We start from the raw sequence: 113,614 nt of genomic DNA on the forward strand, positions 1-113,614 counted from the left end.
CTGCATCTCGGCGTTACATCTCTCGTTGCGGGCTATGTGCTGTCTGATCTGCTTGCGCGCTATCGCAGGGCGTTTCCAGATGTGGAAGTGAGTGCAATTGAAGACAACGGTTCCTATCTTGAACATTTGCTTATTGGCGGTGAACTTGATGTCGCGGTTGTCGTGATCTCAAGTCTTCGGGATCGAATGGCACTTCATGCTGAAATTCTCGAAACATCGCCTTATCGGTTGTGGTTGCCGTTAGGACATTCGCTTGTATCGGTTGATGGAATATCGATTGATGATGTGGCCAAAGAGCCTTTGATCATGCTCACTGTCGATGAAATCGAGGAAAATACCGGAAAGCTTCTCGCAGCACTTGGCGCAAGGCCGCATGTGGCTTTCAGAACCCGTTCTGTAGAAGCGGTGCGTAGCCTTGTGGCGACTGGTGCTGGCGTAGCGCTTCTTCCTGATCTGGTCTATCGCCCTTGGTCGCTCGAAGGTGACCGGATTGAAAGTCGGGATGTTAGTGGATCTTTGCCAATCGTGCAGATAGGTATGGTTTGGCGAAAAGGCTCGAGTCTTCCACAGTCAGCGCGTGATTTTATCGGAATTGCTGAAGCAGCGCGTTCTGGAAGGCAACGCTGATGCTGTCTTTCAGAAAAAACGACTCAAACAAATTGCTGTTTTGCAATGATGTTTCCTCAATGATGCTGGCACCGAGATAAGGCTTCGTTAAATCAATCGGAAAAACCGATATCTGCTTTCTAATAAATGAATTTGCGAACGTTGACCATTTGGATAACTTCCTCTTCAAGGAACGAAAAGCCGAAAACGGCCAAATGGAGAGAAGAATGCGGCCATGTTTTATGTGCCTTGAATAGCTAACATTGTGAGCTGCATGTAGGCCTATTCATCGCTGCTCAGACAAGTTTTGCGATAATTCCAAACCCGGTTCGATTTCTCCTCCATTCTCAGCCAGTGGAGTGGGAGAGGTTGTGCACGGTTTTATATCTAGCTCAGATAAGTCCTGCTTTTCGGAGTCTCATCGACGCCATGTCATGAATAAACAACGGAAACAGACGTAATTTCTCCGGAGAATGTAATGGATTCAGAAATGCTCATCGGCTCCCAGTTTGAACGGGGAACAGAAAATGAAGAACTGGTTCTCAATCCAAAAACGGGTGATGTTGTTCTGCATCTGGCTGAAGCATCATTGGGACAAGTCGACAAGGCTGTAGATGCCGCAGAGAAAGCGTTTCAATCCTGGTCTCGTACAACGCCTGCAGAGCGCTCGGGTTATCTGCTTAAAATTGCAGATGCAGTCGAAAAAGATGCTGAAGGTTTAGCAGCGCTTGAAGCTTTAAATTGCGGCAAGCCATGTCACGCGGTTCTGAATGACGAGATTCCCGCAGTTGTTGATTGCTATCGTTATTTTGCGGGAGCAGTGCGCAATATGCAGGGTCCACTCGCTGCTGAGTATATACCCGGTCACACATCCATGATCCGCCGCGATCCGGTTGGGATCGTTGGGTCAATTGCCCCTTGGAATTATCCATTAATGATGATGGCCTGGAAGCTTGCTCCGGCTATTGCTGGTGGCAACACAGTTGTTTTCAAGCCATCAGAACAGACTCCTTTGACCGCACTGAAAATGGCAAAGGCGATGGCGGATATTTTGCCTTCGGGCGTCGTGAATGTCGTACTTGGGCGTGGCGAAACTGTTGGTAATGCACTGATCAATCATCCGTCGATCAATATGGTTTCGATTACGGGCGATGTCGCAACAGGCAAGAAGGTTCTGCAGGCAGCGGCCAAATCGGTGAAGCGGACGCATCTCGAATTGGGAGGCAAGGCGCCTGTCATCGTGATGGCAGACGCCGATATCGATGCGGTCGTCGAAGGCATCAAAACATTTGGGTTCTATAACGCTGGTCAGGATTGCACAGCTGCCTGTCGTATCTACGCCGACGCGCGGATCTACGATCGCCTTGTTGCGGATTTATCAGGTGCTGTTTCCAGCATTCGTTTCAATCTCGATGATGACGCACAAAATGAGATGGGACCGCTTATATCGCGTCGCCAACGTGATCGTGTAGATAGCTTTGTCGCACGGGCTCGTGAGAACGCACATATCGAAATAACCACAGGTGGTAAGCCTTCTGGAGAGAAGGGCTTCTTCTTTGAACCGACTGTGGTTGCCGGAGCGTTGCAGGACGATGAGATTGTCCGTCGTGAAGTCTTTGGTCCAGTTGTTTCCGTGACGCGCTTTGTCGAAGAGGAACAGGCAATTTCGTGGGCCAATGACAGTGATTATGGCCTGGCGTCTTCCGTCTGGACTAAAGACATCAGCAAGGGCCTTAAAGCCGCAGCGCACCTACAGTATGGCTGTACCTGGATTAATACACATTTCATGCTGACCAATGAAATGCCGCATGGCGGTTTGAAACAATCCGGCTATGGCAAAGACATGTCTATCTACGCACTTGAGGACTATACCACTGTGCGTCATGTCATGATTGCTCACGGGTGATGCTATGACAAACACAGCTGAACAACTCCAAATTGATCGTTCTAAACTTGAAATCTCGAAGACCGATGTGGCCATCGAGATCAAGAACATGCACAAGTGGTATGGCGAGTTCCACGTTCTGCGCGACATCAACTTGAAGGTCATGCGTGGCGAACGCATCGTCGTTGCTGGTCCTTCGGGTTCCGGCAAGTCAACCATGATCCGTTGCGTCAATCGTCTGGAAGAACACCAGAAGGGTCAGATCATTGTTGATGGCATTGAGCTCACCAATGATCTCAAGAAGATCGACGAAGTGCGCCGGGAAGTCGGCATGGTGTTCCAGCACTTCAACCTCTTCCCGCATCTGACCATTCTGGAGAACTGCACGCTCGCACCGATCTGGGTTCGCAAAATGCCAAAGAAGCAGGCGGAAGAAATCGCGATGCACTATCTGGCACGCGTGAAAATTCCGGAACAGGCCAACAAATATCCGGGCCAGCTTTCAGGCGGTCAGCAGCAGCGTGTGGCGATTGCGCGCGCGCTCTGCATGAGCCCGAAGGTCATGCTGTTCGATGAGCCGACCTCGGCACTTGATCCGGAAATGGTCAAGGAAGTGCTTGATACAATGGTGAGCCTTGCTGCCGAAGGCATGACGATGATCTGCGTAACGCACGAAATGGGCTTTGCCCGTCAGGTCGCAAACCGCGTGATCTTTATGGATCAGGGCCAGATCGTTGAGCAGAATTCGCCAGCCGAGTTCTTCGACAACCCGCAGCATGAACGCACCAAGCTGTTCCTGAGCCAGATCCTGCACTGATCTAACAAATATAACCGCACCAACGGAGGGTAACTTGAATAAACTATTCGCAATCGCATCAGCGTCATTGTTTTTGTTTTCCGGAATGGCACATGCCGGTCCCACTCTGGACCGCTTAAATGAGAAAAAGGAAATGGTAGTCGCCACCAATGTTGGCTGGCCCCCACAGGGTTTCCTTGATGACAATAACGAACTTGTTGGGTTTGATATTGATGTAGCCAATGAAATCGGCAAGCGTTTGGGTGTTAAAGTCCGTTTTGAAACTCCTGAGTGGCCAACGCTAACCGGTGGTCACTGGCAGGGACGTTATGATGTTGGTGTCGGTTCAGTAACGCCAACCAAAGCACGCGCACAGGCTATCGACTTTGCTGGAATCTATTATTACAGCCCCTATGTGTATGTCGTACATAAGGACAGCAAAGCACATTCGACCGACGATCTGAATGGTAAGGTGATTGGCGTCGAAACCGGGACCACGTCTGAAGATTTCATCAACCGTCGCCTCGAAATTGATGCGCCTGATCTTCCGGCTTTTGAATACAAAGTCACTCCGGGCGAAGTTCGTACCTTTGAAGACTCCATGATGCCGTTTGACGACCTTCGCTTGGGCGATGGTGTGCGTTTGGATGCTGTTATTGCACCAGAACAGACAGCTCAGACTGCTATCAAGAATGGCTATCCGGTTCGTGTTCTCGAAGGTGGCTATGCATTCCGCGAACCGCTGGTTGTGATTGCAGAAAAGAATGATCCTGAATGGACTGCAAAGATCGGAGAAATCATCAAGCAGATGAAGGATGATGGAACCCTCGCAACGCTTACGACCAAGTGGTACGGCGCGGATTACAGCAAAGACTAATTGCTTCCGATAAAAACACATCAAGTTTCCCGATCAATTCATCATCAAACCCCGGCTTTGCCCTGAGAGGCAGGCCGGGTGTGAGTTGAAAATGGAAAAAATCAATACATTCAGACTGGTAACAAGATGTCCTATCCTGACACGCATTACTTCAGAACCATGGCTGATACCAAAGAACGGGCAGCCCTTGTTGGCAATGAGGAGTGTGAAACCCTCATTATTGGTGCTGGTCTTGCCGGTCTCACAACCGCGTTGGAACTGGTGCGGCAGAGACAGTCTGTTATCATTCTTGAAGCCAAGAGTGTCGGTTTTGGTGCCTCGGGGCGCAATGGTGGTTTTGTCAGTCCCGGTTTTGCAACCGGTCATGATAAGATCGCTGCCACAGTCGGCGAAAATGCTGCGAAAAAGCTCCACAGACTCTCGGTAGAGGGCATGGAATTTGTTGGCGAAACAATTCGCGACCTAAATATCACGTCTGCAGATCCCAAGCATGGGCTGATCAGCGTACAGCGCTATGAAGATGCGCCCGCTTTGCAAGCCGAAGTGGTGGAGACAAAGAGAGACTTCAATTACCACCTTGAGTATATGTCGAGGGACGAAGTTCACTCTGTGTTGAAGTCTGAACGTTATTATCAGGCTATTCGCGATCCCAAGGCGTTTCACATTCACCCACTCAATTATGCACGCGCGCTCGCGCAGGAAATTGAGCGTCTTGGCGGCAAGATTTATGAGAATTCCGCAGCGCAATTTATGCATGTTTCGGATGCGCAGAAAGTGGTTCGGACAAGCCGAGGTTCAGTTCAGGCCAAAAATCTGGTGATCACCACAGGTGGTTATACAGGTGGGTTGAATAAGAAACTTCAACGATCCTATTTGCCGATAGCGACCTATGTCATGGTTTCTGAAGTTGCTCCGGATATCATCAGCGAAGCTATCAAAACACAAGCGGCGATCGGTGATAGACGCAGAGCTGGCGATTATTATAGGCTCATAGAAGGTGGTAGGCGCGTATTGTGGGGTGGGCGCATAACAACCCGCGCCGCCTCAACTGAGGGCCTGGTGCGCGCGCTGCGCCATGAAATGACAAGTACTTATCCGCAACTGTCCGAACTCAAGACAGAACTCGCTTGGTCTGGCCTGATGGCATATGCACGCCACCTCATGCCCCAAATCGGAAAAATGCCGAGTGGAGTTTGGTACTGCACGGCATTTGGCGGTCATGGCCTGAACACCACAGCTATCGGTGGCAAGCTGGTTGCCGAAGGAATTCTTGGTACGACTGATCGTTACAAGCTTTTTGAGCCTTTTGGCTTGGTCTGGGTTGGCGGCTACGCCGGTCTCGCCGTTGCTCAACTTACCTATTGGAAACTGCAGGCACAGGACAAGTGGCGAGAACGCTCTGCCTGATCAGCGGTTTGTTTTTTAGAAAATTTATCCCCAGAACAAAAAGACATCCGCAAAGCCGATCAGCAAAGGGTGCACACCGAATTGAAGGAGGCCGTTCATGCTTGGACGATTCATTCTCAACTACCCCGATACAGCGCGCAGGCTTGGTGGTCTTGTGCTGTTCGCAATCACAATGGTGGCGCTCTATTCAATTGGCATTAGTGCACATTGGTTGGGTACAATAGCACCTCCACTTGCCGACTGGATTAAGGAAAACCCGGTTGTTGCAAGGGTTTTGTCAGCCTTTTCCATCTCTGTGACCCTGTTTCTGAACTGGAAGCTGCTGAAGCGACTATCGAGAAATCAGCAGGTTGTCGCAGTATGGACCGAACTCTTCATCCTGCTGATGCTCTTCTTTTACTCGTTTGATCTGTCGTTCTCGTTTATCGCACGTAAGATCGGTTTCCTGATCACACAGGGAACCGTAACGACACTCTATATTTCCGCGATTTCCATTGTGATAGCGACCATCATTGCGCTTAATGGCGCGATAGCAAAGCTGTCGCAGAACGGTGTCATTTACGGGCTTTCGACGTTCTACACGTCGCTTTTTCGCGGTCTGCCTCTCCTGATGCAGATCTATATTATCTATCTTGGCTTGCCACAGATTGGTTATGTGATCGGTGCGATCCCTGCGGGCATCCTCGCGCTTTCGCTCTGCTATGGTGCCTATATGACTGAAATTTTCCGTGCAGGTATTGAGAGCATTCCGCGTGGACAGAAGGAAGGCGCTACGGCACTTGGTCTCGGTTCGGCACAGACGATGTGGCTTGTCATTCTGCCGCAAGCCATGCGGATCATCATTCCGCCAACAGGAAACCAGTTCATTGCGATGTTGAAGGACTCTTCGCTTGTTTCGGTAATTGGCGTTTGGGAGCTGATGTACGTTGCAAGAACTCAAGGTCAGACCGAGTTCCGGCATATCGAAATGCTGATCACTGCCTCGATGATCTACTGGATGCTCTCCATCTCGTTCGAGTTTATTCAGTCCCGCATTGAGCGCTATTACGCCCGATATAATAAGCGATAAGTCGTGGCCAAACGTCGATGTGGCTTCTTTAAGGCGCGTCGTATCTCTCGCTCTGTCGAACCATTTTCTATTGGAAAGCCCTATGTCTGAAAAGCCCCTTTTTTCGAAAGCTGGATTGCCTCGCCCGAGCCTTACAATGGAGGACGCTGCGGATATTCTTGGTTCAGTTTACGGGCTGAAGGGTGAGTTGCGTGAGCTTGGTAGCCAGCAGGACCGGAACTTTAAGGTTGGGATTGCGGGTGAAAGCTATGTCCTCAAAATCAGCCGCAGCGAATATCCGCGCGCTGAACTCGAGGCGCAGAATGCGATTTTGCAGCATCTCGCTTCAAAACTGGACGATAGCTCCGATAGTTCATTTATTATTCCCAAGGTCATTCCTTGTGGAAATGGCGAATTCATCGGTGCTACCATCGTTGGAGCGGAAAATTATCATGTTCGTCTGCTAAGCTTTATCGAAGGTGAAACGCTGACAGCGTGCAAATATTTGAACGGTAATGCCATTCAAGCGCTTGGTACCCTCGCCGGGAATGTCGTGTACGCTTTGGCAGATTTTTCGCATCCAGGCGCTGTGAAGAAATCACCGTGGGATCTGGCTTATGCTGAAGAGGCGATACCTTTCTTGCTGCAGGATAGTGATCCCAGCTCAGTTGCCGCCCCCATCTTTGCAGTGATGGAGCAAGTACGAAAGCGGCTTGATCCTGTAAAGGCCGGTTTACGTGTTCAAGTTATCCACCATGACATCACGGATGATAATGTTGTTGGCCGTAAAGAGATCTCGGGATCTGTTTTGCCATATGCGGTAATTGATTTTGGGGATATGACCAAAAGCTGGCTGATTGCCGAGCTGGCGACAACATGCGCATCGCTGCTGCATCATGGAGACAGAGACCCGTTCTCAATTCTCCCAGCTGTGAAGGGGTTCCATGCCGTTTGTCCGTTGGATAAACAAGAGCTTGTCGCCCTTTGGCCACTGATTGTCGCGCGCGCCTGCGTGTTGCTTGCAGCATCGCATCAACAACTTAGACTTGATCCGAATAATGATTATGCAGCGGCCAATGCCGCACATGAACGGATCATCTTCGAGACAGCGAGTTCCGTGTCATTCGAATTGATGGAAAAGGCAATATTCCTCTCGTTGGATATTGATGTAGAGGCCAAGCGCCATGCCAAAAAGAAAACTATCATTCCGAGTGTCGATTTAACATCTGCAGCGCTGGTCGATCTTTCGATTGATAATTCCGCTTTCGTGGCTGGGAACTGGAATTCAAGCAATATAGAACAGCAAACTTTGTTCGATGCTGCACGTAAAACTGGATGTAGCCTGACGAGATATGGTGAGTATCGATTAACACGCACCCGGGTTAACAGCCGCACTGAACCAGAAAGCTTCGCACTGCATATTGCAGTTTGTGTCCCCGCAGGAACAGAAATAGTTGCGCCTTTCGATGGGAGTGCAGATTTTGCTGATGGGTCTCTCATTTTGCGAAATGGTGAGAGCAATCTGCATTTGAATTGCTTGGACATACGTGATGGATTAGCGCACTCGGTATCTTCGGGTGATGTGCTCGGTGTGGCTCGCAATGATCAGGACGGCTTGGGCATCATTTACGTTCAACAGTCCGAAATTGTGTCTGATGCGCTGCCGCAATTTGCCAAACCATCACAGGCTGCTGCATGGTCTGCAATTTGCCCATCTGCCGCAGGATTTCTCGGCTTATCTATCGACACATCTTCAAAGGAACCCGTGTTACTGCTTGAGAAGCGCAACAAAAGTCTTGCCGGTACGCAGAAGCATTATTACGAAAACCCTCCGCAAATTGAGCGTGGCTGGAAAGAGCATTTGTTCGATACTGAGGGACGCGCATATCTCGATATGGTCAATAACGTGACCACTATCGGTCATGGCCACCCGCGCCTTGCAGAAAATGTTCATAGGCAGTGGTTGAAACTCAATACCAATTCGCGCTTTCACTATTCGGAAGTGGCTGATTTTTCGGAAAGACTTGCGGATTTGGCGCCCGATGGGCTCGATACTGTTTTTCTGGTCAATAGCGGCTCAGAGGCAAATGATCTGGCATTGAGACTTGCCTGGGCATGGTCAGGTCGTCGCAATATCGTTTCGTTACTTGAAGCATATCATGGCTGGACGGTGGGGAGCGATGCAGTTTCAACCTCAACTGCCGATAATCCCAATGCTCTTGGAACGCGGCCGTTATGGGTGCATGCGGTGGTCTCTCCCAATACCTATCGCGGGAACATGACTGCCAGACAATATATCGGGACTGTGCTCGATAAACTTTCTGCGCTCGATGTATCAGGCGAGGGGCTTGCGGGCTTCATCTGTGAACCGATTTATGGGAATGCAGGCGGAATTCCACTGCCCACGGGCTATCTGAAGAGGGTCTATCAAGAAATCAGATCACGAGGCGGGCTTTGTATCGCTGATGAAGTGCAAGTTGGTTACGGCCGTACAGGCCACCATTTCTGGGGCTTTGAGCAACAACAGGTTGTGCCGGACGTCATCACTATTGCAAAAGGCATGGGCAATGGACATCCACTTGGCGCAGTGATTACGCGCAAGGAAATTGCTGATGCGCTGGAGAAGGAAGGCTATTTCTTTTCCTCTGCCGGAGGCAGTCCAGTCTCGTCAGTCGTTGGAAATACTGTCCTCGACATTATGCAAGACGAACAACTTCAAGCCAATGCACGTAGGGTAGGCGATCATCTCAAGGGGCGTCTGGAAGGTCTCAAACAGCAATATCACTTGATAGGTGCTGTTCATGGTATGGGACTTTATATGGGGTTGGAGTTCGTCAGGGATCATGTTTCGTTGGAGCCTGCTACCGAAGAAACAATGGCTTTATGTGACCGACTGCTTGAACTTGGCATCATCATGCAGCCGACGGGTGACCACCTGAATATTTTCAAGATCAAACCCCCTCTCTGCCTCACGCAAGAAAGCGCTGATTACTTCGTGGATACGCTGGAATCGGTACTGCAAGAGGGATGGTAATAAGAAGAATACAGGTGCCGCCAATGGGCCTTCAATGCTGTTGAAGGCGCTGTGGTGGCCCGATGGTAAGCATATGGCAAAAAACTATTTTGCCATATGCTGATATCGGAATTGATGTCAGCATCTGCGATTAAAAGTGCTCTGGCCAGCACTGATTTTGAACTTCCTACGAAATATTCTTCAGTGCTTCTGCTGCGTCACCGTCGATTATAAGCCCATTGACGACGCCACTTTTAAGCAGTGCTTTAGCTGCCACTGCCTTTTCTTGACCTGCAATGAGTAGGACGACTTGAATTTTCTGCAGCTCTGAAAAACCGAGGGCAATTGTACGTCGGTTCATTTCGTGATCAATTTGATGACCGTCCTTATCGAAGAAGATGCCGTTTGTATCACCAATTGCGCCTGCAGCTCGAAGGCTTTCAAGTTCTGCTTTGCTCAACATGTTTTGGCGACGCAGCAGTGAATCCTCGGTCAACTCGCCGGCGCTGATAAAACACACTGAAGCCGTCCGGGCTATTTCCATTGCCTGGGCAACAGAGCGCTGAGAAATCAATACTTTTCGGTCCTCAGCAGAATCGGCGATAAATGGTACGGGTAGAAAAAAGCCCTGGCCACCGGTGCGTCGTGCGAGCATATGCACAACTTCGAACGGGTTATAAGCAGAGTTTGCTGTCAAAGATCCCATAACTGAGATGAAACGCGCTTGCGGCGAACGCACACCCGCAAGTTGTAATGTCATCTGCTCAATAGTTCGACCCCAACCGGTTCCGATGATCGCTTCCTGATGATCCGCGAGAAAGTCCTTTAGGTAAGTTGCAGCAGCAACGCCAACGGCTCGAAAGGAAACCTGTTTGCGGATTTCGGATGCGGTATCATCATTGGTATCGAAGCCAAATGGCGGTGTCGAAATACAAAAATCGAGTTCATACCGCCGCATAAGCTCATTTTCCAGAGGCAGTGTTCCGGCGTTCTGATGGTCTATCGATATGCTGACAAGGCCGCTTTCTCTGGCCTCTCCGAGGATTTTATTGACGCGCGCACGCGTTAATCCCAGTCTTAAAGCAGTCACCTCTTGGTTGAAACCTCCGACGTAATAGAGCCATGCCACGCGTACCATTAGGCTGTCTTCGGATTCACTCATGCGTCCCTCACTTCAATCATCGATCAAAAATTACAAATGTAATTCTATTTGACATTTGTAATTTGCCGACGCTTAATACCAAACATTCCGGCGGACAAGAGCGCGAAAGAGCGAGCGGGTCAATTGGAATGCGGAGCTGGAGCTTTAGCGGAATGAAAACATCTTTCTCTGGAGGAGCAGAGACAGATGGCCGTATCGCAGCAGTTCAGCAGGAAAAGCACGTAAAAGCGGGTCACGGCTTTTGTCCGGGCATGCGTCAAGGTCAACAATTTGAAGCTGCGTAGTGGATACAACCACGCCGCTTCGGGGAGGAATAATGGGATCAGGATTTATCAAGAAAACCGTTGCTGTTGCAGCCATGGCCGTGCTGATGGGCACCGCTAGCGCATCGGCGACAAATGTGGCCTGGGTGCATTCTAATGCTGCCGCGCAGTCTGAGCAACGCGCCAAGGCGGGTTTTGATGCCTGGCTGAAGGATACCAATAAAGATTGGAAGATCAGTGTGCTGGATAGCGGTGGTTCGGGCGAGCGTACCGCTTCCAACATTCAGGATGCAGCATCGCGCGGCGTTGATGCAATAATCGTGAGCATGTCCGATTTGCGCGCATCGCGTGCTGCTATCGATTCAGCTGTTGCCGCAAAAATTCCCGTCTTCGCGATCGACAGTGGACAGGTTGATGGTGTTCTCGTCGATGTCACCACCAATAATTGGGCGATGTCAGCGAGTGTGTCGCCTTATCTGCTCAATGAAATGGGTGGTAAGGGCAATCTCATCTTCTTGCGTATGGCAGAACATCACGGCACACGTAAGCGTGGTGATATCATGGCTACGGTGTTGAAAGAGTATCCGGAAGTGAAAGTCCTTGCGGAGCACAACATCGATTATACCGCTTTCTTTGAAGACACGACCAGTTCCATGCAGGACTATGCTTCGCGGTTTGGTGAAGAAATCAACGCGGTCTGGGCCCCATGGGATGAACCAGCGCAGGCGGCAATCAACTCTCTGAATGCGGCTGGTCTGAAGAATGTCAAGGTCATCGGTATCGATGGTCATCCGCAGGCAATTGAGGAAGTCTGCAAGCCGGATAGCCTTATGATTGCAACAGTTTCCCAGCCTTTTGAAAAGATGGGCGCGCAGACCGGTGAATGGATAGAAAGTATCGTCGTGAAAAAGGAAGATGCGGCAACGGTTATTCCGTCCAAGACCGTCTATCTAGATGCTCCGCTTGTTACAAAGCAGAACTGCAAGGACTTCCTCCCGAAGAAGTAGCTCCCTGAAGCCTGCAACTGGCCGGAACGAGACCGTTCTGTGTTCCGGCCTTTTTTAACCTGATATTTAATTAGCGGGAGTTCTTCGATGGCCGTGAGCCTTTCGCAGATCGTCATGTCTTATCCTGGAACGCTGGCACTAGATCAGGTCAGTGCGGAATTCCGGTTTGATGAGGTGCATGGCCTGATCGGAGAAAATGGTGCGGGAAAGACAACTCTTGTCAGCATTCTTGGTGGTAGCAAAAGCCCGACCTCTGGCAACATTACGATTGATGGCACTGAGGTTAAGCTGGCAAGCGCAGGTGATGCCCTTCGCAAAGGTATTGCGCATGTCTCGCAAGAAGGTAGCCTCGTTCCCGGGTTGACTGGTGCGCAGAACATTCTATTGGGCGACGAGCCGCGCATGGGACTTGGCGTTATCGATAAACGCAAGCTTATCGTGCGGGCTGACGAATTGCTCAGGCGCTGGTTTCCACAGGTGTCGATCGATCTCGACCAGCAGGTCGATATGCTGCCGATGGCAGATCAGAAAATTATCGAAATTGTGCGGGCTCTTCGCGGCAATGTTCGACTTCTTATTCTTGATGAACCCACGGCAACGTTGCCCGCGCGTGAAAAAGAAAGCCTTTGGCAGATCATCAAGACCTTACCGCAGCAAGGCGTTGGCATTGTACTGATCAGCCATTTTCTCTCTGAGATCAAAGCGCTGAGTGACCGTATAACTGTTCTTCGTGATGGAAGGCATATAGCAACGCTCGAGGCAGAAAATTCAAGCGAAGCACAACTTATAGACCTGATGCTTCAGCGTTCGGGCGGTAAGAGTGCTGCCGAGCAGGATGTCAGTCAAACACGCAATCTCGGCCCAGTGGTTATGGAAGTCTGTGATTGGCAGGCTGGTGGGGTGAGCGTCGATAATTTCGTCATCCGTTCCGGTGAGATTGTCGGGCTCATTGGTTTGACGGGGGCGGGGCATTTTGGTTTTGCGCGGTCGCTTTACACAGCAAGTGGGCAGACCGCGGGAACCTGTCGTTTTGATGGCACTTCCATCACCAGAGTTGATGCGCGAACCATGCAGAAGAAGGGCGTGGCGCTTGTGCCCGACCATCGCATGGAAAATGCACTGATTGGCGATTGGGATGTGCGCGAAAATCTTGCGATGGTCCACCCATTATACGCAACTTTGGGCGGCACTGGCGTATTGTCCATGCGCCGCGAGGCGAGCGAAGCGGACCGCACAATGCAGTTGATGAACGTGAAGGCACATTCACGAAGCCAGTTTGTGAAAGACCTGAGCGGTGGCAACAAACAAAAGGTTTCGATTGGCAAGTGGCTGTACGGCGCTGACGATCATTATCGGTTGATGATTTTCATCGAACCTACAGAGGGAGTGGATATCGGCGCCAAGCGCGAGATTCATGCGCAGATGCGCAGACTTGCCGAAAAAGGGATAGCCATTCTCGTAACCTCTTCCGACCTTCTGGAAATAGCCGACGTGGCAGACCGCGTCATCCCATTCGTGAATGGCAAGCCCGGTCCACAGATTGAGCGCAGCGCATTCTCAGAAGCGAAATTTATTGCCGCAATGGCAGGAGTTACCCAATGAATGCCCGATCTTCAGCGGTCTCACCGCAATCTTCCCGTCATGCCCACAGCTTCGGTAAAAAGCTCAAAGGCGAGTGGCTGCTGAAATACAGTACGCTCTTTGTGCTTTTCCTATTGTTTGCGGGCTTTTCACTAACCGTTGACCGCTTCCTCACGGCAAACAATCTGCTCAATATTATCCAGCAGATTTCGATGCTTACCATCGTTGGTGCAGGCCTGACATTTGGCTTTGCAGCGCGAGAAATGGACCTGTCGGTCGGTTATATGGTTGGTATGGCAGGCATTCTGGTGCCGCTGATGCTGGTTGCCGGATTTCCGTTGCCAGTGGCTTTGCTTGCTGGTCTTGGCGCTGGTCTGGTTGTGGGTTCGGTCAATGCAGCATTGGTTACGCTGGTGGGGGTTCCGTCACTGATCGCCACGCTTGCGATTGGCTCTATTCTCTATGGCATCAATTTTCTGATGACGGGCGGACGAGCAATTTATGGTGGGCTTCCTGCAAGTTATCTCTGGCTTGGTCAGGGACAACTCTTTGGCATCCCGGTGCTTGCCTATGCCATGGCGATTGTTGTTTTCGTGGCCTGGTTCCTGATGGAGCGAACTGTTTTCGGTCGTTACATTTATGCGGTGGGCGGAAACCTTAAAGCAGCAGAACTTTCCGGCGTGAATGGTCGCTTCTATCGCGCTGCCGCTCTGGTGGTCTGCTCAATTTTTGCAGCCGTCGCAGGTGCGCTTCTTGCAGCGCGCTTGGGGTCCGGCCAGCCCAATGCAGGCGAACGTTATCTGCTTGATGGTCTTGCCACAGTATTCATCGGAATGACCATGTTCCGTCCGGGCACTGCAACAATTGCAGGAACGTTCTTTGGCGCTCTCTTCATCGGCGTCATCAATAACGGCCTTAACCTTATTGGCATGGACACATACATCCAGAGTATCGTGAAGGGCCTTATCATTCTCGTGGCGGTCGCAGTCGTTTCGCGAACCACCAAACTGAAGCTCCTTTGAGGAACTGCGTTAGGCATTGAACCAAACATCATGAAATACTTGAAACAGACAAGTCTGTCGGAGGCGCACGTGCAAAATCCGAGTAACTCTAATCTTCTCGAACTATACCGGACGATGCGGCGTATCCGCACCTTTGAAGAACGCGTTGGCGAGTTGTTCGTACGTGGCCAGACGGCGGGTTCGATGCTTCACCTTTCCATTGGTGAAGAGGCAGCCGCTGCCGGTGTATGTGCTGCTATGCAGCCGCAGGACACTTTTACGACCCATCATCGCGGCCATGGTATTTTTCTTGCGCGCGGTGCTGATCCCAAACAGATGATGGCGGAAATCGGCGGCAAGGAAACCGGTTACTGCCATGGTAAGGGTGGTTCCATGCATATAGCCGACATGGCGCTTGGGCATCTTGGCGCCAATGCCATTGTTGGTGGTGGTATTCCATCCGTTGTTGGTGCAGGCCTTTCCAGCAAATACCTCAAGAAAAACTCTGTTTCGATCGCCTTTTTTGGCGATGGTGCGATGCAGCAGGGCATTCTCTATGAGAGCATGAATATGGCAGCGCTTTGGGGGCTGCCGGTCGTGTTTGTTTGCATCAACAATCAGTATGGTATGGGCACGCGCGTTGATCAGGCGACAGCCAATACAGCGTTTGACCAGCGCGCACATGCATTCGGTCTTAACGGTGCAGTTGTGGATGGTATTGATGTTGAAGAAGTAAAAAGTGCTGCACAGGGTCTGATCGATGATGCTCGCCTTGGCAAGCCGGGTTTCCTGTCAGTGACCTGCTATCGTTTCTTTGGTCATGCGCGCATGGACAAGAGTCCGTATCGCGCGGAAGCGGAAGAGACAGAAGGCCGGAAGAAAGATCCGGTAAAGTTCACACGGGATAGGCTGATTTCGGAAGGTCTGGCACCAGAAACTGGCCTTGACGCGATGGATAGTGTCATCACGGCCGAAATGGATGCGACTATTGATTTTACCGTGGAATCCAAAGCGCCTCCACTCACTTCCATGTTCAGAGATGTCTATGCGGTTGGTGAACCAGAGCCGGAACCCGTCCGCATCCGTATTGATCGCGTACTTTCCAGGGATGAAGCATAATGGTTGCCATGACTTACCGCGATGCGCTGCGTAAGGCGCTGGATGATGCCATGGCCGAGGACAACACCATCGTCGTGATCGGCGAGGAAGTAGGCCGTTATGGTGGTGCTTATGGTGTTACCAAAGACCTGATCGGTAAATATGGTGCTGATCGCCTGATCGATACGCCGATTTCCGAGCCAGCAATTATCGGAGCTGCTGTTGGTGCAGCTATGACTGGTCTTCGCCCGGTTGCTGAACTGATGTATATTGACTTTCTCGGCATGACCATGGATCAGCTCGCCAATCAGGCTGCCAAAATCCGTTATATGTTTGGCGGCCAGATCGGTGTGCCAATGGTCCTGCGTACGCAGGGCGGCACCGGGCGTTCGGCGGGTGCGCAGCATTCGCAAAGCCTGGAAGCATGGATCATGCATACGCCGGGCTTGCGGCTCGTAATGCCTGCGACTGTGCAGGACGCTTACCATCTGCTGCGACAGAGCCTGACCAAGCCCGATCCGGTGGTCTTTATCGAGCACAAGGCGCTTTATACCCGCAAAGAAGAAGTCGATCTGGATGCTGAGCCACTGGCATGGGGTAAGGCAGCGGTGCGTCGTACTGGCAAAGATCTGGTCATCGTGACCTATTCGCGTCAGGTGCACTATGCGATGGATGCGGCTGAAAAACTTGCTTCCAAGGGTATTGAAGCGACAGTTATCGATCTTCGTACGCTCAACCCGCTCGATTTTGAGACTGTGCGCGAGCACGTCGAGCGTGTCGGCAAGGCCATGGTTGTATCCGAAGGCGTGATGACGGCGGGTGTAGCAGCAGAGCTTTCGGCACGCATTACGGAAGAGTGCTTCGATTATCTCGAACAGCCCGTCGTGCGGGTGGCGGGTGAAGACATTCCAATTTCAGTCTCGCAGGATCTGGAAGCTGGAAGTGTGCCGACAGCAGACCTGATCCGTTCGGTCGCAGAGAGAATGCTGTCATGACAGAACGTATTCTCAAAATGCCACGTCTGGGTGAAACGATGGAAGAAGGCAAGATTGTCGGCTTTCTCGTGAATCCTGGCGATAGTTTCAAACGTGGCGATTCAATCATTGAGATCGAAACAGACAAAACCGTTGCAGAGTTTCCAGCTCTTGGGGACGGTACCCTGCATGAGTGGATCGGATCTGTTGGAGACCATGTGGTAGTGGGTGCGCCGCTGGCGCGTATCGACATAGGCGCTGGTCCCGACTGGACGGATGAGGGGGGTGAAAGTACGCCTGTTTCGGAAGATTCCGCTGACGATTTTGTTGTAACTGAGCTGGATATGCCGCGCCTCGGGGAAACGATGGAAGAGGGGCGCATTGTCCGTTGGCTAAAGGCTGCAGGTGACAGCTTCGAGCGTGGCGAAGCCATTCTTGAAATTGAGACAGACAAGACGGTTGCAGAATTTCCTGCGCTGGTCGGCGGTAAGATCGTCGAAATCCTGCGTCAGGAAGGCGACATGGTAACGGTTGGCGGCGCTATAGCCCGCATCGAGGTTGCGGCCGGTGCCGCCACCTTGAAGCCGGATGCCCCCGCCGTTGAAACAGTTGCAGCTTCAGCTGCGCCGACAGTTTCCAGAGCAGCTGTTGCAAGGCAAGCGGGAAGGGATCAGCGTGTTCGTGCGACACCACTCGCACGCCGGATAGCGCGTGATAAAGGCATCGATATCCAGCTTCTTTCCGGTACTGGTCGCAGGGGCCGAGTTGAAAAAGAGGACGTACTCGTTGCCTCCGGTAATGCTCTGCCAAAAGGTGATGTACAGTTTGTCGAACTCGGACGTGGGCGTGTTGCCTATAGCGACCAGGGTTCAAAGGATGCGCCGACCTTCCTGCTTCTGCATGGATTTTCGGGAGATCGCACCACATGGAGCGGTATCGCTTCAGGTCTGCGCCGGGCAAATTTCCGCGTTATTGCGCCCGATCTTCCCGCGCATGGTCTGACAACGATTGAAGCGGGGCATATCGATCAACTAAGCGATTTTCTGTCTGAGTTTCTTGACGCGTTGTCGGTTAAGAAAGTTCATGTAGTCGCTCACTCTCTAGGCGCTATTGCAGCAACGGAGTTTGCAAAGGCCCATGCTGAGCGCGTTTCGGGGCTAACGCTTATTGCGCCAGCTGGTCTTGGTTCAGAAATCGATGCAAGTTTCATTTCCGGCATGGCGAATGCCACGACAGCTGGTGAGGTGTCGCATCTGCTCAGGCGCGTTGCGGCCAAACCTGTTGAGCTTTCGCCCGAACTTGCAGCCGACTTTGCGAGCACAATGAGCAAAGGTCGTCTCAAGGCACTGGTGGAAACGATTATCGGACCATCAGGGCAGCGCATCGATATTATTGCATCACTGGATAAGCTTTTGCGTTCTATGTCCGTGAGAGTTCTTGTTGGTCTTCAAGACCGCATCATCCCGTGGCAGCAGGTGACATCGTTGCCACCTTCAGCGAGTGTCCACTTCTTCGCTCAATCCGGCCATATGCCGCAATGGGATCAAACGAAAGATGTGCTGGATCTCATCTTGAGCTCAACAGGAGAGGCCGATGACTGATGTAAAAGCAAAACTCAAAGAAGCTCAATACCGGCTTGGTGCTTTTGCCAAGGCAACGCCCGAACTCATTGCAGGCTTTGCCAAGGTCAGCAAGACAGCGACTGCTGCGGGTCGTTTCTCCTCCGCTCAACGTGAGTTGATTGCTGTGAGCATTGCTGTCGCTAAAGGGTGCGAGGACTGCATTCTATATCATGTCGATGCCGCTATCCGCCATGCTGCAACAGAAGTGGAACTGCTCGAAGCATTGGAAGTGGCTGTCGAAATGGGAGGCGGTCCAGCAGTTATGTATGCGGGCAAAGCACTCGAGGCATTTCGCAATTTGAGTTGAGTTTAGGGCAGAGCAAAGGTTGGAGGCGCCTTTGCATTTGCTCCGGGAGGAATTGAATGGCTTATTTTCTCACCGCCGACGGAGGCACGGAAAGTATCCGCGCGCGGGTTTACGATTTGTCGGGTGTTTGCCTTGCGAGTGCTGCAGTCCCATATGAAATCAAGTTTTCCAGCGGTGCACGAGCTGAACAAAATCCAGAAGATTGGTGGAGTTCCTTTGTTCAGGCCGCACGCAACGCGATATCAGAATCCGCAGTTGATCCGGCAGCGGTCGAAGCGATAACGCTTGCCACAACAAGCTGCACGGTTGTTGCGCTCGACGCTGACGGAAAGCCTCTGCGTCCATCGATTATCTGGATGGATGTTCGCGCTAGCTCAGAAGCGGAAGCTGTATTGGCCACGGGCGATCAGGCGCTCAAAGCCAATGGCGGTGGCCAAGGGCCTGTCTCGGCGGAATGGATGATCCCCAAGGCACTCTGGATTGCACGCAATGAGCCGGAGATTTTCGCGAAGGCCGAAACGATCTGCGAATATCAGGATTTTATGACTTTGCGCCTGACTGGCGAAAAAGCAGCAAGTCTCAACAACGCGTCGTTGCGCTGGCATTATTCGACTGATCGTGGCGGTTTCCCCACGACGATGCTGCAGAAACTGGGGCTTGAAACCTTATTGCATAAATGGCCATCGCGCGTGGTCGCGCCGGGCGAGGTAGTCGGTACGCTTTGTGCATCTGCCGCCTCCGAACTTGGTCTCAGCCAGAAGGTGAAACTAGTTCAGGGTGGGGCTGATGCACTGATTGGCATGATCGGCCTTGGTGTTGCCAAACCCGGTCAACTTGCTCTGATAACGGGGTCATCGCATCTGCAGTTTGGTGTTTCGGACAAACCACTCCATGCCCCCGGTATTTGGGGCAGTTACCCGGATATGCTCTATCCGGGGCGCTACGTGATTGAGGGTGGCCAAACATCAACCGGTTCGATTATCGCATGGCTGGGCCGCATGATGAACGGTACAATGGATATGGAAGCATTGAACCGTAAGGCTGCGGCTCTCGAGCCGGGGGCGGACGGACTTCTGGTGCAAGACCATTTTCAGGGCAATCGCACGCCTTATACTGATGCCTTGTCGCGTGGAGCAATTGTCGGTCTGACACTTGCACATGAGCCGCATCATATTTTCCGGGCGATTATGGAAGGCATCAGTTTTGGTACTCGCGCAATTCTCGATGCCATGGCAGATGCGGGTTATCGTGGACAGGAAATCACCGTTGGCGGCGGAGCAAGTGCTTCTCCGCTCTGGTTGCAGATACATGCTGATACGGCTGGCTTGCCTGTTTGTGTGCCGCAGTCGCGCGACGCGCCATCGGTGGGGGCTGCTGTTCTGGCGGCCCATGGTGCGGGCTATTTTACCAGCATAGATGACGGAATAGCTGCGATGGTCAAGCCCGGCACGCGCATCGAACCGCGTCCGCGCGAAGCAGCGATCTATGACGAGATTTACCAGCAGTATCGCGCTTTGTACCCGGCGCTGAAATCTGTTCACGCGATCTGAAATCAATTCGGGAGAGACTATTGCTCAAGGATTTCGAACTTACAGATAAGCTTGCAGTCATTACCGGTGGAGCCAAAGGCATAGGCCGCGCTATTGCGCAGTTGTTCGTTGAAGCCGGAGCAACTGTTGTCATAACTGATCGTGATGAAGCGGCAGGTAAGGCGGCTATTGCAGAGCTCAACTCGTTAAGAGTTGCCTCGGCTAATCTTTATATTCTTGATGTAACGGACAAGGATGCAGTCGAACGCGCCGCAGAAGCTATTTTCCGCCAAAATGGTTGTCCGCATATATTGGTGAATAATGCGGGCATCGTCAAAAATGCCCCTGTCGCGGAAACTGAGGAAGCTGACTGGCGAGCCGTAATCGATGTCAATTTAAATGGCGTATTCTTCTGTGCGCAGGCGTTCGGAAAGCGTATGGCTGCAGCCGGCCGTGGTGCGATCGTCAATATTTCATCCATGTGCGGTGAGATCGTTGTCTATCCGCAGCCGCAGGTCGCGTATAATGCTGCTAAGGCAGGTGTCAATCTCATCACCAAATCGCTTGCGGTCGAATGGGCAAAGCAAGGCGTACGCGTAAATGCGGTCGCGCCTGGCTATACGGCGACTGAGCTCACTCTTGCAGGTCGCAGCAACGAAGAGTGGTTTTCGAAATGGCTGGCCATGACACCCCAAGGACGCCTCGGCGAACCGCGTGAAATCGCAAATGCTGTTCTGTTTCTCGCATCCGATGCGGCGGGCTTCGTAACCGGCACGGTGTTGACCGTTGATGGCGGCTATACTGCCCTTTAATTTTTGGAGGATGAAATGACTGAACAGGCGAAAATAGCACTGGTTACAGGTGCCAGCCGTGGAATTGGACGTGCGATCGCTTTTGGTATGGCCAAACGCGGTTTTGATGTGGCTATCAACGATATTGAACGCCAGAAAGATGCACTGCAGGACGTTGCAAAAGAAATAGAAGCGAGTGGTCGTCGCGCCTTAACTGTCTATGCCGATGTTAGTAATAAAACCGACGTTGAAACCATGGTTCAGAAGACGGTTGATAATTTTGGCCGCATCGATGCTGTCATCAACAATGCAGGTATCCTGATTGCAAGCGACGTTGAACATCTTAAAGAAGAACATTGGGACAGCGTTCTTGATGTGAATGCCAAGGGTACATTTCTGGTTGTTCAGGCCGTGTTACCATTTATGAAGAAGCAAAATTACGGTCGTATCGTGAATATCGCATCGATTGGCGGCAAGCATGGCGCGCCGGAACAAGCACACTATTCTGCCTCAAAGGCTGCAGTTATGGGGTTCACACGCGTATTGGCGCAAGAGGTTGGAACGTTCGGTATCACTGCAAATTGCATTTGCCCCGGCATAATACTCACCGATATGGGCCGCGTTAATCTAGACGATATCGCGGTGCGCGAGACATGGCAAGAAAAAACAGCCATGCGACGGATTGGCGACCCAGAAGATGTGGTTGGTCCGGTTGCATTCCTTGCTTCTGATGATGCAGCTTTTGTGACCGGGCAAAGCCTCAATGTCGACGGTGGTATAGTACTGAGTTAACTCTACTCGGATAGATAATGTAAGTAAGAGGCCCCAAATTTATGGGGCCACTTTAATTTTACAAGTTAATTTCAGCGCGCATCGTCTCAAGGCATTCCATAGCAATAACCCCTTCGGCGATGTTTGGTGCAGCTGTTTCCGCTCCCATAAGTGCTGGAACGACATCTGCTAGCAGTGAATGATAGCCCTTAGGATCTTCATTGGCTGCCGCGGTGAAGTTAGGCTTCCATGTAAGGGTATCACACTCGCCTGACAGCGTTGCCTCGGGATCGTCAATCTTGAACGCAGGATTCCGATGCCAACGCACATCAATGACATCATCCACTTCGATGCGTTGATGATCGCCCATCAATTCTATCCGTTCGACCGGTGTGCCTCTGGACTGGATCGTTCCCATTGCAATGGTGCCGATCGCGCCGCATTCAAAATCGAATGCTGCATGGATCAGTAGTTTGCCGGATTCTTTTTCGACTTTCCTGGCTGTCAGGTTCCGGACGGGCGAAACCAGATGCGAGACGAGGTCCATATAATGGACACAGTGGTGCAGGAAGAAACCTGTGTAATCGACATTGCCCGCGAAATAACCGGGGGCAGTCATATAATAGCCCGTCAGTCCCAGAACGGGACCGAATTGACCCGACCTTATGATATTGGCTGCGATCTTGTTGCCAACAGAATAGCGTTTCATGAAGCCTAGCAGCAGTGGCTTTTTCGCTTTTTCGGACGCTTTCAAAAGCTCACGAGCCCCCTCGGTTGATCCCGAAGGCGGCTTTTCCATGAATACAGGCAGGCCACGTTCCAGAGCTGCTTTGCCAAAGGCAAGATGTTGATCAGGGCCAACTGCCATGCCAATGGCGTCGAGACCAGGTGTGTTGAGCAAAGCCTCGACGTCAGTTGTGAGCGTACGCACCCCGAACTGCCTTCCGGCATTCTTTAGGCGTTGCGGGTCGATATCGCAAAGAGCGGCAATTTCCACGTCATAGCGAACGAGCTGAGGTAATAACATTTGGGTTGCGTGGATACCGCAACCAATCCAACCAATTTTGAGGGTCATCGACGATATTCCGTGAGAAGGAGGTGGCTTTTCATAAAGGCAGTGCTGGCGGCCAAGCGATCACTTTCGTCTTCGTGTGGTGCGCGCCATTGCGCAAAAGGCACACCGAAGCGATCATCCTGACGGCGGAAAGGCTCAAGCGAAATTGGGCCAGTATAGCCGATCTCGTGAAGTGCGCGGCAAACTGCAACCCAATCTGTTGCGCCCGTACCCGGGAAGCCGCGGTGGTTTTCGTTGGCTTGAAAATGCACAACCAGATCGCCTGCAAGCCTGATCGCTTCCGGAATTGAGCTTTCTTCCATGTGCATATGGAATGTGTCGAGCATCAGCTTTATTGTCGGCTGATCAACTGCATCCAACAGTTCGATTGCTTGTTGCGTTGTGCACAACACGTCGCTTTCAAAGCGATTGAGTGGCTCAACAGCGAGCAGAACATCGCTACCCTGAGCGTACTCTCCTGCAATTTTCAGAGCGTTCACACAGCTATCTTTGCGGCGCAAACGCTCGTCTTCTGAAACTGGCTGAGGAGGACGCCCGGCAAAGACGAGTGGGCTGCCAGTTAAAGGGCCACCGACGACCTGCGCACCAAGCGCATTGGCGCAATCAACTGTATATTTGAGGTAATCAACGCCACCTTGATACGCCTTGTTGTCAGCAGATGATATATTGCGTTCTAAATTGACACGCGCTGCAAGCACGACGCTCAATCCCGCATCATCAAGTGCTTTGCGTGTTTCTTTGAGGTCTAGCTCGCCGGGTTCAGGCACGAGCAACTCAACAAAATCAAATTCGTGCTCGCGCATTTTATGAAAAAGCGGGAAATGTTCGGCTGTGAAGGGCCGCGCATATTGCATTGAAATCAACCCGATGGGGTTCATGATATTTCCTCGATTGCTTGAAGAACTGTTGGGGAATAAGTTGCTGTTAGCCTTTGACTGCCCCTTGAGTGAGGCCACCTATGAGGCGCTTTTGAACGATAAGGAAAAGAATGGTTGCTGGCATTGCGCCGACAACTGCACCTGCAGCCAGTAGCCCCCATTCGATTTGATATTCGCCAACAAGAGTCTGGATCGCGACTGTTACTGGACGCACATTTCTACCGCCGAGCGTGAGAGCATAGAGATATTCATTCCAGGCCGTGATGAAGATGTAGATGCCTGTTGAAATAATGCCGGGCATCATCAATGGGATGATTACGCGTCGCAACGCCGTGAGACGTGAACAGCCATCTATCATTGCTGCTTCATCAAGGCTTTTAGGGATAGCGGCTACATAGCTCGTCAGCATCCAGACAGAGAACGGAATGGCGACCGTAGAATTTGCAAGGATGAGTCCGAAATAAGTGTCGAGAATGCCGTATTTACGCATGAGGATAAAAAGCGGCAGGATTAATAGCACAATTGGAAACATGTTGATGAGCAGAAACTGCATCATGAACAATTTGCGCCCGATGAAGCGAAAGCGCGATAGCGCGTAGGCCGCTGTTACCGAAACTGCGAGACCGAGAACCACCGTGCCAACTGCAATAACCAGACTATCCAGCATATTCTTGTAGAACTGCGCTTTGTTAAACAGCCTTTTGTAGTTATCAAAGCCCCAGCCAGATGGTGAAAGTGCAACACCGCTGGCCGATAGTTGCTCGGTCGGTGTGAGCGATGTCAGAACCATCCAGGCGAATGGAGCTAAAGCGAACAGAACAATACACGCCACGGGCAGATCGGTGGTTACTATGCGTTTGAGGGTGCTTTGACGGTTCATTTCTCGACCTCACGCATTGTGCGGGCAAGATAGAGAACCACCAGAACACCAAGCAGAAGCGTGAAGGTCACTGCAATCGATGTGCCATAGCCGAAATCAAGATTTTGCCGGGCTTTTATGAAGGCATAGAGGGGGAGGGTATATGTGGAATAGCCGGGGCCGCCGCCTGTCATAACGAAGATGACATCCATCGAGTTCGCAACCCAGATCACGCGTAGTAGTCCTGCTGTTGCAAGAACAGGTGCTATGCCGGGCAGTGTCACATTTACAAATTGCCGCCACGGTGAAGCACCGTCAATGGATGCTGCCTCATACTGGCTTTTGGGAATACCTTGTAAACCGGCTAGGATCATGATTGCAAAGAATGGAAAGCCCTGCCATGTCAGCGTGGCAATGATTGCGTAAAGCGCGATGTTCGGATCGGCCAGCCAAGGAACTGCATGGCTTACGATCGATAGATTAAGCAATATGTCATTGAGAACACCAGTATTGGGATCGTAAATCCAACGCCACATCAGTGCGATGACCACACTTGGGAGCGCCCAAGGAATAATAACCAGCGCACGCGCCAGACCGCGCCATGGAAACTCTCTATTGAGGAGAAGAGCCGTGATCAATCCAAGGCCCATCTGGAGCGGGACCGTCAGGCCGATCCAGATGCACGTGTTCCAGAACGCCGCCCAGAACACCGGATCCTGCAACAGTTTAATATAGTTGCCGATACCAACAAAGGTTGTTGCCTTGGGTTTGAACAGAACCAGATCGTAGAAGCTTGTCCAAACCGCCTGCACCATTGGCAGAAAAACGATGACGAGCGTGACAATTACGGCCGGGCTGAGCAACCAGTAAGGTAGCAGATTTTTACTTCTGCGGCGCATACGCGTCGGCGATCGGGAGACAGAGGGCAGAGCAGACATAGGCTATCTATCCAAGCTAGGAAATGGACTGGCTTTCGACGTTTTTCAATCGGGGAGGTATGGTGGCATATTGAAATGCCACCATAAATGTCCCGATCGTCGGTTGCTTAGTTCTGGAATAGCTTTTCCAGTTCCTGCATCATCTGTTCAGATGTAATTTGCCCAGCGAGTGCGCGTTGCATGGCAGTTTGCCACGCCGTGTTCACAAATTCTGAAGTGCCCTCGTTTTGTGGGAGTACATGTGCAAAGGGCAGGGACTCAACTGTTGCATCAACAAAACGACGATCATGCAGTTGCCAGTCTTTTGAGCCACTTTTTGTGACGGTCATTTGACCGGTTGCGCTGTTAAAGGAGACGTTATTTTCGCCTTCAGCAAGGAAGGATATCCACTTCCACGCAGCGTCTTTCACTTCTGACGATGAGAAAATTGCAAGCGATTCATCACCATAGGATGTCCAGCGATTGCCGCCACATTCAGGTACGGGGACTGCTGATACTTTATCGCCGAGTGCAGCAACGAGATCCTTGGATGAGCCAACATGGTGGATCGTCATCGCCGTTTTTCCGGTTTTGAAAGCTGAAATGATTTCCTGAAATCCATCGTTGGGGGCTGATGGCGGGATGACTTTGTCTTTCTGGAAAAGGTCGATCACCCATTGATTGGCTGCAACAGCCGACGGTGTTGTCAAACCGCCCGGCTTTACCTCGCCGCCTTGTGAGAGAACAAATGCCCCCCATTGGTCCCATCCACCCTTACCGCCGCGCAGGCCGAAGCCATAACGATTTGGGGCGTCGGTGAGCTTGATCGCGGCATTGCGGAAATCTTCACAGGTCTTTGGCGGCTCGAGTCCTGCCTCCTTGAAAAGATCAGCGCGATAGTAGAGATAGAGGACGACATATTGAATAGGCAGATAATATTGGTTGCCATCAGCTGCTTTGTTGAGTTGCAGCAGATTATCGAGCAGGTCATCTTTCCCGGCCCAACCATTGATCCGGTCGCCTAATGGTTCAAGTGCTTCCATTTCCGTCAATCGCGGCTGCGCAAACAGTTTGACCATCGCAGCATCTGGTGCACTGCCACCAATGATCGACGTGTAGAGATTATCGTAATAGCTGTTCCATGGAATGTTTTCTGCCTCGATTTTGATATCCGGATTGGCCTTTTCAAATTTGGCAACCAGTTCCGACATCGGATTTTCTGGGTTGTCGAAATGATACCAGAAGCGGACGGTTTCAGCAGATTGCGCAGAAAATGTCAGTGCAGCTGTAAAGGCTGCACCAAGCATAAGAGATTTCAACATATCAACTCCTCCCAGTTGTTTGAAAAGGCCTCTCCTGTTCAGGCCATTCGGCTTAATGCCTTTGCCGCGTCCTCCAACGCTGCATCAGCTGCCGCTAGTTCATTTGTGTATTGCAGAAAGCCATGTACGACGCCTTCAGTTACGGCTAATTCGTCTTGGCGCCCAGCTTTTGACAGTCGTTTGTGCAACAGAATTGTATCGGAAAATAAGGGATCAATACCCGCTGCCGTAAGATACAGCGCTGGCAATTTTACAAGTGTTTCGGCTTTTGCGTGAAGCGGACAGGCGAGTGGATTTGACGCAATCTCTTGCCCACTCGCATACCAGCTCCAGTAACGCTTCATTCGGTCGGTGGTCAGCCCGGGACCATTGATGAATGCTTGATAAGATGGGGTTTCGAATTCCATGGAATAGTTGCCATAAAACAGCAGAGCGCCGTTTGGCAGAGAACGATTATTTTCCGCTTCATGCAGCATTGCCGAGAGCGCTAGATTTGCGCCAGCGGAATCGCCAGCAATGTAAACAGGGCCGTTCAGTCCTTCCATCTGCCCATCAATCAATGCGCGCATGCTGCCTATGACGTCGTGTAGCCCAGCCGGAAAAGGGTCTTCCGGCGCTAGTCGGTAATCAGGCAAAACCACCGTTAAGTGGGTTTTTTCGGCAAGCACCCGTGCACAACGCTCATGCGTTTTCGGGCTACAAAACGCAAATCCGCCACCATGAATGAACAAAATGGTTCCGGGCTTTTTGTTGAGGGGCTCAAGAACGAGAAGTGGCGTTTCGCGCGACCCTATGGATGAGTTCGCAGGTATCCGCACTAAGCGCACATCCTGCATCTCAGGAAGATTGACATTCCAGCGCTTGTTATTTTTTTCTGCCAGTGCGCGGCCTTCTGCGGCTGGGAGTGTTGTTGGATCAGGCGTGCCTGCAAACTCAACGGCTATTTTTTCGAGTAGCGCGCGCATCTCTTGCGACGGCTCATGGTTGAGACTGTGCGGCATCACGAACGGCTCTCTTCAGGGAATACTGCTGGCCCGAAATCGACAATGGTTGCAATGTGATGGCGCATCGCAGTCTGCGCTGCATCAACATCTGTAGCTTCAATAGCATCAATGATTGAGCAATGGCGTAATGCAGTTCCGCGCAGATCGCGGGCGCTGCCGCTTTGTGAAATCTTAAAGCGATGGTTATGCACAAGGCAACGATGCAATATCGGATTCAGCGCGGGCAAATCTGCTTCGTCGAAGATGCGTCTGTGAAAATCGCGATCAATTGCAGCTAGACGATATTCATCTTCGTCATCGGCTGCTTGTAACATGCCTTCAAGCATTCCCTTGAGATCGTCCGTCAGCTTCTTAGTACGCCGCATCATGACACGCGGGATGCCATTGCATTCAATAGAGTTGCGTAGACGAAACATTTCAATAGCTTCATCTGGAGTACAGAGAGACACTTGAGTGCCCCTGTGGCCTTGTCTCAGGACGAGACCTTCTTCCTGCAATTGAAGCAGCGCTTCACGAACAGGGCCCTGGCTACATTGAAAATGCGCGGCAATCTCTAGTTCTGTCAGGTTTGCCCCGGCTGGCAATGTGCCAAGCATGATGTCTCGCTTCAGCGCTTCAAATACGACTGCCGCTTTTGGAGGTCTGCTCTGAACGAGCTTGGGTGAAAAATATGCCACGCCGATGCCTGAGCCTTCTTGCCTAACACTTCAATTATCATTATTGATAATAATATCGATAAAAGACGTCAAGCGAAAACTCTGGGAGGAGAAAGCATGATCGCCATCGCCTTGGAGCGTATTCAGAAGACTTATGGCACCCACAAAGTTATCCATGATCTAGACTTTCGGATCGAGAGTGGAGAGTTTGTCGTTCTGGTTGGTCCTTCCGGTTGTGGTAAATCAACGTTGCTCAGAATGATTGCTGGCCTGGAGGATATATCCGGCGGTGAGTTGAAGTTTGGTGATGCAATCGTCAATGAGTTGTCGCCTTCGGAACGCAACATCGCAATGGTGTTTCAGGACTATGCGCTCTACCCTCACATGAGTGTGGAGGAGAATATGGCTTTTGGCCTTAAGATGCGTGGCTCGAACGATAATGATGTTACGTCGCGTATCGGCGCTGTGGCTGAAACGCTGAAAATTGGTGAGTTTCTTGCCCGACGCCCTGCGCAACTGTCGGGTGGTCAACGCCAGCGTGTTGCTATGGGGCGCGCCATTGTGCGGGAACCCAATGCATTCTTGTTCGACGAACCACTATCTAACCTTGATGCTGCTTTGCGTGTAGAAATGCGGCTTGAAATAGCAAAGTTACACAGAAAGATTAAGGCAACAACTGTTTATGTGACACATGATCAGGTCGAAGCCATGACGCTCGCCGACCGTATTGTGGTTATGAACAAGGGTAATGTAGAGCAGATTGGCAAACCGCTCGATATCTATCGTAAACCCGCCAGTCTTTTTGTTGCTCAGTTCATTGGCAGTCCGACTATGAATGCGCTTCCTGCGGAGGTTAGACACAGCAGTGGAGAAGTTCTTGAGCTCTCCTGCATAGGTAGGGACATTTCACTTAACTCTGAGAATGCATCGCTTAGTGTTCAGGGGTTTACGCTGGGTGTTCGACCTGAAGATCTCACTGCCTGCTCGGCACAGGATGCATGGTTCAGCGGTGAACTTGCAGTAGTTGAACGGCTAGGTAGCCAGATGTTTGGCTATATCGAAACGGGTCAGCCCAAAATGCTAACAGTGGAGTTTCCACGCGATAGCGAGTTGGAGCTGGGGCAACAGATATATGTCAAAGGAGATGAAAGTCGGGTCCATCTGTTCGACCGTAAAACAGGTAAGCGGATTTAGGCTTCGGACAATATTTGTTACTACCAAAAAAGAGCAGAAATCAGCTTATGGCAAAGCTCAATTTTGCCATAAGCTGATGTTTCTATATTTCTACCTTGTTTCTGCACTTTTAGTAACGCCGACGAATGAAGATGCCGGCGAAGACCGATATCGTAACCGTCACCGTGAGTAGAACGAAGGCGAGGGCCGCTCCAAGAGGCCAGTTTGCTTTGTTCAATATTTCGGTCACGATCATTGGAGCCATCATGTGGAAAGATGGGCCACCGAGAAGCACAGGCGTAGCATATGCGTTCATTGTTAGAATGAACGATAGAACTGAAGCTGCTAGAAGGCCGGGCATGATTTTTGGCATGCGAACGAGCATAAAGCTCTGCAATAGTGATGCACCAAGGCTTGCTGCGGCGTAATCAATGTTTTCGTCGAGGCCTTCAAAAACACTTTGCAGTGTGAGAACGACATAGGGAAGATTGACTGCTGTTATACCGATGAAGACAGCCGTCGGCGTCTGCATGATTGTCAATGGTGAGGAAATAATGCCGATCTTCATGAGTAAAAAATTGAGCACGTCCGTTTGCCCGAATGCCACCATCCAACCTGCCGCCCGAAAAGCGTTGGAAATAAACAGGGGCAGGATGATTGCCATAAGAAGTATGGTTTTGAGAGTTCCACTCTGCTTTGAAATCCAGTTTGCCAGAGGCAAGCTGAGTATGACGCAAATTGCGGTAACGGATCCTGCCATGAGCAGGGTGGTGCCCATGCCTTTCAGGTAATATGTGTCGGTAAAGAATGTTGCAAAGTTCGCCAGTGTAAAGCCTTGCACCATGAATTCGCCTGGCACGAAATCATTAAAGCTATAGCGCAAAAGATAGAGCAGCGGCAGGCCATGAAAATAAGGACCAGCCCTGTCGCAGGCATGAGAAGTGCGGCAGCGGAGATAGATGTTTTTTGCATGGCTGTACCGGGAAAGCTGGAGCGGAACCTGTCTGGCTTCAGCCAGACAGGTTGTGACGATCATCAGGCTTTGAACTCTTTGTTCCACCAGTTTTGCAGATCGGCATCTGCTTTCGCAACGTATTCAAGATCAGGTAGCACGAATTGCTCTCGCTGCTCCGCAGTGTAGTCTACGGCAGATGCGAGTGCGGCAGGCAGCACCACGTCGCCATTCGTTGGTGCATAACCCATCTGCTCAGCAAATGCGGTTTGTGGTGCCTGTTCGAGCATTGCGTTCAGATACTTGTATGCAGCCTGTTTGTTCGGCGCATTCTTTGGGACACACATATCGGACAGGTAGAGCGCGATACCTTCTTTGGGTATTGCAATTTCGATATCGATGCCAGCATTTTTCCACATGTAGCCGCGCGCATTCCACATGATGCACATGACAATTTCGCCGGATTTCAGCGCCTGTGCGAGCGCTTCATTGGTAGGGTAGATTTTAACGCCCTGCTTTTTCAGTTCGAGCAATTTGGCTTTGCCCGGCTCGTAATTTGATGCACTGCCACCAGCAATCATTGCAGCAGATTCAATTGTTGTCTGGTACTGCAGATCGATGACACCAACGCGACCGGCATATTTGGGATCCCACAAGTCCGCATAGGATGTTGGCGCAGGACTTACCTGCTTTGGATTGTAGAGAATAACGCGACCTGTATAAATATGTGGAATGGAGTAGTTCGTACGAATGAATGGAAGAACTTTTTTGAGGTTAGGGACCTTCGTTTCATCCAGTTCTTCAATAATTCCGTTCTGGAACATCTCAAAGCTACCCTGACGGGTGAGACAAGCGATGTCCATTGATCCGCGGGGCAAACGCCTTTCCGCCAGCAGTTTTGCCTTGCGTACGGTATCGGTTGCAGGGTCATATATGACCTGCATTCCGCTGCCTTTAAGGTTCCCATCTGCTATATTGATTTGTTGCAGATTTTGATAATCGCCACCCCAGGTGCCAACGACAGCCCGACCTGAGGCCTTGGCAAATGAAGGCATCATCGCAGAAGCCACAAGGCTGCCGGAAAGAATGCCAAAAGTACGTCTGGTGATGTTTGTCATGCTAATGTATCTGCCCCACATGGTTCGTTTCCTTGCCATAGGGTTAGATGCACTTGTGGACTTCTATGGGATAGATCGCAAAGCTTCACCACAGGACTTGACTAATGAATGACATTTAGTCAGCCTGAATAAGGTATGTGATTTGTGCCACCAAAGATTTACAGCGGCTTTCGAGCCGTTTTTTATTTATCCTCGATATAAGTCGTTAAGCTCAAATATCCGGGTATTTAAATTCTTTAATTATATGCTCAATACTTGATGGTCGTCATAAATTGGAATTTATTTATCTTGAATTTTGGGTGATAATTAAGCGTAATTTAAAAAAAGGATTCTGTTATGAAAAAATATATATTTAGCTTAGTAATCATTGCCGCAAGTGCTGGAGGCGTGGGGCAATCATACGCAATTGCTTGTGATGCTGCTACTAATGTATCAGAAAACTGTGCAGCGTATTGTGCACCTACACTTCTCCTAGGTACAATTGGTTATGAATTGTGTTTATAGCCTATTTAGATTTCTACATTAGTCATGTTTTTATAAAATACAGCCCCGCCTAGTGCGGGGTTTTCTATTTGGAGAACACCGTGCGGATTGTCTGGGAGAAACATAGCAATGACGGCTGGTTTGCCTACAGTGGAAAGCTGATTATTGGCTTTGTCGGATAGCGTGAAGATGGCACATGCTTCTATAAGCTGGATGCTGTCAGCACAAAGTGGGTCACAAAGGACAGCGGAGAAGTCGAGTCGATTGCCGGCGCCAAGCGCTCTTTAAACCCGCGCATGGCGGACATGTCTCACAGATGCCGGGCTTACCGGTCAAGAATAAAAATCATCAATTTTGGGAGCGGCACTCCTTTCACTCATCCCACCGGGCGATGAGCAATAGCTACACTCGTGCAGAAGAAGCAACACTGGCCGCTCCGGGGCAATACCTTGCATTAAGCAGTGTGAAGTGGGCAAGCCCGGTTAAACGCAAAGGGGTTTGATGATGGCCGAGATACCGAAAGACCTCTTAGCCAAAGCAACCACGTTGTTAGATGCCGCCTGTGTTCATCAGTACCCAGACGGCACATTGTCAGAAGACGCCTATGAGGTAGTAGCTAGGCTCAGGACTCATTGGTTTCCGAGCCAGAAGATGACGACTGCTGCGAGATCTATTACTGCTCGGAACACAATCGGGCAGCGATCATAACGGATGGCAATTCTGCGCCAGTCTTTCAGTCTTCCAAACATGATTTCGATACGATTGCGCCGCTTGTATCGGCGTTTATCATACTTGATAGCCTTCTTGCGGTTTTTGCGCCCCGGGATGCATGGCTTTATCTCTTTGTCTTTTAACTGTTTTCTGAACCAGTCTGCATCATAGCCTCTGTCAGCAAGAAGCCAGTCGACCTTCGGTAACATCTCGATTAAGACTGCAGCTCCTGTATAGTCGCTGATTTGTCCGGCCGTGACGTGTAACCTGATGGGACGCCCCTGCGTGTCGGTGACGGCGTTCAATTTGGTATTCATGCCACCTTTCGTCCGACCGATCAGGCGTCCATCGCCCCCTTTTTTAACTGTAGGCTTGAAGCCGTGCGGTGTGCTTTCAAATAGGTCGCATCCATCATGACGGTCTTTCCGACCGGCGACTTGGAAGACAGGCCTTCCAATATTTGAGCAAATATCCCCTTGAGACACCAACGGTTCCAACGATTATAGAGCGTTTTACAAGGCCCGTATTCCCGAGGGGCATCACACCACCGTAACCCATTGCGAAGAATGAATATAATTCCACTCAAGACACGCCTGTCATCAACGCGCGGACGTCCATGACTTTTAGGGAAAAAAGGCGAAGGCGTGACATTTGTCCTTCGCTCAGCCAGTAAAGATTACTCATCGATCAGTCTCCTCAAGCGAAACTGAATCAGCTCATCATTCTGAAATCAATGGGTCCTGAGCCTAAAGCCATTCTCGCAGAGCGGGAACGCTGTGCTGACATTGCTAAAGGCTGGACCGAGGATGAGTTTCAGCCAAGCGAAACCAAGTTAGCCGCTGCTGATATCTGGCGTGAGATATTCAGGGGAGAAAAAACATGAACCGCCGCCGCTTCCTCTCCTTCATCGGCTTCGCGCCTGTAGCTGCTGCCCTTCCTGCAATGGCGCTGCCAAGGCCGGAGAGCGTCAAAGAGACGGTAGGCCGTGCGGGCTTCTTCATGGAAGTCACCGCCGGAGAACATCATGCTAGAATTGGCGCGTCCGTCGAATATCCAATTGATTATGACGGGCTAAGCCGTGATCTAGAAAAGCCACTGATCTTCAAAGATGGAAAACTCTGGATCAACCCGGCCAACATCCTCATCTTCATCGCCAGATCACAGCGACTACTACGCTAATGCGAGCCTCAGATACGTGGGCGACATTTAAGAAGTTGTTCTCCGCTGCACAAAGCCGAGCGAAATAAATACCTATCAAATTGAAACTCGGAGGCCCTGCAATCGCGGGGCCTTTTCTTTTGCCGAAAGGAAACACCGTGAATATGAACCTTGGCGATACCCGCCTCTTGATTGAGGCTGGTCGAGAACGCGGACTATTGCGCAATCAGATGGCGTATGTGCTTGCCACTGCTTATGGGCAGAAAGCATGTGGCTGGTAAGGGGTGATGATATTAAGTGGCTAATCGGGATTGCTGTCACTTTCGGGCTGGCATTGATCGCGGCGTTCCGATCTTTGTCGGCTTCAATGAAGGCTGGTGATGACGCCCTGCATGAGAGGATTAATCGAATTCGTGACGACTATTTGCGCCGCGTCGATCTCGACGGTCACGTCAGCCAGCTGCGAGACGGCATGAAGGAGCTTAGAGACGAAACCCGCGACAGTGCCAAGGAAACAAACAAGCGTTTAGATTAGGTACTGGCCGTTCTAGCGCAGGACAAGAAGTGAAAAACCCCGCGTCGGCGGGGCTTTTTGTAGCTCATTCATAAAAAAACTGATCGTAGAATTTATTATACGGATATTATTTCCATATATTATCCGGCCGTCATATCCGCCGTACCATCATCGCACTCAAAGCAAAGACCGCTATCAGGTATACCATCAAGAGCGCGACGGCATTCCTGAAGGTTCGCGTACCGACATTGAATTATTGAATCTTTTATTTTAGAAAAAGTACTAAGTTCACCTTTCCCAATCTTACGTCCTAAATCGTCATGATACGATGCTTTGTTTACCAATTTTTGAGTAATACCGCTTTCTGCGGATAAGGCGTAACCGCTAGAAAACAAAGATAAAGAAGAGAATATAATTAAAAATCGTCTTATCATTATTATTACCTTTCATGTGAACGATAATAATTAATTACATTTATTTTTATATATATCTATCCCAATAATTATTTAGAAAATATTTGGAAATAAAGATTATTTATGAATTCGCTTTTCTTCTATAGCAGCCTCTTAATCCTTATTCGCAAGCTGCATATTGGTTATTCATAAATGAAAATACAAATATGCGTAGCTAAAGCAGATGGGCGGCGACATGCGCCTTGTCCGGGAGATATTGCAGAGGATCGAGGCGGAGCAGAAGAAGGGGCATTGATTTAGCGTCTGGTTCCGTAGTGGTTCCGCGAAAGATACCTTTGAATAAATTAGTGATAAGGTCAATATTAAGATATTGAATTTATTGGGAATTATGGTGCCGCTTACGTGACTCGAACACGTGACCCCATCATTACGAATGATGTGCTCTACCAACTGAGCTAAAGCGGCCCTGAACTGACGTTCCTAATTCCCGGAGGAATATTGTTCAATTATATCTGAACGGTGCGCTGATAACGAAAAGCATCAAGGAAAGCAAGGTCCAAAACACACATTCTGCATGTTTACCTCAGACCTTCTCAAATGATGCTGCTTTCAATATATCACCCCGGGGACAATGCGTGTCAGGAACTCTGGCAGATGCGGCCGCGAGCTGCAACATATTCGCGTTCGAGCCGGTCAACGAGTTTGGCTGCAGGCGCGACTTCTTTCACAGCCGCGATTCCCTGTCCGCAGCCCCAGATCTCTTTCCAGGCTTTGGCGCCTTCCTGATGCGCTTTGTCAAAATCCATTTTCGATGGATCAGCTTCGGGAAGATTGTCAGGATCAAGGCCGGAGCCCGCAATCGATGGCTTAAGGTAATTGCCCGAAATGCCTGTAAAATAGTTGGAATAGATGATATCGGACGAATTGGAATCCACAATCATCTGCTTGTAGCTGTCAGACGCGCGGGCTTCTGTGGTCGCGATGAAGGGAGAGCCAATATAAGTGAGGTCCGCCCCCATCGCTTGCGCGGCAAGAATTGCGCCGCCATTGGCAATCGCGCCCGAAAGCAGAAGTGGCCCGTCGAACCATTCGCGGATTTCCTGAACGAGCGCGAAGGGAGAAAGTGCGCCTGCATGTCCGCCTGCGCCAGCGGCGACAGCGATAAGACCGTCGGCACCTTTACGAATAGCGGAATTGGCGTGACGGTTGTTGATGACATCGTGAAGCACGATGCCGCCATAGGAATGGATTGCTGCATTGACTTCTGGCACCGCGCCAAGCGACGAGATGACGATCGGTACCTTGTATTTCACGCAAAGGCCGAGGTCATGTTCGAGCCGCTTGTTGGAGCGGTGTACGATCTGGTTGACCGCGAAAGGTGCAGCCGGACGATCCGGATTTTTGGCGTCATGGGCGGCCAGGTCTTCGGTGATTTCGGCCAGCCACTCGTCAAGCTGTGCCTCGGGGCGTGCGTTCAATGCGGGAAACGAGCCGACGATGCCTGCTTTGCATTGTGCAAGCACCAATGCCGGATTGGAAATGATAAACAGTGGCGCTCCGACCACGGGAATGCGCAGCCTGTTTTTCAAAATATCCGGCAATGCCATTTCATCCTCCACAAAATTGACGTTTCCGTAAACGTAATAGTTTTAACACGGCTTTTGCCGACGGCAATATGAAAATTAGGAGAGAATCAGACGGAAAATTAAATATCTGAACCGGTTTCGCAGTCAAAGGTCGGGGGAAAATCACGGTTAAAGTTAAGATTTGGTAAGTTTGACAGTTCTTAAGTCTAGCCAAAATGCGGTTCAAACAGCTAAATGCCTTGATTCAGACGTTAATTTCGCTGAGGCTCATGTAAGCATCTGTGTCCCAAAGACCCAGACAGAATACGGAAACCAAGGAAGAGCGGCCCTTTGGAAAGTATCGAACGCGCAATCAGAAATGCATTTGCAAAGGCAGATGCACATAATCCGGCTACCCGCCAGCGTATCTACGAGGCTGCGTGGGGGGCGCATGAACGCGCGCTGACGACGAATACAGCACTGAGTGAAGAACAGAAAAAGCAGCGCCGCCAGAAAATCAAAGACGCGATTTCCGATATTGAAGCTGAGTTCAAAACCGGGCAGGCTGCATCTCGGCAGGAACCTAGTCTGGATGCGCCATCTTCGTCTGATCCGCTTCTGGGCGATGATGTCTATCAAGCCGGGCCTGCGCTTGATACCGCTGATATCCGAACCTCTTCCCGGAAAGGCAAGCGGGCTTCGGCTGATCTGGGCTATGAAGCGGGCGTTTCACGCAAGGATCGCAAGAAGAAGAGGCGTTCTCCGCTTGTGAGTGTCGGCATACCTGTTATGGTTATCGTTATTCTGGGGCTGATTGGCTTTTCTCTCTACAACAGCTTTGCAGATTTCACGCGGAGCAACGGCTCGAGCCCGCTTTTGACCGACAATAGCATGGCGCCGATCAAGGAAGGCGAAGACCCGGAAGGGCGCACCTGGATCAACATTTTCACGCCAGCGGATGCGACGCGCATGTCTGTTCAGGGTCGCGCAACAGCTGAGATCATGCGCGAGGGCACCAACAGTTTCGCGCGGGTTCAGACTTCGGGTGTAAACGACAGTGTGACCTTTGATGTCGGTGAGGGCGTTCTTAATCAGCTTGCTGGCAAGAAAGCGACTTTCGACATTGTTGCGCGTAGTGATGACGGCAAAACCACGCAGATGTCGGTCAATTGCGATTTTGCGGGTCTTGGGGATTGTGGCCGCAGACGTTACGATGTCCGCGACTCTGTCAGTGATTTCCTGTTCGATCAAGAGTTTCAGGCAGGTCAATCAGCTGGACGCGCAGGCAAGATCACGATCAATTCCGATCTGAGCGGTTCCGGCAAGGCCGTGGATATTTACGCAATCCGCGTCACGACTGCGGTTGCCGAATAATCAACTTAGCAGCTTTTCCAGCGTTTCAAGCCGGTCCGCTTCGCGGGGCGGCTTGTCCCAGCGCAGTCGCGAGAAGCGGGGAAAGCGCATTGCGACACCGGATTTGTGTCGAGTTGAGCGGTTGAGCCCTTCAAAGGCAACTTCAACGACCAATCCATGATCCGGTTCAGCGCGAACGGAACGCACCGGGCCAAAACGCTCAATCGTGTTTTCGCGCACGAATTTATCGAGAAGCTTCAACTCCTCGTCGGTGAAGCCGAAATAGGCTTTTCCGACCGGTACGAGCATGGGGTCCTCTTCCGGGCCGGTCCAGACCGCGAAAGTGAAGTCTGAATAGTAGCTTGAGCGTTTGCCATGCCCACGCTGTGCATAGACCACCACCGCGTCCACTGTGAAAGGATCGCGTTTCCATTTGAACCATGGCCCTTTCGGGCGTCCCGGCACATAGGTGCTGTCATTGCGTTTGAGCATAAGGCCTTCGATCACCGGATGCGGTGGGTTGAGGCGCAATTTCGCGAGTTCGTCGAAGTCTGAAAACTGAAGGACTGGCGACAAATCAAACCGGCGCTTGTCGAGTTTTTCGACGAATTGAGCGAGCCGCGTCCGTCGTTCCCAGAAGGGTAGTGACCGCAAATCTTCGCCCGATTGCTGCGTGCCTTCGTGTAGAAGGTCGTAGGCACGGATGAAGGCCGGATATTCACGCAACTGTTTGGCCGTCACCGTTTTGCGATTAAGCCGCTGCTGCAAATCCGAAAAGGTGGCGGTTTCGATGCCCGTTTCGCCGTGGTGGCCCACCAGCAATTCGCCATCAATCGAGCCTTCGAAGTCCATGGCCTCCAGCACATCGGGAAAGGCAGACGAAATATCGTCGCCCGTGCGCGAATAAAGCCGTCTCACGCCATTTTCCGCAACGGCTTGTACACGAATACCGTCCCATTTCCATTCGGCACTATAAATCGATGGATCAAGTGCGGGGATTTCGGCCTCATCCAGTGCCGTGGCAAGCATGACGGGCCGGAATGGTGCGTCGGCAGTGGCAGCAGGCTTGGGGCCGTGGCCCTCAAGCCATGCAAACAGCGCTGTGAAGGGTGGCGTCTGTCGGTGCCAAAGTTCTTCGATTTCCACGACATCCACGCCGCCAAAATCGGCCAGTGCCTGTTTGGCAAGACGAGCCGAAACGCCAATGCGCAGACCGCCTGTGACAAGTTTCAAAAGAGCATAGCGCTCTGATATGCCAAGCAGATCGAGCCAGCCAGCCACGAGCAACGGTCCCTCACGGCGCGAGGCGTTTTGCAATTCATGCACGACGACGCTGAGCGGCAGGTTGGCACCCGCCGGGGTTTCGTTCGGGCCGGGCCAGATCAGCGAAATTGTTTCGGCAAGATCACCGACATAATCATAGGAATACGCGAAAAGCGTCGGATCGCTACGCTCGGCAATCAGCGCCCGCAGCATGGCAGGCTTGACGCTGTGCAATTCCAGATCGCGGGTGATGGCGGCAAGTGCAAGGCCACGATCTGGATCGGGTGTGGCACGGAAATAATCGACCAGCAGCCGCAATTTGCCATTGCGCTGCGGCGTGAGGACAAGGCGGTCAAGAAGTTCAGCGAAAGCACGCATCAATCGCCCTCATCTTCGTAGCCGACAAGATGAAGCGGGCGCGCGGGGATGTTTTGTAGCTCGCACCAGCGCACCAGTGCTTCTTCACGCCCATGTGTCACCCAGACTTCCGCTGGTTTTATTTCGCTTATGGTTGCGGTCAATTCGTCCCAGTCGCAGTGATCAGATATGATGAGTGGTAACTCGACACCGCGTTGTTTTGCTCGCTGGCGGATACGCATCCAGCCAGATGCAAAGGCGGGCAATGGCTCAGGAAAACGCCGCGCCCAACGGTCGGAAAATGCAGAGGGCGGCCCAACCACGATCTTTCCGGCAAAATCGGGCGAGGCTTCACCACGTTCGAGCGTTGCAGGTTCCAGTTGACCAAGATCGATGCCCTGGCTCTGATAATAATCGCAAAGCTTTTGCAGCCCGCCGTGAATATAGATCGGCTCGTCATAGCCCGCATCGCGAATGAGCTTGATTACCCGCTGGGCTTTGCCAAGCGAGTAAGCCCCCACCAGATGCGCGCGTTCAGGGAACTGTGCGAGTGACTTCAGCAAAGTCGCGATTTCATGGCCAGCTTCGGGATGGCGAAATACCGGAAGCGCGAAGGTCGCTTCGGTAATGAAAACATCACAGGCAACAGGCTCAAAGGGCGTGCAGGTCGGATCGGCGGCACGTTTGTAATCACCTGAAGCGACAATTCGTGTGCTGTCCTTTTCCACTGCAATTTGCGCCGAACCAAGCACATGGCCTGCCGGGTGAAAGCTGACCTTGACGCCATTCACATCTAGCACCGCGCCTAAATCGGCATTCTGTGTGATGCCCGCAAAGTCTGCACCATAGCGGATAGCCATGATGTCTAGCGTCTGTTGCGTCGCAAGGACATGGGCATGTCCGGCGCGGGCATGGTCGGAATGTCCGTGGGTGATCAGGGCGCGATCAACAGGCCGCACCGGATCGATATAAAAATCGCCGGGCGGGCAGTAAAGACCTTTGGGTGTGGAACGCAGCAACTCGTCAAAACGCATGATTTATTAGATAGGTAGCAATTCTGCTGCGGAAAGAGCTAGGTGGGCGACTTCTGATAAAATGAGAACAAAAGTGAACATACATCTTGGCGACGACCCTTGTCCGCATTAGATTGGGTGCGTGACGCTGAACCTGACACCCACTTCTGAGGCCGCTGCCTTTCATCTGCCAGACCGTTTTGTAAAATGGTTTGCGGAAAAGGGCTGGTCGCCGCGTGCCCATCAGCTGGAGCTGCTTGCGCGTGCCGAACAGGGGCAATCCACGCTGCTGATCGCGCCAACAGGGGCGGGTAAAACGCTGGCAGGCTTTCTGCCTGCACTGGTTGATTTGGAGAGAAGTGACCGCGAAAAACCGGGTATGGCAAAGCGTGGTGTGCATACGCTTTATATTTCACCACTAAAGGCGCTCGCAGTCGATATTCATCGAAACCTCACCATACCGGTCGAGGAAATGGGGCTCGACATTACGATTGAGACCCGGACTGGCGATACACCTGCACATAAGCGTCAGCGCCAGAAGCTCGTGCCGCCTGGCATTCTGCTGACGACGCCGGAACAGCTTGCACTTCTGATTGCCTCAAAAGGGGCAGAGCAGTTTTTCAAGGGCTTGCGTTATGTGGTGCTGGATGAGCTGCACTCACTGGTCATTTCCAAACGCGGTCATCTGCTTGCGTTGGGGCTTGCACGATTGCGCCGTCTGCAACCAAAATTGCAAACGATTGGCCTGTCGGCAACTGTGGCGCAGCCTGACGAATTGCGTCGCTGGTTGGTCGAGCAGGATGGCACAGAGCCGAAATCCGGTCTGGTTACGGTAGATGGTGGGGCCAAACCCGAAATTACTATTCTCGATTCAGAGGAGCGGGTGCCGTGGGCAGGACATTCCTCCCGCTATGCCATCCCGGAGATTTATGAGGCTGTCCGCGCCCATCGCACGACGCTGCTTTTCGTTAATACACGTAGTCAAGCGGAGATGCTGTTTCAGGAACTCTGGCGCGTCAACGAGGATACGTTGCCAATCGCCCTGCATCATGGCTCGCTTGATGCCAGCCAGCGCCGCAAGGTGGAACAGGCGATGGCTGCCAACACTTTGCGCGCTGTCGTTGCCACTTCGACGCTCGATCTTGGCATCGACTGGGGCGATGTCGATCTGGTCATCCATGTCGGTGCGCCAAAAGGGGCAAGCCGTCTTGCGCAGCGTATCGGTCGCGCCAATCACCGTATGGATGAGCCGAGCCGCGCCATTCTTGTGCCTGCCAATCGTTTCGAGGTGATGGAATGTCGGGCAGCACTCGATGCCAATTATCTCGGCGCACAGGATACGCCGCCGCTGATCGATGGCGCGCTGGATGTGCTGGCACAGCATGTGTTGGGCATGGCCTGTGCAGAGCCTTTCAACGCTGATCAGCTCTATCGGGAAGTGCAGAGTGCTGCGCCCTATTCAAATCTTTCACGCGAAACCTTTGATAAAATTCTCAATTTTGTGGCGACGGGTGGCTATGCACTCAAGACCTATGAGCGCTTCGCAAAAATCCGCAAGACTGTTGATGGCACATGGCGGGTTTCGAACCCGCGCATCGCGCAGCAATATCGTCTCAATATTGGTACGATTGTCGAAGCACCGGAGCTGAATGTCAGACTCACGCGTGGCGGCAAGGGGGCCAATGCCCGTGCCGTTGGAAGGGGTGGCCGCGTTCTGGGGCGCATCGAAGAATATTTCCTTGAAACGCTGACACCGGGCGACACATTCCTGTTTGCAGGCAAGGTGCTGCGGTTTGAAGGCATTCGTGAAAACGAATGCATCGCTTCCAATGCTGCCGGACAGGATGCCAAAATTCCAATTTATGCTGGCGGAAAATTTCCTCTTTCCACCTATCTCGCATCGCAAGTACGCGCGATGCTGGCGGATCGCTCGCGCTGGCAGTTTCTGCCGCAACAGGTGCGCGAATGGTTGGAAGTGCAGGCGTACAAGTCGGTTACGCCACGTGAGGACGAGTTACTGATCGAGACTTTCCCCAAAGGCGGGCGTTTCTATATGGTCGCCTATCCTTTTGAGGGCAGGCTTGCGCATCAAACTCTTGGCATGTTGCTCACCCGCCGTCTTGAGCGCATGGGCGCGCATCCTCTCGGATTTGTCGCGACCGACTATTCGCTCGGGCTTTGGGGCCTCAAAGACATGGGCGCGATGATAGGTTCGGGCAAATTAAGCCTTAAACGGTTGTTCGATGAAGATATGCTGGGTGATGACCTTGAAGCCTGGCTTGATGAAAGCTATCTCCTGAAACGCACCTTCCGTAATTGTGCCGTGATTTCGGGGCTTATCGAGCGACGACATCCGGGGCAGGAAAAAACAGGTCGTCAGGTAACGGTTTCAACAGATCTTATCTATGACGTGTTGAGAACCCACGAACCGGACCATATTTTGCTACAGGCAACACGTGCCGATGCTGCAACCGGCCTTTTGGATATCAAGCGTCTTGGCGACATGTTGGCGCGTGTGAAAGGCCATCTGCTGCATAAGGCGCTGGACCGTATTTCTCCGCTGGCGCTGCCTGTGATGCTTGAAATAGGGCGCGAACGTGTGGGCGGCGAAGGCGACGAAATGCTGCTTGAAGAAGCAGCCGATGATCTGATCAGAGAAGCGATAGGATGAACACAGCAGTCTGGGGAAATGGTGAGGCTTATAGTCTGGCGCATGCGGAACTGCGCGGTGTTGCGACAATTTATGATCCGCGCGGCGCACTTTTCCTGCCTGACCTGCATATGCTGGTCGTTTCTGATCTGCATCTTGAAAAAGGCTCATCTTTTGCCCGTCGTGGCCAACTCATTCCACCTTATGATACGGCCGCGACGCTCGATATGCTGGCTGCCGTCATTGCGCGCTATCAACCGCGAACCGTTATAAGCCTTGGCGACAGTTTTCACGATGCAAAGGCCAGTGAACGCCTGCCTCAGCCTTATGCGATCCGTCTCAAGTCACTGATGGAACGCCGCGGCTGGTTCTGGATTACTGGCAATCATGATCCTGATCGTCCGGCTGATCTGCTAGGCGACTGTGTTGAGGAGCTTGCAATAGGACCGCTGACCTTCCGTCATGAGCCATCACGTACAAAGGCGGAAGGTGAGGTGGCAGGCCATCTCCATCCGGCAGCCCGCATCGTCAGGCGAGGTCGGTCGGTGCGGCGTCCCTGTTTTGCAAGCGACGGCGAAAGGCTGATCATGCCTGCATTCGGTGCTTATACAGGCGCACTCAATGTGCTGGATCGGGCGTTTCGCGGGTTGTTCGTTGATGCAAGCTTGCGTGCCTATATGCTGGGGCAGGGCAAGATTTACCCGATTGCGCATAGTGCGCTGGTTGGTGGTTAGTCTTTTCTGAAAAGAATTCGACCGGCCCAACCGGTGAAAACAGCTAAAAATACGGCAAATAAACCGTAATAGAAGCTGTATTTGTGCGCTGCATCATAGATGCTCTGCTCCACACCGGCTTTCACAATTTCTAGGCTCGCGTTCGCTTCGCGCAGGAAAACCCCGTTGCGAAACAACAAAGCTCGCGCCTTGTGACGTCCAACCGGCACATTGGCCGAGAGGTTCAATGTTGCACGAAAAAGGGTGCGGGAGAGAAACTCAACGCCGCCGATGCGCTGGCTGTAAAGCCCCTGACGCATCTTCATTTCACGCAATTCGTTGCCGAATTTCAGGATATTTCCCGATAGGCTGGCTGGATCCTCAGGTCTCAGGTAAAAATTACGGACACCGACTGAAAGCTCCCGATATAGTCTATCGTCTGCAATGTCCTGAAGATTACGCGTCGAGGCAAGCGAATAGGACAGTGGCACGCCAAGGAAGGTTTCGGAATCTGCATTTACCCAGACACCGAGATAGCGTTCCTTCTTTCGCACAACTAGGTCGCGCGAAGGGCCTTGCAGCACGACGATAATGTCATAGCGACCCTGACGCTGAATCAACGGATCGGCATTGTCGAGTGCGCCGAAAATGGTGAGGTCTGTGCCGCCGAAGTTGGAAGTAATGGCAATCGTTTCTGTCGAAAGGCCGATTTCGATGGTTTCTTCAGACGGGCTCTGCAGTTTGGGTACGCCGTTGCCATCGCCGCTCGAATTGGTCTGCGCAGATGCTGCAGTGATACCAAAAAATAATGCGGACATGAGCGTGATTTTCATCATATCACATATCCGCAATTGAGATTGAGAACAGATTGTCAGGCCGCACGAACAGGCCAAAAGCAAGACGCAAACCCACTGCAAGCACCAGAAGTGCCAACAACAAGCGCAGCTGTTCGCCACGCAGTTTCTGCCCGGCACGCGCACCATATTGCGCGCCGATCACACCGCCAAGCATCAGCAGGAATGCCAGCACGATATCGATGGACTGGTTGGTCGTTGCCTGCATAACCGTTGTGAAAGCCGTAACAAAGGTTATCTGAAACAGCGACGTGCCGACAACAACATTGGTTGGCACGTGCAGCAGATAGATCAGCGCCGGCACCATGATGAAGCCGCCGCCAACACCCATCACCGATGAAAGAAGGCCGATAAAAAAGCCAATTCCAAGCACCGGAATAATACTGACATAAATGGTGGAAGCGCGGAACCGCATCTTGAAGGGAAGCTTGTGTATCCAGGTATGCTGGCCGGGGCGGCGAATGGCACCCGCCTGTCCCTTTTTCACGCGGCGCAATGCGCGCACGCTTTCAACCAGCATCAATCCGCCGACGGTACCAAGAAAGAACACGTAAAGGATCGAGACAATCAGATCGAGTTGACCGAGATCGCGCAGCCAGGAGAAAACGAAGATACCGAGTAATGATCCAACGATACCGCCCGCAACCAGAAATAGTCCGAGCTTTATATCGAGTGTTCTTCGCTTGAAATGCGCTAAAGCGCCGGAGACCGACGATGCGATCACCTGATTTGCACCGGTTGCAACGGCAATGGCAGGAGGGATATTGTAAAAAATCAGCAGCGGCGTGATGAGAAATCCTCCACCCACGCCGAACAATCCCGACAAAAAGCCTACGGCAGCGCCCATGCCGAGCAGAACCAGCATGTTGACCGACAATTCCGCAATGGGAAGGTAAATACCCAATTCCGAACCCGGCTTTCACAACGCACAATACCCAGTCCTTTGCGGCCGCGCTATGCCGCAAGGTCTGTCCCGCTTCCGTTAAAACACATCCCCATTCATCTGAATCAGGTCATTGCTCTAACAGTTTGATTTGCTGCGCATCATGCCCGAAAACCATCTCACACATTTCGGAATGCGCTCTTAAAGGTCTTGCTCTTTCGGCGCGGGGAAGTCAAACGCCGATTGAGAATAGAGTTACTTTGACAAAAGATGTAGGATGAAAATGGCACATTGTTGTTTGCAAACAACAATGTTGTCACCAGCCTTGCCACAAATGCTTCATATTTTGGCTACGAAAAAAGCTACTCGATCTGTCCCTGCCGGTTGCTGATAATGATCGAAATATGATCCTTCGGCGTTATAACCGCATAAGACGATGATGGATAGAATTGCACTCTGATCGAGATGTGATTTGATATTTTGTTGTCAACAAGACTTCCGTTTTTGATCACATAAAGATAGAGATTGGTGAGGCTCGCGCTAAAAGAACCGGCAAATTTGCTATTTGACGTAAAGCCGAAGGAAGTTGCGCCTTCCGAATAGTATTCACCGTTTGTAACTAGCCAGTCATCGGTCGGATTAGACCGCGACATGGCGGTCTTTTTGCCATCTGGCGTCGTAAAATTCAGATTGAACGATAGCGCTATGTAAATATTCTTTAGTTCGGTCGTTCCGGAAAAAACCTTGAACAACGACTTGTAGGGATGAAAATCATCGGCCTTTATGAATTGTTGTTCCGGCGATGAGATTTCAAAGTCAATCGCATCGCCCTGAAAGCCTTTGATATCTTTATTGAGTGCAAGAGGAATTTTCGCTATAATGCCATTTTCCATTTCATTATTTATGTGCAGCAACATTATTGGGCCCCCGGTTTATTTATAAGATAATAAACCGCCAGTGGTCGATTCCACCTGTTACTTCTCACACCAAGTAAAGCTGTTGATGAGCCCCGTTTCTAAGCACGCTTTCCGTCTCAGTAACATTGATAGTTCTGGAATTCATTGTAACTCGTTGAAGTGCATCAATTGAGAGGGATAATGCCATGAGGAGATACGGTTTATTGGCTCTGGCTGCATTTATCCCATGGCCTGCTTTGGCAAACTGTGTGCCACCGTGGCAAACACAGTTTGCATGCAACATTCCCGAGCGTAATGCTCGAGCCGAGTTCTGCCGGATCGCTGATCCGAAAATGCACCCAGATAAGAAAGAAGCCTATTATAATTATGTTACGGGCACCGGGCCTGCGAAGCTTTACTTCGAAACCAATTCGACCTGGTTTTCGACGAAGGATACTAATGTCGATCACCCGACCGATATGACCATGGCGCTTGGCTATGCGCGCGGAGATTATGTTTATGCTTTCGTTGTAACCGAGGATAAGCGGCTTGAAGGCCGCATCCGCGATGCAGAAGTGCGTGTTTATTCTTCAACGGAAAAATTCACGAATGATACCAAAGATAACGAGACCGCAAGGCTTTATTGCGATCCCGCGTCGATCATTGCTGATCAGGATAGTATCAGACCGTAAGGGGATGATTACTTGTTCTTTTCAAGCAGAAGCTCGACGAGCTGCTGGTTGACTTCGCCCGTTGGCTCCTGGCCGTTGGCTTTCTGAATTTCAGCAATGGCATTGCGTGTCTTGTTGCCCATGACACCGTCTGCCGAGCCGACATCATAGCCATTCTTCTTGAGAATGAGCTGGATGTTGCGGACAGCCTTTTTCATATCCGCTGGCGCTGCTGCAACTGGTTTTTGGTCCGACCATTCTTCAGGAAGTTCAAACGAATTGGCTTCCTGATTAAGCGTTTTAGCTTTCCAAAGTTCAACTGTACCTTTGGCGCGTTCCAGCTGTTGAGGTTGCAAGGTTGCGCCAATCTGATCACGCTTGTCGGCAGCATCTTTGTCGCCAGCTTTGGCCGCAAGCGCGAACCACTTGTAGCTTTCTTCAAGATCGACCTGCATTCCAAGGCCTTTTGCGGCCAGAATGCCGAGATTGTACTGGCTGTCCTTGACGCCAAGTTCTGCCGCCTGTGTAAACCAGCGCACAGCCGAAGCATTATCGGGAGTGCTGTTTGCACCTGATGCAAAAAGGACAGCTAGATTGTGCATAGCGTTTGCATTGCCCTGGGTGGCCGATTTTTGGTACCAGCCAATAGCTTGCTCTAGGTTGCGAGGCATGCCAATGCCTTTTTCATTCATGTTGCCCAGTCTATACTGGGCAACAGCATAATTTTTTTCCGCAGATAGTTTGAACCACTTGGCGGCCTCCGTAAGATCTTCCGTAACGCCGTGTCCTTCTGAATAGAGCATTCCGATAGCAAATAATGCATGTGCGTCACCGCTAATGGCAGCTGCGCGAAGAGCTTCCGGGACGATTTGTAGCGGTACATCAACGGACACAGCTTGATGATCTGGCTCTGCTGCAGGGCTACTGTCTGAAGCCTCGCCTTCCAGTGGTTGCGTTGACGACTGCTCAATATTAGTCTGTTTGTGCGGGGGTGCAGGATTGGCAATGGTCTCACTTGGCTTTGGTAAAGATTGTTCTTGCGCATCTATGGATTGAGCGCGTTGAGGTGCAATGGATCCAGTTATGCTCTTGTCTATATCTGAGGTTTCTGTCTTCGCGGACAAAGCGTTTGGATCACTTGCACCCAGAAATGTAGCCCCGACCTGCAAACCTGCGATAGCAAGCATAACGGCGCCTACGGCCATTAGAATTGCCTTGCGCTGGCGATTAAAAATATCGCCGATTGCCCCGTTCTTCTTAGTGGTCTTATTCTCGGTGCTGCGTTCAAGATTTGTCGATTCTTCGGCAGCCTGTTGAGCTGCGCGCCGCGCGATGCTGATAAGATCCGCCTTGGCTTTTGTCTCTGAAGCTTCAGCCTCATGCAGAGTTCGCTCTTCGCGGACACGCTTCATGATCGTGTTAAGATCAAGTTCCGCGACGTTATCAGACTGGAAAGAATTTGTAGGAGCGCTGACCCGCGTCTCTTTGATTGGGAGTTTGCTGAGCGCTTCGTGGGTTTTAGGCACATCCAACGTGGGAAAGCGCTGAGGCACTATTGAGTAAGGATTCTTAGTAGGCTCTAGTTGTTCTTCGATTTTTGACAATGCAGGGCTTGCTGTTACCTGCTGTTCAAGGTTAGCTAGGCGGTCTACAACTTTCGAGAGAGTTTCGTGTATCGCTTTAAAAGTCTTGCTATTCCGTTCATCAGAAGTATGTGCAAGTTCTGCTAGCGATTTCATATCGTTCGCCAGTTGGACAGCAATTTCGCTGTCATGCGGTAAGCCATGCCGTGATACTCGTTCAACAGCAATCTCAGCAGCTTCGCGCGCAGCTTCGAGAATGGATTCCCGACTAACACTAACGGCTTGTTCTATGACGTCGAGACGAGGCTTTATATCAGCTAGCTCCAATGAAGGCTTTGCTAACTGGCGAGCTATATTTGCGATTTGTCTTTCAAGACCTCGTATAGCTTCGCTTTCTGCGAAAGCAATTTCTTCGACTTGTGGTGTTTTCAGCATATTAATCGAAATCTGCTGAGAAATCTCATCAAGACGGCCTTCTATAGTACGCAACATACCACCATCAGCATAATGGCTGGTATACTGCGCATCAAGTCTTTTCGTCAAGTCTTTGAATTTATTGTCTATTTGTTCTTGAAAAGTGCGAGATGATATTTTCACCTGTCTTTCAGAAACATCAAGTCTTTTCTCGATAGCATTCAATAGTCTTTCCAGATCGCGATAGTCTGGCTTACCAACTTTTTCCATAACTCGCCCAATTTGGTGTGCGAGGAGGTTAACTTGGCTTACAAGTTGCTCGACTGCTTTCTTGGGTAATTCCGAAGCTTCACCTAATGCATCGAGGCGTTCGGATAGCTCTCCAAGTCGGCGAAAGAAAACATCGGCATTTTGTTCAGCTGCAGAATTATCGAGCTGCCTTGTAATATTAGTCAGCTTATTCTCGATGAGGTCCAGACGGTTTTTGTGCTCAGGGTCAGAAGATTGCTGACGGCTTGCAACATATGAAGAGCGGTTTAATTCGTCTAAGCGCTCATCCATAGTTTGCAGCATTCTAACGTCTTCGACTATCCCTTCGGCTCTGTCGTGCCGATTGGTGTATTGTCTCAACTGTTCTGCAACTTCTGCAAGATTTGGAGTATGGCGGTTTTTTCCGAGGCCTATATCACGGCTATGCAGCGCTGGCTGCTGCAGGTCTCCTAAACGGGATTCCAGTTCTGCAAGAGCTTGATGCAACTCATTTATAGCATTGTGTTGTGGTCTTGCAGTAGATAGGTGACGTTCACGAAGGGCATTAAGCTCATCTATAATCGAACGCGAACCGGATGCTTGATGAGTGTTTGCCATGTGAATTTCACTTCTCCGAAAATGGTAACAGCTGAGCCGATTGTGCGAACGAGTCGATTGACGATAGTTCTGTCAATATTCTTACAAACGTGGTAAATAAGTCGTTAACAATCTGCTTGCGCATAAACGAACTTGGCCCCCGAAATGGGAGTCACACTACTTGTAAACTCATAAAAATATTTGTTATTTATCGCCAGCAATCGGCTTGCGTGCCATAGTCAAGGCCAAAATGAAGAACATGAGACATGCCGCGGTGACAAAAACAGGTAGGCCGTGTGTTAGATATTGCTGCGCAATCCCTGCGAACAGTGGACCTAACAAAGCGCCAACACCCCACATTAATCCCATGCTGGCATATATTCCCACTAGTTGCGCACCCTTAAATTGGCTGCCAACGACGCTTAACATAATGGTATAGATACCTACGAATGCACCTCCCCATAAAAATAGCAATGTGTAGGTAAGCCAGGGCAGTGCCAGAGCCCATGGCCAAATGGCGGCACCTGCAGCCGATAGTGCAGCCAGTATAATCAATAATTTCTGCCTGTTTATTCTATCTCCCAAAAAACCGATGGGAATTTGGAGGACGATTGCTCCGAACATCATAACAGACATAAGTTGAGTGGCGTGATTTTCACTCCAGCCGAGATCGACCGCATAAAGTGGCAAAAATGACAGACCGGATGACTCAATGGCCGCGTTTAATACGGTCGCTGCCAGCGCGACGGGCGCCAATACAATATAATGTAACGGGCTTCCATGTGGTTTGTCAGTGATTGGTGGCGCCGTTACTCTAGGACTGGCGATCAGCAGCGCTGCGACAATGGCGAGCGCAGAACCAACCAAGTAAGGCCAATAGCCAGATGTACCAACTATTGAAAGGATAAGCGGTCCAAGCGCAAAGCCTAGAGACAATGCTGCTGTGTATACGCCCATGCTCTTGGATCTATTTTCATCTGTGCTGAGAGTGTTTAGCCAAGTTTCGGAAACGACAAAAAGTGTCTCGGAAGCAGCACCTAATAATATGCGCATGGGGAACCAAAGCCATATTAGGGGGATAGCTGGAAAAATGTTGAGGAACAGCGCTGCGCTTACAAGTGCCAAGATGACGAGAGTACGCATTCCAAGCAGAGCACTTAGGCGCGGTAGTAAAAACGCCATACAAAGGACACCCACTGCATGCATAGCTGCATTGGCGCCGATAATAGCTTCGCTGAAACCCATTTCGTCCAGATCGAGCGCTATAAGCGCGGCACTGAGACTATATGTGAGGCCGAAAATCATTGCAGTGCTGACGACCGCAGCTTTTGAAAAGACGACGGATTGAGAATGAGCGTTCATGGGAAGTGCCGTGCCTGACCTCAAAACATACTCGGTTGTTCTGAATTATTAAGTCTAGAACTTCTTAATTTATCTCTGAAGTTTTAAAGCTTTCTAACTCTATCCTTTTTAGGGTTGATCATCGGCTCGGATATTGGAAAAATGTCTTTGAATTTGCAGAAGACTTCCGTCCAAATCAGAAAATCTATTTCTTGTGCCGAGTGCGTCTTTTATACCAAATGAGTATTGACTATAAAATCGCTTGCTGAATTGCACTGGATCCATGCAGCCATACTTATAAGAAATGGATTTAACTGATATTTTTTGTCCTTCTGGTAAATTTGAGAGTTCAATGTAAGCAGCATTCAGCCTTCTATCCCAGATAAGTTTACTAACTCCTCCATAATTCTCAAATATTCTGTAAAGATGTGCCCTAGATATATTGAATCTTTCTATTATTAAGTTTGGCCCTAAATCCACATTTGATATATTTTCGTCGATAAAATCAATTATAGATTGTTTTTGTATTTCGTTTGGAAGAATAATTTTACTATTCTGTTTCGAAAGAACTTTTCCGATAAATTCTATAACATCTACTTCTAGTGACTGCGTCTCAATGTTGGTGCTATTTGAAGCAATAATTAAAGAGGACGAGATCATGTTCGCGAGCATGATACCCAGAGGCGTTCCTCCTCTAATGATTGAGCCATGTAGTGATTGAGGGTTTAGAATTCTTGAAAGAATAGAACGATCAAAGGCAAAAGAATGGGTACTTCCATCTGATACTTGCAATTCGAAAGGCTTTGCATAATCCATTATAACAATATCACCAACTTGCGCGGCGACATCTAACCCATCAAAATTTCCTCTAAATTCACCGCTCAAAATAACTTGAAGTAGAATTTGATCTATACCACTGCTTTTTACCAAAATCTTGCTTCGAACACATTTATGTGCATCATATCTGGATTTTCCTATTAAAGAGTATCCGAAAAATCGTGACTCGATCTCGCCAGATATTATTAATTTCTTAGTATCAGGAATTGGAGATGCTTCATACAAGGGAGACATTATGGATTTCCATAGCTCGTCCCTCATTCTCTTCTCAATGAAGCTTAAATCATCTTCACTTTTGTTACTCTCGTCTTTTAGCTGAATATCCACATCCGGCCCCCGTGAATGTGCAAAATCTGCAATCTTTCGACGTTCATTTTAATATAATATATTTGGTAAAAGTTATGCAATAATATTTTAAAAAATTCTGCTTATTTTTAAAATATATATGTCTGTCTTTTTACTGCACTATAATCGTTATTTTTATGAATCTTTCAGCCGAAAGTCGACGAAATGTATTTTATAAAAAAGGATTTATAAAATAAGATGAAGATCAATATGATGTTTGTTTACACCTGCCTGATTTAAAAATAGGCAGGTGTAAACAAAGGGCCTCTAAATAGATTATAGTTGTGGGAATATGCATTCCACAAAGCGCGCTGCTGTTGGCTGTGGCTCGTGATTGGCAAGACCCGGACGTTCATTGGCTTCAATGAACACATAGTCTGGTGTTGTTGGTGATTTAACCATAAAATCAATGCCAACCACCGGAATGCCGATGGTGCTGGCAGCCTTGCAAGCTGCTTCAACAAGCGATGGGTGCACAGTTGCTGTCACATCATGGATCGTGCCACCCGTATGGAGATTGGCTGCCTTGCGCACAATAATCTCGTGCCGATCTTCCAGCACATCGTCAAGCGTAAGGCCCTGTTGCTCAAGGCAGCGTTTTGTTTCGGCATCGATGGGGATGCGACTTTCGCCGCCCGTTGCAGCTATGCGGCGGCGTGACTGAACTTCGATCAGACGTCGGATCGTTGATTTACCGTCGCCGATCACGCGTGGAGGGCGGCGCACGGCAGCCGCGACCAGCTTGTAATTTATAATTACCAGCCGCAGATCTTCTCCATCAAAACAGGCGTCAAGCAGCACCTGATTGCAAACTTCACGCGCTTGCTTGATGGCGGCGCGCAGGTCTTTCATGGTGGTAATACCCACCGAGATACCACGACCCTGTTCCCCGCGCGCGGGCTTCACAACAAGCTTCTGATGTTTGGCAAGAAAGGCTTCCAGCGTTTCATCATCTGCATCGGCTGCGATTTGCTCAGGCACGCTCAGACCGGCTTTTGCGACGGTGCGGCGGGTGACGGCCTTGTCGTCACAGATAGACATAGCGACACCGGATGTCATTTCAGAAAGACTTTCGCGGCAATGGATCGAGCGTCCGCCATGGGAGAGGCGAAAGAAGCCGCCTTCCGCATCGGTGATATCCACATGCACGCCGCGGCGCAGCGCCTCATCAACGATGATGCGGGCATAAGGATTGAGCGCATCAAGGGAGTTGATCGGCTGGGCGAAAAACTTCTCGTTGATTGCGTTCTTGCGTTTGATTGCAAAAAGCGGGACGCGGCGAAATTTCAGCTTCTCATAGAGGCGGATTGCATTGTCATTGTCGTAGAGCACCGACAGATCGATATGGTTCAGCCCACGCGCCTGAAAATGCTCGGCCAGTTTGCGAACCAGCTTCTCACCAATGCCGGGCTGGCGTGCCTGCGGATGCACTGCAAGACACCAGAGCGAACCGCCTTGATCAGGATCATTGAACAGGCGCTGGTGATTGATGCCGGTGACTGTCCCGACAATTTCGCCGGTCGTATCATCTTGCGCGACGAAATAGGTGACGGCACGGTTATCGCGTTCTGACGAAAAGAAATCAGCCCGCAACTGCACCATGCCACAGGCGGCGTAGACCGCATTGATACCATCTGCATCAGGCTCCGATACAGCACGACGAATGGTGATGCCGCGAGTGCGGCGCCCACCGGCGCGGTAATTGGAAAGTTCAAGCCGGTACGTGTGCGAGGGATCGAGAAAGATTTCCTGCGGTGCCTGCGATAGAAGCACATGCGGATCGCTGACATAAAACAGGATATCGCGGCTTAAAGGAGCTTCAGCGCGCAATGCTTCGATGATCCCTTCATTGCTCTCGAACGTCTGCGCGAAAAGCAACCGCCCCCAACCGCAGTCGAGTACGATATTGCGGTTGGCGGAACGTTCATCTTCCTGCGCGTGAGCCTGCAGATGCTCCTGATAAAAGCCCGCACTTTCGGGTGTGCGCAGTCGCGTGAGCCTGTGCGAGAAAGCATTTCTGCCCCTTGCTTTCTGCCGGGTCATTTCAACCTCGCCTGTCTTTTTCATTTTGGGCCTCCCATCCTCATGCTTCCTGAGTTTGAAGCCACATTTCGAGCAGTCCGGCCTGCCAAAGCTCCGAGCCGCGTAGAGGGGTAATGTGTTCGGAAGGATTTGCGAACAGCCTGTCGAGATAATCGCGCTGGAAAAGCCCACGTTCGCGTGCCTTCTGCGATGACAAAGCATCGCGCAGCATGTCGAGATAGGGGCCAGCGATATATTTGAGCTGCGGCACCGGGAAGTAACCCTTCTTGCGGTCGATCACCTCGCTTGGCACGACCTTGCGGGCGACATCTTTCAGAATGCCTTTGCCGCCATCGCGCAGCTTTTCTTCCGGCGGCATACGGGCTGCAAGTTCCACCAGTTCATGGTCGAGAAACGGTACGCGCGCCTCAAGTCCCCATGCCATGGTCATGTTGTCGACGCGTTTGACCGGGTCATCGACCAGCATGATATTGCTGTCGAGACGAAGGGCGCGGTCGACAGGCGTATCAGCTCCATCGCGCAACAAATGCTCTTGGATGAGTTCACGGCTATAGTCGCGATCCGTCATCCAGTCGGGCGATAGCTGGGTTTTCAGCACATCATGCGAGCGGTCACAGAATGCCTTGGCATAATCGCTAACCACATCATTGGAGTCGACCAACGGCGGATACCAGTGATAGCCTGCGAAGACCTCATCTGCACCCTGACCGGATTGCACAACCTTGATATGTTTGGAAACTTCCTTCGACAGCAGATAAAAGCCGACATTGTCGTAAGAAACCATCGGTTCCGACATGGCGGCAATCGTACCGGGAAGCGCATCCATCAGATCAGAACTCGGCACAAAAATCTTGTGATGATCGGTGCCGAAATGTTTGGCGATCAGATCGGAATAGACGAACTCGTCGCCTTTTTCGCCGTTGGCTTCTTCAAAGCCGACCGAAAAGCTCATGAGGCCGGTCTGCCCCGCTTCGGCAAGAAGGCCGACAATCAGGCTCGAATCCACACCACCTGACAGAAGAACGCCAACCGGCACGTCAGAAATCATGCGGCGTTTGACGGCCACGCGCAGCATGTCGAGGAGCTGTTCTTGCCAGTCTTCACGGCTGATAGTGCTGTCGCTAGCCAGACGGCTATGCGGCGGCTGCCAATAGATACGATCACGAAATTCGCCATTGGCCTGATAAACACGGATCGTCGCCGCAGGCAGCTTTCGCACACCGTTATAGATGGTGCGCGGCGGCGGGACCACGGCGTGGAAGCTCATATAATTATGCAGTGCCGCGCGGTCGATTGAGGTATCGACACCGCCAGCCTTCACAAGGGCAGGCAGCGACGAGGCAAAGCGCAGCGCGCCGCCGACCTCTGCCAGATAAAGCGGCTTAATGCCAAAACGGTCGCGGGCAAAGATCAGTCTGCCGGTATCGCGCTCATGGATGGCAAAGGCGAACATGCCGTAAAAGCGGGAAACACATTCCTCGCCCCATGCGTGCCATGCCTTGATGATGAGTTCTGTGTCGCCGTCAGAAAAGAAGCGGTAGCCCTTGGCTTCGAGCTCAGCGCGCAATTCGCGGAAATTGTAAATGCAGCCGTTGAAAACAACGCTTATGCCAAGATCGGCGTCGATCATGGGCTGCTGGGATTTCTCCGACAGATCGAGAATTCTCAATCGCCGGTGCCCAAAGCCGACGTTGCCACGCACGACGATGCCAGAAGCGTCTGGCCCTCTGGGGGCAAGAATGTCTGCCATTTTCGAGATTGCCGAAACCGACGGTGTCGCACCGTCGAACCTGACTTCTCCGCAAATTCCACACATAAAAAGGGTCAAAACCTCCATTATCAAACACAACAAGCAAGGCCTTCACATGTGTTATGGCGGCGGCCTGCATATTGGCTAATGCACGCCAGCCGGGATAGTTCCGAAATTTCTGATTTTTATGCGCTTGGTACTTTTTTCAGTTCGTTTTCTTTGGAAAGCATGTATTTTTCGGCGGAAATCATATGTTCCAGCGCGATCTTGTGTGCATCTTCGGCCCTGTTTTCCATCAGAGCCCTCAGAAGGCGATGCTGAAAAAGCAGGCCTTCTTCGCGGGATGCGGGAGTCGGATCGGCATAGATTAAGCGGGCAATAGGCATGTTGCGCAGCAGATTATGCGTTAGACCACACATGAAGCCCAAGAGCCGGTCCGGGCAGAGTTGTGCGAGCTGTGTATGAAAATCCAGCTCTGCCACACGCTGCTGAAACTGGTCGTCCAGATTGGCCGGCGGGCGGTCGTAAAACCGCATCGTGCTTTCCAGTTTCTCCAGATCATCGTTGCTTAGCCTGCCGGCAAGCGAGGCCGCGATTTCAGGCTCTAGAAGCTTGCGTAGGGAATAGATTTCCTGAAGGCTTGGCTGGTCAAAGAAGAAATAATGCCCCAGCATTTCCATAGCATGTTGCGCAGATGGTTCCGCAACAAAAACACCGCCACCGGGGCCAGTGCGGGTGAAGAGCAGACCTTGGGTTTCGAGCGCCTTCATTGCTTCGCGCACGGTGCCTTTGGCCGCCTTGAACTGGTCGATCAAGTCCTTTTCCTGGGGTAGCCGATCACCGGGTTTGAGATGGTCCGTCTGGATCACGTTTTTGATACGGTCAGCAATGACCTCAGGCCGTCGCTTTGATTTGGTCAGCGAAGCATTGTCCGATTTGCTGCGGCTGTTCCGGGCCATACCTTGCTATTCTCTTTTCATACGCGGCGCGCTGTCTATCAGTTGACGTGTATAGGCATGTTGCGGCTTCGCAAAAAGGTCCCCGGCGGTCGCTTCCTCGACGATTTCCCCATAATACATGACGGCAACGCGGTCGCTGATTGCTTCCACCACCGCAAGATCATGGCTGATAAAGAGATAGGACAGGCCGAACTGCTGTTTAAGCTCATCGAGCAGCAGCAGCACCTGCGCCTGAACAGAGACGTCAAGCGCACTTACTGGCTCATCCAGCACGATGATTTCGGCATTTGCTGCAAGCGTGCGGGCAATAGCGATACGCTGAGCCTGCCCGCCGGAAAACTCATGCGGATAGCGCAGAAGAGTATCTTTTGGCATTTGCACGGCATCGAGCAGTTCTTCCATACGCGTCTCGCGCTTTTGACTATCAAGTTCACCGAGCAGCTTCAGGGGTGTTTCCAGTATCTGCCGGATGGTCTTGCGCGGATTAAGCGACGCCACGGGGTCCTGAAACACATATTGGATCACTTTGCCAAAAGCCCGCGGACCAGAGCGGCGAAGTGCGCTGGCATCCTGTCCGGCGATTTTCATCGTGCCCTCGCTTGGCTCTGTCAGCCCAACCAGCATTCGCGCCAGAGTGCTTTTTCCCGAGCCGCTTTCGCCTACGATTGCCAGTGTTTCACCGCGCGCGAGATTGAGCGACACAGACTTGACCGCTTCAACAGCATGGCGCTGTTTGCCGAAAAATGTGCGTCCGCCACCAAAGGTTTTGCTCAGATTCTGGACACTGATTGCAGTCTGACTCATGTGGCGGCCTCCGTCTGTTTGCGACTGAACAGCTTTGCCACGCGCTCATAGAAGTCCTTGCCGTGGCCAAGTTCTGGCACGCAGGCAATCAGCCGCTTGGTATAGCTGTGTTGCGGATTGGCGAGCACCTCTCTGGCGGTCCCGGTCTCGACGATCACCCCGTTTTTCATGACGGCAACGCGATCGCAGATTTCGGAGACGACGCCAAAGTCATGAGTGATGAACAAAAGCGCCATGCCGCGTTCGCGCTGGAGGTCGCGTAAAAGCTCAAGAATGCGCGCCTGTACGGTCACATCAAGAGCGGTGGTCGGCTCATCGGCGATGATGATGTCGGGATCATTTGCAAGTGCCGTGGCTATGCCGACACGCTGACGCTGACCGCCTGAAAGCTGATGCGGGTAATGATCTGCACGCTCCTTTGCATCCGGAATACCCACTTTCTCCAGCAAGGCGATAGCTTCTGCCCGGCGTTCGGATGCGCTGATCGATTTGTGCGCTGCGATTGCCTCCGCGACCTGTTTGCCGATTGAGTACATCGGATGCAGCGTGGTCAACGAATCTTGAAAGACATAGGCCACCTTGCTGCCGCGCGTGGCGTTCAGTTCGGTTTCGCTCATGTCGAGTACATCTTCGCCGTCAAGATAGATGGCGCCGTTGCGGATCAATCCAGGCGGTGAAGCCACCAGCCCCATGATGGAAAGTGCGGTGACGCTTTTGCCTGAGCCGCTTTCGCCAATCAGGCCAAGACATTCACCGCGATTAAGATGCAGGGAAACACTGTTGGCCGCAGGCGTGTAGTTGCCATTGTTGACGAAGCCTGTTTCGAGCTTTTCGACCGCAAGAGCTGCATCCAGCATCCTCGTCTTGGGCGCGGTTCTGTTCTTGGCGATTGCCGTTACCGAGCCGGGGCGGGCAAGGGCACCGGAGCGCAAACGGGGATCAAGCACATCGCGGATTCCGTCGCCCAGGACATTGAGGCTGATGACAATCAGAAAGATCATCAGGCCCGGCACGATGGAAACATGCGGTGCCGTGAACATCTGCGCGCGGCCTTCACCGAGCATCGAGCCAAGATCAGCCTGTGGCGGCTGCGCACCGAGACCCAGAAAGCTGAGGCCAGCCGTTTCAAGGATCATCCAGCCTGCCGTGGTCGACATGGTGATGACTATAACCGGCAACACATTGGGCAACACTTCGGTAAGCAGGATTGAAATGTGCCCTTTGCCGGAAAGCCGGGCAGCATCGACAAATTCGCGATTGGCAAGGCCGAGTGTTGTGCCGCGCACATTACGTGCAAAGAACGGGATATTGACCACGGCAATTGCATAAAGCGCATTCATCAATCCCGGTCCCAGCGCAGCAACGATTGCAAGAGCCAGCAGGATATAGGGGAAGGCCATCAACATATCGATGCCGCGCATCATAAGGTTGTCGGTGCGCCCGCCTGCATAGCCTGCGACGATGCCGATAGCCGAGCCGATCACAGCGGCAATCAACGTGGCTGCAAAGCCAACCGCCACCGAGACGCGTGCGCCCCAGAGAAGGCGGCTCAGAATATCGCGTCCAAGCTGGTCTGTGCCCAGCAGATGACCTGCAGAGAAGACCGGTTGTAGCCGGTTTGCGGGTGCTGTCGCATCCGGGTTGGGTAATGGCAGGATTGGCACGAGTATTATCAGCACGCAGATGAGCGCGAGCAGAAAAAAGCCAAAAGCTGCCAGACGATTGCTCATCAGCAGACGCCATGATGACAGGCGCGCAGGAGCGGCTGGGGTGTAGGTTTCCGAAAGGGCGCTCATGTGCGTATCCTCGGATCAAGCATGGTCTGAAGGACATCGGCGAGCAGATTGAACAGCACATAACTGGCTGCCACGATCAGTACGCCGCCCTGCACAAGCAGGATGTCGCGGGTCGAAATTGCCTTCACAAGCATGGCGCCGATACCGGGCCATTGAAACACGGTCTCGATATAGACCGCACCGCCCAGCACAAAGCCTGCCTGAATGCCGATGACGGGAATGACACTGACAAGGGCTGCACGAAAGGCGTGGCCGTAAATCACGCGACGCTCATTGAGCCCTTTGGCGCGTGCGGTGCGGATATAATCCTGACGCAGCACTTCAAGCATTGCGCCGCGCGTCAGCCGGGCAATCACACCGGCAGCAACGACGGCAAGCGTCGATGCTGGCAGGATCAGATGCCAGATCAGATCCTTGAGATCGCCGCCGCCATAGACTGCATACATGCCCGATGCTGGAAGGATGCGCCAATGCACCGCGAAGAGATAAATCAGCAGAAGGCCAAGCCAGAATGATGGGATCGAAATGCCTGCCAGAACGATGAAGGTGATGGTGCGATCTGCCCAGCCAAACTGACGCACGGCTGAGACAATGCCTGCAAAAAGTCCGAAGATCGAACAGAGTACGAGAGCAACACTTGCCAGAATAAGCGTTGCCTGAAAGCGTTCCAGCACCTCATCGAGAACTGGACGATTGAGCACGAAGGAGCGACCGAAATCGCCGTGCAACAGATTGCCGATCCAGATGAAATATTGCTGGACCAGTGGTTTGTCGAGGCTGAGATCACGATTGATACGCTCGACATTTTCCGGCGTTGCATAAGAGCCGAGCAGGGCTGTGGCGGTATCACCGGGAATTGATGCCATCACCAGAAACACGATGATGGACAGCCCGAAAAGTACGGGAACGACTGCAATGAGCCGCTTGAAGATATAGGCTGGCATTGGCCCTCCTCCGCTTCATCTGGGGCGCATTTAGTGCAAAACCGGGTTTCGCTTCTGCTTAAAATGCGTAAGCAAAATTGCGCTAGCAGCCTAAACCTCTGGCGCAAAGCTTTATTGTTTTTTCACGTCTTTGAGATGCAGCAGGAATGACGGCTGGAGCTTGAAGCCCTGAACTGCAGCTGTGGTGACAGCGTTCTGTTTCCAGTTGGCAACAAAGAGCCATGGCGCATCGTCGTGCACGATAGACTGGATCTCGCCATAAAGCTTGCCGCGCTCTGCCTGATCGGTAGATGTACGTGCCTTGGTCAGCAATTCATCGACTTTCGGATTGGAATAATAGCCCGAGTTAAAGCCGCCTTTGTCCGGCAGGGCTTCTGTGCGAAGCGTGAGAAATGGAACCGTGTCTGGATCATTGGTCATCCATGCCATTTCAGCCATGTCTGCCTTGCCATTGAGGCCGGAATTCACGCGACCAAGAAAGGTGTTCCACTCGTAGGTTTCAATCTTCACCTTGAAGCCGACGGCTTGAAGATCAGCCTGAATAGCTGCGCCCATATTGATCGGGTCAAGCATCCCCGAGCCACCTTCTGTCACATAGAAAGTGAGTTCAGGATTGGTGGCGCCTGCTTCCTTTAACAGCTCTTTGGCTTTTTCCGGATCGTAGGGATAAGGCTCGGTTTTATCATCAACCCAGTTGAATGCAGGTGGTACGGGACCGGCCGCGACAGTTGCAGAACCTTGCAGGACATTATCGACCAGACCCTGTTTGTTGACTGCATAATTTGCAGCCTGACGGACTTTCTTGTCGGCGAACGGTCCGCTTTTGGTGTTGAGAATGCTGAACCAGACATGCGGCCCCGCCTGTTCTTCGACAGCGAAATTTGCATCCTGCTTGAAGGTCGCGAGATTATCCGGCGGCACCTCGACCATGATGTCGATGCCACCTGCCATCATTTCAGCAACGCGCGTATTGGCGTCGGTGATGGGACGGAAAACAACCGCGTTCAAGGTTGGAGCCTTATCCCAGTAGTCGGGATTACGCTCGACCACCACGCGCTGGCCAGACTGCCATTCGGTAAATTTGAATGGGCCGGTGCCCGACGGATGGCGACCAAATTCAGTGCCATATTGTTCGACGGCGGCTGGCGATACGATGAGGCCGGTCGGATAGGCGAGGTTTGACAGGAAGGGCGCGAACGGCTCTTTCAGTTTGAACTCGACTGTGTTTGTATCGACGGCATTGACGCTTTCAATGGATTCAAAGTTGAAGGAGAGGGGGAATGGACCGGTATTATAGAACGGATGATCCTTGTTCAGCATCCGCTCGAAGTTGAATTTGACCGCTTCCGCGTTGAAATCGGAGCCGTCATGGAATTTCACGCCCTGTCTCAGCTTCAATGTATAGGTTTTGCCATCGTCTGAAATGGTCCAGCTTTCAGCAAGCGCCGGCTCGATTTCCAGAGTGCCATCCTTATAGCGGACCAGACCATCATAGATGTTCACAAGGATGCGGAAATCATTGGTTGCCGTGACCGTGTGTGGGTCAAGCGATTGCGGTTCAGCAATCTGCCCGACGATCAGAACATCGGGCGGTGTCTGCGCGCCAGCGTGAAATGTCGCTGAACCCAGAACCAGAGTGGCCGCTGTCAAAACGGTGCGAAATAACCTCTTCATCAGCGGTTCCTTTCGTTTGGCCATATCTGCCTGCAAATCTGTCAGGATATAATTTATAGGGAGGAAATAACGTATATCAACAAATTATCATAATTAATTCGCGTGGCCGCGCCCGCTTTACGCTTTTCGGGGCGCGTTTGAAAAAAAGGCGGGATGACCCCGCCTTCAAATTCTCTGTGCTGTTTCAGCTATTCCGTCGGGCTGTCTTCCGGCCTGAGATCCTGCTCGGCTGTTTCTGACGTCTGATGCGTGAAGCCCTTGAGACCCTTGGTGGTTTCCTCGGCGTCGCGCTTGATCTCGACCTCGCTCATTGCATAGTGAACAGTGAGCTTTGCAATCGATGTGAGTGCGCTCAAATGAATGCGTTCATAACCATGCGAGGCATCGACACCGAAGGTCAGAAGCGCGGTGCGAACATCGTGGCCAGCCTCTACCGCAGATGCCGCGTCAGACCGATAATAGCGGAAAACGTCCTTCTGTACAGGGATGTCGTGCTGAACACAAAGCTCGTGAAGCTTTTTGGTCAGATGATAATCGAAGGGTCCAGTCTGGTCAGCCATGGCGAGTGTTACGCCAAATTCGGACGAATTCTGACCGGGCGCTGTTGTACCGTTATCGATGGCGACCAGAGACGCAATATCCGGTACAACGGCTGCAGAAGCGCCGACGCCGACTTCTTCGCCTATGGTGAATATCCAGTACGTATCGACCGGCGTTTCGACATCAAGCCGTTGCATGGCTTCGAGCGACGCTAACATGATTGCGACGCCCGCCTTATCATCAAGATGGCGTGAGACGATAAAACCGTTATCGATAAATTCCGGCATGGGATCGACGGCAACAATGTCGCCCACGTCGATGCCGAGTTCAATGAGGTCTTCCTTGTTGCGGGCAAGCGCATCGACGCGCAACTCGATATAGGGCCAACCAACGGGAAGCGTATCCACTTCTTCATTGAAGGTATGGCCGGAGGCTTTCAGCGGCAGGATCGAGCCGCGATAGATACCTTTGGAAGAGAAGATCGAAACGCGCGCACCTTCTGCAAAGCGTGCCGACCAGTTGCCGATTGAAACAAGCTCAAGCCGCCCGTTGGATTTAAGATACTTGACCTGTGCGCCAAGCGTATCGACATGGGAGACGATGCCGCGCGCGGGCTTTCTCGATTTACCGCTGCGGCGTGCGCGGATTGCCCCGCGCCGCGTAAGGATGACTTCGAGGCCAAGACGCTCCAGTTCACGTGCAACGAAATGCACCGCCTCGTCTGTGAAGCCTGTGGGACTTGGAATCGCCAGCAGGGATTCGAGCTTTTCAGTGAGATAAGTTTGATCGATCATAATTTTAGTCATAAATAGCTAGTTTACGAGACATTCCAGCATCGTCAAGCATAGCTGAAAATTTAATGCGGTTCGCAAGTTCGGCTTTCAATGCTTGCGAATACTGGGGAAAATAATTGTTATTTTACGATGATCCTTTTTATTATCTCGTTCTTTATAAATAAGTTCCTTAACTATTGGCTTCTGGAGAAGATTTGTATAGCATTATCGAATATGGAAGTATTGAATCGCTACGTGGGGACATTTATCTGGATGGTGAAGCTGCGTAACGGTGGAGACCGGTGGTTTGTTGCACTTGCCGCATGTCTCGGCGTTGGATTGCTTATATTTTTAGGGCAGCTTGAAACTGTTCGTCTCTCTTATATTCGTTTGAATGAATATCGTGATAATCTTTTATCACATTCTGTGAATGTTGCCCAATCCGGCCGAAATACATTAGTGGCCGTCAATAGTAGTCGCGAAGTTTTATGTTCTGACGACAACATCACCACGCTGAGACGCCTTGCATTCAAAGCTCATTATCTTCGTGATATTGGACGTATCAAGGACAATCGTATTATTTGTACAGCTTTATGGGGAAGGCTAGCAATCCCGGTTGTATTACCTGCATGGGATCGCGAAGCAGAGGGTGGACACCGTCTGTGGGCTAAAGCTTCGGGTATTGGCAAGCATCTTGAACCAGTCGATATGGTGGCACGGGGTTCAGGAATTGTTTTTACATCCCCGGTTGCTTTTGCCCTTTATGAGAATCCTGAACAAAATTTAAGTGCTCATGTTTTAACTCGAAACGGCAAATACATTTATCGAACTTTTGGCGCAGCACATGAGTTAACAACTCAAGTGCCAGAACAACTGGCGTGGTATGACCTTCGTTCGCGTCGCACTGTCTCAAGCTGTTCTGAAGATATCGACATTTGTGTGATCGCCGCACTGTCAGGTGTCAGTCTTTTTCAGCAACCCACAAGTGTCTTCCTGGCACTGGTAGCGTTTGGGGCAATTGCAGGTGGTGGGCTTGGTGTTGCCGCCATTCGGTGGCGACGGGGCTATTCTTCGCTCCCACAGCAAATAAAGCGCGCAATTTCTGAAGGGCGTATTAATGTTGTATATCAGCCACTTGTCGCGTTTAAAAATGGGCGTGTACAAGGTGCTGAAGTACTTGCACGGCTAACAGACGAACATGGGGAACAGATAGCCCCGGATGTGTTTATCATGATTGCCGAGCAGCAAGGTGATATAAAAAATTTGACCCGCATTGTTATTCGTAAGTCGCTGGAAGAAATGCGATCGTTATTACAAGAACAGAGAGACTTTTATCTTAGTCTCAATCTCTCCGTCGAGGATGTTGTTGATCCCAAAATTCTGTCCTTTCTCGATAATGAAAGAATGCGCCTGGGGATATCGGCCAGTCAGATCGTTCTTGAGATAACGGAACGCTCAACGACACATCATGAACAGTTGATCGAAGGAATGAGGTCATTCCGCGCTCGTGGCTATGAATTTTTCGTTGATGATTTTGGCACTGGATATTCAAACCTCGCCTATCTAGCTAAACTTCCAATCAGCGGCATTAAGATTGACCGCATGTTCACGCAGGCCATCGGTACAGAGGCTGTGAGTTCAGAAATCGTGGAAAATGTTTGCAATATTGCGGCCCGCCTTGAGTTGAAGTTGGTTGTTGAAGGCGTCGAAACCAGTGAGCAAGCGAATTATGTGCTTGAGCATTACAGCGAAGCAATTGGCCAAGGATGGTTGTTTGGTCGGCCGGTGCCTGTTGCTGAGTTTTGTAGCAATACCGTGAAACATTAAGTTGACTATCGTAATCATATATATGAGTAAAGAGCAGCCGAGCAGTATGAAGCCGCCAATTCGGCTGTCAAAAATCTTAGCTTAGCCGTTCGCTGGGCTGATGCGTATGCTGAATGAGTTGTTTTGATGTGGAATCTGCAACACCTTTTCCAGAGTCATGCACGTGAGCTTAACCGCTTTTTCCGGCGTAGGGGCCACGATGCAGAGGTTGCAGCTGATCTCACTCAAGACACATTTACACGATTGATGACGGCGATGCCGCCAGCCAAAGAGCACAATTCGCGGGCGTATCTTCATCAAATTGCACGCAATCTTTCCATCGACCTTTATCGACGGGAGCGTATTGTTGAATATGTCGATCTACCCCATGAAGAATGGCAGAGGCTGGCTGATACGACGCCAACGCCTGAAACAGTTGTTTACGACAGGCAAAGGCTTGCTATTATCGAAAATGCTTTGCGCGAATTACCCGAACAAACACGCCGCGCATTCGAATTGCACCGCCTGGATGGAAAAACAATAACCGAGGTCGCCGGTGAACTCAGTCTTTCCGTATCACGTACTTGGACATTGATTAAACGCGGATATGTGCATTTGCGTTCTCGATTGAATGAAGAGGGTTCCTCCCAAAGCTAAGGGAGAAAATTTCTCTTATTTAAACGTTACAGCATATGCGAGTTAATCAAAAAAAGCCGTTCAGTGTTCCACATGGCCGGACAAGAGGACCGATGCTGCATGGATGAAAAAGTTTCGCAAAGCGAGAGACTTTTCGAGGAGGCGCTCGATATTGTCATGCGCATTCAGGAAGACCCTGACAATTCCGTTTCAGTTGAGCTTGTCAATCTCTGGCGTGCCCGCAGCCCAGATCATGAGGTTGCTTGGCGTGAAGCTTTGGATATTTATCAAATGACGGGCAAGGTCATGCGTGATCAGCGTCGCGCCACAACATCCAAAATATCACGCCGGTCTCTTTTGACAGGCGGTGCTGCTGGTCTCGCTATTGTCGCTGGCGGGGCACTGTTGGGACCAAAGCTGATTTTGCGGTTGCAGGCGGATTACATAACACAATCAGCGCAGTTAAGTGATGTTTCGCTGCCGGATGGTAGCCGGATGACGCTGGGCCCCGATACAGCAATCCGGGTGCATTTCAGTGAGACGGAACGCCTGATTGAACTTCTGGCCGGGATGGCATTTTTTGACGTTCAATCCGATTCTGCTCGTCCGTTCAGTGTTCAAACGGGCAATCTTACAGCGACGGCCTTGGGAACGGCCTTTGATGTCAGCAATGATGCCGGTTATCTTACTGTCTCGGTCGACCATGGATTGGTCGCTGTCAGACCCTCGGGGGTAAATGATGCACCCACACCGCTCGGCCAAGGTGATTGGCTGACATTTAATGAACGAAGTCATGACTTTGAACGCGGCAATCGAGATGCTTCACAAATTGCAGCATGGCGTAAGGGGGTGCTTGTTGCAGAACGTGACACGATTGCATCTGTAGTCGCACGGATTGCGCGCTGGCAATCGGGCCGCGTGCTATTGGCACAGTCGAGCTTTGGTGCCCAGCGCATCAGCGGTGTCTTTGATCTTAATAATCCAGTCGCTGCACTTGAAGCCGTCGTTGAACCTTATGGGGGTAGAGTACGACAGGTGTCGCCCTGGCTTACAATCGTTTCCTCAATTTGATGAATTTATTTTATCAGGGGGAGAAAATTTTGAAATCCCACTCGTTTTAAACATCAGGGTCGGAAGTTAGCCGCTGCCATACAACCGCCTTTTCACTATAGCGTCAGCCGAAATCGATCCCGATTTCAGGAGAGAATGATGCGTAGATACAGGAAGTTAGAGCGTATCTGATGCGTCCGAGCGGTCGCACGACGTTCTAAGTAATGGAGTGGTTGAGCGATGGGGCTTCGGGTTAGTAAAAGTGCGGCACGCCGTTTCGGAACAAAAGTTCTGACAGGTGTGCTCATGGGGTCTGTATGCGCATATGCGCTATCCCTTTCGATAACAGTTCAGGCAGAAGCACAGACTGCGCAACAAGTTTCATTTGACATCCCCGCGGGGCCACTCGCCGTTGCGTTAGCCAATTTCGGTCGGCAGGCAGGCATGCAAGTGACTTACCAGCCGCAGATTGCAGCATCGAAGCGAGCGCCGGCCGTTTCAGGTACTATGTCACGTCAGGATGCACTATCGCGCCTGCTATCCGGGTCAGGAGTTTCTTATCGTTTCACTGGCGCAAATACCGTTGCGTTGAGCGACCAGCCAGCAGCGGCTCAAGCTCCGTTATCAGCGGACGGCACAACCCTTCTCGATACAATTACAGTGTCTGGTGGCACAGGTATCACTCCAACTGATGCGCCCTATTATACCGCAGCACCAACCAATTATATTTCTTCTGAAACCATTGAGCGTTTCAGAGGCTCAAGCCCAGCCGATATTTTCCGCGGCACACCGGGTGTGATGTCTGGCGAGGCTCGTAACGGTGCGGGTTCGATTGATGTCAATATTCGCGGCATGCAGGGCATGGGGCGTGTTGCAACAACCATTGACGGCGCTGAAAACAGCGTCACCGTATATCAAGGCTATCAGGGCATTTCCAACCGCACTTATATCGACCCCGATTTGATTGCGGGTGTGGACATTAACAAAGGATCCGATGCTTCATCGCGTGGTATAGCAGGCAGTGTCGCCATCCGTACACTCGATGCCGATGATATCGTTAAGGAAGGCGACGGCTGGGGCATGCGCGTCAAAGGCGAATTCGGTGGTAATTCGTCGACACCACACGCAGGTGCAAGAGGCGGCTATCAATGGCCTAGTTCACCCGCAAGCGCCCCAGTCGCAATTGGATCGCCTGATGGCATGGACAGACCTTCATTCCTGAAGCCGACCAACGGTTCCGTAAGTATTATCGCGGCAATCAAGGAAGAGAACTATGACTTTTTTGCTGGCTATGCATACCGCAAACGCGGAAACTATCATGCCGGGAAAAACGGGCCAGCGGCCGACCCCGTGAATATAGGCCCAACGTCAATTTGCACTGCAAGCGGATGGTGCGAGAACTGGCCCAACTACCTCGAAAATGATGGACTTACAAATTATCGCGCTGGTGAAGAAGTTCTCAATACGCAGCTTGAAACCAAATCATTTTTGACCAAAACAACGTTGCGCTTTGATGGTGGGCATACACTTAAACTCGGCTATACCGGCTTTCGTGGTGAAGCAGGCGATCTTCTTGCTTCGCGTTTTATCGGCGATAGATCACAACCAACGCAGCAAGAGGTTACGTCCGGATCAATGCTTGATACCGGCACGTTGCGCTACAGCTGGAATCCCGACGATAATGATCTGATTGATCTGCGTTCTAATCTCTGGATTACAAAGCTGCAATTGCGTAACCCGCGTCGCGGCAGCACATATCCGACATCGGAGTCGGTCGGTTTATCAAAAAACTTCCGTACCGGCTCAGACACGATCATGTGGGGATGGGATGTTAACAATACGTCGAAATTCGCGCTGGGCGAGTACGGTGATCTCGACCTGAATTATGGAATATCTTACCTCAACGAAGACACTCGGCCAAGTAAACACACAAACGAGCTCGAAGGATGGCTCAACCTTCGTGATGCTTATCGCGATGAGCTCGGTCTTTTCACCAAAGCAGCCTACAAGCCGGTTGATTGGCTGACGCTGAATACAGGATTGCGCTATTCACATTACTGGTCGCATGATCGGCGTACTGAAGCTAACAGCGTAGAGCAGCTCAATCCGGAACCAAACCGTGATTCCGGTGGCTTGAGCCCCTCCGTTGGCGTAACGGTTGAACCATTTGACGGAAGCCAGCTATACGTCAATTATTCAAACACGCTGCGCTACCCGAGCATGTTTGAATCGGTTTCCGCGTTCACTATCATTCCCAATGCAAATCTGGAGCCAGAGCGTTCGAGCAACTGGGAAGTTGGAGCGAACTTTACGAAGGATGGGCTGCTCGGTGATAATGACCGCGGAATGGTTAAGTTCGGCTATTTCAACTGGGATGTTAAAGATTACATAGCGCGTGCTTATCGCACCTTTTATCAGGATAATGGCAGCTATTTCACCGGCATGCAGGTCTATAATATCGATCGCGCGCGCTTTTCTGGCCTTGAGTTTTCAAGCCGCTATGAGGCTGGCGGATTTACAGCCGACCTGTCAGCCAACTACTATCTCGATGTCGAGTTTTGCCGCACGTCGGATTCATGTGGAAGCAAGTCGCTTTACGGCGACTACGCTACCAATCAGGTTCCGCCTAAATATAGCGTCGATCTGACATTGTCGCAGAAAATGCTGGAAGACCGGCTCACGCTGGGCGGGCGCGTTTCCTACATAGGTCCGCGTGCGATTGGCCACGGTGATGTCACAGCAGTTGGTGCAAGCCAGTTTATTGCCCAGAACCGCTGGGATCCTTATACGCTGGTCGATGTTTTTGCTGAGTATAAGGTTACTGATAGTCTGACGGCTACACTTCGTGTCGAAAACCTGACCGATCAGTATTATGTCGACCCTCTCGGTTTGGTAAACCAGCCAGGGCCGGGGCGTACTTTCTACGCAGGCCTTACCAGCAATTTTGGAGGCGATCAGCGTTTACCGCAGCTTTCGCCGTTTTCCCGTTCGCAAAGCGGAACATCTGGCATCGACTGGACCGGCTTTTACGGTGGCGTGCACACTGGTATGAACTCCGGCAGCCTTTCGTCTGTAGCAACTGCGTTCGATGGCACGTCTGACCCAATATCCAGTAGCGAATCCTTTGAAAATGGCATTGGCAATTCAGCAATGTTTGGTGTCCAGGCCGGTTACAATTATCAGTTGAACAATCGCGTTGTTGTGGGAGTGGAAGCTGATATCAGTAAAATTCGTATGAAGGGATCGCACCTCACTTACATGGAGGAAGAGTGGGTTGCGCCACGCAACGATTTTGCTGGTATCCAGTCAAACACCAATTATGAAGTTGATTGGAAAGGTTCCATTCGTGGGCGTCTAGGTTATGCATTTGATGACCGCTGGCTCGTTTACGGCACGGCTGGCGTTGCGTTTGCGCATCAGAAAATGTCACGCGATCAATATCGTTTTGATGAGATTTCCTATTCTAAAAACACGCTGTCATTCATCGAAAAGGATTCCAGCCTACGCACAGGCCTGACAATCGGCGGTGGCGTTGAGTATGCGATTAATGACCGCTGGTCAGTCTCTGCCGACTATACATACAGTCGCTTTGGCAACCGTAGTTTCAACTTTGAAAAAGCCCGCGCAGGTACAGGGCTGGATTATACGACCCGCGAACAAGTCGGAAGCGAGGTATATTCTTACAGGGACGATCCAGATACGGCTTGGATTTGTGATATGTTTCCAGATTCATGTGAGTATGAAATTCCAATTTACGAATACACGGATCATGGTGGTAGTTCGAATGTTGTGAACGGTCGTAAGTTGTCGAATTCTCTTGATACGCACTCAATAAAGCTGGGTCTAAACTTTCACTTTTAGCACATCAAGGTGCGACATTTTGTGCCGAGACGATTTTTTTCGCCTCGGCATTGCAAAAAAAGGATGGCTCAAACGTCTTAGTTAATAGAGAGGTCAATGTCCGGGTTAAACCGAAGACATGCCAAGGAATAGGGAAAATTGATATGACTGACGCCGCTATACTCGAGCAACCCAAAGCTCTTCCTCGCTCGAAGCGACTAAAGGCCCGCACAACTGGTACACACGAACGCCTTGACCAGAGTATTATGGCAGGAAAGCCATTTTCCAGTCGCGAGCGTTATGCGATGTTCTTGCAGGTCCAATATCAGTTTCACCGCGATATCAACGCTCTTTATGATGATGCAGCACTGGATAGCTTGCTCCCTGATCTTAAAGGCCGCCGCCGTTTTCATCAGGTCGGGCAGGATCTTATCGATCTTGGCTTCGAGCTTCCAACAGCAGATGCCGCATCAGCTTTTCCAGAAGGCACCAATATTGACCTGCCGACAGCTCTGGGTTGGCTTTATGTCGCCGAAGGTTCAAATCTCGGAGCTGCCTTCCTTCTCAAAGAAGCTTACAAGCTTGAACTGTCAGAAGAGTTTGGTGCGCGTCATCTTGCTGGCGCGCCCGAAGGACGTGGTTTGCATTGGCGCACATTTACCGCAGCACTGGATGATATTGATCTGACAGACGCTGAAGAAGAGCGTGTTGTAGCTGGCGCGGAAGCGGCGTTCCGTCGTGTGCATGCGCTCGTTGGCAAAATCTTTGGTTGATCCTCGCTTGTCGTAATGGCCCCATCTCGTGGGGCCGTATTTCGGAAAAGGTTCACACCAGCAAAGATTCATGAGATGCGATTTACCAGACAAGCCGAACTTTCGATTGAGTTGCTCGTTCTCTGCGCCCGCAATTCTGGTAGCCAAGCTATCACAACACGTGAGGCCGCTGAAGCAACGGGCACTACGAAGGATCATGCAGCGCAAATTGTCTCGGATTTGATCCATCACGGTTTTCTTGTTGGAACACGTGGACGTGGAGGCGGCATTCGACTGGCGCGCTCGCCTGAAGCCATCAATGTTGGAACCGTGTTGCGTTTGATGCAGCCTGGCTTTGACAATCAGGTAGAAACGGCAAAAGACGATAATTCCAGTTCTGCTTTCGGACACTTGTTGCAAGCGGCACAGCGTTCGTTTGTTGCCGCTTTCGATGACTTCACAATTGCTGACCTTGCATTGCAAACGGAGGACGGACGCCTTGCGTGCCTTGATTGCGATCTGCGGAGCATGATCAATCACGGACAAATGCTTTCAGACTTTAGACGTAAAGAAAAAGTCATAGAACCGTCTGTATGGGCGCGAGTATCATGAACGGCGCTGACGATAACCACAGCTTGCGCGGCTTAAACGAAATATCACTTTGGGCGGGGGCATGCCTTGTAGTGCTTTCAGTTCACGTAGCGGCTGCGATGTGGCTGATGCGTGAACCAGAAATAGCGATGGCAGATGATACGCCACCGGCCGCAATCATGATCGAACTGGCTGAGACACCGGAAGCAATGACGACGGAGGAAAACGAGATTTCCCCCGATCAGGAAACCGCTGATGCCAGTGCACCTGCGGAAAAGGTTGAAGATCCTGTTGATAAGCCTGAAATTGTAGAAGAAATTGCTCAGCAGGAGCCCGCTCCAGTAGAACCTGTGGAAGAGCAACAAGAAGAAGAACTTGCACAACTCGAGAAGGTTGAAGTTCCTCTGCCAATAGCAAAACCAAAACCTCCTGAACCTAAAAAAGAGATTGAAAAAAAGCCGGTTGTTAAAAAAGAAGTTGTAAAGAAAGAAGATCCTAAGAAGACGCCCGTTAAACAACGCCAGCAGGAGCAAGCGTCGTCCAAGCAGGCGGTCAAGGCCCAAGCTCAGGTCGCGCAGACAAACAGGAATGCCGCACGCCAATCGGCGTCTGGCCTATTCGCATCTTCAATGACACCGGCCCGCTGGCAGTCACGTCTTATGGCTCATCTTGAGCGTCGTAAAAAATATCCTTCCGCTGCAAAGTCGCGTGGAGAGGAAGGTGTTGTTTATGTTCGTTTTCGGATCGATGATAGCGGTAAGGTTTTATCAGCTTCCCTTGCACAGTCTTCTGGATGGCCCGATCTGGACCGTGAGGTTTTGTCGCTGGTGCAGCGCGCTTCCCCCGTTCCAGCACCTCCACCCGATGCCAATAAAACTATTACCGCACCGGTGAAATTTTCGAGGCGATAAAAGAAAAAGGGCTGGAACCTATGGTGCCAGCCCTTTTTCTCATCAGAACTTCCGGCTGAACGAGACCTTGAAATTACGCCCCGGCATAGCTGTGATACCATCACTCAGGTAAGGCTCATATTCTTTGTCGAATATGTTATCCAGACCAAGCCGCAATTCGGAATCTTTCATCAGCCCTTTTGTCGGAGTCCAGTTGAAGAAAAGGTCATGGACTGCATAGCCAGGGCTTGGTGGGCGTGCATAAGTTTTTCCATCCTGATTGTAGGGTGTTTTATTCTGATGATCTACAAAGGTGCCAGTCCACCCAAAGTTAATGTCATGATCTGGCAATTTCCAGCCCAGTGTGGTCACAAGTGTCGTCGGCATCAGATCGTTGACATAGGTGTCTGCACGGTAAATATCGTTGATGGCACCGTGACGCTTGCCAGTCATGTAGGTGAAATTGACGTCTGAAAACATGAAGTTGTTTTCGTAATGGAGTTCCAGCTCTAGTCCCCGTGTGTAATAGGATGGTGTATTCCAATAAAACGCAGCAGAGCGATATGGTACATCCACCAAATTATTTGTCCCAAATCGACGCGTAACCGGATTGGTGACGTGGTTATTAAAGATAGAGCCGCGCACCATCAACGTATCGCCGGAAGTCAATACGCTGTCGAACGACGCGTCTGCACCGATGTTGATTGTGTTGTTCCGCTCTATATGCAGACCACGACTCGTACGCGATGCCTTGGTGTCTTTGCTTTGAACGGAATAAATTTCATCAATATTCGGGGCGCGCATTGCATATGCCCAATCTGCAAACAACCGGACAGCCGGTGTAAGCTGATAGGAAGCACTGATGCCGGGTGTGAAGCCGTGATGTGAAGTCGCTGAATAGTCGTGACCAGAAGTCGGATCGTTATAAACGGGGGCAGCATTTGGCTCGCCTTCGGAGCGGATATAATCATAGCGGATGCCGGGGGTGATGATCAGCTTATCTGTGAGTGCTATGCGGTCACGTACGAAGAACGATGTTGTGTCTTGCTTTCCAGCAGGCATGATCCATGGTGCGAAATAACCATAATTATACTTAGCCTGATCCTTATAGCCCTCGAAGAACATCGTTACATCACGAAGGTGATGATTGAACTGTACACCGTAGTTCAAACTGTGATCGATGCCACCAAGCTCAAAGTTTGATGTATTTTCAGCTTCAATATGGAAATCTGAATATTTCGCATCATTTTCCGTACCTCCGAGAGAAGCACTACCCGGTACGCCATCGGGGCGAATGGCATGCATATCCGTGGATGAGTAGCTCGCCATGATGCGGGTGTTTACGAGGTCACTTTCGCCGTCATAAGTGTGCTCGACAACGGTCGTGAAATCTTTCAGCTCCCGCCATGCGAGGAGCCTACGCATAGCTTCCTTGTAGCCATATCGGTCGATTTGATAATCACTTGGCTCTAATTGCCCACGAATTGCCGCCAGCGGTCCCCAATTTTCACTTTCGCCATAGAGCACAGAAGCGGTGAGCTTATGACCACCGGCTTCACCAGAGAGCTTGCCAGAAAAAGAGGTGAGTTCGGAATTCGAGTAATTATAAATCTCGCCGCCTCCAACACGCATGTTGTCGCCCTTGCGCCATGTCAGACTTGCTATGCCGTCGAAATCAATACCTGTACCGAAATTGGAGCGGCCATAGACGGCACCGGTTTCCAGAAATTGCTTGTTGGCTGTCTGGTAAGCCGTTTTTGCCCATGCACCCCAGTTCTCGCCCGCCCGCAGCATATCGGCTGCGTCCTTGCTCTCAAGTTTGATCGTGCCGCCGAAGCCGCCATTACCATAGCGAACAGTGGTTGCACCCTTTTCGATTTCAACACGCTTGAGTAATTCTGGCTCGACAAAGATCGTACCCTGGTCATATTTCTCAAAATTCTTTGGCGCGCCGTCAAGCAGGATACGTACATCTGTCTGACGAGAGAAACCACGCATCGCAATCGATTGACCCTCCATACGTACGCCGCCGAGCATCGAAACACCGGGCGTTTTCTTCACAAGCTCGGGGATGGTAGAAGCCTGAGCCTGCTGCAACTGTTCGGATGTGATTTGCGACACGCGCGGATCAAGTTCAGAGAAATCGACGCCGGTAATGCTTCTGACTGTGATTGTGTTGAGCATCAACGATTCATCAGCAGCAGGTATGCTGGTGCTGAGCGGGTTGGCTTCGCGTTCAAGGCGGACTGTGCGGTTTCCGGTGAAGCGATATTCAATATTTGTATTGCGTAGCAGGGTCGCAAGCGCCTCTGCGGGTGTCATCGTTCCCTTGACGCCCTCTGTTCTCAGGCCACTGGTTACAGATGCGTCAAAGGCAATCTGCAAACCTGTTTGCACTGCAAGGCGGTTAAGACTGTTCGCGAGCGCTCCAGCCGGAATATTGACAGTGACAGCTTGTGGTCTCGTCTGCGCTGTTGCAGGCACGCTGATAAATGGGCTTAGAACGGTACCGCTTAAAAGTAGCGAAGCAAATAGCGGGCGTGCGCAGACGTTGAGAATGCGCGAGGAGGGGTTTTTCATGTCGTTTCCAGTCTCAACGGTCAAGGCGTTGGTGTCGGGCATTGGTATTGAGGCGCAAGCGCAAGCGCGCAAATTGCCTTTCAAAGACTGGACGAATGAGTTGATATGTTTGGGACATCTGATCGAAAATTAATTATGCAGTACCGTCAGGAGTGATCCCACACGTATTGCTTTGAGATCAAAAGCTTTGATAAAATCATCAAGTGCAGTTGCAGGGGCCGTCAGATCAAATGAGCCTGTTATGCGGCGTTCGGCGAGGCTGCTGCTTGTGATCATCACTTTACCGGGAAGGTGGCGCGCAATATCTTCGATGACATGCTCAAGCGGCTGGTCCTCAAAAACGAGACGACCGCTTCTCCAGGATGCAGCAAGTTCCGGATCGATTATCGCGACCTGACCAATGCCATTGCGGATGTCGTATGAAACGCTCTGTCCTTCATCCAGCCGTAATGTATCGAGTGGGCTAAAGGCTGACAAAGACGCGCTGGTCTGCACCTGAACTGCGTGTTCAATGACAACGATATCTGCACCGCTATCTTTTAACTTTACATCGAATTGAGTACCAAGGGCTGTCACTTCGCCATTTGCAGCTTTAACCCTGAAAGGGCGCTGCGGATCTGGTGCGACAATGAAATAGGCTTCGCCGCGCAATAGCTGTACTTGACGTCCATCATTCGTAATATCAAAAGCGACTGCCGATCCGGCATTCAATTGAACGGTAGAACCATCGCTTAATTTAATGACGGGCATTTCGCTGCTTGTCGAAATAACATCCGCTCGCAGGCGCATCGGGCCATCAAATGCAATGAAACCGCCGGTAAGAGCCGCAAATAAAAGCATCGAGCTTAAAGCAGCAGCAATCGGATAATTCGGCTTTCGTGCAGCATTTTTTGCAAAATCTGTATCGTTTAACAGTAGAAAACGACTATCACTGAACACGCGGGCGGCTTTAGCAAATGCGCGTTCATGCTGGGTATCGCTCGCGCGCCATAGTGCACAAGCTTCCATGAGCGTCTCATCATCGGGGGCGGCTTGCAATTGAAGCAGCCAATCGATTGCCTGTTCCTGAACCTGTCGCTCAGCCTCGTTCGTTTTTTTTGATGCTGCGTTCATTATGCCTGGTCCAGTTCGTCCAGTCGAATGAGGCAATGCATAAGCGCTTTCCGCAGATGCCTGTCCACCATATTTCGCGTTATTCCTAAGCGTATGGCTATTTCGTCCGGTGGCAGATTGCTCACTCTGTTGGCGATGAAGATACGGCGCTGACGCAATGGCAGCTCCATGATCGCATCACGCAAACAAGCGAGACGACGCGGCATATCAAGCGCAATATCCGGATCTGCGGTGGCACTTGCAATGTGTGCCACTTCTTCCTCCGAGCTGGAAAAAAGTTTTGCTTCAAAGCGTTCACGGCGGAAGCGATCTAGACCGAGATTGATCGCAGCGCGTGTCAGAAAGGCACGCAACGACGATTTGCCTTGAATATCGGTCTTGCGGTCCTTCAGTCTGACATAAAGATCGTGGACAATCTCGTTGGCGTTTGAAGAGACATGTCCGCGTCTGCGAACTGCGCGACAAAGATCGTCATAATAATCTGCAATTGCTGCATCAATATCTGCAATGTCATGCAATGGCAGGGTCGAAGGCAGATTTTGTTTGTCGGATCTGTTCAAGGCGGACACCACGTTGTATGGCGGCACCATAGTTATGTGTCAGGTTAAACGCAATAATATATGAGCAATGGGCTCATCTTATGTATCGGTGTTGCATTTCAGCAAAAAATTGATTTTCCGATTGTCGCAACGATGGAAAAACCCCATCGCAGCGACAAAAGGATCAAGGCCTTATTTCGGCAGCTGTGCTGCAGTTTGCTTGATCGCTGTGGTTATCTGCTGGCAGAATGGTTCTACACTTTGGCCAGAGGTTTTTGCATAATCTTCTACGTCGGTTTGCTGTCCGAGAGACTGGACAAGCCCCTTGCGGCCTGCGGCCTGAGCTTCTTCAAGACCAGACTTGTCGGCTGGTTCCTGCATAATTTTCATGATTGACTTCTGACCGTCGATGTCTTCCTGCGTGGCAAAGCCTTTGTCCTTGCAATACTCGACGATGCCAAGCTGGTTCTGAGCTGCTTTATAGAGCGCTTCAGGCGTCATCTGTGGTGCTGCGGCCTGATTTTGCGCTAAGGCGCTGCCAGCCGTGAGAGTCGCCAGAACAAAAGCGCAGATACCTGCATTTTTCATCGTTTCAACCTTTCAATTGTTTTTGCAATTTTCAGACGTGCAAAAAGATAGAGCGGGTCGAGCAAAACGGAACCCGCCCCAAAAGGCTTAAAGGTCATAAAGGGCATCGCGAAATAAAGACCTGCAAAACCGGGTAACAACTTTTTATTATGTTTGGGGTTTCCAAAGCTTTGTTTCGTCACATTCGGAGCGGGTCATTACGCCCAGAAATACCGCACAATGTGGAAGAACACCGGGGCCGAGAAGACGAGACTGTCTGCGCGGTCGAGCATTCCGCCATGTCCTTCAATCATGTGTCCCCAGTCTTTGACCCCGCGATCACGCTTGATGGCAGAGGCCACAAGCCCGCCGAAAAAGCCCATGACGCAAGCGGTCGCGGCCAGCGCACCAGCTTGCAATGGCGAAAACGGTGTGAGCCAGGCAAGTCCAGCCCCCAGAAGAGATGCGCTCGCGACCCCTCCGACAAAGCCTTCCCAGGTTTTGGATGGGGAAATATTGGGCGCAATGCGATGCTTGCCGAAGAGTTTTCCGAAAACATATTGCAGTACGTCGCTGCCCTGAACGGTTGCCACCAGAAATGCGATCAACAGCAATTTCTTGCCCTCATAGCCTGGAATATCCAGAGTCATCAGCGCAGGCACATGGCTGATGCAATATACCGAGAGCATGATACCCCATTGTTGCTCGCTGATGCGTTCGAGAAAACGCGACGTATCGCCGGAAAGGGCCGTCAGCACCGGCATCGCGAGGAAACAATAGACCGGAATGAAGATTGAATAGAGGCCGTACCAGTCGATCCAGATTAGATAGTATTGCACTGGAATGACCAGCAGGAACATGCCAAGCAGCACGCGATGGTCAGCGCGACGGGTTTGTGTAAGCGTCGCATATTCGCGCAACGAAGCAAACGAAATGAGCGCAAACAGCACGATCACTCCGCCTTTGCCGAACAGAAAGGCGATGCACATGGCGCCGACCATGATCCACCATGCCTTGATGCGCGCATTGAGGTTGACCAGCGTGGATGAAAGCGGTTTCGGTGCACGCCATGACAACACACCAGCAACGGCACTGGCTGTAACCAGAACGCCCATGAGGCCAAGGAAGAGTTGGGTCGTTTCGCTCATGGGTGATTACCATTCCGAGGCTGAATATCAAGAAGACTCTGGCGTGCGCGCGTTAGAAATTCCTTGCGGTCCTCGCCCTCATGGAGCTGAACCGGCGCACCGAAAATTACACGACAAAGAAGCGGCACGGGCAGCATCGCGCCCTTTGGCAGCACGCGTGACATGTTTTCAATCCAGCAGGGGACCAGTTCAACATCCGGTCTCGCCAGCGCAAGATTGTAAATGCCGGAGCGGAAACGCAGCAGCGCCTCATCGGTCATGTTGCGTGTGCCTTCGGGAAAGATGATGAGCGAATGACCATCGGCCAGCGCTTTCAGCATCACTTCCATCGGATCTTGTGTGCGTTCCACCCAGTTGCGTTCCACAAGCACGGTGCGCAGCAGCACTTCAGCCATGAACTGGCGTACGGCATTGCCCCGCCAGTAATCAGCACCGGCGACCGCGCGGGTGCGCGCACGTTCTTCCTGATTGAGGCAGGAGGAAAGCAGAATGAAATCACCATGGCTGGTGTGGTTGGCGAAATAGATGCGCTGGTTGCGCGAGGGGCCGGTCCCGCTCCAGATGGGCCGCACGCCGGTAATCCCGCGTGACAGGATCGCCAGAAACGAGCCGAAAATCGATTGCACCTGATGGCGGATCAGTTCCCGCATATCAAAGCCCCTGACCATGCGGCACAAAGGCCAGAAGAATGAACAGCACAATGGCAAGTGCCAGAAAAAACCGCAAACGACCGATGATGCGCCGGGAACCGGCGATCCGTTCGACGAGCGGGCGGGTGGGGCCGATTGCTTTACGCAGGTCCATTTTTTCGAGCGTCCTGTCGAGTTCGATCAGTCCCGCCTCTTCAATCGGATTTGTGGCAACCAGCCGGAAAAGTGCTGCATCGAAAAGCAGGTGAGCGGCAATTCCAAGAGTGACCAAGGTACTCGCAAGGAGGACCGGCCAGACCAGCCAGAAAGTGAGGTCATGCACGACGCGCAAAAACGGCGCGACAGCCAGTATCAATACGGCCAGTGCAATGCCGAGATAGGCGTTACGCTGTAAACTTTCCGCGATGCTTGATGCCTGCGCGCTCATCCATGCACCCCGGTATGTATATTGGGTGCGTGCAGATGCACCGGCCAGCCTTTTGCGCGGATCAGCGCTTCGGCTTCGCATTGATTGTTCACGCGACCTGTGTCGATGAGCCAATGGGCTGCAACCGTGGCGCTGCGCTGAAAGCCCAACGCGCAACAGATGAGCACCGGACCGTGATGGCGTGCGACTTCGACCGCATCTGATGCGAGCCGTAGCTTTTCTGCGGGAGGCTTGATGAGATCAATCGTGCCGTAGCTTTTCCAGTCGAGAGAGTGCGCGGGTGGCACCATTTCGGATGCAAGATCAATGACGGTCGAGAATAATTGCAGTTCTCTAGCCTTGGGGAAACGCCCGAGGAAAACATTGTCGCCAAGTTCGACATGGGCTGGGAGCTTGCGCGTCCAGAAGCGGATATTCATCCGGGCAAAGAAGCGGTAAGGCCAGAGCAACAGACGGCTGGCAAGACTGACCGCACCGTCTGTCTGTTTTTCGAAAATACCAGCACCTGCACCAAAATATCCAAGCGCTACAAGCGCCAGTGCTGTTGCGGGCCAGAACCAGAAGATCGCATAGCCGGTGATGCTCAGACCATGGACGCCCAGCGCAAGAAAAACTGTTGTCCCCGCCAGATAATACAAGCCAAGCCGCCGGGACTTCGGGTCTGATGTAAGCTGAAACTCTGCCAGCGGTGAGGGCGCGTTGCGTGGGAAAAGCCATAGCGCAAATAGCCCGAGCAAAGCGCCTGCCGGAATATCGACGGCATGATGCTGATAGGTGGTTAGCACCGATAATCCGATCAGCAGACACCAGACATGCCAGACCACACGCATTACATCGCCCATCACGCGACGCATCTGATCCCAGATAATGATCAAAAGCGCGATATGCAGCGACGGCGCCTGATTGAATGGTTTGTCGAACCCGCCCAGCACATCGAACATGAAACCCGGCAGACCGGAGGTCTCAGGTTTGACAAATGTGGCTGTGAGCGGAAAGGCGACAAAGCAAAGAACGGCGATAATCTGCGCGGTGAGATAACGCTTTGCCAGCCGGTTCACCTGTTCCGGGCTGTCATTGACGAAAAGTGCTATCGCGTAAAACAGATTGACCGACCAATAGGGAATGATGCTCCACGCTATAAAGGGAACGCGGCCTTCCCAGTTGAAAGCGAGGTTCGGCACGTCATCATGGAGAGATGCAAGCCAGTTGGCTGTGCCATAGGTCAGATAGAAAAACGGTCCAAGAAACAGAAGCCAAGCGATTGCACGGCGGATCACAGGCCGCCGTGAGAAACCATCAAGATCCGATAGAGCGCATCTCGATCTGATTGGATCAGATCGGCGCTCTAAATTCTTGTTTTGACGCGCATCTTTTTCCGAAAACCGTTTCACACTTTTCGGGATGCGCTCTAATTGCCTGGTCACGCTTCAGCGTCTCCGATGCGTTCGGCAATCGATACAGTAAAGATTCCCCATTGATCGGTGCGCTGTCCGATTTTGCGATATCCAGCCTTTTCGACAAGCTGATCCATTTCGCCCTGTGTACGGCGGCGCATCACCCATGCCTGTCCGCCGCGATGTGACGTGAGCGCACGCGCGATCATTTCAAGCTGCGGATGCCATGGCTGGTTGGTGTAAATGAGCAGTGAGCCCGGCTTCTGCACACGAGCGAGACCCGAAAGCGACCGGTTAATGAGCGCATTGTCCGGGAAAAGCTCATAAAGTCCGGACACAATCGCAAGGTCTGGCTGTGGTGTGATCGTTGCCAGGCTTTCTTCGTCGAACGCATCGCCTTCTTCCATATGGGCGATTGCTTCAAGACCGCGATCTTTGATGAGCTTGCGGCCAGCCAGCACATTGATCGGCGAGTAATCCCGAAGATGAATGCTGTCCGGCAATTCGCCAGCACGCACCACCGCATCAATCACATAGCGGCCATGCCCACAGGCAATGTCGAGGATATTGGTCGATCGACCTTCGTTCTCAAGTCGCCTGATGGCATGTCTGATCAGTTCCTCAAGATGCACTTTGCGCTGGCGAATGCCACGCCAGCCGATGGCTTCCAGAAACTGCCTGTCGATGAGTTTGCCGCCCGGCCCCAAGCCTCGTGCTTCATTCTCATAGACATAATCAAGCGTGGAGCCGGAATCAAAACCGGTACGACGACCAACTTTCAGACCTTCCGACAAAAACGAGCCAAAGCCGATAGAGGCGCGCGTGGACGCCCAATAAAGACCGCGCGGTGAAAGCAGCGGTAGCGGACTTGATAGTCTGTCAGCCTCGTCGCGCGTGTGGCCAGCAATATGCGCATCTGTCAGATCTGTGCGTTGCGGTGCCTCCGCAAATCGCGCCTCGATGAAATCATGGATTAGCGCGAGTACCGGTTTGCGATCCCTTTCGCCCAGCGTGTCATGGTAAAAACCTTTGAGCACATGGCGCTCTTTGATGCGGCTGCCGAGGTTCTCAAAAAAGCGATGCTGCGGCGTTGGCCGCACCACAAAATCGCTGCCGGAAATGAGCAGCTGTGTCGGAACGGTAATCGCCCGCGCATCGTCCACCACGCGCTTTGCCGCCTCATAAAGCTGAAGCAGAATATGCGAGGCGATGGGCCGTGTAATCAGCGGATCTGTGCGATAGGATTCAATGCGCTCCCGATCATGGGTCAGAAACTGCGGTTTGACGTATGAATTGACATAGAACGTGCCTTTGAGTTTCTGCCAGAGCGCAATTCCTTCTTTGGCGAAAGGCACATAAAGCTTGATGTCGAAGGCTGGCGAGGCCATGACAAGCGCACGGATATTGGGCGCATAATCATGTACCCATGCAGCCGCAAGAACGGCGCCGACGCTCTGCGCAATCAGCGCCACGTCTTCGTTTCTTATGCCGGTTTCATTGCGGATATGGGCAACGAAACTATCGAGATCGCGGATCGAAGCGCCGAAGGACGGCGAAAAGCCGCGCACGCCCGGAGAGTTTCCGTGGCCGCGCGCATCCCAGGCATAGAATGCATAATCATCAAGGCCAAGCTCATCAACGAGATGGCTCACCCGTCCACTATGTTCATGGCCGCGATGCAGGAGAACGATAACGCCTTTCGCCTTTTCAGAGCGGGCAGGCCAGAAACGATAGAACAGCGAGGTGCCATCATGGGTGACGAAATGGGATTCTTGCGGTTCTCGATGTGACGCCGTTTCACGCCCCACCAATTCTGTGCGCTGGCTCATCATTTCTCCTCTCAACAGGTCTTTTCCCATTTTCCGGGATGAACGCAAAGTTATTAGACCCAATTACTATTGAGTAGAATAGAATGTTTGAATAAACGAGCTAGGCCCGGTCGCAAATAGCTGATTTCTACATAATCGTCCTTTCCAAAAGTTTCCCGAAAGTTTCTTATGTCTGTTTATCAACTCAAGTCCCGTTTCCAGAACTTGTTGAGACCTCTTGTCGTGCAGCTTGCAGCAAAAGGCGTGACGGCCAATCAGGTCACGATTGCGGCTGCACTGGTTTCAATTGCTCTTGGCGCTTTTCTTGGGTTGAACGGGAATGCGATCTGGTTTGCGCTGGTGCCGGTCTGGCTTTTTCTGCGCATGGCGCTCAATGCGGTTGATGGTATGCTGGCACGCGAACATGGTCAGAAATCCATGCTGGGTGCCTATCTCAACGAGATCGGCGATGTGATTTCCGACGCGGCGCTCTATGCGCCTTTTGCGATCATCGCGCCGTTTTCGGCGCTGTGGATATTCGCGATTATCTTCATCGCTACATTGACGGAGTTTGCCGGAGTTACGGCAGCCTCGCTTGGTTCAAGCCGCCGCTATGACGGCCCGATGGGCAAGAGCGACCGCGCTGTGGTTTTTGGTGTGCTTGGTGCGTGGATCGCCATTGATGGTGCTCTGCCACAATGGATGTTCTGGTTGCAGCCCGTGCTGTGCACGCTTTTGATCCTCACCGTGGTTAAGCGCATCCGCAGCGGTTTAATTCAACCGCAATAGTAAATGCCAGGTATTTGCAATATTGTGCCCCGTTTTTAGCCGGTTTGAAGCTCAATCGGTATAGTGACGACGACTTTGAGTCCCGGATCGTTGTCAAACTCTTCCATCTCTCCACCAAGCCCCAACACAATGGCTTTGAGCATTTTGCTGCCAAAGCCAATGCGCGATCGTGTCTTGCCCGTCCCATTATCAGCTACAATCAGGCGCGCCTGATTGAAATGCTGGTCGAGCGAAACACTTGTCGGTCCCGGCGCACCGTCATAAGCATATTTGTTCGCATTGGTGACAAGTTCGGAATAGACCAAGCCAATATTGATTGCGCGATCGGCATTGATGAGGACATGAGATAGCCTGCTGGTATGGCGGCTGCGCCATTCCTCGCCCATTGACTGGAAGAGTTCGCTCGAGAGCTCATCCAGATATCGCGCAAGATCTATCGAGCCGACATAGCTGTCAGAATAAAGACGCCGGTGTACGAGTGCTACCGCGGCAATACGACTACGTGCATCCGTCAGATATTGCGTAATCAACGGATCTTCGGTTTCCCGCATCTGCATCCCAAGGAAGGCTGACACAAGCTGAAGGCTGTTCTGGACACGGTGGTTGATTTCCTTCATCAGAAAATCTTTCTGTTCCAGAAGCTTGTCCTGCTGGTCCAGAGTACGTTGCAATTCCCGATTCAGTCTGTCGATCCGACGTCGCTGATGGGCTTCATGGATGACGCGGCCAATCCGATGCATTGCGTCGATCTTGTTAAAATTCCAATAGCGTGAGCGTCCATGCACTTCCTGCGACCATGCCTTAAATGATGCGCGAGGGGTAAGCGGCGTTGAGATGGACCCCGACATATCCTTATGAGGATTGCCCGCCCATTCGACAATCTGTACTTTTTCGGCTCGCGACCAGATTAGAAACACATCCTCATCCAAGTGCAATTTCAATACGGCAATGCCGCTGGCGATTGGAACGAGATGTTGTGGCAAATCTTTGTGGCGGCCCATCTCATGTGAATGGAACAGCCCGTCCTTGAAGCTGTTGTCGATGAGATTGAGGATTTTACGCAGATCGGAAATATCGGGGGACGCACCGGATCGTACAGCAAGTTCTCCATTGGAAATCACGGCAAAACCATCGGCAATCATCATCTGACGCAGATTATCGGCGGTTTCTGCAAGCCGGTCTTCGAGTGGGGCGTTAATCAGGAGGGCCTCGAGCAATCGGTCCTCGTGGGAACGTAACCGCAACCGTTCGCGGGCATTTTCTGCTTCGTCTTTAGATTTCATCTGGCGGGCAAGGCTTGCGGCCAAAGCCCGCGCGGCAGCACGCATGGCAAACGGCATGGCGATTGGTGCCATATTATGACAAGCAATAAGGCCCCAAAGTACGCCATCCTTGATGATAGATACTGATGCACTGGCGCCAACGCCCATATTCTGCAGATATTGCAGGTGTATGGGGGACACGCTTCGCAGGGCCACATCGCTTAAATCCAGCGGCTGCTGTGGTTGTTCCCCGTACCATCTCAGTGGGGCGGGCACATAGGACGAGTCTGGAATGACACGTACCCGGTTGCGGAGATATAAAGCCCTTGCCTGCTTGGGAATGTCGCTGGCAGGAAAGTGGTGGTTTAGAAAGGGAGGGTACTTGCCATTGCCATCTTCAGCCACAACAACGCCGGAAGCATCTTCGAGAAACTGATAGATCATTACCCGGTCAAAGCCGGTCAGTTTTCGGAATGCCACAACAGCTTTTTGAAATAGCGTGCTGAGGTCGGGGGCTGCTTCAAATTGGGCGGCCGCTGCCTCTAGTCGAGAGAGAGACTGCTCGGGTGTAATAAACGAATTTAATGCAGGCTCGATTTCGACAAGCAAATACTTGTTTACGATATGGCCAAGAAGGTCAAACGTTTGATCACCCACGATCAGTTTGCCCAAAATTATTTCATCGGCCTGCGGCGCTTCTTCTATCCGCGTCGATACATCAAACTGCAATAGCTCATCAAGTTTTTGGCCGGGCCATGCCTCGCCAAAACAGGCTTCCAGTTGACCTGCCCCGCCGATAATACAACGGCTCTCCAGCTCTGCTATGAGTAGCAAACCATGAGGTTGGATAGAACCGGGTATATGAATTGGTTCACGGTCGCAGGCAGTCTGATCAAGTTGGCTGTCTGGCGACATTGTTGAAAACCTTTTGATAATTGTACTCAAAGGCACCGAATGCTGCGATGGCTGCAAATGTGCAGCGCTGTTCGTCATCGTCATCAAAAGGCGTTATATCAATCAGATTAAGTACTTGCTGCCACGAACGCAAATTCTTGATTTGGCGATCGAGATGCCGGGCACCGAAATCTTTGGTAAAACCGAGTTTAGCAACTTCTTTGGCGCGGTCATGCACCCGAATGGCAGATGCTTCCAACACATAGAGCGTCCCGATGATGGTTGGAAGATCAACCGGCTCAGTTGCACGTTTGAACTTTAATGAATCGGGCGGCAGGCTCTCTGTGAGGTCGCTAATATCGTTTTCCAGATCGGTCTTCACCCTGCGCTCACTCCATTGCGGCAGCAAAGCCTCGATGTGACTTTTCTCAAGCATCGATTCCAGCAAAAGGTGGCTTGCAAACGTGGCTTGCAAATAATTTCTGTAAGAAGCTTCCGAAACAAACATGGACAGATCACTGCACAGCATATCGACCCGGCTATGATAGGGATCAGCGGCTGCTTTTAATCGCCAATACCGGCCCGACGTAACTTTTTGGAACATTAAAGAAATTTACTCCGCATAATATTGGAGTTTACGAAAGCTATAAATTCAAACGCATGTCTCCGAGCGCATTAACGCTACAGATGCCATTTTGTTCCGAGATAGATGGTTGGTGTCCGCAAATAAATAGATGTTGCGCAAGCCAGAAAAGCTTGAACTTGATGGTGTGCTTGAGAAAAGCCAAAAGCCGAAAAGCGTCTATGCGCTTGAAGGTAATGCTAAATTTAAGGCTTGGAGTTCGAATGGTGCGCATAACAGGGATTGAATCTGTGACCCCTACAATGTCAATATACATCCTGTAGCGGAAAAGCAGGAAATACGGGAAAGGGAGAGCTAAATATCAACCCTCTCCGCACCAATGTTCAGTTTGTGTTCTCCTTGGCAGGTTCACTTGTGCCAGAGGGAACTATGTATATCCCCATATCCAAAGCTTCAGCAGCTTTACGCAAATGGGTAGGCGGATAACGAGCATAGACGCGGCTGGGTATAGCAGAATTTTTGTGGCCCAGATACTGAGATACTTCTTCCATAGGAACGCCAGCTTCGATCATCCAGACGGCAGCAGTGTGCCGGAAAACGCGAGCAGATATTCCATCAAGCCCAGCCTTCTCTGCGGCTGTGGCGATTCCTTTCTTTAAGCTCTTTACCGGCTGACCGGCCCACTCAACCACATAATCAGTCATCGCGCCGGTTCTGGCTTCTTTCAGGACGGCCAGCAACGTTGCATTGATCGGCACAATTGCTCGTCCCTTTCGACGTGCCGCATCGCTTGGATCGCGCAGATAGATGAGGGCGAGAGCGGCGTAGATCATGATGCGCCATCGTTTTCGTCTTTTAAGGCCATTTCGATCAGACGGCGGATAGCCTTATAGCACGTGACCGAATGCGATTTTTAAACATCCAATCATCAATGGCCTCTATTTCAGAGGGCTTCATCATCATCTGAAAGCGGAAGCTTGCGAGTTCCTTTCCATGATCCCCTCACTCAGCAGCTTCGAGAACAGCCGTTTGCATGTTCTCAAGGGCGGTAACTGTAAGGCCGGAATAGTCGTCACGACGACCAAGGCGATAATCAATGCACTGCTTTGCATTCAAAGCTTCTTCGCTGCCAAATGAGCGAAGCATGTCGATTGTCTGAATTTCAGTATCAGCATCGATCTCGGCAAGCTCTGCCAGAATGCGGCTTACTTCCATTCCGCTGTCGCGCTGATCTGGCGTGAAACGAAACGAACCGCCTCGCTATGTGTCTCTCCGTCGCTCTCGCATGGATTAGTATGAAGCCAACGCGCTCGATAGCCTGTCTCAAACAGTGCATGAACCAGAACCAGTAGACACAGGCATAATTGATGCAGACGGCTTCCCGATCATTCGCATGATGGATCAAATCGGCTTTGTAAGGGATGAGGATCGATGACCGCCATGTTTCTCGCTCTCTCTGCGTTTATCCTCCTAGCCTCATGCGCATTACCTTATGAGCGTCACTGCTCATTCAACGATTACCTGACAAAGACGTGGTGTAAGTGATGAGCGCTGTTCCGGTATTCATTTCCGAAACATTGTATGACCGCGCCAAGTCGCTTGGTTAAGATATGAGTGGATATGCCGTTATCAAGCCTATTCCTAAAACAACAGGCAGGGTTTACAAAACGGTCTACTCACCCTTAGCCTAACGGTAGGACAGCGCACTTTGAATGCGTGTGTCTTGGTTCGATCCCAAGAGGGCGATCCAGTTTACACAAGCGCACCTGTGCTGATAGCCCAAGCGGTATAAGTCGCAGCTAAAAGCGTAAAGGTGATGATCGACGTATTCATGATCTTGTCCATGCGGCGCAAATACTCCGTATGTCACAAAACTGCAATCGTCACAAAAGTGAACACACCGTTCAGTCCCGCCTAACACGGGGTTTTTCTATTTGGCGAACAGTTTTTAATTTATGCTTTCAGCGTGTCGAATTATCCGAGCAATCTCATAAGGGTCTTCAATACCGCTATCGTATATCTTGTAAACTTGTTTCGCGATCTTCAGGGCTTCTGTCGCTGTAGGTGAAGAAACATTAAGCAGCACACAGGTTTCGACATATGCACGTTGCAGGGCTCTAAGCTGCTCTGGCTTATATGTTCCAACAAACTGGTCTGTACGAAATGGCATTCAATATGTCCTTAATACCATTTGAATCAACGCTCCTCCATTACCCATCAGGAATAAGACCTTGGCGCTGACAGCAAAGCAAGAGGGGTAGATGCCTAAGATCAAAACCCTCAAGCCTCTCATATCCACGGTGAAGCCGAGGCTGGGGTACTGAACAGGGAATGAGAGGGAACGCAGCCAGCACCGAGACAGAACGCAAGCATGGCGCAGCTGGTACAAGACCAGCAGATGGCAGAAGCTAAGATGGTCAATCCTTACTCGCGACCTGTTCACCTGTTCAATGTGCGGGAAGATAGAAGCAGATACCAGTCAGCTAGTCTGTGACCACGTGGACCAGCACCACGGCGACGAGCAAGCTTTCTGGGCAGGCCCATTGCCTGCCCTTCAAAAGCGCGTTGATGATCATCTTGCAGCTATTTCAGCCCCACAGGACGGCAAGAGCGTGACGATTGAAGACGTAACGCCACTTATCCAGTCTGAGGTTGGAAGACATGTCAGTGAGCTTCCTGCGCCGAAAGACGGTAAGGATGGTCGCGACGGTCTGGACCTGAAAGACCTCTTCCGAGGCGAGGGCGGCGTTCTTATTGCAACAATGTCTGACGGTCGCATTAAAGAGCTTGGCCAGTTTGTCGGTAAAGACGGCGAGAACGGTAAACCGTTATATTGATAATACAGAAGGCGGAAATGTTAGGCACGCCGTATACCGTGAGAACCTTGGCACGTTGCCTATCATGAGTAGCATTTTCTTTGAGGATATTAGCGGGCAGGCCTTCAGGAGTGCTACAAATTTAGCCAATGCTCTTGTTACAGGAAGCCAAGGAACGAGTGTGGTGGGAGTGGGGTCATCGTGGCCACTCAGTCTTGTTTCAGATGTGCTTGATACGAGCAGCGCTTGGACTAGAGCGCGTCCATTGAACGCGGAATCGCGTTGAGGATTCCCTTGGTCGCCGAATTCTGATTCCATCGCTCCGACTGGTGATTTGGTTGGAGGCAATATGACCCGGGCTTTCAGTGATGATCTGCGTAGCCGCGTTCTGGCTGCGTCACGGGATGGCATGTCGGCACGTTCAGCGGCAGCCCGATTTGGGATTGGGATTTCAACAGCCATCGCCTGGATTGCGAGTGCGCGAGCAGGTCTGTTGACCCCGGCGAAGCAGGGCCGACGCGGCGGCTCACGCCTGGATCCTCACGAGGACTTCATCTTCGGCATGATCGAAGAGGCGAAGGATATCACGCTCAACGAAATGGTCCGGCGATTGCATGAGGAGAGAGCCGTATTGATCGGCCGCAGTGCGCTTGACGTCTGGCTGCGAAAGCGCGGCTGGACTTTCAAAAAAAGACCGCACATGCACTGGAGCAGGACCGTCCTGACCTGCTGAAGCGTCGCCAGGACTGGTTCGACGGCCAGCTCGATCTCGATCCAGCGCACCTCGTATTCATTGATGAAACCGGCCTGAGCACGAAGATGTCCCGGCTTCGCGGACGAGCCCCTTGCGGAGATCGATGCCATTCACCGGTCCCACACGGCCATTGGAAGACAACGACATTTACCGGTGCACTCAGACTATCTGGCATGACCGCGCCCATGGTCCTCGACGGTGCGATGAACGGCGTCGCATTCCAGGCCTATGTCGAACAGGTTCTCATTCCAACCTTGGTGACCGGCGACATCGTCATCATGGACAACCTGCCGTCACATAAGGCGAAGGGCGTGCGTCTCGCAATCGAAGGTGCGGGCTGCAGCTTGCTCTACCTTCCTCCATACAGTCCAGACTTCAACCCCATCGAGAAGGCCTTCGCCAAGCTCAAGGCCGTCTTGCGCGCCAAAGCCGAGCGAACCGTCGAGGGCTTATGGAATACTGTCGGCCAGATCGTCACGCTGTTTGAACCACAAGAATGTGCCAACTACTTCAAATCCTGCGGAGATGACCCCGAGTAAAGTGGACGCGCTCTAGCGCAATCTCAGCAGCTTCGGAAACCGGAACGACTGATAATTTGGCGACTATTAACAGCAGAAACCACGAGGGCGACTTTATCATCATCCGGGCGCGCGTCGCCCACACCATTACCTTGAAACACGGAACGGGAAATATCCAACTTTCCGGTGGCGTTGATGTGGTATTATCCGGTTATCAAATTGCTACATTGTGGTTTATTGGCGGTGTCTGGCGTATCCCAGTGGAGTGGGTTTCCAAGGGCCATCTTCCACGATGGCTATGAGATGATTAATCGGCCCCGAAGCATATTCCGGCTCAGAATCCGCCAACATGGATAGCTCATATAGCCTATTGATAAGTCTGGTTCTGTCCCCATCCCCAGAAGCAAGTACTTCTTCAAACAGAACCGCAATCATGGCGGTTTGACTTGCCAACAGTGCTGCAACCTCGCCGCGCGTGAAAGTGTCTTTAGACATCCGTAACTCAATTCAATTGTTCTATGATAGACGAGTTATCATCTGATTTGATGATTGTAGTGAAAGCTAAGGCCGTTTGAAGTGGCCTCTAGCGATCTCTTACGCGTACTTCCTTGAGGTTAGTTCAGATTTCTTCTGTTCGATGATTTTCTTTATGGCTGGTCTATAAGAAGGCGCAGCTACATCAAGGACCATTTCACGAGTCTTTATGGCGCTTTCCAACTGTTTTTTCTTGTTGCTCCCCGTCCATACGCCCTGTGGATGCTGTCGATAAACGCCAAGAACTTCTTTCAAAAAGCCTATTTTGCCGTGTCTCTCTAAGTGGAAAGCTAATGCAATCTCATTAAAACGCCCATCAAAAAGGCGGTCGGGGAGGGTACGCATAACGCCAGAGCGAAACATGCAACTAGAGAAATTCCCGATAAGATTCATTGATGGATCGGCAAGGAAATCTGCGCCAGACAAGAGGCTTTTTGATTGACTCAGTTGCCTTTGCAGTTGGCGAGATTTCTTTGTTTTGGTGTTGAGTACATCAATCATGGAAAACACCATAATTGCATCGTCATTGCTTTTCAAAAAGTTCAACTGCTTCTGAAGCTTGTCCGCTGAAGACCAATAATCGTCACCTTCCAATATGGCGATTACATCACCAGAGTTCTCGCTGAAACACTTTCTAAAGGTCTCGGATAGGCCCATATTTATGTCGTTGCTGATATCTCTAACAAGATTTGGATATCGTGCAGCATAGGTCTTAACAATTGATCGCGTTTTATCTGTTGATCCGTCATCACACACTAAAATCTTATGAATGAAATCGCCCTTCTGAGCGATTGCACTTTCTATTGCCGCAGCGATGAACTTCTCATGGTTATAGGTGGGGATGATAGTCTGAACGATAAAAGGCAAGTTATGCTTTTTGCGTAAATAGCTCAGCGCTTTATCGAACGATTCTCTTACGCTAATTCTGGAGTTGTCATTCTTCTCGTCGCTATAAGCCATCAATGGATGGCGAACGCGTATGGGCACCGAATCCTCAGTGTACCTAATTATAAGATCCCAATCTACGAGCCGCTTCATATTGGTATCGAAGCCACCAAGTCGTTTAAACCTGTCACGGGAATGTATAAACGTTCCGAGATCAATGTAGTTTCCAGCCAACAAATCTGAACGGCTAAATGGGTGATCGCCAATTATTCGCCCATCTGATTTGCGTTGAAAGGTTGAGTAGAACACATAAGTTTTTGGGTTCTCAATTATTCGGCTTGCAAAAGTAGCCAAAAAATATGGCTTTATTTCATTGTCAGAGTCGACGTATGCGATCCACTTGTTAATGGCAGCATTTAAACCGGCGTTTCTGGCGAAAGAAACGCCATTTTGTCTTTCACTTCGAATTAATCTAAATCGGCCTTCTTGAAACTCCTTTTGATACCTTTTAAGAATTTCAAAATGTGTTCCGTCATCGGATCCATCATCAATCATTATAAGTTCGAAGCCTTTGTGAGTTTGGTTTCTCACTGACTCGATTGAATCAAAGATTGTTTCTCGACGATTGTAGAACGGCATAATAATCGAGAACTGAACGCCAGCCGCCTGAACATATCGGGCAGGATTAGCATGCTCCAAAATATAGGAATAGAGTTCAGGCTCTCCTGCGGCCAATTGAACAAGCACATGTGCGATACTATCAAAATTTGTATCGGCCTTCGTAAATGCTTTAACCTTAATCAAAGGGCATCCACGCTTTATAAGTAGATCGGGGAAAATGGTAAGATTTGGATTTGCTTTTTTTGCTTCCGAAACTCCTTCCATTTCATCAGTAATATAGCACTCTGACCTAAATCCAAATTGCTCAAAAATCGAAGTCATTTTAACTTCATAGTTCAGCACCACGTGGCTGACATGAGGTTCCGCTTTTACAGATTGGAAGAATTGATTAAAAATTTCTGATTTGAAAACTTTCTTTTTAAAGACGAGGAAATAGCTTTGAAGATGATAACCGAACGCGACGTTGGATGTGAGACCCCAGAAGTCACACGAACGATGAGCCATGGCATCGAACAGATCTCCGAATCCGCCCACAGGACCGTAGCAGCTGTCATTGCAAAGGATTAATTCGTAAGCACCTTTCAACACACCGCATTCTCGTGCACGTTCAATGCCACGTTTGTAAGAGCCAAAGTCGTATTCGCCGTGTCGATCACAAATAAAATCATCGACAATCCAGTGAAGCTTCTTTAGTTCGTCATCAGAAAAATAGTTATCTGATACGAATATTATCCAGTCGCAGTGCTTTCTTAGTTCTCTAAGATAGTGAATTACATAAGGATGTATCGCGCCATCCTTGCTGTATGAGGCAAAAACAGCGACTCTTCCAGTCTTACTTCGATGAGGTAAATTATTTATCTCAGAAAAATGATTTATTTCTTCCAAGTCAGGTTCTATTTCCGGCATCATTACAATGCTTTGATCGGAGGTTGAAAGTAAGAGTTTTGATGTATTGGAAGCAATCACGGATGACTGAAGATTTAAAGCTCTCCTCTCCTTCTTTCCCCAAATGAGAAAGTGAAGTAACGGATTGACCGGGCTATTTGCAACATCAGGATTAGCTTTGAGGTATTTTGTACTGGAAAAGAAGGGTCCGGGGTCGCGTCCTTCATATCCGCCACTTCTGTAGTAGTGGCGCGCAGGTTCTAGCTTAGCAGCTTTTACATCTGGATACTCATTTAGGTACCATTCAGCGTCATAAAAATCGCTCTTCCTAATAAGAGAAATGGCACGCCTATCGCGGTAAAGAGTTTTAAAATCGCGAAGCCTAAGAAGTTTATTTTGGATTTTCCTAAGCATGTTAAGCACCCAGCCCCGAAAGATATAATGATATGGCAAATTTAAGGCCGTAATAACATGGGCAATAAATTAGTCAATCAATCATAAGTGAAAGACAATCGGACTGATTCAAATGTGTTCGGCACTGTGGCTCAAAAGCAAAACGCTCTGGCAGCGTGGCGCATACTGGTGCGGCAGATAATCAATATGCTGCTGATCCAGATGGCTCTTCAACGCGACAATTCTTATCCTAAAGATGATATTCACAGAGGGGAAACTGTGTTTGAAACAAATATTCCTGGTTTTGAATTGTCTTGGGATAACATTGTGGTGGAGCGCGCGCCCAAGATTGAGAAAACGCGGCAGCTCACATTCAATGTCCCGGCTGCAAAAGCCATTCGCCTAGATCCAACTAATCAGCCGGGAATTGTAAGGCTATCAAATCTTACGATCACGAGTAACGGGGATTCTAAGAGCTTATCTTTTAAGGATGCCAAACTGAATTCTCATATTGTCCCATGTCCGTGAAAGTGAGGGTGGGGTATTCGAGAGCGTTGGAAATGATCCAAACTTGTCGATTGATTTAAAAAACGGACTCGCCGGTCAGGGTCCAGTTGGAAGCATTTGTAGAGGCAGGCGATTATTTTGATGTTCATTGGGATGATGGCAAGGGGTTCTCGGCTGAAAAGAGGGCCCGTATTAGTTTCTAATGCGGGTCTTTCACATAAGCCCTTTAACAAAAGCGAATATCTGATCGTGAAAATGCGCATAGGTACGAGCCAGCACATAGGCCGTTCCTAATATGAAGGATATTACAAATCCTGCGGGGGAAATTAAACGCAGCCAATATTTAGTCTTATCCGCCAACGAGTGATCGTGAAGCGTTATTCCTCGTTGTCTACGGCTGATATTAAATAGCAGAGATATCCAAAATCCGAATAACAATATAATTGGCACTCGCCATAATGCAGCAACGGCAATATGCGAAAGTATATGGGGAGATAGCATCATATTTTCTTTCGTATAAAGATCTGAGTCCGCTTAATTACATAACGCTGCTTAACTGAGTCCATACCTTTAACACCGTGGCGAATATTAGACCAAGTTCAAGCTTATGCCAGCCACGCTAGCGCTTTCCCATCCCGGAAAGCTATCATTTTTGGTTGTTCTCCTGCCAGATCATATAGCCGATTAAGGCGATTAGTGCGCCAGTCATTACAGTGATGAACCAACCCATAGCAATTCCTCCCGCGCCATTACCTCGCATGGCGGGTAAAAGTTCAAAATGCTCGATAAAATTGAAAAAACCGGTAGCCGCATCGCTTGTTGTCTTGATGACCAACTTGGCTGGAAGCCCTGTGGATGCATCATTCTACCTAGACGTTAACAGTCTGCTTTGAATGTAGAGCATCATTGCGGCCAGAATTTCGGACAACTTTTCTGGCCGCAGACCTGATTGGCTTCTCGAAGAACGTGTATATCAAGTATGAGGTAGCGAGGCCGATAGCCACATACAAACTGAAAACAGTCCACATGGAAAGCCCAGCAATCCACTCAGGGTAGGTTCGAAACAGTTTAATTATCGTTACGTGTATGAGGTATAGAGAAAAGCTTATTTCTCCGAGCAGCACAAAAATTTTTGCCGAAAGGAAACGGGAGATGTGACCTCTCTCCAGTGCAAAAACGAGTATTACGATACCAAAAATTGGTGCTGGGGCAGCAAGTTCGAGAACATTATAAACCATCGTGTTACGAACGATGTCGAACATCGACATACTTAAAATGCTGCTCAGATACTTTAAATATAGCGCCGCTATAGCGATGGATAATGCTTCCAAAGCCGTAAACCCAATAGACTGTGCTGCACGATCTGGCGTTTTAACTTTGTTGAATAGCCTGCAAAGAAGCATTCCGAGTGCAAATTCCGGGAGCCTAAAAACCGGAAACGCTTGCGCTGCCGTGTAGCAGGAAAGCCCCGTGTATGTGGTGTCAGCGTTCGCTAGATTGGCATCGCCAACGCAGCCAACGGTTACAGCGCCGACAAAGAACACGGATATGACAAGAGCTACAACCGCCCATCCCCAGACGGTTCGGACCCAAAGCAAAACGGGAAATAGCAGATAGAAGAATAACTCTGTCGATATACTCCAGGCAGGGCCGTTCAAATTGAATGTTGATATCTGGATTGGAACCCATGATTGCAACATCGTGACGTGGAAAAGCAGGAATTCTGGATTGCGGGAGATAACGACCCGGTCATAAGGGATCAACAATAGCGGCAACGCCAAACAAAGAATATGCAAGGGCCACAATCTGGCGAACCGGAGCCAAACAAATCTCCGTACTTGTTGTGAGCTTTCTAGGCTCGGATACGAATACTGTAAAACAAACCCGCTAAGAACAAAGAAAAATGAAACTCCAGAACCAAGCGGGTAAGTTCCGTACCAGTGCCATACGAAATAGGCAGAGAAGTGATGTACAACTATCATAAACGCCGCGACAAAACGTAATGAAGTAAGGGCGCTCAGTTCTTTTCGTGCGATTGCAGCCATATTCCACACCTGACACAAAATGCCAGCCATAGTGCAGCACTGCACGATAATCAAGGATTAGCTTGCCGCCCTTGAAGCGGTCTTCATGCGCGCCTATCCCCGTCACGCTGGCGCAGGGTAATGTGGTGGGGTGGGGTGGGGTGGAATAGAAAGCCCCGGCGAGTTGCCGGGGGCCGGGATTTATACCTTGTGTCAAAATTTGCGACGATTGTTCATGTAAAACCGGATCTCTTTCCAACCGATCAAAGCTACAACATATGAAATTGCAGCAAGAATAATCGCTTCAATTGTCAGAAACCAAATCATGATGCGCTTTCAAGCCTGAACTAGGCCGCCTCCTGATTTTTTTCCCTTCATCCAAGGAAGTGCAACTTCCGGTTCCTCCAGAATTCCGTTCTTCTTGGCGAAACCTCGAATGGCGCTCTCTGCTGCTTTTACTGGTTTAATCCCATCGTGGCTATCGCTGCACGCTTTCCATGCGGTTTCGTAAATGAGGCCACGGTCATATTCGGGCCAATCATAAAGAAAGTCTAATGCATCTCCGATGCTGGCAATCTCTCGAACAAGGTATGGGCTGTCCTTCACAAAAACAGGACTGTCAAACAAACGGTCGCTCATCGAAACCTCCATTTGATCGAACGTTAAATGTTAAAATGACGGCTTCGATTTAGTCAAAATTGTATCTGTTTCAAGACGCCGTCAAACACAAATTTTAGGAAAAAAGCTAATGAATATGTACCTTGGCGATACCCGCCTCTTGATTGAGGCTGGTCGAGAACGCGGACTATTGCGCAATCAAATGGCATATGTGCTTGCCACCTCTTACCACGAGACAGCGCATACGATGAAGCCGATCAATGAGATGGGCGGGGAGAAGTATCTGCGCTCCAAGAAATACTGGCCGTATATCGGTCGTGGTTACGTCCAGATCACATGGAGCGAGAACTATGTGAAGGCAGGTAAGGTTCTCGGAGTAGACTTTGTGTCGAAGCCTGAACTTCTGCTTAAACCGGAATATGCCGCGCCGATCATCATTGCGGGAATGGTTGAAGGATGGTTTGCAGGAGACGATAAAGCGTGACCGTACGGGAAACGATCTACACACTATCCACGCTGGCCAGAACATTGAGCTTTCAGTCGATAGGCACCACTATCCTTTAGCCGCTAAAGCAAAACAAAAGGACTTGATCTGGACAGATGACATGCGTGGCTTTCAGATCGTTGCCATAAAGCCGGACGGGCTTAAGGTGCAGATCAAGCGTGAGGAAGAAGATCGGCGCACGTTGGACGCTGCAGGAATTAACGGCACCGTTGCTTCGCTTGCCGCTGGCGTATTTGACCTCCCTACCGTTTTCTCATTGGGCGGTGGCATCGCGGGTACAGGAAGAACCGCTCTCGGTACGGCTATTCGTACCGGTGCTGGGGCAGGAATTGACGCAGTCGTGTCTGAAACTGGCTTACAACTTACACAGCAGACCAGAACAGGCGAAGAAACAGCATTTAATATAGGTGGGTCAATCCTGCTTGGTGGTGCACTAGGCACGCTGGCGGACCATTATCTGTCGAGCGTCGAAGCTTCCGCACTCACACGAAAAATCGAGGAACAGGGCAGGGGATTCGATGAGGCTGACGCGGCAGTGTTTGGCACATCTGGGGGCGAACAGTCAGCGGGCGCGGCAGCGGTAACCACGTCTCAGACTGTCAGCAAAATTCAGGACACGCTCGCGCAACTTGGCGGCGACATGCGTGTAGTGAAAGAGATATTGCAGAGGATCGAAGCGGGGCAGAAAAAGGGGCATTAGGTTCAAGCGAAGTTCAGTGAACCTAAAGAGAGCTATTTATTTAGCTCTTTGATTCTATCTAACCTATTGATCTATCAGGGGTTCGAATGGTGGGCGTAACAGGGCCACAATCTCATTTTTTTGCCGTTGATTTTGTTGCCTTTTTCGATTTAATTCCCTCACCTGTAGTTGAGGTGAGGGGCTGCATGTTCCCAATTTGATCCGCAACGATACGGCTTGCTTCGATCCCCAACCGCTTCCTGTCGACCCCTTTTGTGTAGATTTCTGCGGTAGCAATATTCGTCCACCCGTACTGTGCCAGCAGTTGGTGGGTAGCTGCCCCGCCTTCCGCTGCCAGTGTCGCACTGAGCTTTCTCAGGCCGTGTGCCGACTTTGTAACACCCGCTTCTGTGCATGCGTCCCTAAACCAATTCCCAAAACTTTCTTTCGTAAACGGCTTGCCTTGTGTGCTTTCGATGAGGTGAAGGCCTTTTCGTGAGGTGCCGTCAATAAGCGCCAACAATTCATCAGATAACTCGACAGATATACGTGCCCCTGTCTTGGCTGTGTCCATAGTTAGGATACGTCCGGTGATATGTTGTATGCCCACACGAACAACGTCAGATCGGCGTATCCCAGCCAGCAACATCAATTCCATTGCTAATCTCTGCGGGCTTCCGATTGTGTGCTTCCCGCGATAGGCAATAACATCTTCGACAGTCCACGCCGGAAAGCCGGACGTTTTGTATTCTGGCAGATCAATATCAAGAGTGGGGTCAACCAGCACAAGGCGCATTTTCTTAGCCCAGCCGAACATTCCACGCATGACCTTTAAGAAATTAGCGGCCATAGCTGGCGTTTCATGTCGCCTGTCGACGGCTTCCTGCATAACGTCCTGTGTAAACGAAGTGAGAGCCTTGTTTGCATTTACGGCTAAGACTTTTTCCATAATCAGGCGCTGTTGTTTCCGGGTGGCATCAGAATACCCAGCCCACTTTGCGCTCTCGTTTGTGTATTTCTCCCAAAGCCATTGCAACGTTCCGCTGTGAACGGTTTTAACTTCGATGGGCTGGCCTGTCAGTGCAGCGTGATACGCAGCTTTGAATGACGGGTCATTCGGGCTTGGCAGTCGTATGCGCTTGCCTTTTCCCATACGGAAATAAAAGACCCACTTTTTATGGCGGGTCAGTTGTTTGTGCACATAAAGGGGCAATTTGCGCGGCATTCCGCCTTTGTCACAGGACTGGGCGTTCATAGTCAATGCCGCCTACTTCTTTTTTCTTCTCGTCAGGATTAACGGTAATAACCGTATCACCGCGCTTGACGATGATCTGACAGCCTTTCTTGTTCGCAACATCTGCGTAGCGCATCAGGTCGCCTTTTCTAATTGTCGCGGCTGCTGTCATCACTCCCCCTTTCGCGTGCGGCGCGGCGATGCTTCGGCACATATCTGTCACCGTGGATTGCCGCCAGAACCACCTCATTAGCGAAATCAACCGCTGCCTCTGGCTGTTGCTGCATGAAAGGCCCAAAGAAGTTTGGGTTCGCACATATGCCAGATAGAGCCGCGTTGAATATGGCGCGGTAGCCTTCATGGTTGCTATCCCATTTTGTTGAAAACTCGGCTTCCATCTACTCACCGCCTTTCAGGGCAACCGGCCCAACCGTGATGATTTCCTTATTCCTCCATCGAAGGAAGGGAACAAAGTCAGCGCCTTCGTACCTGCGGTCCGAGCTTGACCGGGCTTCGATGATCCTGAATTGCTCACCGGTCTTCAATTGCCGCGAAGCTTCGAGGATTGCTTCCTCGCGGGTTTTTACCCCGCCGACCAAGTCATAAACGTCTTGGTCAAGCTCACCGGCCCACCATTCCCACGGGCTCATTCGCCACCGCCTTTCAGGGCTTGGCGGCCTGACACGTTGATGGCAAACACCTCAACGGGATCGGGGCCGAAATGCGGATGTGTTATTGTCTTGCGAATGAAGCCAAGCCACGGCAGTTCAATTCGCCGTTGAGCGTCTTCACTCTTCGGATAACCCTTCGTCAGGATGATGCCACTAAAACTACGGGGGCCAGTTGTTCGATAGCCGGTTACGAAAAGCCTTCGTGTCCAGTAAGCGTTCGCAAGCCTATATTCCTCGGTCTTGGTTCCGTCTCGGATTGCGTCGAAATATTCAGCTTTCAAGGCGAGTTGCAGCTTCATTCTGCCTTCTCCCCTAGTGGGCTGGCGTTCACTTCTGGTACGGTTCGCCATTCATATTTTCGATCTAAAGCGTGTCCGTTTATGCCGAAGTACGTTATTTCTATTGCCTGTTCCAAAGTGCCGCAGTTCCACCGCAGCTTAGCTGTCGGAACTTCCTGAGATGCGCAATATGATGCTGGCAGTTCCTTACTCGTCATGGCTGGCCTCCCGATCCAGTTGCAGCGCTCTTGAAGCCTGCAAAAGTTTCAGTTTCGAGTGATCTTCTTCATTGAGCACCGGGACAGCGACGAAAAGAATTTGGCCCTTTGCCAAATCTTGTGCGAACCCCATTTCCTCACGGATTTGCGCGACTTTACTGACCATGGCTGACCTCCTGAAGAATGGCTTCCCGGTCTATAACAATTGTATTGCGACAGTTGGCTATCGCCGCCTTGACAATTTCCTCAATCTGGTAGCGGGCAAAATCGTTGATTACTTCAGTAGCCTCGGTGGCTCCTACGCAACTGCCCGCAAAGAGTGGCCGGAAGTAAAGGGAGAAGCCGTCCTTATCCGATCCGCGCAGCGTCGATCCGTACTGTTCCAGCCATTCCAGTGCTTTGGTGTATCGTGCAATGCGATTGGCGGCTTCTGTGATCCGTGAGGTGTTCATAGCGTGCTGGCCTCCTTTGCGCGTAAGATGGCGATGCAGATTGCCAGCGGGAACGTTGGTGCTTGGCCTTGGACACGAGTTCCGTTGATAAGTTCGACGTTCCAGCCGAAAGCCTCGTAGCCGCTCGGTAAAGAATGAAAGTCCTGCCCTACGTTGTCGAATACCCACCCCGGTAACACCCTCTCAGCCAGCGCAATAGCCGCGTCTACAGAGGCGGTAAGATCGGGAACGCGAATGCTGTTCATAAGAACGTAAGCATTGTCTCGCTCGATCAGCAGGGTTTCGCCCTTTATCTGCTTTCGAGTGGCAGCGAACCAAGCCTTGTCTTTGCCCGGAAAGCGCATGCCAAGGTTCCATGACGGCTGATCGGCAAGATCGATATAGCCAATCGGGCCGCCATCTTCCTTGTGCTTCCCGACCGGAGTTGCGAAAAGATCAAATACAATCTCCGCATCCACTTCCCTATCAGGCCCTTCCAGCTTGGATAGTCTGTCAATGAGGGTCATGGCTAGTAACTCGCAATCAGGTGGTAATCACCAAGCACAAAAGTAACAGTTCCGTGGAAGTCGTCGCCGGTAAAGCCACCGCCGCTCTGGTCAACCCATTCATGTTTGATGCCGTTAACTGGCGGGCCTTCGTACTCTTGACGATTGCCTCTTGGTGGTCGCCCTTCATGTCGGATCAACATCACACTCCACACTCCATCAACAGAGCGTGACAGCGTATCAATTGCCTGCATTGTCTTGGATGAAAACGAGGTCATGAGCGATCCTCCAAGGTGGCTTTTGTCTCCGCTAGAAAGAAGGCTGCGACTTCACCAGAAGCTTGTTTCGGGCCATTGCTCATTAGAGACTTGTGGATTTGGTCAAAGCCAAAAACAGCGCGGTTCAGTGCACCCGAATATAAATCAAGTTTATCTTCTGCCGCCGCGAGTTGGGTTTCGAGGGATTCGGCGCGAACGCACAAATCCTGAATGTCTTTTGGATAATTCCAGACACCATTCAGGCGTATTGTTTCCTCCAACTCCCTAACCCGCGCAGCCAGCGCCGCGTTGTCGGCTTCGAGTTCTGCCATACATTCCTCAAGTTCAACAGGAAGATCAACGCCTTCTGATGTGTCGTCGTATCCGTCATAACCAGAACGCTCTCGAATGACTTTAAGAACTGCGTTGGCCCATTCCGGCCATGGTCCGGTTTTCAGTTCATAGTTTTCGTCTTCAAGTTCAGCAATCCGCTCATCCTTCGCCGCAATGATGGCAACGGCCTGCGAGCGGGTGACGAGTTCATGGGCTTTAGCAGGCCAAACGGCTCTATTAGCCTTGGAGTAGAAATACCCGAGGTATGTTGCCCCCACCGTCTCCAACCCCTCGACCGGCGCGGCGGGTCGGGGGTTGCGTAGTGCCTGTATCGCCAGTTGAAGAATTGCTTTGTTGCCGATTGAAGCGCCTGCCCAATCACACTTTTCAAGCGCGTCTGCTATTCCTTCATTTGAAATGTCGTGCTTAACGATAAGATCAGACATCGCTGCCTCCTGTCTGGCGGGCGGCTTCGTCAGGTGTCCAGCCAATCCATTTTGCATTGTGGTGTTTTTCGCCGGCCAAAATGCGTAAGCAGAGTATGCAGGTGACGACTTCGCCGGCGTCTGCGACATTAGCGTCATTGCTAGAATTATCGACGCGATTGCAAAGCGTGGTACTTGCTACGTCAGTGCTGAAAACTGGCTTGAAAATGTGATGATGGGTTACGCTGCTCATTCCGACGCCCCCGGTGCTTGAGGGAGGCGCACAGGAACAGACGCATTTACGTTATGCCGGTAAAGCATGTCATAAACGCCGTTCTCGTCCTTGCTTGTGTATTCGTAACGCCAAGCCTCGCCGCCGCTATGATCGACAAGGCCACCGTTGCGGGCTTCCAGAAGCTTCGATAGTTCCCAATCCTTGTGATAGAACTTCCCGCGTTCCGGCCCACCCTCTACAGGCCGTTCTACGCCCATGTCAGGAGATACAGGATGAGAGAGGGCGCTGACCTGCGTTTGCAGCCAAGACATGACGTTTCCGAGCTTGCACAGATCGTTATAGATTTCACTTTTGCAATCGGCATCTTCTGCCCCTTCAAGCTCATTCGCAACGAATGCTGAGCCGCTCCAAGAGAAAATCTTTCGTTCGGCTTCCTTCAGTTCGCTGAGCAATTCCTCCAACGCATGCGCACGCGGGGATGGGGTCGAAAGCGCCTCAATTTCTAAAGACATTTTATCCAGACGATCCCAAACGTCATTATTTAGATTGCCTATCTCAGGATCGTGACCGTTGATGATATTCTCAAGGTCAGTGAGCGTCCGGTTTAAGATCAGGTTTCGCGCAGTGTTCTCGAACCGTGATTTGTCCGCGATTGGTTCCACGTTATCGAGTTCGGAAACATCTAATGATGATAGAACGCGAGCTTCGTAATCGGATTGTGCGGACGACTTGGCTTCTTCTAAAGTCGGGAAAATTTTGCCACTGCTGAACGATCCATCCAATTTTGCATGAACAAACTTGTTCTCATTCCATATTGCTTCAATGCAATAGAAGCCTCCGAATTTGGTTCTAGCCATGTGATATGGCGGCTCACTGCGCCAAGTCAGCGCCTTCACCTTCACCCCTTGCATGAAAGGCAGGGCGGCTGTGAGGGCGGCGATCATGTAGTCGTCGGTTATTCCGAAGCCACCTTCAGTCGCTTCTTGTGCTGCACGTACTGCTGCGTCTGGGATGGTCATGGGCGCAAATCCTCGATCTTCGAAAGTGCTTGCTTTCGAGCGTGTTTCAGCTTCGCAAAAGTGATCATTGAAGGGCGAACTTCCGGCGCGGCGGCTTCATAATCAAAGCCTCGATGCCCGTTAAGATAAGGCAGGGTAGCGCGGGGCATCGGCTCCCAATTTGCTGGATCTGTGTTTGCTTTGTTTCCGTCCAGGCATTTGAGAATGAAGCCATCTTGAAGCGGGCCGTTTTCCTGTTCCCAAAGATAGCGATGTTTTAGAACGTAATCACGCTCATAGCCGGTGTGTGGGTTCGTCTGATTGATGCTTACTTCGGTGTAACCTTCTTTTGTCTGCCTTTCATGGCCGAGGTAACGCGTGTTATGTGGAAGCTGGCCCTTCTTGAATTGCGTCTTTCTGGCGTTCGGATGATTGCCACCTTTCCCCGGCGCGCATGGCTTGCCTTTATTGTGCGGGGCGTTCCCTTTCGCGAAGCATCCGGTGCGTCCTGTCTTCCAGCCTTTGCGCTTACGCAGGCTGTGGAGGTTAATTTCTGAAACTTGCCGATCAAAAGCGGCGTTGAACATTCGGCAATAGTCACCGATCACCAACGAACGGTTCTTCTCAAGCCATGCAAGTTCCGCGGCAGAGTATGGGATAGAGCGGCCTTTCATTCTGCCACCCCGTCAATCTGCTTTGCTTTGTCAAAAATCATAGGAAGCGCCGGCTTAAATTTTTCGCCGCGAATAGCGATTGTGTTCACGGCCTTGAGTGCAAGGTCTGCGTTCTGAATGATTTGCTCGCTGATCGAGACGATGGCTTCTGAGCGCTTGGCTTCGGTCGCAATCTGTTCAGGTGTCAGTTCTTCATCTGTGAGCCGCTCCAACTGAGCGAATAAATGATTGTTCAAGTCTATGAGGCGGTTCTTCATGCTCATGTCCTCGCAATCCCAGCCTGCATAAGCCGGGGCAATGGAAGTGGTGGAAGGGCGGATTTGTCGATGCGTCCGGGCTTTTCGTATTTCGGGAAGCCGGCGCTTTTGATCGTGCCTTTCGGGCGCTTAATGCCGAGGTGCTTTTCCTCGCGACGCTTGGCTTCGGAAATGACTGCCACGTCCTGACGGGTCTTTTCCTTATGGCAGCATTCGACGCCGAGTAGCTGGCCGTCCTTTGCAGTAAGCTTTGCGCTCTTATCGATCTCAAGAGCATCTGCTTTGATATGATCGATGTGATAAGGCTTCTTACCAAGGATAAGTCCGCAACCCTCACACGCGATGTCACCGTTAGGCTGCATCGCGCGCTTGACGATTTCCGAATAGACTTTCTTGCTGAATTCACGCCGCGCCATGGCTCACCTCCGAGAAATCGGTGAGCGACAGAACGATGTCCAGCTCAAGAACACACTCACGGTCAAACTTGCCGCGCACTTCGCGCTCAAGCTGGTCATGCGTGGCGATGTAGAGCTTTGCCTTTTCACGGCTGCGGCGAACATCGGAAGGGGCTTGGAGGGACATGGTTTTCATGCTTCGCTCCTTGCCAAATCCTCAGGTTGAACGCCGAGAAGTTGGGCTATGAAGTCGAGAACATCCTGTTTGGATTTCTGAAACTCGCGAGCGTCCATTGCGCTCTTTTTCTGGCTCTTGGCCGTCCATTCGCGCACAACGCATTCGACGTTAAATACGATGGAGTAATCATCAGCAGGGCGCATGAACGCTGCTACACGTTCGGCGTCAGCTTTTGACGACAGCACAATGTCCCTCTCGTTGCGATAACCGCAGCGAATGAGTGCCTTTTTGCGCAAATGCTCGACAGTCGGATAATCACCGCGCAAGTCATCTGGCAGATTGTCGAATCCATTTTTTACCGCAGCAAAGAAATGGTTGTGGCTGTTGTCTGAGCGGTCGTGGTGTTCGACCATATTGTAAACTTCGCCGACGACGAACTGACGATCAGCGCGAGCCGCCCATAAAGCGGAGGCCGGTATCATGGCCTCGCCATTCCATGTCATTGTAATAGGAGCGCTGGACATTATGCTGCTTCCTTCGCCGGTTCCTGACCGTAAGAGCGGATGCGCTCGATCAGTGCCGCTTTCTCATCGTTAAAGCGGTCAATCTCGTCGGACAGTGTTTTGATGTAATCTTCATCGCGGAATACGCGGACACACAGCATCGGCAGGCGAGGCCAGTAAGACACGAAATCCCACCATTCCCGATCTGATATCCAAAGATTGCCTTGTACCTGTGCCTTATGCTCTGGCGGTAGGCGGTTGCGTTCCAAGCGGTCAATTTGGATGTGTGGCAAGGCCGTCTTGATTTCCAAACCGCCGATTGCACCGATTAGGCTGTCAGGGCTTGCGCCCTTTTCACCATTGCGGATGAAGCCAACCAACTCAGGCTCTACGCTGTTGATGAAGGCGTATGTCTGACGGGCTTCATCTTCCATTTCCTTGCCGCGCTCAGTGTGAGAGTTTGAAAAGCTCTCAGTCACTTCGCCGGTGATGATTTCGCCTGCCAGCTTCCGCATGTACTCAGAACGTGTCTTGCCTTCACCTTTCGCCATGACTGTCGCGAACTTAGAAGCAGTAGGGATGCCGAGACGAGCCTGAAACCACTCGTCTCCACCCTGATCCATGTCGAATACCTGGATCATTTCGCCATCCTTTGCTTTTTCTGCTCAAGAATGCGAATGGCGTTTTCATAGTTGACGGCAAGAAGTTCTCCTATGGAGTTCATCTTACCCACTTTGCAAAACTGTTCGATGTCTGTGTCTGTTTCTACAATCAGGTCCAGAATGCGGTCCCGCTGTTCTTCGGTGATTACCTCATTCTGTTTTTCATCGGCCTTAGAACCATCATCGTCATGTGATGCAGCCAATCCAAGAGCGGCTTTAAGGGTATAGCGCTGCAAGTATGTGATCGTGCTGCCAATAGCCTGAATGCTATTTTTCTTGCCGCTTTCATCTCGCCCAGCCGAAAGAGTGGTTTCCTCGCTATGGCCGTCGCGGTGAGAGATGATGCACGTCACACTGACTGGCTGATTAGGCTCTGACGAAGGGCGAAAGCGGTATGAAAGGCCGTGTGTTGCAAGGATTGGAGCAACAATCCGGGCTATCTCGCCTAGATCTTCATGTCGATAGTTCGTTTTGCCTTCACCACTCTTATGGTCATAGCCAACTTCTCGGTTTTTATTGATGACGGGAATTTCTGACTTTGCAGCAGCAAGCGCAGCATCAAATGCTTTCCGCGCTTCGTTGGCTTCCCATCGCTCTTGCAGCGCAAGAAGACGCTCCAGCGTTTCAGGTGTTGCATTGCTTGCCAGCGCTCGGTCAATCATCGTCATTGGTGTGACGACATTGTTCGCTTGCACTGGCATTTCGTTGGTATGCTGAATATCAAGTGCTTGAGAAGCCATTATCTTCCCCTTTGCGCGTAATCGTTCATGATTTCTGCTGTGAGTTGACGAGCGCCGCCGAAGCCGTAAATTCTGGCGGCATCCTTGAATGCCGAGCGCAATTGGTGCTCAATAAAGCCTTCGGGCTTACTCATGATGGAGCGGGTTGCTTCCAACTCGGCTTGGGCTTCTGCTGTGAGGTGATCTACTGCCATAATCCCCTCACTCAGCAGCTTCGAGAACAGCCATTTGCATATTCTCAAGGGCGGTAAATGTGAGGTCGGAATAGTCATCACGACGACCGAGGCGGTAATCAATGCGCTGCTTTGCATTCAAAGCTTCTTCGCTGCCAAATGAGCGAACCATGTCGATTGCCTGAATTTCAGCGTCGGCATCGATCTCGGCAAGCTCTGCCAGAATGCGGCTTACTTCCATTCCGCTGTCGCGCTGATCTTCCATGTCGTAGCATGTCAGAGAAGGCACACGGGACCGCAGAGCAGCCAGTCTTGCCATCTGGTTATCAATGATTGCCTGTAATTCTGATTGGCCTGACATTTCGTTGCTCCCAACTCGTTTGTTGGGATTAGACTATGAGAAACTCATACTTATGTCAAATAGAAATATGGAAAAGTCATAATTATTTTTTAATAGCGCTTCCAACCAGCCGCAAACCGTGTAGAATCAGGGTGCAAAGAAGCCCCGGCGTAAACCGAGGCTTCCTGCTGTCAGATTAAGTATGAAATGGCTTGGATTATTGAGGCAACGCCAAACAAGCACCATGCTACGTTCAGCTTAATCTCGACAGTTAATTGGATCTTGGAATTCTTCCTCATAGGAATAGCCCTCGATCCCGTGGCCACGGAACCAAAAGGTTTCGTGAGACATGGCTATCGAACGAATAAGCCGTCGTTCATAGCTGCATCGGCCCACCATTGGCTGTCGCGATCAGCCTTTGGTGGCCCCATTTGACATCCGTAATTCTTTGGCGGTTGTCGCGAGAATCCTCGGGGCCCATTCCAAAGGTACAGCATGGGATGCGGTTAACAGTGTCAGGGGTGTCCGGGTGTCAGTCGGGCCCGTTCAAAGAACCACATCCTATTGAAGGCAGATTCCTGCAAAAGAGTCCAGATAAACAAAAAGCCCCGCTTTCGCGAGGCTTGTAGATACTTGCAAACCCAAAAAGAAACCCCGTCATAGCGGAGCTGATATTGCAATTAATTGCAAATCAAGGAAGCCGCCAGCCGCCGACAAATCTGCCAGATCGAATAAGTTTTTTGCCCTTCATTCGATTTAAATAAGTGCGGAAGGTGGATTCCTTAAGCTCAGAATTGGTACCTAGGGCTGCTTGGTACAAATCCAAGACCTTCATTTCCTCACCTGACGCTTTCAGTGCTTTTAGTACAGCATTTTCAGCGAGAACTCGCGCCATGCTGTTTTTGCGTGTGGTGAATTGAAGGCCTTCACGCTGAGCTTTTGCTTTTGACAACTGGCGCACAAGCGCAGCTTTTTCCACCTTGAGTCTCTCAATTTGTTCGTCAATTGAGGAAATCTCGGTTTCTAGGCGTTTTTCAAAGAAGGAAAGATTGTCTTCTATCATGTCTCATTTGATAATATGAACTAAATTGAAATGCAATCCAAAAGAGACAATTCCAATAAAAACAATGGGTTATACTACTTGAAAAGCTATTCAAAATATGATAAACCGACTTAACTAGTTAAGTCGGTTTATCATATTCATTACACTTTGTAGTTTTTAAGTTGTCTTTTCTATATCACTCTGTATATACAGAGGTGTCTCGGTAAGTCCTACGCTCACCGTCTTTTAGGAGATAAGCTACGTGTATCGTAGTCGCGTGTAGGGTCGAGACACAACCCGCTTCGGCGGGTTTTTTTTATGCGTACCAGCTGTCACAAACGCCGAGCTTTTTATGTATGACGTCGCGAAAAGTGCTGTCATTATGCTCGAAATGACGGAATAGGCCCCACGATATGAAGTCAACCGCCTGCAATTGAATGCACTTATGGGATTCTAGGTGAGATATTGTAAAAGGGTGGTTGTGATCGCACTGAGTAATAAGAGTAGTTTCAATGTAGCCATTAAAAGGCATATTTTTATGCGTTTCTTTGTTTCGCTTATCTACAATTAAATTTATTGGCGAATTTTTTTGTTTGTTGTGAATTTTACAGACTAACTTACCAGCAAAATAATTGTAGCAAATACCGTAGGCCGCCTTTCTAAGGTGGTCCTTTAGTGCATCCTTTTTTACTATTGAATAGTGTACGACCGCTCCAGAGGCGTGTATTTTTTCAATGAACTCCACTATCAGATCGGTCTTATTGCTGGCTATTTCAGATGGCGCCCATTTTTCCTTATCGCTACGCCAGATAGCTGAGCCTTTAATTTCAATGTGGCGCGGCCACCCTAATTCATGAAGCTTACGCTTTTGCCTCTTAACGGCATTATCGAGTTTTTTCGGGTCATTTGTCTCCAAAATGGCGATCAATGAGTATTTGCTGGACTTTGGGTTAAAGCCAAACTCGCCACTTTCATCGAGATACCAGTAAATCATAGTTGCCCCCAGAACCGCAAACTGTTGCGATCCACATGGTGCACACAGTCAATAAACCAACATCATTCCTCTTACTCCCAACGATATGGCGATATCAATCCCATGTTGCGCTACATCTAGCGGCGACAAAACGCCATTAACCTTTCATCAACAATGTTCTTGCTTTGTTCTAATCCCTGAGTCATCCTGTCACACATACTAGGTGTATATGGAGTACGGGTAATGGGCATGCAGACAAATTTTATCGTGCAGAGCTACACGAAGGTTAAAGGCGGGAATTTACGGCCTGACACGCCTTTTATAGCAAAAGACGTAGCACACGCACTGCGCACAGCAGAGCGCATGGCTAATAGCAGTCCAATGGTGATTGCCTTCACGAATACCGGCGATGCTGAGACAGGCGATTTTGAACCGCCTAAGCTTATCTTTGCTCATGGCGACCAGTTGCCGCCTGAAGTTGATGAGATGGAAAAGGTCTAACGCGGGAGGGGTCAATGATCAGGTATAAGCCGCGTACAATTTCAAAAAGGGATCAAACCCTTACTGAATTGCGGGGTATTGCTGGCGGCTTATCGCTGTTGGAGATGCGCAGAATCATTGAGCGTGATGCTACTCTGAAGATGATTTTGCTTTTGCCTGAGCCTGTTCTTGATGAGGCTCTGCTGGTTGGTAAGGCGCTGCAAGCTTGCGCAAGACATCGGCATAGCTCTCCTGAAGATCTGGAGGAAGGCTATCATAAGCCATAAGTATTTCGCGATACTTCGAAGCGAGATCGACCATTGGGCCGGTCCCGCGCATCAGCCATTCAAAACGCACCTTGAAGCGCTTGGCGTACAATTCACCTTTGTCCGCACGAAAGCCAGAGCTTCCATTCTCATGCCCTGCATAAGTTGGGTAAGGGACGCCTAAAGCCTCGGCAGCATCCGATGCTTTTTCAAAACCGGCCTGCTTACGAGCGGCGGCTAATCTTTCATGAAGTTCCATGATTGTGATTATGTCATAACTAACTATGAGAAACTCATTGCCAAATGACTATGAGTTTTCCATAGTTCGCGTATGGAACAAACAATCAATGTCAAAGACCTCCGCGCCACATTGAAGATGACCCAGGCTGAGCTTGGGGCGGCAATCGGCGTTGACCAAAGCACAGTATCTCTCTGGGAAGCTGGCATGAAGCCACGTGGACCGGCGATGAAGCTGCTTTCGTTGCTGGCGCAGAATGGCAAAGTTCCGTCTGCCAAGCGCTCCCGTACGAGGGCGAACGCATGAGCAACTCGCGGCTGAAATCTTTCATCGACCGTGTTCTTCGCCTCAAAGAGGAAGAAGACACAATCAAAGCTGACATTCGCGAAGTCTACGCGGAAATGAAAGGCGAGGGGTACGACAAGACCGCCGCCGGTCAGCTCGTCGCCTATCTGCGCAAGGTCGAGAAAAAAGGCCGCGAGGAAATTGAAGCCGCCAACACTGTTTTCGATTTGTATTTGAATGAATACGAAAATGGCACGGCGCTTGCTACGCACACGCATGAGAACTCCTATTCGCCTGAAAAGGCGACAGTAATGGACCGCGCCACGGAAAGCTCTTTTGAGACTGGAAGTGCGGCAGCGGAAAACGCCCGTGTAGGTATCCCGGTAGAGCCGGAAGACGGTAGCGCGAACCATGCCGGAGCGGGTGAAAGCCCCGCAACTGTTTCTCTTTCGTCTGCTTCTCCCGCCTCCCAAGCGGCAGACGAAGAAAGCCTCACCGGACATGTAACGAGTACCGGTGAGGCTCTCCTTTCAGGACAGGATTAGGCGGCGATGAGGAACACCCTGTCCAATTCAAATTCACAAATCAGCCGAGCGTTTAGTGCGCGATCTTTTGGGCGCGAATGCCTGTCCGCCAAGTTCTTCGGCTGTAGCGGGTGCTTCTTGGCGGCGCGTGACCGGGGTTTCCCTCTTAACCTTGAACAAAGCAGGTTCACGCATTTCAGCATCCGCGCCATTTCTTCGGGCTATCGCGGCCTTTCGTGCGTTCTGCAAAACGCGCCACGCTGCGAAGCCGATGTGTTCAACCATGTCCGTCCTTCTGTTGTGTCCCTGTCGTCTCTGATCAGGAACATAGCGAGAGGCTTTGTGCATGACGGACTCAAAATTTCAGTCACAGCAACATCAAATGGTTTCGGAGCGCGAGATGAGTAGCTGCGAGATGGCGGGCCGTTATGTCCGCGAAATGACAGACAGAGAGGCGAAAGGGTGGGGTGATCATAGTAATGCCCTCAAGCGCTTAAGCCGTCGCTACGGCATGTCTTACTGGACCTTAAATAACCTGCGCATTGGCCGGTCAAAGACGGTTGAAGCATCAATCTTCAAGCGCGTCCAGTCCGCATACTTTGATTACTGCGAGCGCCAGATAGCGCAACTCCAACATGATCTTGAACTCGAAAAAGCGGTGAGCGGCGATGCTGATATGGAAGATCTGGTCGGCGAGGCTTCGCAGCTTCTGGCGTCTCTTCGTGAAGCGAAAGAAGCGAAGAAAACAAATCTTCGAGCGAATGGAGGCCGATAAGAAATGAACCTCTTTCACGCCGCACTCGTCTCAGCCCTTTCAACCGCCCTGACAATCTTGCTGATCGGTTCGATCGGCTTCTATTTCCTATGGAGAATGTAATGGAAGCGCAGAAAATCCCGCATTACGTGAAGCCTACGCTTGGACGCCTGAACTCAGGTGACGTTATCGTTTGCCAGATTTCAGAGAGCAAAGAAGCCATCGAAGGCTATCTCTATTTCATGTCGCGAGATGCTCGTCCGGTAGGGGGGGCAACGTTTCGCTGGCTCAAAGAGCAGGGCTTCATAGCGCCAGACAGCGTTGGCTTATTGCCAGAGTGTCCTCAAACCTATCGTCTTGCGTGAGGTAATGATGCTTACCCTGCGCGAGATGCACGATATTGCCAGAGGCGAAGTGTCTTCTATGGAAGGCCTTATTCGCAAAGGCCAGCGCTCAAAGCCGCCGCGTCCTGAGAATTGGATCGCGCAGCATCAGCGCATCCTCCAGCATCGCAAGCAGGTCGTTAAAGTTCTCGAACAGCAGATTGACGCCCGCAAGGCAGAAGGCGAGGCGGCAGCATGAGAATGTCAGCAGCAGAATTTCGCCAGACGTCCAAGCCCAACAAGTACGGAGCTAAGAAAACTGTCA

At 50.9% G+C, this 113,614-nt stretch carries 119 protein-coding genes, 2 tRNA genes and 1 pseudogene (2 of these 122 running past the window's edge); 49 read left to right on the forward strand and 73 right to left on the reverse strand.

The window, feature by feature from the left end:
* From H5024_RS13895 to H5024_RS13925, 7 genes are all read left to right on the forward strand, one after another.
* Positions 1-627: the 3' portion of a LysR family transcriptional regulator gene (locus H5024_RS13895; RefSeq protein ID WP_187547771.1), read on the forward strand. Its footprint begins 279 nt before the window's first position; the window shows 627 of its 906 coding nt (coding positions 280-906); its start codon lies off the left edge, out of view; the stop codon is at positions 625-627.
* A 457-nt stretch (positions 628-1,084) separates the two neighbouring features.
* Complete coding sequence (locus H5024_RS13900) at positions 1,085-2,512, forward strand: gamma-aminobutyraldehyde dehydrogenase (protein WP_187547772.1); 1,428 nt, start codon at positions 1,085-1,087, stop codon at positions 2,510-2,512.
* 4 nt (positions 2,513-2,516) lie between these two features.
* Entirely contained in the window at positions 2,517-3,308 is a 792-nt protein-coding gene (locus H5024_RS13905) for an amino acid ABC transporter ATP-binding protein (protein WP_064322540.1), read from the forward strand.
* An 85-nt stretch (positions 3,309-3,393) separates the two neighbouring features.
* Positions 3,394-4,164, forward strand: a complete 771-nt coding sequence (locus H5024_RS13910; protein WP_187548627.1) for a transporter substrate-binding domain-containing protein — start codon at positions 3,394-3,396, stop codon at positions 4,162-4,164.
* A 126-nt stretch (positions 4,165-4,290) separates the two neighbouring features.
* Entirely contained in the window at positions 4,291-5,571 is a 1,281-nt protein-coding gene (locus tag H5024_RS13915) for an FAD-binding oxidoreductase (protein WP_187547773.1), read from the forward strand.
* Between the two features lie 97 nt (positions 5,572-5,668).
* Positions 5,669-6,640, forward strand: coding sequence for an amino acid ABC transporter permease (locus H5024_RS13920; RefSeq protein ID WP_187547774.1), 972 nt, complete (start codon positions 5,669-5,671; stop codon positions 6,638-6,640).
* A gap of 82 nt (positions 6,641-6,722) precedes the next feature.
* The gene (locus tag H5024_RS13925) at positions 6,723-9,653 is read left to right on the forward strand and encodes an aminotransferase (protein WP_187547775.1); all 2,931 of its coding nucleotides are present in this window, start codon (positions 6,723-6,725) and stop codon (positions 9,651-9,653) included.
* A 166-nt stretch (positions 9,654-9,819) separates the two neighbouring features.
* Here H5024_RS13925 and H5024_RS13930 read toward each other — a convergent pair whose 3' ends face one another.
* Positions 9,820-10,794: a sugar-binding domain-containing protein gene (locus H5024_RS13930; RefSeq protein WP_187547776.1), complete on the reverse strand. Its 975-nt coding sequence runs from the start codon at positions 10,792-10,794 to the stop codon at positions 9,820-9,822.
* A gap of 152 nt (positions 10,795-10,946) precedes the next feature.
* Between H5024_RS13930 and H5024_RS21520 the strand changes: the two genes are divergently transcribed.
* The 11 genes from H5024_RS21520 to H5024_RS13980 all read left to right on the forward strand — a co-directional run bounded on the left by H5024_RS21520 (position 10,947) and on the right by H5024_RS13980 (position 21,759).
* Positions 10,947-11,078 (forward strand): hypothetical protein, encoded by a 132-nt coding sequence (locus H5024_RS21520; protein WP_282186059.1) that lies wholly within the window; start codon positions 10,947-10,949, stop codon positions 11,076-11,078.
* Between the two features lie 32 nt (positions 11,079-11,110).
* Positions 11,111-12,064, forward strand: coding sequence for a substrate-binding domain-containing protein (locus H5024_RS13935; protein ID WP_187547777.1), 954 nt, complete (start codon positions 11,111-11,113; stop codon positions 12,062-12,064).
* A gap of 87 nt (positions 12,065-12,151) precedes the next feature.
* On the forward strand, positions 12,152-13,666 hold the full coding sequence (locus tag H5024_RS13940; RefSeq protein ID WP_187547778.1) for a sugar ABC transporter ATP-binding protein: 1,515 nt from the start codon (positions 12,152-12,154) through the stop codon (positions 13,664-13,666).
* Positions 13,663-14,667 carry an ABC transporter permease gene (locus tag H5024_RS13945; RefSeq protein WP_187547779.1) on the forward strand — a complete coding sequence of 335 codons (1,005 nt, stop codon included), beginning with the start codon at positions 13,663-13,665 and terminating at the stop codon, positions 14,665-14,667. The genes H5024_RS13940 and H5024_RS13945 overlap by 4 nt, the downstream gene beginning before the upstream one ends.
* A gap of 69 nt (positions 14,668-14,736) precedes the next feature.
* Positions 14,737-15,765 carry a thiamine pyrophosphate-dependent enzyme gene (locus tag H5024_RS13950; RefSeq protein ID WP_348770700.1) on the forward strand — a complete coding sequence of 343 codons (1,029 nt, stop codon included), beginning with the start codon at positions 14,737-14,739 and terminating at the stop codon, positions 15,763-15,765.
* Positions 15,765-16,739: a pyruvate dehydrogenase complex E1 component subunit beta gene (locus tag H5024_RS13955; RefSeq protein WP_187547781.1), complete on the forward strand. Its 975-nt coding sequence runs from the start codon at positions 15,765-15,767 to the stop codon at positions 16,737-16,739. Before H5024_RS13950 ends, H5024_RS13955 begins: the two co-directional genes overlap by 1 nt.
* Positions 16,736-18,319, forward strand: coding sequence for an acetoin dehydrogenase dihydrolipoyllysine-residue acetyltransferase subunit (locus H5024_RS13960; protein ID WP_187547782.1), 1,584 nt, complete (start codon positions 16,736-16,738; stop codon positions 18,317-18,319). Before H5024_RS13955 ends, H5024_RS13960 begins: the two co-directional genes overlap by 4 nt.
* Complete coding sequence (locus H5024_RS13965; protein WP_187547783.1) at positions 18,312-18,647, forward strand: carboxymuconolactone decarboxylase family protein; 336 nt, start codon at positions 18,312-18,314, stop codon at positions 18,645-18,647. Before H5024_RS13960 ends, H5024_RS13965 begins: the two co-directional genes overlap by 8 nt.
* A gap of 56 nt (positions 18,648-18,703) precedes the next feature.
* Positions 18,704-20,197 carry an FGGY-family carbohydrate kinase gene (locus H5024_RS13970; RefSeq protein ID WP_187547784.1) on the forward strand — a complete coding sequence of 498 codons (1,494 nt, stop codon included), beginning with the start codon at positions 18,704-18,706 and terminating at the stop codon, positions 20,195-20,197.
* Between the two features lie 20 nt (positions 20,198-20,217).
* On the forward strand, positions 20,218-20,988 hold the full coding sequence (locus H5024_RS13975; protein ID WP_187547785.1) for a glucose 1-dehydrogenase: 771 nt from the start codon (positions 20,218-20,220) through the stop codon (positions 20,986-20,988).
* A gap of 15 nt (positions 20,989-21,003) precedes the next feature.
* The gene (locus H5024_RS13980; RefSeq protein WP_187547786.1) at positions 21,004-21,759 is read left to right on the forward strand and encodes an SDR family NAD(P)-dependent oxidoreductase; all 756 of its coding nucleotides are present in this window, start codon (positions 21,004-21,006) and stop codon (positions 21,757-21,759) included.
* A gap of 58 nt (positions 21,760-21,817) precedes the next feature.
* On the opposite strand, the gene H5024_RS13985 is transcribed toward H5024_RS13980, so the two are convergent.
* The 7 genes from H5024_RS13985 to H5024_RS21625 all read right to left on the reverse strand — a co-directional run bounded on the left by H5024_RS13985 (position 21,818) and on the right by H5024_RS21625 (position 28,470).
* Complete coding sequence (locus tag H5024_RS13985) at positions 21,818-22,813, reverse strand: Gfo/Idh/MocA family oxidoreductase (RefSeq protein WP_187547787.1); 996 nt, start codon at positions 22,811-22,813, stop codon at positions 21,818-21,820.
* Entirely contained in the window at positions 22,810-23,691 is an 882-nt protein-coding gene (locus tag H5024_RS13990) for a sugar phosphate isomerase/epimerase family protein (protein WP_187547788.1), read from the reverse strand. Before H5024_RS13990 ends, H5024_RS13985 begins: the two co-directional genes overlap by 4 nt.
* A 46-nt stretch (positions 23,692-23,737) precedes the next feature.
* Positions 23,738-24,571: a carbohydrate ABC transporter permease gene (locus tag H5024_RS13995; protein ID WP_187547789.1), complete on the reverse strand. Its 834-nt coding sequence runs from the start codon at positions 24,569-24,571 to the stop codon at positions 23,738-23,740.
* A complete protein-coding gene (locus H5024_RS14000; RefSeq protein WP_187547790.1) occupies positions 24,568-25,488 on the reverse strand; it encodes a sugar ABC transporter permease in 921 nt (306 codons plus the stop codon). The genes H5024_RS13995 and H5024_RS14000 overlap by 4 nt, the downstream gene beginning before the upstream one ends.
* Positions 25,489-25,595: 107 nt before the next feature.
* Positions 25,596-26,789, reverse strand: a complete 1,194-nt coding sequence (locus tag H5024_RS14005; RefSeq protein ID WP_210309699.1) for a sugar ABC transporter substrate-binding protein — start codon at positions 26,787-26,789, stop codon at positions 25,596-25,598.
* Positions 26,790-26,827: 38 nt separating this feature from the next.
* Entirely contained in the window at positions 26,828-27,790 is a 963-nt protein-coding gene (locus tag H5024_RS14010; protein WP_187548629.1) for an alpha/beta hydrolase, read from the reverse strand.
* The gene (locus H5024_RS21625; protein ID WP_187547791.1) at positions 27,790-28,470 is read right to left on the reverse strand and encodes a GntR family transcriptional regulator; all 681 of its coding nucleotides are present in this window, start codon (positions 28,468-28,470) and stop codon (positions 27,790-27,792) included. Before H5024_RS21625 ends, H5024_RS14010 begins: the two co-directional genes overlap by 1 nt.
* A gap of 96 nt (positions 28,471-28,566) precedes the next feature.
* Here H5024_RS21625 and ugpC point away from each other — a divergent pair, with 96 nt between their 5' ends.
* Complete coding sequence (gene ugpC / locus H5024_RS14020; protein WP_187547792.1) at positions 28,567-29,643, forward strand: sn-glycerol-3-phosphate ABC transporter ATP-binding protein UgpC; 1,077 nt, start codon at positions 28,567-28,569, stop codon at positions 29,641-29,643.
* Between the two features lie 109 nt (positions 29,644-29,752).
* On the opposite strand, the gene H5024_RS14025 is transcribed toward ugpC, so the two are convergent.
* From H5024_RS14025 to H5024_RS14035, 3 genes and pseudogenes are all read right to left on the reverse strand, one after another.
* Entirely contained in the window at positions 29,753-30,658 is a 906-nt protein-coding gene (locus H5024_RS14025; RefSeq protein WP_187547793.1) for an ABC transporter permease, read from the reverse strand.
* Positions 30,658-31,692 carry an ABC transporter substrate-binding protein gene (locus tag H5024_RS14030; RefSeq protein WP_187547794.1) on the reverse strand — a complete coding sequence of 345 codons (1,035 nt, stop codon included), beginning with the start codon at positions 31,690-31,692 and terminating at the stop codon, positions 30,658-30,660. Before H5024_RS14030 ends, H5024_RS14025 begins: the two co-directional genes overlap by 1 nt.
* 1,112 nt (positions 31,693-32,804) lie before the next feature.
* A pseudogene (locus H5024_RS14035) lies at positions 32,805-33,570 on the reverse strand (IS5 family transposase).
* A gap of 195 nt (positions 33,571-33,765) precedes the next feature.
* Between H5024_RS14035 and H5024_RS14040 the strand changes: the two are divergent.
* The 3 genes from H5024_RS14040 to H5024_RS14045 all read left to right on the forward strand — a co-directional run bounded on the left by H5024_RS14040 (position 33,766) and on the right by H5024_RS14045 (position 34,579).
* The gene (locus tag H5024_RS14040; protein ID WP_187547795.1) at positions 33,766-34,065 is read left to right on the forward strand and encodes a hypothetical protein; all 300 of its coding nucleotides are present in this window, start codon (positions 33,766-33,768) and stop codon (positions 34,063-34,065) included.
* A 137-nt stretch (positions 34,066-34,202) separates the two neighbouring features.
* Entirely contained in the window at positions 34,203-34,325 is a 123-nt protein-coding gene (locus H5024_RS21530; RefSeq protein ID WP_282186060.1) for a hypothetical protein, read from the forward strand.
* A complete protein-coding gene (locus tag H5024_RS14045; protein ID WP_187547796.1) occupies positions 34,313-34,579 on the forward strand; it encodes a hypothetical protein in 267 nt (88 codons plus the stop codon). Before H5024_RS21530 ends, H5024_RS14045 begins: the two co-directional genes overlap by 13 nt.
* Positions 34,580-35,360: 781 nt before the next feature.
* On the opposite strand, the gene H5024_RS14050 is transcribed toward H5024_RS14045, so the two are convergent.
* Both H5024_RS14050 and H5024_RS14055 read right to left on the reverse strand, forming a co-directional pair.
* Positions 35,361-35,436 (reverse strand) — tRNA-Thr (locus H5024_RS14050).
* A gap of 173 nt (positions 35,437-35,609) precedes the next feature.
* Entirely contained in the window at positions 35,610-36,578 is a 969-nt protein-coding gene (locus H5024_RS14055; protein WP_187547797.1) for a nitronate monooxygenase family protein, read from the reverse strand.
* Between the two features lie 309 nt (positions 36,579-36,887).
* On the opposite strand from H5024_RS14055, the gene H5024_RS14060 reads away from it, so the two are divergent.
* Entirely contained in the window at positions 36,888-37,910 is a 1,023-nt protein-coding gene (locus H5024_RS14060) for a hypothetical protein (protein WP_187547798.1), read from the forward strand.
* Here H5024_RS14060 and H5024_RS14065 read toward each other — a convergent pair whose 3' ends face one another.
* Positions 37,911-39,530 (reverse strand): cisplatin damage response ATP-dependent DNA ligase, encoded by a 1,620-nt coding sequence (locus H5024_RS14065; protein ID WP_187547799.1) that lies wholly within the window; start codon positions 39,528-39,530, stop codon positions 37,911-37,913.
* Entirely contained in the window at positions 39,530-40,543 is a 1,014-nt protein-coding gene (locus tag H5024_RS14070) for a ligase-associated DNA damage response exonuclease (RefSeq protein WP_187547800.1), read from the reverse strand. The genes H5024_RS14065 and H5024_RS14070 overlap by 1 nt, the downstream gene beginning before the upstream one ends.
* Before the next feature lie 121 nt (positions 40,544-40,664).
* Between H5024_RS14070 and H5024_RS14075 the strand changes: the two genes are divergently transcribed.
* Together H5024_RS14075 and pdeM are read left to right on the forward strand one after the other, a co-directional pair.
* The gene (locus H5024_RS14075; protein ID WP_187547801.1) at positions 40,665-43,193 is read left to right on the forward strand and encodes a ligase-associated DNA damage response DEXH box helicase; all 2,529 of its coding nucleotides are present in this window, start codon (positions 40,665-40,667) and stop codon (positions 43,191-43,193) included.
* Positions 43,190-43,906: a ligase-associated DNA damage response endonuclease PdeM gene (gene pdeM, locus H5024_RS14080; protein ID WP_187547802.1), complete on the forward strand. Its 717-nt coding sequence runs from the start codon at positions 43,190-43,192 to the stop codon at positions 43,904-43,906. The genes H5024_RS14075 and pdeM overlap by 4 nt, the downstream gene beginning before the upstream one ends.
* Here the strand turns inward: pdeM and H5024_RS14085 are convergent.
* The 3 genes from H5024_RS14085 to H5024_RS14095 form a co-directional block, all read right to left on the reverse strand.
* On the reverse strand, positions 43,903-44,721 hold the full coding sequence (locus H5024_RS14085) for a TIGR02186 family protein (protein WP_187547803.1): 819 nt from the start codon (positions 44,719-44,721) through the stop codon (positions 43,903-43,905). The two genes, pdeM and H5024_RS14085, sit on opposite strands and share 4 nt — an antisense overlap.
* 1 nt (position 44,722) lies before the next feature.
* Entirely contained in the window at positions 44,723-45,604 is an 882-nt protein-coding gene (locus H5024_RS14090; RefSeq protein WP_231195638.1) for a sulfite exporter TauE/SafE family protein, read from the reverse strand.
* Positions 45,605-45,984: 380 nt separating this feature from the next.
* Positions 45,985-46,539 carry a hypothetical protein gene (locus H5024_RS14095; protein WP_187547804.1) on the reverse strand — a complete coding sequence of 185 codons (555 nt, stop codon included), beginning with the start codon at positions 46,537-46,539 and terminating at the stop codon, positions 45,985-45,987.
* A gap of 332 nt (positions 46,540-46,871) precedes the next feature.
* Between H5024_RS14095 and H5024_RS14100 the strand changes: the two genes are divergently transcribed.
* Positions 46,872-47,210: a hypothetical protein gene (locus tag H5024_RS14100; protein ID WP_187547805.1), complete on the forward strand. Its 339-nt coding sequence runs from the start codon at positions 46,872-46,874 to the stop codon at positions 47,208-47,210.
* 8 nt (positions 47,211-47,218) lie between these two features.
* Here the strand turns inward: H5024_RS14100 and H5024_RS14105 are convergent, their stop codons facing one another.
* The 5 genes from H5024_RS14105 to H5024_RS14125 all read right to left on the reverse strand — a co-directional run bounded on the left by H5024_RS14105 (position 47,219) and on the right by H5024_RS14125 (position 56,414).
* Entirely contained in the window at positions 47,219-50,053 is a 2,835-nt protein-coding gene (locus tag H5024_RS14105) for an SEL1-like repeat protein (protein ID WP_187547806.1), read from the reverse strand.
* Between the two features lie 183 nt (positions 50,054-50,236).
* Positions 50,237-51,394: an MFS transporter gene (locus H5024_RS14110; RefSeq protein WP_187547807.1), complete on the reverse strand. Its 1,158-nt coding sequence runs from the start codon at positions 51,392-51,394 to the stop codon at positions 50,237-50,239.
* 108 nt (positions 51,395-51,502) lie between these two features.
* Positions 51,503-52,537, reverse strand: a complete 1,035-nt coding sequence (locus tag H5024_RS14115) for a hypothetical protein (protein WP_187547808.1) — start codon at positions 52,535-52,537, stop codon at positions 51,503-51,505.
* A gap of 294 nt (positions 52,538-52,831) precedes the next feature.
* A complete protein-coding gene (ngg, locus tag H5024_RS14120) occupies positions 52,832-54,622 on the reverse strand; it encodes an N-acetylglutaminylglutamine synthetase (RefSeq protein WP_187547809.1) in 1,791 nt (596 codons plus the stop codon).
* Positions 54,623-54,638: 16 nt separating this feature from the next.
* A complete protein-coding gene (locus tag H5024_RS14125; RefSeq protein WP_187548630.1) occupies positions 54,639-56,414 on the reverse strand; it encodes an N-acetylglutaminylglutamine amidotransferase in 1,776 nt (591 codons plus the stop codon).
* Here H5024_RS14125 and H5024_RS14130 point away from each other — a divergent pair.
* The gene (locus H5024_RS14130) at positions 56,338-56,496 is read left to right on the forward strand and encodes a hypothetical protein (protein WP_187548701.1); all 159 of its coding nucleotides are present in this window, start codon (positions 56,338-56,340) and stop codon (positions 56,494-56,496) included. The genes H5024_RS14125 and H5024_RS14130 overlap by 77 nt on opposite strands.
* A gap of 37 nt (positions 56,497-56,533) precedes the next feature.
* Here H5024_RS14130 and H5024_RS14135 read toward each other — a convergent pair whose 3' ends face one another.
* The 6 genes from H5024_RS14135 to H5024_RS14160 form a co-directional block, all read right to left on the reverse strand.
* Positions 56,534-57,307, reverse strand: coding sequence for a GntR family transcriptional regulator (locus H5024_RS14135; RefSeq protein ID WP_187547810.1), 774 nt, complete (start codon positions 57,305-57,307; stop codon positions 56,534-56,536).
* Positions 57,308-57,313: 6 nt separating this feature from the next.
* Positions 57,314-58,111, reverse strand: a complete 798-nt coding sequence (locus H5024_RS14140; RefSeq protein WP_187547811.1) for an ATP-binding cassette domain-containing protein — start codon at positions 58,109-58,111, stop codon at positions 57,314-57,316.
* Entirely contained in the window at positions 58,108-59,907 is a 1,800-nt protein-coding gene (locus H5024_RS14145; protein ID WP_187547812.1) for a dipeptide/oligopeptide/nickel ABC transporter permease/ATP-binding protein, read from the reverse strand. The genes H5024_RS14140 and H5024_RS14145 overlap by 4 nt, the downstream gene beginning before the upstream one ends.
* Entirely contained in the window at positions 59,904-60,851 is a 948-nt protein-coding gene (locus tag H5024_RS14150) for an ABC transporter permease (protein ID WP_187547813.1), read from the reverse strand. Before H5024_RS14150 ends, H5024_RS14145 begins: the two co-directional genes overlap by 4 nt.
* Before the next feature lie 111 nt (positions 60,852-60,962).
* Positions 60,963-62,525 (reverse strand): ABC transporter substrate-binding protein, encoded by a 1,563-nt coding sequence (locus H5024_RS14155; protein ID WP_187547814.1) that lies wholly within the window; start codon positions 62,523-62,525, stop codon positions 60,963-60,965.
* Between the two features lie 188 nt (positions 62,526-62,713).
* Complete coding sequence (locus H5024_RS14160) at positions 62,714-63,871, reverse strand: osmoprotectant NAGGN system M42 family peptidase (RefSeq protein ID WP_187547815.1); 1,158 nt, start codon at positions 63,869-63,871, stop codon at positions 62,714-62,716.
* Between the two features lie 201 nt (positions 63,872-64,072).
* On the opposite strand from H5024_RS14160, the gene H5024_RS14165 reads away from it, so the two are divergent.
* The 7 genes from H5024_RS14165 (at position 64,073) to H5024_RS14195 (ending at position 73,424) form a co-directional block, all read left to right on the forward strand.
* Positions 64,073-65,665, forward strand: a complete 1,593-nt coding sequence (locus tag H5024_RS14165) for an EAL domain-containing protein (protein ID WP_187547816.1) — start codon at positions 64,073-64,075, stop codon at positions 65,663-65,665.
* Positions 65,666-65,791: 126 nt separating this feature from the next.
* The gene (locus tag H5024_RS14170; RefSeq protein ID WP_187547817.1) at positions 65,792-66,301 is read left to right on the forward strand and encodes an RNA polymerase sigma factor; all 510 of its coding nucleotides are present in this window, start codon (positions 65,792-65,794) and stop codon (positions 66,299-66,301) included.
* A gap of 99 nt (positions 66,302-66,400) precedes the next feature.
* Entirely contained in the window at positions 66,401-67,351 is a 951-nt protein-coding gene (locus tag H5024_RS14175; protein WP_187547818.1) for a FecR domain-containing protein, read from the forward strand.
* Between the two features lie 219 nt (positions 67,352-67,570).
* Positions 67,571-71,191: a TonB-dependent receptor gene (locus tag H5024_RS14180; protein ID WP_187547819.1), complete on the forward strand. Its 3,621-nt coding sequence runs from the start codon at positions 67,571-67,573 to the stop codon at positions 71,189-71,191.
* A 143-nt stretch (positions 71,192-71,334) separates the two neighbouring features.
* Complete coding sequence (locus H5024_RS14185; protein WP_187547820.1) at positions 71,335-71,943, forward strand: biliverdin-producing heme oxygenase; 609 nt, start codon at positions 71,335-71,337, stop codon at positions 71,941-71,943.
* Positions 71,944-72,018: 75 nt separating this feature from the next.
* Positions 72,019-72,534, forward strand: a complete 516-nt coding sequence (locus H5024_RS14190; RefSeq protein WP_187547821.1) for an Rrf2 family transcriptional regulator — start codon at positions 72,019-72,021, stop codon at positions 72,532-72,534.
* The gene (locus tag H5024_RS14195; RefSeq protein WP_187547822.1) at positions 72,531-73,424 is read left to right on the forward strand and encodes an energy transducer TonB; all 894 of its coding nucleotides are present in this window, start codon (positions 72,531-72,533) and stop codon (positions 73,422-73,424) included. Before H5024_RS14190 ends, H5024_RS14195 begins: the two co-directional genes overlap by 4 nt.
* Before the next feature lie 42 nt (positions 73,425-73,466).
* Here the strand turns inward: H5024_RS14195 and H5024_RS14200 are convergent, their stop codons facing one another.
* Positions 73,467-75,983 (reverse strand): TonB-dependent receptor, encoded by a 2,517-nt coding sequence (locus tag H5024_RS14200; RefSeq protein ID WP_187547823.1) that lies wholly within the window; start codon positions 75,981-75,983, stop codon positions 73,467-73,469.
* Here H5024_RS14200 and H5024_RS21535 point away from each other — a divergent pair.
* Entirely contained in the window at positions 75,982-76,116 is a 135-nt protein-coding gene (locus H5024_RS21535; protein ID WP_282186061.1) for a hypothetical protein, read from the forward strand. The two genes, H5024_RS14200 and H5024_RS21535, sit on opposite strands and share 2 nt — an antisense overlap.
* Here the strand turns inward: H5024_RS21535 and H5024_RS14205 are convergent.
* From H5024_RS14205 to H5024_RS14240, 8 genes are all read right to left on the reverse strand, one after another.
* Positions 76,113-77,096, reverse strand: coding sequence for a FecR family protein (locus tag H5024_RS14205; protein ID WP_187547824.1), 984 nt, complete (start codon positions 77,094-77,096; stop codon positions 76,113-76,115). The two genes, H5024_RS21535 and H5024_RS14205, sit on opposite strands and share 4 nt — an antisense overlap.
* On the reverse strand, positions 77,096-77,665 hold the full coding sequence (locus tag H5024_RS14210) for an RNA polymerase sigma factor (RefSeq protein WP_348770718.1): 570 nt from the start codon (positions 77,663-77,665) through the stop codon (positions 77,096-77,098). The genes H5024_RS14205 and H5024_RS14210 overlap by 1 nt, the downstream gene beginning before the upstream one ends.
* Before the next feature lie 162 nt (positions 77,666-77,827).
* A complete protein-coding gene (locus H5024_RS14215) occupies positions 77,828-78,223 on the reverse strand; it encodes a hypothetical protein (protein WP_187547826.1) in 396 nt (131 codons plus the stop codon).
* 197 nt (positions 78,224-78,420) lie between these two features.
* On the reverse strand, positions 78,421-79,350 hold the full coding sequence (locus H5024_RS14220; protein WP_187547827.1) for a phosphatidate cytidylyltransferase: 930 nt from the start codon (positions 79,348-79,350) through the stop codon (positions 78,421-78,423).
* Positions 79,347-80,000 carry a lysophospholipid acyltransferase family protein gene (locus H5024_RS14225; protein ID WP_187547828.1) on the reverse strand — a complete coding sequence of 218 codons (654 nt, stop codon included), beginning with the start codon at positions 79,998-80,000 and terminating at the stop codon, positions 79,347-79,349. Before H5024_RS14225 ends, H5024_RS14220 begins: the two co-directional genes overlap by 4 nt.
* A 1-nt stretch (position 80,001) precedes the next feature.
* Positions 80,002-80,427 (reverse strand): hypothetical protein, encoded by a 426-nt coding sequence (locus H5024_RS14230; RefSeq protein WP_187547829.1) that lies wholly within the window; start codon positions 80,425-80,427, stop codon positions 80,002-80,004.
* Positions 80,424-81,704: a phosphatase PAP2/dual specificity phosphatase family protein gene (locus H5024_RS14235; RefSeq protein WP_348770701.1), complete on the reverse strand. Its 1,281-nt coding sequence runs from the start codon at positions 81,702-81,704 to the stop codon at positions 80,424-80,426. The genes H5024_RS14230 and H5024_RS14235 overlap by 4 nt, the downstream gene beginning before the upstream one ends.
* Positions 81,705-81,847: 143 nt before the next feature.
* Positions 81,848-83,650, reverse strand: a complete 1,803-nt coding sequence (locus H5024_RS14240; protein WP_187548631.1) for a bifunctional alpha/beta hydrolase/class I SAM-dependent methyltransferase — start codon at positions 83,648-83,650, stop codon at positions 81,848-81,850.
* Positions 83,651-83,818: 168 nt separating this feature from the next.
* On the opposite strand from H5024_RS14240, the gene H5024_RS14245 reads away from it, so the two are divergent.
* Entirely contained in the window at positions 83,819-84,418 is a 600-nt protein-coding gene (locus H5024_RS14245) for a CDP-alcohol phosphatidyltransferase family protein (RefSeq protein ID WP_187547830.1), read from the forward strand.
* Positions 84,419-84,453: 35 nt separating this feature from the next.
* On the opposite strand, the gene H5024_RS14250 is transcribed toward H5024_RS14245, so the two are convergent.
* From H5024_RS14250 to H5024_RS14265, 4 genes are all read right to left on the reverse strand, one after another.
* The gene (locus H5024_RS14250; protein WP_187547831.1) at positions 84,454-86,595 is read right to left on the reverse strand and encodes a histidine kinase dimerization/phosphoacceptor domain -containing protein; all 2,142 of its coding nucleotides are present in this window, start codon (positions 86,593-86,595) and stop codon (positions 84,454-84,456) included.
* Entirely contained in the window at positions 86,573-87,178 is a 606-nt protein-coding gene (locus H5024_RS14255; protein WP_187547832.1) for a biliverdin-producing heme oxygenase, read from the reverse strand. The genes H5024_RS14250 and H5024_RS14255 overlap by 23 nt, the downstream gene beginning before the upstream one ends.
* 362 nt (positions 87,179-87,540) lie before the next feature.
* The gene (locus H5024_RS14260) at positions 87,541-87,990 is read right to left on the reverse strand and encodes a tyrosine-type recombinase/integrase (RefSeq protein WP_187547833.1); all 450 of its coding nucleotides are present in this window, start codon (positions 87,988-87,990) and stop codon (positions 87,541-87,543) included.
* 169 nt (positions 87,991-88,159) lie between these two features.
* Complete coding sequence (locus tag H5024_RS14265; protein ID WP_187547834.1) at positions 88,160-88,372, reverse strand: hypothetical protein; 213 nt, start codon at positions 88,370-88,372, stop codon at positions 88,160-88,162.
* Positions 88,373-88,833: 461 nt separating this feature from the next.
* Here H5024_RS14265 and H5024_RS14270 point away from each other — a divergent pair.
* Positions 88,834-88,907: transfer RNA gene (locus H5024_RS14270), tRNA-Gln, on the forward strand.
* A gap of 198 nt (positions 88,908-89,105) precedes the next feature.
* Here H5024_RS14270 and H5024_RS14275 read toward each other — a convergent pair.
* Entirely contained in the window at positions 89,106-89,327 is a 222-nt protein-coding gene (locus H5024_RS14275; RefSeq protein ID WP_187547835.1) for a hypothetical protein, read from the reverse strand.
* A 328-nt stretch (positions 89,328-89,655) separates the two neighbouring features.
* Between H5024_RS14275 and H5024_RS14280 the strand changes: the two genes are divergently transcribed.
* Both H5024_RS14280 and H5024_RS14285 read left to right on the forward strand, forming a co-directional pair.
* Positions 89,656-89,994 (forward strand): hypothetical protein, encoded by a 339-nt coding sequence (locus H5024_RS14280; RefSeq protein ID WP_187547836.1) that lies wholly within the window; start codon positions 89,656-89,658, stop codon positions 89,992-89,994.
* Positions 89,995-90,322: 328 nt separating this feature from the next.
* Positions 90,323-91,266, forward strand: a protein-coding gene (locus H5024_RS14285; RefSeq protein ID WP_187547837.1) for an IS630 family transposase whose coding sequence is annotated in 2 segments (ribosomal slippage) — positions 90,323-90,647 and positions 90,647-91,266 — 945 coding nt in all. Because the reading frame shifts where the segments join, the coding sequence is not laid out codon by codon here.
* 213 nt (positions 91,267-91,479) lie between these two features.
* Here the strand turns inward: H5024_RS14285 and H5024_RS14290 are convergent.
* Positions 91,480-91,740: a hypothetical protein gene (locus H5024_RS14290; RefSeq protein ID WP_187547838.1), complete on the reverse strand. Its 261-nt coding sequence runs from the start codon at positions 91,738-91,740 to the stop codon at positions 91,480-91,482.
* 99 nt (positions 91,741-91,839) lie between these two features.
* On the reverse strand, positions 91,840-94,584 hold the full coding sequence (locus tag H5024_RS14295) for a glycosyltransferase (RefSeq protein ID WP_187547839.1): 2,745 nt from the start codon (positions 94,582-94,584) through the stop codon (positions 91,840-91,842).
* Between the two features lie 114 nt (positions 94,585-94,698).
* Between H5024_RS14295 and H5024_RS14300 the strand changes: the two genes are divergently transcribed.
* On the forward strand, positions 94,699-95,091 hold the full coding sequence (locus H5024_RS14300; RefSeq protein WP_187547840.1) for a hypothetical protein: 393 nt from the start codon (positions 94,699-94,701) through the stop codon (positions 95,089-95,091).
* Positions 95,092-95,716: 625 nt separating this feature from the next.
* On the opposite strand, the gene H5024_RS14305 is transcribed toward H5024_RS14300, so the two are convergent.
* From H5024_RS14305 to H5024_RS14315, 3 genes are all read right to left on the reverse strand, one after another.
* Positions 95,717-95,905, reverse strand: coding sequence for a hypothetical protein (locus tag H5024_RS14305; RefSeq protein ID WP_187547841.1), 189 nt, complete (start codon positions 95,903-95,905; stop codon positions 95,717-95,719).
* 34 nt (positions 95,906-95,939) lie between these two features.
* Positions 95,940-97,115, reverse strand: coding sequence for an acyltransferase (locus H5024_RS14310; protein ID WP_187547842.1), 1,176 nt, complete (start codon positions 97,113-97,115; stop codon positions 95,940-95,942).
* Positions 97,116-97,430: 315 nt separating this feature from the next.
* Entirely contained in the window at positions 97,431-97,733 is a 303-nt protein-coding gene (locus H5024_RS14315; protein WP_187547843.1) for a DUF982 domain-containing protein, read from the reverse strand.
* 109 nt (positions 97,734-97,842) lie between these two features.
* On the opposite strand from H5024_RS14315, the gene H5024_RS14320 reads away from it, so the two are divergent.
* Complete coding sequence (locus tag H5024_RS14320) at positions 97,843-98,196, forward strand: glycoside hydrolase family 19 protein (protein WP_247875292.1); 354 nt, start codon at positions 97,843-97,845, stop codon at positions 98,194-98,196.
* Positions 98,197-98,317: 121 nt separating this feature from the next.
* Positions 98,318-98,917, forward strand: coding sequence for a hypothetical protein (locus tag H5024_RS14325; protein ID WP_187547844.1), 600 nt, complete (start codon positions 98,318-98,320; stop codon positions 98,915-98,917).
* Positions 98,918-99,029: 112 nt separating this feature from the next.
* Here the strand turns inward: H5024_RS14325 and H5024_RS14330 are convergent, their stop codons facing one another.
* The 23 genes from H5024_RS14330 to H5024_RS14435 form a co-directional block, all read right to left on the reverse strand.
* On the reverse strand, positions 99,030-100,151 hold the full coding sequence (locus H5024_RS14330) for a tyrosine-type recombinase/integrase (protein WP_187547845.1): 1,122 nt from the start codon (positions 100,149-100,151) through the stop codon (positions 99,030-99,032).
* Entirely contained in the window at positions 100,132-100,266 is a 135-nt protein-coding gene (locus tag H5024_RS21540; RefSeq protein ID WP_282186062.1) for a hypothetical protein, read from the reverse strand. The genes H5024_RS14330 and H5024_RS21540 overlap by 20 nt, the downstream gene beginning before the upstream one ends.
* Before the next feature lie 13 nt (positions 100,267-100,279).
* Positions 100,280-100,528, reverse strand: a complete 249-nt coding sequence (locus tag H5024_RS14335; protein ID WP_187547846.1) for a hypothetical protein — start codon at positions 100,526-100,528, stop codon at positions 100,280-100,282.
* A complete protein-coding gene (locus H5024_RS14340) occupies positions 100,529-100,780 on the reverse strand; it encodes a hypothetical protein (protein WP_187547847.1) in 252 nt (83 codons plus the stop codon). It lies immediately after the preceding gene.
* Positions 100,777-101,100 (reverse strand): ASCH domain-containing protein, encoded by a 324-nt coding sequence (locus H5024_RS14345; protein ID WP_187547848.1) that lies wholly within the window; start codon positions 101,098-101,100, stop codon positions 100,777-100,779. The genes H5024_RS14340 and H5024_RS14345 overlap by 4 nt, the downstream gene beginning before the upstream one ends.
* 186 nt (positions 101,101-101,286) lie before the next feature.
* Positions 101,287-101,463: a hypothetical protein gene (locus tag H5024_RS14350; RefSeq protein ID WP_187547849.1), complete on the reverse strand. Its 177-nt coding sequence runs from the start codon at positions 101,461-101,463 to the stop codon at positions 101,287-101,289.
* Positions 101,453-101,749 (reverse strand): hypothetical protein, encoded by a 297-nt coding sequence (locus H5024_RS14355; protein ID WP_187547850.1) that lies wholly within the window; start codon positions 101,747-101,749, stop codon positions 101,453-101,455. The genes H5024_RS14350 and H5024_RS14355 overlap by 11 nt, the downstream gene beginning before the upstream one ends.
* Positions 101,746-102,255: a hypothetical protein gene (locus H5024_RS14360; protein WP_187547851.1), complete on the reverse strand. Its 510-nt coding sequence runs from the start codon at positions 102,253-102,255 to the stop codon at positions 101,746-101,748. Before H5024_RS14360 ends, H5024_RS14355 begins: the two co-directional genes overlap by 4 nt.
* Positions 102,256-102,257: 2 nt before the next feature.
* The gene (locus H5024_RS14365; protein ID WP_187547852.1) at positions 102,258-102,512 is read right to left on the reverse strand and encodes a hypothetical protein; all 255 of its coding nucleotides are present in this window, start codon (positions 102,510-102,512) and stop codon (positions 102,258-102,260) included.
* A complete protein-coding gene (locus H5024_RS14370) occupies positions 102,509-103,270 on the reverse strand; it encodes a hypothetical protein (protein ID WP_187547853.1) in 762 nt (253 codons plus the stop codon). Before H5024_RS14370 ends, H5024_RS14365 begins: the two co-directional genes overlap by 4 nt.
* Positions 103,263-103,502 (reverse strand): hypothetical protein, encoded by a 240-nt coding sequence (locus H5024_RS14375; RefSeq protein ID WP_187547854.1) that lies wholly within the window; start codon positions 103,500-103,502, stop codon positions 103,263-103,265. Before H5024_RS14375 ends, H5024_RS14370 begins: the two co-directional genes overlap by 8 nt.
* Positions 103,499-104,503: a hypothetical protein gene (locus tag H5024_RS14380; protein WP_187547855.1), complete on the reverse strand. Its 1,005-nt coding sequence runs from the start codon at positions 104,501-104,503 to the stop codon at positions 103,499-103,501. Before H5024_RS14380 ends, H5024_RS14375 begins: the two co-directional genes overlap by 4 nt.
* Positions 104,500-105,069: an HNH endonuclease gene (locus tag H5024_RS14385; RefSeq protein WP_210309700.1), complete on the reverse strand. Its 570-nt coding sequence runs from the start codon at positions 105,067-105,069 to the stop codon at positions 104,500-104,502. The genes H5024_RS14380 and H5024_RS14385 overlap by 4 nt, the downstream gene beginning before the upstream one ends.
* An 83-nt stretch (positions 105,070-105,152) precedes the next feature.
* Complete coding sequence (locus H5024_RS14390) at positions 105,153-105,413, reverse strand: hypothetical protein (RefSeq protein ID WP_187547857.1); 261 nt, start codon at positions 105,411-105,413, stop codon at positions 105,153-105,155.
* Between the two features lie 2 nt (positions 105,414-105,415).
* Positions 105,416-105,829 (reverse strand): HNH endonuclease, encoded by a 414-nt coding sequence (locus H5024_RS14395; RefSeq protein WP_187547858.1) that lies wholly within the window; start codon positions 105,827-105,829, stop codon positions 105,416-105,418.
* Positions 105,816-106,004 carry a hypothetical protein gene (locus tag H5024_RS14400; protein WP_187547859.1) on the reverse strand — a complete coding sequence of 63 codons (189 nt, stop codon included), beginning with the start codon at positions 106,002-106,004 and terminating at the stop codon, positions 105,816-105,818. The genes H5024_RS14395 and H5024_RS14400 overlap by 14 nt, the downstream gene beginning before the upstream one ends.
* Positions 106,001-106,510 carry a hypothetical protein gene (locus tag H5024_RS14405; RefSeq protein WP_247875293.1) on the reverse strand — a complete coding sequence of 170 codons (510 nt, stop codon included), beginning with the start codon at positions 106,508-106,510 and terminating at the stop codon, positions 106,001-106,003. Before H5024_RS14405 ends, H5024_RS14400 begins: the two co-directional genes overlap by 4 nt.
* Positions 106,510-107,130, reverse strand: a complete 621-nt coding sequence (locus tag H5024_RS14410) for a lambda exonuclease family protein (RefSeq protein WP_187547860.1) — start codon at positions 107,128-107,130, stop codon at positions 106,510-106,512. The genes H5024_RS14405 and H5024_RS14410 overlap by 1 nt, the downstream gene beginning before the upstream one ends.
* Complete coding sequence (locus tag H5024_RS14415; RefSeq protein ID WP_210309701.1) at positions 107,127-107,891, reverse strand: ERF family protein; 765 nt, start codon at positions 107,889-107,891, stop codon at positions 107,127-107,129. The genes H5024_RS14410 and H5024_RS14415 overlap by 4 nt, the downstream gene beginning before the upstream one ends.
* A complete protein-coding gene (locus H5024_RS14420) occupies positions 107,891-108,085 on the reverse strand; it encodes a hypothetical protein (RefSeq protein ID WP_187547861.1) in 195 nt (64 codons plus the stop codon). The genes H5024_RS14415 and H5024_RS14420 overlap by 1 nt, the downstream gene beginning before the upstream one ends.
* Positions 108,086-108,092: 7 nt before the next feature.
* Positions 108,093-108,425 carry a hypothetical protein gene (locus H5024_RS14425; RefSeq protein ID WP_187547862.1) on the reverse strand — a complete coding sequence of 111 codons (333 nt, stop codon included), beginning with the start codon at positions 108,423-108,425 and terminating at the stop codon, positions 108,093-108,095.
* A gap of 670 nt (positions 108,426-109,095) precedes the next feature.
* A complete protein-coding gene (locus H5024_RS14430; protein ID WP_187547863.1) occupies positions 109,096-109,467 on the reverse strand; it encodes a hypothetical protein in 372 nt (123 codons plus the stop codon).
* Positions 109,468-109,762: 295 nt separating this feature from the next.
* Complete coding sequence (locus H5024_RS14435; protein WP_187547864.1) at positions 109,763-110,440, reverse strand: DUF3800 domain-containing protein; 678 nt, start codon at positions 110,438-110,440, stop codon at positions 109,763-109,765.
* 228 nt (positions 110,441-110,668) lie between these two features.
* Between H5024_RS14435 and H5024_RS14440 the strand changes: the two genes are divergently transcribed.
* A complete protein-coding gene (locus H5024_RS14440; RefSeq protein ID WP_247875294.1) occupies positions 110,669-110,920 on the forward strand; it encodes a hypothetical protein in 252 nt (83 codons plus the stop codon).
* Positions 110,921-111,049: 129 nt separating this feature from the next.
* Here the strand turns inward: H5024_RS14440 and H5024_RS14445 are convergent, their stop codons facing one another.
* Complete coding sequence (locus H5024_RS14445) at positions 111,050-111,424, reverse strand: helix-turn-helix transcriptional regulator (protein WP_187547866.1); 375 nt, start codon at positions 111,422-111,424, stop codon at positions 111,050-111,052.
* Between the two features lie 72 nt (positions 111,425-111,496).
* On the opposite strand from H5024_RS14445, the gene H5024_RS14450 reads away from it, so the two are divergent.
* Together H5024_RS14450 and H5024_RS14455 are read left to right on the forward strand one after the other, a co-directional pair.
* Complete coding sequence (locus H5024_RS14450; protein WP_187547867.1) at positions 111,497-111,709, forward strand: helix-turn-helix transcriptional regulator; 213 nt, start codon at positions 111,497-111,499, stop codon at positions 111,707-111,709.
* The gene (locus H5024_RS14455; RefSeq protein WP_187547868.1) at positions 111,706-112,233 is read left to right on the forward strand and encodes a GapR family DNA-binding domain-containing protein; all 528 of its coding nucleotides are present in this window, start codon (positions 111,706-111,708) and stop codon (positions 112,231-112,233) included. The genes H5024_RS14450 and H5024_RS14455 overlap by 4 nt, the downstream gene beginning before the upstream one ends.
* A gap of 33 nt (positions 112,234-112,266) precedes the next feature.
* Here H5024_RS14455 and H5024_RS14460 read toward each other — a convergent pair whose 3' ends face one another.
* Entirely contained in the window at positions 112,267-112,497 is a 231-nt protein-coding gene (locus tag H5024_RS14460; protein ID WP_187547869.1) for a hypothetical protein, read from the reverse strand.
* A 115-nt stretch (positions 112,498-112,612) separates the two neighbouring features.
* Between H5024_RS14460 and H5024_RS14465 the strand changes: the two genes are divergently transcribed.
* The 4 genes from H5024_RS14465 to H5024_RS14480 form a co-directional block, all read left to right on the forward strand.
* Positions 112,613-112,987 (forward strand): hypothetical protein, encoded by a 375-nt coding sequence (locus H5024_RS14465; RefSeq protein ID WP_247875295.1) that lies wholly within the window; start codon positions 112,613-112,615, stop codon positions 112,985-112,987.
* 101 nt (positions 112,988-113,088) lie between these two features.
* Positions 113,089-113,331 (forward strand): hypothetical protein, encoded by a 243-nt coding sequence (locus tag H5024_RS14470; protein ID WP_187547871.1) that lies wholly within the window; start codon positions 113,089-113,091, stop codon positions 113,329-113,331.
* A gap of 4 nt (positions 113,332-113,335) precedes the next feature.
* The gene (locus H5024_RS14475; protein ID WP_187547872.1) at positions 113,336-113,548 is read left to right on the forward strand and encodes a hypothetical protein; all 213 of its coding nucleotides are present in this window, start codon (positions 113,336-113,338) and stop codon (positions 113,546-113,548) included.
* Positions 113,545-113,614, forward strand: the beginning of a protein-coding gene (locus tag H5024_RS14480) for a DUF1064 domain-containing protein (RefSeq protein WP_187547873.1). It continues 287 nt past the right edge of the window; 70 of the gene's 357 nt are visible here — the first part of the coding sequence; the start codon lies at positions 113,545-113,547; its stop codon lies beyond the right edge, outside the window. Before H5024_RS14475 ends, H5024_RS14480 begins: the two co-directional genes overlap by 4 nt.

It is taken from the genome of Ochrobactrum sp. Marseille-Q0166 (genome assembly GCF_014397025.1).
In the GTDB taxonomy this organism is placed as follows: domain Bacteria; phylum Pseudomonadota; class Alphaproteobacteria; order Rhizobiales; family Rhizobiaceae; genus Brucella.

Coding starts and splice junctions, on each gene's coding strand:
- H5024_RS13905 (WP_064322540.1), top strand. CDS start 2,517: ATGACAAACACAGCTGAACAACTCCAAATTGATCGTTCTAAACTTGAA.
- H5024_RS14360 (WP_187547851.1), bottom strand. CDS start 102,255: ATGACCCTCATTGACAGACTATCCAAGCTGGAAGGGCCTGATAGGGAA.
- H5024_RS14430 (WP_187547863.1), bottom strand. CDS start 109,467: ATGATAGAAGACAATCTTTCCTTCTTTGAAAAACGCCTAGAAACCGAG.
- H5024_RS14195 (WP_187547822.1), top strand. CDS start 72,531: ATGAACGGCGCTGACGATAACCACAGCTTGCGCGGCTTAAACGAAATA.
- H5024_RS14040 (WP_187547795.1), top strand. CDS start 33,766: ATGAACCGCCGCCGCTTCCTCTCCTTCATCGGCTTCGCGCCTGTAGCT.
- H5024_RS14265 (WP_187547834.1), bottom strand. CDS start 88,372: ATGGAAGTAAGCCGCATTCTGGCAGAGCTTGCCGAGATCGATGCTGAT.
- H5024_RS14375 (WP_187547854.1), bottom strand. CDS start 103,502: ATGAGCAGCGTAACCCATCATCACATTTTCAAGCCAGTTTTCAGCACT.
- H5024_RS14450 (WP_187547867.1), top strand. CDS start 111,497: ATGGAACAAACAATCAATGTCAAAGACCTCCGCGCCACATTGAAGATG.
- H5024_RS13970 (WP_187547784.1), top strand. CDS start 18,704: ATGGCTTATTTTCTCACCGCCGACGGAGGCACGGAAAGTATCCGCGCG.
- H5024_RS14260 (WP_187547833.1), bottom strand. CDS start 87,990: ATGATCTACGCCGCTCTCGCCCTCATCTATCTGCGCGATCCAAGCGAT.
- ngg (WP_187547809.1), bottom strand. CDS start 54,622: ATGAAAAAGACAGGCGAGGTTGAAATGACCCGGCAGAAAGCAAGGGGC.
- H5024_RS14240 (WP_187548631.1), bottom strand. CDS start 83,650: ATGAGCCAGCGCACAGAATTGGTGGGGCGTGAAACGGCGTCACATCGA.
- H5024_RS14030 (WP_187547794.1), bottom strand. CDS start 31,692: ATGACAAACATCACCAGACGTACTTTTGGCATTCTTTCCGGCAGCCTT.
- H5024_RS14250 (WP_187547831.1), bottom strand. CDS start 86,595: ATGTCGCCAGACAGCCAACTTGATCAGACTGCCTGCGACCGTGAACCA.
- H5024_RS13995 (WP_187547789.1), bottom strand. CDS start 24,571: ATGAACCGTCAAAGCACCCTCAAACGCATAGTAACCACCGATCTGCCC.
- H5024_RS14045 (WP_187547796.1), top strand. CDS start 34,313: ATGTGGCTGGTAAGGGGTGATGATATTAAGTGGCTAATCGGGATTGCT.
- H5024_RS14185 (WP_187547820.1), top strand. CDS start 71,335: ATGACTGACGCCGCTATACTCGAGCAACCCAAAGCTCTTCCTCGCTCG.
- H5024_RS14170 (WP_187547817.1), top strand. CDS start 65,792: ATGTGGAATCTGCAACACCTTTTCCAGAGTCATGCACGTGAGCTTAAC.
- H5024_RS14350 (WP_187547849.1), bottom strand. CDS start 101,463: ATGGTCAGTAAAGTCGCGCAAATCCGTGAGGAAATGGGGTTCGCACAA.
- H5024_RS14355 (WP_187547850.1), bottom strand. CDS start 101,749: ATGAACACCTCACGGATCACAGAAGCCGCCAATCGCATTGCACGATAC.
- H5024_RS14130 (WP_187548701.1), top strand. CDS start 56,338: ATGTCTGCCATTTTCGAGATTGCCGAAACCGACGGTGTCGCACCGTCG.
- H5024_RS14425 (WP_187547862.1), bottom strand. CDS start 108,425: ATGTCAGGCCAATCAGAATTACAGGCAATCATTGATAACCAGATGGCA.
- H5024_RS14190 (WP_187547821.1), top strand. CDS start 72,019: ATGCGATTTACCAGACAAGCCGAACTTTCGATTGAGTTGCTCGTTCTC.
- H5024_RS14410 (WP_187547860.1), bottom strand. CDS start 107,130: ATGATCCAGGTATTCGACATGGATCAGGGTGGAGACGAGTGGTTTCAG.
- H5024_RS14330 (WP_187547845.1), bottom strand. CDS start 100,151: ATGAACGCCCAGTCCTGTGACAAAGGCGGAATGCCGCGCAAATTGCCC.
- H5024_RS14385 (WP_210309700.1), bottom strand. CDS start 105,069: ATGTTCAACGCCGCTTTTGATCGGCAAGTTTCAGAAATTAACCTCCAC.
- H5024_RS14380 (WP_187547855.1), bottom strand. CDS start 104,503: ATGACCATCCCAGACGCAGCAGTACGTGCAGCACAAGAAGCGACTGAA.
- pdeM (WP_187547802.1), top strand. CDS start 43,190: ATGAACACAGCAGTCTGGGGAAATGGTGAGGCTTATAGTCTGGCGCAT.
- H5024_RS14145 (WP_187547812.1), bottom strand. CDS start 59,907: ATGAGCGCCCTTTCGGAAACCTACACCCCAGCCGCTCCTGCGCGCCTG.
- H5024_RS14320 (WP_247875292.1), top strand. CDS start 97,843: ATGAATATGTACCTTGGCGATACCCGCCTCTTGATTGAGGCTGGTCGA.
- H5024_RS14335 (WP_187547846.1), bottom strand. CDS start 100,528: ATGGAAGCCGAGTTTTCAACAAAATGGGATAGCAACCATGAAGGCTAC.
- H5024_RS14395 (WP_187547858.1), bottom strand. CDS start 105,829: ATGGCGCGGCGTGAATTCAGCAAGAAAGTCTATTCGGAAATCGTCAAG.
- H5024_RS14065 (WP_187547799.1), bottom strand. CDS start 39,530: ATGCGTGCTTTCGCTGAACTTCTTGACCGCCTTGTCCTCACGCCGCAG.
- H5024_RS13920 (WP_187547774.1), top strand. CDS start 5,669: ATGCTTGGACGATTCATTCTCAACTACCCCGATACAGCGCGCAGGCTT.
- H5024_RS14215 (WP_187547826.1), bottom strand. CDS start 78,223: ATGAAAAATGCAGGTATCTGCGCTTTTGTTCTGGCGACTCTCACGGCT.
- H5024_RS13915 (WP_187547773.1), top strand. CDS start 4,291: ATGTCCTATCCTGACACGCATTACTTCAGAACCATGGCTGATACCAAA.
- H5024_RS14295 (WP_187547839.1), bottom strand. CDS start 94,584: ATGCTTAGGAAAATCCAAAATAAACTTCTTAGGCTTCGCGATTTTAAA.
- H5024_RS21540 (WP_282186062.1), bottom strand. CDS start 100,266: ATGCGCTACGCAGATGTTGCGAACAAGAAAGGCTGTCAGATCATCGTC.
- H5024_RS14205 (WP_187547824.1), bottom strand. CDS start 77,096: ATGAACGCAGCATCAAAAAAAACGAACGAGGCTGAGCGACAGGTTCAG.
- H5024_RS13925 (WP_187547775.1), top strand. CDS start 6,723: ATGTCTGAAAAGCCCCTTTTTTCGAAAGCTGGATTGCCTCGCCCGAGC.
- H5024_RS14025 (WP_187547793.1), bottom strand. CDS start 30,658: ATGATCGTCACAACCTGTCTGGCTGAAGCCAGACAGGTTCCGCTCCAG.
- H5024_RS14400 (WP_187547859.1), bottom strand. CDS start 106,004: ATGAAAACCATGTCCCTCCAAGCCCCTTCCGATGTTCGCCGCAGCCGT.
- H5024_RS13910 (WP_187548627.1), top strand. CDS start 3,394: ATGGCACATGCCGGTCCCACTCTGGACCGCTTAAATGAGAAAAAGGAA.
- H5024_RS14340 (WP_187547847.1), bottom strand. CDS start 100,780: ATGAGCCCGTGGGAATGGTGGGCCGGTGAGCTTGACCAAGACGTTTAT.
- H5024_RS14390 (WP_187547857.1), bottom strand. CDS start 105,413: ATGAAGAACCGCCTCATAGACTTGAACAATCATTTATTCGCTCAGTTG.
- H5024_RS14455 (WP_187547868.1), top strand. CDS start 111,706: ATGAGCAACTCGCGGCTGAAATCTTTCATCGACCGTGTTCTTCGCCTC.
- H5024_RS14055 (WP_187547797.1), bottom strand. CDS start 36,578: ATGGCATTGCCGGATATTTTGAAAAACAGGCTGCGCATTCCCGTGGTC.
- H5024_RS14470 (WP_187547871.1), top strand. CDS start 113,089: ATGGAAGCGCAGAAAATCCCGCATTACGTGAAGCCTACGCTTGGACGC.
- H5024_RS14085 (WP_187547803.1), bottom strand. CDS start 44,721: ATGATGAAAATCACGCTCATGTCCGCATTATTTTTTGGTATCACTGCA.
- H5024_RS13900 (WP_187547772.1), top strand. CDS start 1,085: ATGGATTCAGAAATGCTCATCGGCTCCCAGTTTGAACGGGGAACAGAA.
- H5024_RS14110 (WP_187547807.1), bottom strand. CDS start 51,394: ATGAACGCTCATTCTCAATCCGTCGTCTTTTCAAAAGCTGCGGTCGTC.
- H5024_RS14160 (WP_187547815.1), bottom strand. CDS start 63,871: ATGACTAAAATTATGATCGATCAAACTTATCTCACTGAAAAGCTCGAA.
- H5024_RS14440 (WP_247875294.1), top strand. CDS start 110,669: ATGCAGACAAATTTTATCGTGCAGAGCTACACGAAGGTTAAAGGCGGG.
- H5024_RS14460 (WP_187547869.1), bottom strand. CDS start 112,497: ATGGTTGAACACATCGGCTTCGCAGCGTGGCGCGTTTTGCAGAACGCA.
- H5024_RS21535 (WP_282186061.1), top strand. CDS start 75,982: ATGTCGTTTCCAGTCTCAACGGTCAAGGCGTTGGTGTCGGGCATTGGT.
- H5024_RS14140 (WP_187547811.1), bottom strand. CDS start 58,111: ATGAGTCAGACTGCAATCAGTGTCCAGAATCTGAGCAAAACCTTTGGT.
- H5024_RS14180 (WP_187547819.1), top strand. CDS start 67,571: ATGGGGCTTCGGGTTAGTAAAAGTGCGGCACGCCGTTTCGGAACAAAA.
- H5024_RS14165 (WP_187547816.1), top strand. CDS start 64,073: ATGGAAGTATTGAATCGCTACGTGGGGACATTTATCTGGATGGTGAAG.
- H5024_RS14275 (WP_187547835.1), bottom strand. CDS start 89,327: ATGCCATTTCGTACAGACCAGTTTGTTGGAACATATAAGCCAGAGCAG.
- H5024_RS14405 (WP_247875293.1), bottom strand. CDS start 106,510: ATGTCCAGCGCTCCTATTACAATGACATGGAATGGCGAGGCCATGATA.
- H5024_RS14345 (WP_187547848.1), bottom strand. CDS start 101,100: ATGAAGCTGCAACTCGCCTTGAAAGCTGAATATTTCGACGCAATCCGA.
- H5024_RS14005 (WP_210309699.1), bottom strand. CDS start 26,789: ATGTTGAAATCTCTTATGCTTGGTGCAGCCTTTACAGCTGCACTGACA.
- H5024_RS14290 (WP_187547838.1), bottom strand. CDS start 91,740: ATGTCTAAAGACACTTTCACGCGCGGCGAGGTTGCAGCACTGTTGGCA.
- H5024_RS14315 (WP_187547843.1), bottom strand. CDS start 97,733: ATGAGCGACCGTTTGTTTGACAGTCCTGTTTTTGTGAAGGACAGCCCA.
- H5024_RS14365 (WP_187547852.1), bottom strand. CDS start 102,512: ATGACCTCGTTTTCATCCAAGACAATGCAGGCAATTGATACGCTGTCA.
- H5024_RS14125 (WP_187548630.1), bottom strand. CDS start 56,414: ATGTGTGGAATTTGCGGAGAAGTCAGGTTCGACGGTGCGACACCGTCG.
- H5024_RS14420 (WP_187547861.1), bottom strand. CDS start 108,085: ATGGCAGTAGATCACCTCACAGCAGAAGCCCAAGCCGAGTTGGAAGCA.
- H5024_RS14150 (WP_187547813.1), bottom strand. CDS start 60,851: ATGCCAGCCTATATCTTCAAGCGGCTCATTGCAGTCGTTCCCGTACTT.
- H5024_RS14230 (WP_187547829.1), bottom strand. CDS start 80,427: ATGAGCGCGCAGGCATCAAGCATCGCGGAAAGTTTACAGCGTAACGCC.
- H5024_RS14325 (WP_187547844.1), top strand. CDS start 98,318: ATGCGTGGCTTTCAGATCGTTGCCATAAAGCCGGACGGGCTTAAGGTG.
- H5024_RS14435 (WP_187547864.1), bottom strand. CDS start 110,440: ATGATTTACTGGTATCTCGATGAAAGTGGCGAGTTTGGCTTTAACCCA.
- H5024_RS14135 (WP_187547810.1), bottom strand. CDS start 57,307: ATGGCCCGGAACAGCCGCAGCAAATCGGACAATGCTTCGCTGACCAAA.
- H5024_RS14465 (WP_247875295.1), top strand. CDS start 112,613: ATGAGTAGCTGCGAGATGGCGGGCCGTTATGTCCGCGAAATGACAGAC.
- H5024_RS14225 (WP_187547828.1), bottom strand. CDS start 80,000: ATGCGGGAACTGATCCGCCATCAGGTGCAATCGATTTTCGGCTCGTTT.
- H5024_RS13965 (WP_187547783.1), top strand. CDS start 18,312: ATGACTGATGTAAAAGCAAAACTCAAAGAAGCTCAATACCGGCTTGGT.
- H5024_RS13940 (WP_187547778.1), top strand. CDS start 12,152: ATGGCCGTGAGCCTTTCGCAGATCGTCATGTCTTATCCTGGAACGCTG.
- H5024_RS14070 (WP_187547800.1), bottom strand. CDS start 40,543: ATGCGTTTTGACGAGTTGCTGCGTTCCACACCCAAAGGTCTTTACTGC.
- H5024_RS14200 (WP_187547823.1), bottom strand. CDS start 75,983: ATGAAAAACCCCTCCTCGCGCATTCTCAACGTCTGCGCACGCCCGCTA.
- H5024_RS13980 (WP_187547786.1), top strand. CDS start 21,004: ATGACTGAACAGGCGAAAATAGCACTGGTTACAGGTGCCAGCCGTGGA.
- H5024_RS14175 (WP_187547818.1), top strand. CDS start 66,401: ATGGATGAAAAAGTTTCGCAAAGCGAGAGACTTTTCGAGGAGGCGCTC.
- H5024_RS14370 (WP_187547853.1), bottom strand. CDS start 103,270: ATGTCTGATCTTATCGTTAAGCACGACATTTCAAATGAAGGAATAGCA.
- H5024_RS14415 (WP_210309701.1), bottom strand. CDS start 107,891: ATGGCTTCTCAAGCACTTGATATTCAGCATACCAACGAAATGCCAGTG.
- H5024_RS14000 (WP_187547790.1), bottom strand. CDS start 25,488: ATGTCTGCTCTGCCCTCTGTCTCCCGATCGCCGACGCGTATGCGCCGC.
- H5024_RS14090 (WP_231195638.1), bottom strand. CDS start 45,604: ATGCTGGTTCTGCTCGGCATGGGCGCTGCCGTAGGCTTTTTGTCGGGA.
- H5024_RS14155 (WP_187547814.1), bottom strand. CDS start 62,525: ATGAAGAGGTTATTTCGCACCGTTTTGACAGCGGCCACTCTGGTTCTG.
- H5024_RS14010 (WP_187548629.1), bottom strand. CDS start 27,790: ATGCCGCACAGTCTCAACCATGAGCCGTCGCAAGAGATGCGCGCGCTA.
- ugpC (WP_187547792.1), top strand. CDS start 28,567: ATGATCGCCATCGCCTTGGAGCGTATTCAGAAGACTTATGGCACCCAC.
- H5024_RS13960 (WP_187547782.1), top strand. CDS start 16,736: ATGACAGAACGTATTCTCAAAATGCCACGTCTGGGTGAAACGATGGAA.
- H5024_RS13935 (WP_187547777.1), top strand. CDS start 11,111: ATGGGATCAGGATTTATCAAGAAAACCGTTGCTGTTGCAGCCATGGCC.
- H5024_RS14475 (WP_187547872.1), top strand. CDS start 113,336: ATGATGCTTACCCTGCGCGAGATGCACGATATTGCCAGAGGCGAAGTG.
- H5024_RS13990 (WP_187547788.1), bottom strand. CDS start 23,691: ATGAACCCCATCGGGTTGATTTCAATGCAATATGCGCGGCCCTTCACA.
- H5024_RS21520 (WP_282186059.1), top strand. CDS start 10,947: ATGAAAACATCTTTCTCTGGAGGAGCAGAGACAGATGGCCGTATCGCA.
- H5024_RS13945 (WP_187547779.1), top strand. CDS start 13,663: ATGAATGCCCGATCTTCAGCGGTCTCACCGCAATCTTCCCGTCATGCC.
- H5024_RS14445 (WP_187547866.1), bottom strand. CDS start 111,424: ATGGAACTTCATGAAAGATTAGCCGCCGCTCGTAAGCAGGCCGGTTTT.
- H5024_RS14310 (WP_187547842.1), bottom strand. CDS start 97,115: ATGGCTGCAATCGCACGAAAAGAACTGAGCGCCCTTACTTCATTACGT.
- H5024_RS14100 (WP_187547805.1), top strand. CDS start 46,872: ATGCACCCAGATAAGAAAGAAGCCTATTATAATTATGTTACGGGCACC.
- H5024_RS13930 (WP_187547776.1), bottom strand. CDS start 10,794: ATGAGTGAATCCGAAGACAGCCTAATGGTACGCGTGGCATGGCTCTAT.
- H5024_RS13955 (WP_187547781.1), top strand. CDS start 15,765: ATGGTTGCCATGACTTACCGCGATGCGCTGCGTAAGGCGCTGGATGAT.
- H5024_RS14105 (WP_187547806.1), bottom strand. CDS start 50,053: ATGGCAAACACTCATCAAGCATCCGGTTCGCGTTCGATTATAGATGAG.
- H5024_RS14245 (WP_187547830.1), top strand. CDS start 83,819: ATGTCTGTTTATCAACTCAAGTCCCGTTTCCAGAACTTGTTGAGACCT.
- H5024_RS13985 (WP_187547787.1), bottom strand. CDS start 22,813: ATGACCCTCAAAATTGGTTGGATTGGTTGCGGTATCCACGCAACCCAA.
- H5024_RS14220 (WP_187547827.1), bottom strand. CDS start 79,350: ATGAGCGAAACGACCCAACTCTTCCTTGGCCTCATGGGCGTTCTGGTT.
- H5024_RS14095 (WP_187547804.1), bottom strand. CDS start 46,539: ATGTTGCTGCACATAAATAATGAAATGGAAAATGGCATTATAGCGAAA.
- H5024_RS14255 (WP_187547832.1), bottom strand. CDS start 87,178: ATGTTCCAAAAAGTTACGTCGGGCCGGTATTGGCGATTAAAAGCAGCC.